The following is a 115,343-nucleotide window of genomic DNA, read 5'->3' on the forward strand; positions in this document are numbered from 1 at the left end:
TTATTAACCTTAACCCCTTCCTAAAATTCAATCCTTAACTCCTGCGCTCCCGGAAAAACCGGACTGCAAAGGTAAACATTTTTTTAATATCACAAAAAATTAATCCTAATCTTTTGACTATCTCATAATGATACTCCGGTTTGTTTTATAGCTTCTGCGCTTACTGATACTCTCGTTTTCAGTGGGGCAAAGATAGCAACTTATTAACACCAAAAACAAATTTATTTAACATAAAGTTTACAGAAAAATTGCAAAAATTACATAAAACACTGTAAAACAGGAAGAAAAATTTTAAACTTTTGTTTAATTTTTTCATCAGAATCTTATTACAGATTGTGTTTTATTGTTTTTGCTGTTGATAAATCAGGCTTAAAAATTCAGCATATGATTTTTCCAGACCTATAATATCTCCTGATTTAAGGTTTAAACCACCTATTCCAGAGGTGTCTGATTTCACTTTTAGTGATGAAATCTGAAAATATAAGTTTTCATCAGCTGTTTTAGGCTGGATTTTAATTGTTGAGCCCAATAGTTTTTTTGTTGACATTGTATAAACTTCGCCCGGAATAATTTCCAGCATTAAGAAAGACCTTGGTGCCAGAGTATAGTCCTTTTTGTTGATGTTTATTTTCTGATCTTTTTCAGAGGATGCAAATATGTACAGCATTCCTTTCTGGGTGATCAGCTTCTCTTTAGGTGTATAATATAATGCCAGCCTATAATTGGAAGGATTGAACGGTTGTGGAGATCCGTCTACATTTTCAAAAGGCTTTAATGCAATTGAATTGGCCCCGATTTCTTTTGCTTTTTTATAAACCACCGAAAAAATGGCAGCATCGTCTTTTGAGAACCCCTGTACATCAATTACACCGAGATATTGAGCATCTGTTACTGCCTCCAATTTTCTGTATAAGAATTTATCTGAATTCTCATTGATTTTCTCCACTTTTGTCAGATACACATTCTGTGCATACAACCAATGGGCACACAATACAGAAAAGGCAAACGCTAATTTTTTCATATCTATTTTATTATGGTACCAGGATTTTGATACATTCTTCCAGGCTGTTCTCCCAATGTTTGGGTTCTATTTTATAAATCTCTTCAATTTTATCCAACGCCATGGTACTTCTTGCCGGTCTTTTTGCCGGAGTGGGATACTGGTCTGTAGTCAGAGCGTTCAGCTTTACCGAGGATTTTGAGAATTCAGCAATCTTTCTTGCGAAATCGAACCATGTTGTCTCGGGATAATTAGAGAAATGAAAAATGCCAAAAGTTTTAACCGGAGCCTCAATAATGTCCATAATTGCTTCAGCCAGATCGTTCGCATTGGTAGGCTGGCCAAACTGATCAGCCACAATTCCCAGTTCGTCTTTTTGGGAGAACAGATTCAGCATTGTTTTAACGAAGTTTTTATTAAACTCTGAATACAGCCATGAGGTTCTCAAAATAATGGTTTGAGAATTAATTTCCAATGCCAGTTCTTCTCCTTTTCTTTTTGATTCTCCGTATACTCCTGTCGGATTGGTAAAATCATCTTCTGAATAGGGAAGATTGGTATCTCCATCAAAAACATAGTCTGTAGAAATATGAATCAGTATACTTTTATTTTCTGCGCATGCCTGAGCCAGATGAGCTACCCCGTCTGCATTTACGGCAAATGCTTTTCCGTTTTCTTTTTCCGCAAGATCAACAGCGGTATAAGCGGAAGCATTGATGCAGTAATCAGGTTTGTTATCATAAAAGAAGTCATTAATCTGATCTTCGTTTGTGACGTCCAGGGTTTTTGAATCGGTAAATATAAATTCGTAGGCATTTTCAAAATCAGGCGCTATTTTTCTAATACAGTTTCCCAATTGTCCGTTGCTGCCTATTACTGCGATTTTTTTCATCTGTAACTTATTATGTATGGTTGTAGATTAGGGATGTTCCTGATCTGTTTATGAATTTTTTGCGTTCTGTGATCTTAAGAATTTAACTCTTGGCTGAAATTCTTTCTGTTCCAGATCTACATAGAACTTATGAAAGGTTTCCTTGATATCTTCGGGATGAACTTCGGATCTTCTTGTTTTAACATTAAAGTAGATTACAGTAACCCATAAAACAGCATGAACGGTTTTTTCGTCCAGGCTTTTCATCAGTATTTCCACTTTGGCAGTTCTGTCCTGTACTTCAATTGTCTTACTGCTGATGACTACCTGAGTATTATACCGTACTTCTTTCAAGTAAGCGATCTCATTCTGAATGGCAATCCACGTGCAACCTGTTTTTTTAGTATATTCTTCATAAGTAAATCCGTAAAATGTTTCTACATGATCTTCTCTTGCATTGAACATATAGTCAAGATATTTTACATTATTCAGATGTCCTATGGGATCACAATCGCTGAAACGGACTTTCACCGTGGTTGAAACTTCTTTTTCCATGGTGCAAAAATACAAAAAAAACCGCCTCTAAAAGGGGCGGTTGAATTTATAAAACTTTGTTAATTTCTTAGTTTACTCCAAGTTCTTTCTTTACAGCGGCGGTAGCATCAATACCTCCTTTGTAAATAAATGCCTGAGAGTTTGAATCCATTACGTAGTCATATCCGTTTGCTTTAGCAACTTTTTCTACAGCATCGTTCAATTTCTTCTCAATTGGTCCGAAGATGGCATCCTGTTTTGCCCCAAGATCCTTTTGAGCTTTTTCCTGCATCTGTCCGATTTCTTCACGGATTTTTGTTAATTCTGCTTCTCTGGCTTTGTTTTCATCAGCCGTTTTCTTAGGCGCTTCTTCAGTATACTGCTTTAGTTTAGCTTCACCAGCGTCTACTCTTTTCTTAATTTCGGCTTGTTTTGTATCTAAGAATGTTTTTAGTTCAGCATCAGCTTTTTTCTTTTCAGGCATTGCATTAAGAACTGCAGATACATCTAAAGTAGCTATTTTCTGAGCTTTTGCCATACCTACTGATACAACCATCATCACCGCTGCAAATAATACACTTAATTTTTTCATAATTGGTTAATAAATAATTTAATTTGTTTGTTAGATTTCAAATGTTAGCAAAAGTTAATTGATCTCTTATTTTTTACTTTTGCTGTTACTTTTTTCTTTTTTATCTGTTCCTTTCAACAGAATATCAAGAACTTTCTCGGTATAATCATACCTTTTTTGAAGGAAAAGCACATTGTTACTTGTTTTATCAAGAACCGTGCCCAATCCGTTTTTCTCTGCCATCGTTTTGATGGCTCCCCAGATCTGATCCTGGAAAGGTAAAACCAGATTGGTTCTAAGTTTTGTGATCTCTCCATTGGTACCGAATCTTAAACTTGTTGTTGTTTTGATGCTTTTATCAAGATCCATTACTTCTTTTTCTCTAAGCTTCAGCTGGTCGCCGATCAGTAAAACTTTTTCACTTTCAAATGCTGCCTTTTTTCTTTCGTATTCAGACTGCAGATTCTGAAGTTCAGACTGCCAGGTATCAATCTGGGCATTAAGTCTTGCTTCTGCTTCTTTATACTGAGGCATTTTATTTAAAATTTCATTGGTATCCACCACGCCTACTTTCTGGGCACTGAAAATGCCTGCAAGCAGTAATAATACAAATGTGAAAGTTATTTTAAAGTTTTTCATATCTTATGAATTATAATGATTGGTTCATCAAGAAGTGGGTCTTCCATCCGGATGGTTCTGTTCCGGAAATTGTTTTATCAAATCCATATGCGAAGTCGAACCCGATCAAACCAAATGCTCCCATATAAACTCTTACCCCTACTCCTACTGATCTTTTCAGCTGGAAAGGATTGTAAGTGCTCCATGAGTTCCATACGTTACCTCCTTCTGCAAAAGTAAGTGCATAGATTTTTGCAGTCTGGCTCATTGAGATTGGATATCTTAATTCTAATGTAAATCTGTTATAGATGGTTCCTCCTCCTTTCTGAGTAATATCTTCTAATTCTCCACCGTAGGTAGATGCATTTTCATATCCTCTTAGAGGAATCAGCTCACGTCCGTCGTATCTACCTCCGAAAAGTCCGGTTCCTCCTACATAGAATCTTTCAAAAGGCGGAGCTCCAAGCTGCTTGTTATATCCATCCATGAATCCCATTTCGGCGGATGATCTCAGCACCAGTTTTCCGGCAATTTCGTTGTATACGTCTGCCTTGAACTTGATTTTGTAGAATTCCATCCATTTATATTTGTTGATAGGACTCATTGTAGAGTAGTCTTTATTACTGAACAATGAATATGGAGGGGTTAGTTTTGCGGAAAGCTCGATATTAGAGCCCATTGTTGGGAAAATCGGGTCAATTCCGGCTGAGTTTCTGCTTAATCCCAGGTTAACACTGAAGTTATTGGCATCTCCATTATACTCTGTTGTATCTCCAAACTGGAACGGATAGTTTTTGAAGTTATATTTCTGAAACTGAATTCCTGTGTATAAAGAGAAATAATCATCCGGCCAGTTTAATAATCTGTTCAGACCTGCAGATGCAGAGAAAATGTTCAGTTTCTGAGCATTTCCATACGTGTCATTATATTTCACTCTGGAATTGTTCACACTTACAGAAAGTGCTGTTTGTTTTGCTCCGAATAACCATGGTTCTGTAAATGAAATTCCATAGTTCTGGAAGTATTGTCCTGCCTGTGCCTGAATGGACAATGTCTGACCGTCTCCCTGAGGTACCGGTTTGAAATCTTTAAACTTAAGGAAGTTCTTCAGTGAGAAGTTACTGAACGTAAGCCCTAATGTTCCGATAAAGCTGTTACCACCGTAACCTGCCTGTAACTGAACCTGGGAAGATCCTTTTTCAACCAGTTTCCAGTTGATATCCACGGTATTATCCTGCTGGTTTGGCTGGATATCCTGTCCTACCTGCTGAGGATCAAAGAAAGACATCCCCGCAAGGTCAAAGTAGGTTCTCTTGATCTCTGTTTTTTTGAAAAGCTCTCCCGGCTTTGTTCTTAAAGCTCTAAGTACAACGTGGTCATGGGTTGTTGTATTTCCCTGCCATGTTACTTTATTCCAGGTAGCCTGTTCTCCTTCATTAATTCTGATTTCAAGATTTACGGCATCCCCTGTTACGGATTTCTCTACCGGGGTAACGTTGGAGAAAAGGTATCCGTTATTCATATAAACAGACTTGATATCTGAATCATCTTCTTTTCCTCCGTCTTCTCCTACTTTTTTGTTGAAACCTACTGCATCGTAGATATCTCCTTTTTTATATCCCAGTAATCTCTGTAATTGTTCTGTAGGGTATACGGTATTTCCGGTGAATGTAATATCCCCGATATAATATTTTTTACCCTCTTTCAGTTTTACATTGATTTCGTAATTATTTCTTTTGTTTCTCCATACAGAGTCTGAAACGATTACGGCGTCTCTATATCCCAGAGAGTTATAGTAGCTGATAAGGCTCTGCTTGTCTTCCTGATATTTATCTTCAATAAATTTTGAAGATTTCAGGATACCACCGATTCCAAATCTCTTCTGTTTGGTTTCTTTGAAAGCTTTTTTTCTAAGTTTAGCATCAGAAACACTCTGGTTACCTTCAAATTCGATATGGTCAATTTTAATTCTTTTTCCTTTATCTACATTGATGGTCCAGTCTACCATAGACGGATCGTTTGCATTTACTTTATCCTGAATGGTAATTTTCGCATCTGCAAACCCTTTTTTCACATAGTCTTTAGGTATTTTGGTTTTAAGACTTGATATAAGGTTCTGTGTGATCTTAGTACCCGGCTTCAGGTTATTATCTTTTATAAACTTTTCATTTTTGGATTTACCAATTCCTTTTCCTTTGAATTTTACTTCTCCAAGGTCTTTAAGATCCTCCAGGTAGAATCTCAGAACAACAGTTTGTCCTTCAATGCTCTGAACATATACCTCTACTTCTGAGAAAGACTGGGTATCCCATAGTTTTTTAACAGCATTGCTGATTTTCTGTCCCGGGATGTCCACAACTTCTCCTTTGCTTAGACCTGTAAATCGTAAGATCTGAGCGGGTGTATATTTTTTGACCCCATCTACAACAATGTCCTTAAGTGTGTAAGTTCCTGCTTCATTTTCTGCATGTACAGCACTGTTTACTTTTGTACTGTCCTGAGGAGTTACTTGTCCATAAAAATGTGCCGAAGCAGCAAACATTATGATGGGTAATAGTCTAATCTTCATTTTATCGAGTCTTTCTTTTCTTTAAATTTATTGGGCTTTTATCTGATCGCCGGTGAGACCGTATCTTCTTTCTTTGTTTTGATAGTCTACAATACACTGGAAGAAAATATCTTTGGTAAAGTCCGGCCATAGGACATTTAAAAACTGTAGCTCTGCATAGGCAATCTGCCAAAGGAGAAAATTACTTATTCTTATTTCTCCACTGGTTCTTATCATCAGGTCTACAGGAGGAAAGTTTTTGGTGTAGAGATAGCTTTCAAATAGCTTTTCATTAATATTCTCTACGTCTACTTTTCCTTCTTTCACATCAGAACTTATATTTTTCACGGCCTCCAAAATTTCATTTTGAGAGCCATAGCTTATTGCCAATACTAAATTTCCTTTTGTGTTTTCTTTGGTAAGCTCTACTACACGTTCAAGCTGTTCTTTCACAATGGGAGGCAGTTTTTCAAGATTCCCGATTACATGCATTCTCAATCCTTTGCTGAAAATTTCTTCGGCTTCCAGCAATAGAGTTTCTACCAGCAGATTCATCAGGGTATTGACTTCTTCTGCGGGACGGCTCCAATTTTCAGATGAAAATGTATAAAGTGTTAAATAGGGTATATTGATCTCATTACATGCATTAATGGCACTTCTTACAGCATTAATGGCATTCTTGTGACCGAAAGATCTTTCTTCGCCACGGGATTTTGCCCATCTTCCATTACCATCCATAATGATGGCTACGTGTTTTGGTAAATTCTCAGAATTTATTTTATCTTTAATCAACGACATATTCATTAATCACAATAACATGGAGGTCTTCCGAAAGAGTATGTCAGTCCTAAGCTGAAAGTATTCATCCAGTCTTTGGATCTTCCATCACCAATATTTCTTCTTCCGATAAACTCTTGCTCTCTTTCTTTGGAAACTGCATAATAATTTCCGGATTGCAGCAATGAACCGCCTGTAGCAGGATCTAAAATATCTGCATTATAAGAAGATTTTACATCCTCCGATAATATTTTGCTGTGATCCAGCTGATCAGTCAGGGTATACCTGAACGTAGCTTCTGCAAAGATTGCCCAGTTATGGTTAAACTTATATTTCAATCCTACTCCAAAAGGAATATGCATTGTTACTTTTTTCCCCAATGAATATTCTTCAGTAGTTTTGAAGTCTAATTCGTTGATAGGAGCCTGCGCCACACCATCAGCATCTCTTCTGAAATCATTCACCAGATTTGCTTTAGGGGCATCAAACATCAAAGCACCTATACCTCCGAAGATATATGGGCTTACCATGCTTACCTGCTCGTTATTTACCGGAAAAAAGTTATATTCAAACATTAAGCTTGCCTCATATACGTTATTTTTTCCGTATGAGTTTCTTTTCACTCTGTATTCTTCTTTTGCCGCTTTATCATTGAACTGAATCTGGTTATAACCTAAATCCAATCGAACGGTCTGATGCGGGTTAAAATTAAATCTGTATAATATGCCTCCATAAAACGGGAAGCCCCATTCTGACGCTCTGTCTAAATCCAATGGCTTTTGTAAAATATAATTGGTCCTCCCTACGTCCCCTACAAGATTACTCATCCCAAGGCGAACCCCCAATTCATTTCTTTGTGCTTTAACACTTACCATTCCAAGGAAGGCAAGGAAGCTAAACAATAATTTTTTATTCATAAAAGAATATGGATTTATGGTTATTTTAAAATTTAATTTTTGCAAATATAAAACATTTTTATATTAATGATATTCTTAATGTTTAGTTAAAAATAAACAAAAAAACATAATTTGTTATAAAGTAAACGGCAAAGTAACGAAAATATTCTTTTTTTCACAGAATTCAATTACTTAAAATATAAAGAAACCCCCAATGGATGAGGGTTTGTAACTTTATTTTTTATTAAATATTGCCTGTACCTTATTCCTTATTTTTATCAACAGAGGTTCTTTATAGTTTTTATCTTCATCAAAATATCCGTAGCCATACCCATAACCGTAGCCATATCCATAACCATACCCCTGCTTGGTGTTGTAATCATTATAGATAAGCCCAAGGTGATTGATTTCATTAGCATGGTATTTTTCGGTAATCATCTTCAGCATATATTTTTCGGTATATTCATGACGTACAACATAAATATTGGCATCTGAATATTTCATGAGCTCATATGAATCTGCAACAAGACCTACCGGTGGAGAATCGATGATGATAAAATCGTATCTTTTTTTCAGTTCTTCTATAAATCTTATATTGCTTTCGCTCATCAAAAGTTCTGATGGATTAGGCGGAATAGGCCCTGATGTGGCAACATCCAGATTGGGGATCTTGGTCTTGTTGATAATCTGATCTATTTCAACTTCCCCAGTAAGATAGTTTGAAATACCATATTTGTTATCTATATTAAAATCCCCGAAAATCTTAGGTTTTCTTAGGTCCATTCCTAAAAGAATTGTTTTTTTATCACTTAATCCTATTACTGAAGCCAGATTGATGGAAACATATGTTTTCCCTTCGCCTCCGATAGATGAAGTCACGAGAATGATTTTGCCTTTTCCGCTTTCATCTCCTTCCATCAGGAACCTCATACTGGCTCTGATCCCTCTGAATGCTTCTGATACGGATGATTTAGGCTGCTCAAGAACAGTAAGCATATTTTCATTACTATTGTTTCCGATTACTCCCAGAAGAGGAATCTTGGTTGCACTCAACAGTTCTTTAATATTACGGATCTTGTTATCCAGAACTTCACCAATCAGGATAAATATCAGCGGAAGCATTAATAAGCCCAGCATGATTCCCATTTTTATTCCTTTCACATTCGGACCAATCGGAGCCTGTCCAAGATTCTTGGCCGGGTCAATTACTGTAATATCTGACTGGTTGGTAGCCACTTTCATCTGGGCTTCATTCTGTCTTCCCAAAAGGCTGTTGTAAGTAGCTTCAATCATGTTATATCCTCTTTCGGCATCCAGGTATTTTCTTTCTTTTTCCGGATAGGAGATGAGATCAGCGTTCGCGTCTGCAACCTGCCTGTCTATTTTGCTAATTTCATCATAATATCGGGTATAGTAATTTCTCAGACTGCCGGAAGATCCTGCCCTTGCTTCATTAATAAGCCTGTTAATCTCTTTCATTGGCTCAGAATTAGGCTTATAGATGGTTGCCATTTCTCTTCGTTTGGTGTAGAGCGCTTTCAGCTCAGACACGGAAGCAGAGAAAAATCCGTCTTCAAAACCGGCCGCATTGGTACTGATCATTTTTTCAAAATCCTGGGATTGAAGCGTATTTCTAATGTCATTCAGGGAACTGACTTTGCTAAGAAGGTCTGCTTTCTTCGCTTCAAGCTCTTTAATTTTTTCCAGAGACTTCTCATCTCTGTCTTTAATATTGTAAAGCTTTTCGGATGTTTTCAGAAAGTTAAGAACTGCAGCACTTGAATCTAGTTTTTTGCGAATATTATCCAGATTTCCCTGCAAATAAAGTTCAGTATTTTTATTAACGATATTTTTATCAGCAAGTCTTTTTTTCTGAAGCTCAGCAACGGATTTATTCAGAAAGTTTACGGTACTGTTGAGATTATATCCTTTTTTGGTAATGAACATGATGGTATTGATCTCCCTGTCAAAATCTACCCCTATTGTGGATACAATTTCATTAACACTCTGATTAACGGAAGCCAGATTTACAATAATGTTATCTACCTTAATTTTAGGAGTTACCGGATTTTTAAGCAGTCTGAATCTAAGGTTCGGGGCATTATACCATTCATTCACCTTAATAATTTTATTGGCTGGTCTGGCATATGCATTAATAGAATGAAAACCTTCAGACTCGTAGCTGTACAGGCTTGTGGATTGTCCTTCTTCAGGAAGAACCACTTCATAGGAATCTCCTCCTTTAGGGATCAGGGTAACGGGATAATTAACCTGCTGAAGATGTTTCTTATCAATCTGCAGAAATACCGGTGAATCCGTTTTATCAATATAGGTGGACTTGATCAATCCTTTGGTTGAGTAATTAACAAACAGATCCAGTTCTTTTACCAGGAACTCATTATGGGATCTTGACAGAAGCATCTTTTTAAGATAAATCCCGTCCTGATTTCCACTCTGTCCCCAAATAAAGTTGATGGACTGATTGGGTGTAAAATAGCTGGAGGTATTATTGGATATGCTCAGGGAGAGATCTGAAGCGAAAACATTCTGAGCATAATATTTACTGTATACCCACGAGATGATATACCCTAAGAGCAGCATGAAAACAAACCAATACCAGTTCTTGAGTATCCGTCTTAGAAAATGTTCAATATCAAATAATGCAAACGATCCGTACTTCTCCTTCTGGGAATCGTTCTTCCCTATTTTTTCGTCTTTACCTGGAATCATGATTAAAGGTTTTTAAGAAGAAGATAAATTGATAATGCGGTAGTAATTACCGATACGCCGGTCGTTAAAGTCTGTACAGGATCTTTTCCGAATCCGTTAAGACTCTTTCCTCTGGTATTGAGATAAATTTCATCTCCATTTTGTACGTAATAGAAAGGAGAGTTCATAATATCTTCACGGGTAAGGTCAATCTGCGCCTTTTTAATTCCTTCCGGAAGTTTTCTGTGGATCACAATATTTTTACGGTCTATGGTTCTGTTGAGACCTCCGTTAATAGCCAGGGCTTCTGTGATGGTTAATGTATTTTTATGGGCTACTTTTTCTCCTGAAAGACCTGTTGTTTCCACATCCCCTAAGATATAGTAGGTAATTCCGTCTGTATTCAGCCTTACTTCAGCTTTTCCTTCCTGAAAATTTTCGTTTACTTTATCCTGAAGTTCTTTGGTAATGTCTTCGAGTGTTCTTCCTTCTGCTTTAATATATCCGATTCCAAATACGTTAATATCGCCTTTAGAATCCACTTTCAGCCCATTAAAATAGAAGTTCATATTTCCTCCGCTATCGGTTGATGTAGCTCCTCCGAATCTTGTGGCCATAGTATTGACTCCTGATCCTGATGCTACTCCTCCGGAAGTATTGAAGGAGGAATAAAACTGCGCCGCATCTCCTTTGGGAGTAGTTACAATATTAAGGTTAAGAATATCATTTTTGGTAACCCTGTACACAGGAATATTGTAGGGAATAAGACCTTCTTCATTAATCACGAGGCTTTCACTGGGCTGCATGTATCTTACATCCTTTTTAGTGATGCAGGATGTCATAAAAAAGGGTAATATTAAAAATAAATACTTAAAGTTCTTCATCATATTTGAATATTGTATGCAAAAGTAAAAATTATATTGATATTTTCTTGTTATTTCGTAAACGATAGATCAGATCCGGCAGATAAGCTCCTAAAAAACCAAGCATAATGATGATCAGCAGCAGCAGGTTGATGTTGATATGTCTTAAATAATAAGCTACAGCCACAATCAGAAGGTAATAAACAATAATATAAAATGTAGCTCTTCTGTGGGTAAGGTCCAGCTTCAGCAACTTATGGTGAATGTGATTTTTATCTGCATCAAAAGGAGATTTCTTATTGCAAAGCCTCACAATAATTACGTTAAGTGTATCTACAATCGGCAGAATAAGAATCGCTACTGCAACAACGGGTGCCGACTGCAGGTGGTATCTTGGTATATTCGGGAGCTCTTTATCTATGAAGATATCAATAAAACAGATGGAGGTAAATGCCAGCAGGAACCCGAGAAGCATAGACCCTGTGTCTCCCATGAATATTTTATTGGCTCTGTAATTGGAGAGGTTATAATAAAGAAACGCCAGAACAGTTCCGATGATTACAACTGATAAAACCACCAGCGGATAATTATATTCCCCAAGCCTGTAGTAGCTGATCCCAAACAAGCCGCTGCATATCACGGAATATCCTCCGGCAAGCCCGTCTATACCATCGATAAGATTAAACGCATTGATGAGCACAATAAAGGTAATAATGCTGAAGATTACGCTTACGGCATATTCCAGTTCATAGATTCCGAATATCCCAAACAGACTTCTGATCCTGATATCTGAACCAATCACAACAAGTGACGATACAACAATCTGGGCAACGAGCTTTTTATAGGCCCTCATCACCACAATATCATCCATTACTCCAATATACAGGAGAATGATGAGTGATGCAAAAAGAAATTTGTAGAGGTCAAAAAGTTCGTAGGCAAAGATTGAAGCACAAATTCCGATAGAGTAAAAAATAGCAATTCCGCCTAGATTTGGAATTTTTCTGAGATGGGAGCTTCTTACCCCCGGCTCATCCATCAGGTTCTTCCTTCTGGAAATTTTAATAATGGTAGGGATTGAAAAAAAGGTAATTAAAAAAGAGAACAGGAAACCTAATCCTATTTTCACGTAAAAAATAGAAATTCCCGATTCGCTTAAGAACAATTCAAAATTCTTCATTTTTTTCCTTATCAAAGCACCTATCGTCTCTAATGAAAACAATGACAAGAGATTACAAAATCCGTTCGTTAAAGTTTTACTGTCCGAAACAATTGTACCTGCATTTGTGTTTTTATATCAATTTTCTTATCAATTTTTTCTGTCCTGCAAAAAACAACAGATAAAAAATCTTTTTTTTCAATGGCAAAGATAAAAGATAATTCTTACCAAAACGACTATACTTCAATATATCTTGAATTTTTATTTCCCTTTCTTTCATAAAAACGGTCAGATCATCAGCCATTTTATAAAAAACTGTTTCAGTTTTCACGTAAGCCAGATAAGCAAGGAAAGAGTAAACCCCTTCAAAGATCTGAAAATTTTTCAATTCTTTTCTTTTATAGGAATAGCCGGATTTTTCAAAAACCAGTTCCACATCTTTTACTGCTTTCAGAATGTCAAGTCCTTTTTCAGTATGGGTTTTTGTTATGGAATCCGTACGTTCCAGATATTGGTAATGGAAGTGCTGGGTCTGTGCCAGTGTTCTGCATTCCAGCAGCAGCTGCGGAATCAGCTGAATATCTTCAAAATGAACACCTTTTTTAAATCTTTTATGTTCAAAAAGTTCTTTTTTAAAGAGTTTATTACAGGCAAAATAGCTGAGATCTGAAAATACAGAGAAATAGTCTTCCAGCATAATCTTTTCGGGCATATCCGGAAGTTGGGTCAGCTTTTGGGTAACATTACCGTTCTGATCTACCTTCTGAATGTTACAGATTACCATTTTAGCATCATGTTTCTCTGCCAGCTGCAGCATTTCTTCAAACATGGTCTCCCTCACATAGTCGTCACTGTCTACAAAACCTAGATATTCTCCTGAAGCCTTTTCTATTCCGAAATTCCGGGCATCACTCAGACCACCATTCTCTTTGGTAAAAGCTTTTATTTTTCCGGGAAATTTTTGGGCATACTCCTGAATAATCTGTTCTGATCTATCGGTACTGCCATCATTAACAGCCAAAACTTCAATATCCTGAAGAGTCTGGCTGACTAAAGAATCAAGGCATTTGGCCAGATAATTTTCAACGTTATATATGGGAACAATTATGGAAACTTTCATCTTCTGTTGTGTAGATTGATAATGCTTTGAGCTAAAAAATCACTGAACTTCTGATATCCCTTTCCGTTCAGATGGAGCGGATCTGCATAGAGATTTCTGTCTTTATTGAAATCGGGGCTTACTTCATCAAAATTCAGAAGGATGATCTTCTTATCCAGTCCCTCATGCTTCAATGCTTTCAGAAGTGCCTTTCTATAGTCTCTGATTTCAAATCTTTTTCCATTGTTCAGGACTAATTCTCCGCCTTTATTGCTGAGGCTGCTCAGGATATTTTTTCTTTCAGAATCCTCTTCTAGACCAAATTCAGGGAGAGGAATAACCACGGGCCGGATCCCGTAATGCAGTAATGTATTAATGATCATTACCATATGATGGGTATAAAAACCAGGTCCTACATGGGTAGCTGCATCATTTACTCCGGCGATGATGATACAGTAGTCCGGCTTCTTTTCAATAATTTCTTTGGAAGAGAACTCTTCATTTTTATCTTTGAACAGGTTCTCATAAATACGTTTGGTCTTGGCTCCCGGATTTCCTGATGAATAGACCTCTGCATGAATTCCCTGTTCCTGAAGTTTAACTTCCATAAGGGAATCCAGATTCTGACGGACTACCCAGCTGTCACCGATAATCCCGATCTGAAGTCCGGCCTCAGGCTTCGCAGGGGAAGTAAAGTATTTTTCCTGATCTGCATAGGAGTATTTATTCCAGAAATAGGCTGTACAGAATATTCCGATGAGCAGTACGGTGGTTATTAATATCTTTTTTTTCATTTGTGTGTATGGTGTTAAAAGGTCAGCCTGGGATTAAGGAATCCTCTTTTAGCTTCTTCAAAATCTTTTTTTGAGCAGGGAATACAGTTTTCTATATTCTCATCATCTCCGAAATACCATAAATTACTAAAGGTATCCCGCTTAAATGCATACTGGTCTTCACCAATTAAAACATAAAACAGTTCATAATGCCTTTCCTTCGGATGGGATCTCTGGATATTAATGCCTTCAATAAGGTACCAGATCATCTGTGCCAGCAGCTGGTGGTTCAACTGGTTTTCTGTATAAATATTATAATTAAAAATCCCTACAGATTTCAGGTTGCTGCTCAGCCCTATTTCTTTCATATAAGCACAAATTTCTCTTCGGTTTAATCCATTTACCTGTGGATTTACAGAAAAAGGTTCCCCAAAGCTTTCAATAGCATCGCAGTTGACCGTTACCAGATCTGCTTTTCTGAAGAAAGGTTCTGTTTTTTCGGTGGAATTCATCATTTCTGCCAGGCGGATGATGTCAAACTGTACTTCTTTAATCAGCTTTACAGAATCTGCTTCATTGAGATGCTTCTGATATCCTAAATGATGATAGTTTTTAATTGAAAAGTTTTTAGACCCCAGAATCTTTCCCAAGAAGGTATGTTCATTAATTTTTTCTCCTTGCTGAAGAGAGATAATATTACTGATCTGGGTATAATTGATATTTTTCTGATGAAAATTCAGTGCCGAGAAAAGTGAAAAAGCAAAATCATTAGACCCTCCGATGATTACCGGAAGTGCTCTTTTATAATGGCAGGCAGACAAGACTTCCTGCAGGATGTAGTGGGTATCCTGAACGGATTTCCCTGACACCAGATCTCCAAGATCCACCACAGGAATTTCAAAATCCAGCTGTGAAAGTCTGTAGAATTCTTTTCTGACGGCTGTAAAATCCTGGACTTCCGCATCACCATCTGCACCTCTGTAATCTGACACAAAGAGAAGGACAATACTGTCTTCTTTTATATTTTTTGTGATTCTGCTGCCAATCTGCCAGCTTTCTGTTTTGAAATTTCTTGGCGAAATGATAAAGTCTTCGAAATCCATATTTTAATTCAAAAATTGGGAGAAATAATACTGTATTAATGCAACAAACATACAAAAAAACCAGACCAAGTTCGTATTCTTCCGTATTTTTTGTTGAAAAAAAAGCCGTCAACACTACTGTTAACGGCTTTCTATAATTATTTTTATGATTACTTCTTTTTGGCTGCTGGTTTTTTGGCAGCTGTAGTCTTCTTGGCAGCAGCTGTTTTTTTAGCGGCAGGTTTTTTCTTTTCTGCAAATGCATTTTTATCCTGGTCCGTAATCCATTTTTTCACTTCATCTAAAGAAACTTCTTTCAGCTCTTCGGCATCATACTTGGTATCATCTTTTTTCTTCGGAATTTTGAACATCGCCTTTCCGAACTTCACAAATGGGCCCCATCTTCCGTTTTCAATGGAAATTCTTTCTTTTTCCCACTGCTGGATATAACGGTTTGCCTCTTTTTCCAGCTTAGCATCAATCAGTTCATTGATATCACTCTGGGACAGGTTATCAAAGTTATATTTTTTAGGAACGTTCACAAAAATATCTTTGTATTTGATGAACGGACCAAATCTTCCTGATCCTTTTGTTACCGGCTCTCCTTTATAAGTTGCAATGGGTGCGTCTGCCTTTTTCTTTTCATGAATAATCTCTTCTGCACGGGCCTGATCAACGGATAACGGATCTTCTCCTTTCGGAATGCTGATAAATGTTTCTCCCCACTTTACGTAAGGACCAAATCTTCCAACTCCTACGGAAACCGTCTGTCCTTCAAAATCCTTCAGATCGAAAGGAAGCTTGAACAGCTCTAAGGCTTCTTCAAAAGTAATGGTGGCAATATTCTGTCCTGCCATGAGTGAGGCAAATACCGGCTTTTCTTCATCATCAGTTTCTCCGATCTGGATCATGGCACCAAATCTCCCGATTCTTGCATGAACATTCTTACCTGTTTTCGGATCTACCCCCAGCAGCCTGTCTCCTGTAGCACGGTCTGCATTCTCTTCTACATCTTCAATTCTCGGATGGAATTTCGAGTAGAAGTTTGTCATCATTTCTTTCCATTTCTGATCACCATTGGCAATCTCATCAAAACCTTCTTCAACTCTTGCCGTAAATCCGTAATCCAGAATTTCTTTAAAATTATCGGTAAGGAAGTCATTAACCACCTCTCCTATATCTGTAGGAACAAACTTATTCTTATCTCCGCCAAATTTTTCTTCAAGAACTGCTTTTTTGATCTTATCTTTTGTTAAAGACATTTTGATCACCTCGCGGATCTGTGGTTCAATTTCCCGCTTATCCACATATTCCCTGTTCTGAATGGTCTGAATAGTCGGCGCATATGTAGACGGACGGCCAATTCCCAGCTCTTCAAGCTTTCTTACCAAGCCTGCTTCTGTATATCTGGCGCTTGGTTTAGTGAATTTTTCCGATGCTGTAATTGTTTTATAACTTAATACTTCTCCTACACTAACTTTTGGAAGTAATTTTTCGTTGTTTTCTTCATCATCGTCTTCTGTCTTTACGATACCATAGGCTTTTAAGAAACCATCAAAAATGATTACCTCTCCCTGTGCTTCAAAATATTGCGGAAGGGAAGCATTTCCTATTTCAATCACGGTCTTCTCTATTTTGGCATTAGCCATCTGGGAAGCCAGTGTTCTTCTGTAAATTAACTGGTATAATTTGTTAAGCTGGGCGTCACCGATGCTTTTCACTCCAAAATCTGTAGGACGGATTGCTTCGTGTGCCTCCTGTGCAGAAGCTGATTTGGTGGTATAATTTCTTGGGGAAGAATATTCTGCTCCGTATTCTGAGATAATTTGCTTTTTGGCTCCTTCAATGGCTTCCTGAGAAAGGTTTACAGAGTCTGTTCTCATGTAGGTAATGTATCCTTCTTCATACAGCCTCTGTGCAAGACGCATGGTATTGGTTACGTTATACCCCAGTCTTGAAGAAGCTTCCTGTTGCAGCGTTGATGTAGTAAAAGGCGCAGATGCAGAACGTGTTCCGGGTCTTGTTTCAACATTCAGAACTTTGAATTCAGTTGTTTTAGCCTGCTCAAGGAATTTTTCAGCTTCTTCTTCTTTTTCGAAGTCTTTTTTAAGTTTAGCAGCAATTTCCTGCTCAGTTTTATTCAAGAAGATTCCATCCAGTTTAAAGCTGGCTTTCGGCACAAACTCACGGATTTCCTTTTCTCTTTCAACGATTAATCGTACAGCTACCGACTGAACCCGTCCTGCGGATAATCCCGGTTTTACTTTTTTCCAAAGGACCGGAGACATTTCAAAACCAACAATTCTGTCCAGCACTCTTCTTGCCTGCTGGGCATTCACAAGGTTCTGATCAATATCTCTTGGATTTTCAATAGCTTTTAGAATGGCATTTTTAGTAATCTCATGGAAAACAATTCTTTTTCTGTTTTCAGGTTTTAACTTTAATTCATCCGCCAGGTGCCATGCAATAGCTTCTCCTTCGCGGTCTTCATCGGAAGCCAGCCATACCATTTCGGCTTTCTTTACGGCTGCTTTCAGTTCTGTCACCAATTTCTTTTTGTCTGCAGAAACCTCGTAATCCGGATCAAAGGTGGCAAGGTCTATTCCCATTCCTTTTTTAGGCAGATCACGGATATGTCCGAAACTGGATTTCACTTCAAAATCCTTTCCTAAATATTTCTGAATAGTTTTTGCCTTTGCCGGGGACTCTACGATTACTAAATTTTTCGACATTCTAAAAATTTTTGCAAAAGTAAAGCTTTTTTATTATATACATTTTGTTATATCTGTTTAATTTGACAATTAGATAGGCTTAACATATATTCCGGAAAGCACTTCCAAAGGAACCAAGTTACTTATACTGTACCTGTTAGGTTAAAAAACAAGTCAGGAAATAGAATTTTTCATCAATGGTGATAGATGTAAAATATGCCCATATAAAAAGCAGGACGGAGTTTCCGTCCTGCTTTTAACATGATTCTGATTATAAATCCTATTGTTTAATGACCTTCACTGCTGTTTTAGAATTATTTATCCTGATCAGGTACACTCCGGGAATTAAAGAAGAAATATTTGTTGTTCCATTCTCAAATTTTCCGGATTTCACATGTTGTCCTGACACATTGTACATCTGATAATAATAATCTTTCCCCTGCTCTGCCTTAATATGGAGGACATCTTTAACCGGACTTGGAAATAACGTGATTTTTGTCTCCTCCATTTCTTTCACATCTGAAGCATTAACTGCATCAGGAAGTTTATTTAAAGACATCGACATAATCTGAGAGCCCGGAACAGGCCCCTCTTCTTCTCCTTCTGCGTTATATTTTATTTTTACACATCGGCAGCTCATTCCGAAATAGGGGTCATTGTTGTCATGAAAAACAATGAAACGATTTGCCGTAGAAGCAGTATTAAATAAAATATTGACGGGTCTTCCTATATAATTGGAAGCCAAAGCTGCTGCCCATACTCCCGGAGACTGATAATTAATGACATTCAATGTTCCCTGAGGAGACTGATTTCCCATTACACTCCTGAATCCCCGTGATCCTGCATTCGGATAATTTCCCGTTACATAGGAAGCATTGATAAACATATACCCAATGGTAGAAGTAGTAGACGGGTTTCTGACTCTTACTCCTGAATAATCCGTGATTGCACTGTAAGAGGTGGCTATATTTTTATCTTTCTTATACCACGGAGTCTGTCCGAAATCCTGAAGTGAAACAAGCGAAACACTGGTAAGATCCGGAATTCTCCAGCCTTCAGGGCATGGGTCAAAAGGTGATTTTTTACCACCGTGCCCCCATCTGTCCGGTGCCATATTGGGTTCTGTGGAAAGCCAGTCTGTTCCATTGGTATAGTTGGGATTCCCGCTGTTGAAAGGAGCAAAGGTACTCGGGATCATATATACCAGGGGATTTTTTACAGAATAAGACAATATTTTTGCCACTTTATCTGCAGGTTTGTCTGAATCCTGCATATTGGAAGCAGCGGCATAAGTATTAAACGGGATAATATAATTTCCGGCGAGATTATTATAGGCCGTGGGCGTAAGCGTGGTGTAGCTTATGGTTCCGGCATCTGAAGCCTTTCCTAAATAAATATTATAGGAACTTCTGTTATCGGCATTCTGAAAAACAGGAATCGGATCTTTCCGTCCCCACTGGTAATGCATTCCGGCAGACGCTCTAATTTTTGCAAGTTCGGCTGTATTAGGCGTTAGAGGATTGGCTACAATTGGAAAAGCTTCTGTTGCTCCGAGGTTTCTATCCATAAATTCTGTTTTGAGCACTACATCTGCCTTATCAACGTAATTAACATAATTGGTAGCTTCCAAAGCGGGAATTTCCGTGGTATAAGTATAGGAATTTAAGCCTGTATCGGTAACCCAGACGTGCCAGCTCCAATAAACAGGAGCCGAGATGCTTCCGTTATGCAGGGTTACTACAGCATTTCCACTCTGATTAGGATTAATCTCCACCGCTATCCGGGAACTGCTCAGACCTTGGAGTGAGGAGGGATTAGCGTTAATCATAAAAATCCTGTTGATCAGGCCAGTATTTGTAGTCCAGAGCACATTCGCTTTTAAGCTGCTGAAGCTTGAAGAATTCAGGATTTCAGGATTATTCAGCATCTGGCTTTGTATTGAGAACGCTTTACTCACCGGAATTTCAATTGTGAAAGGCTGTGTACTTCTGACGGCCTGATAGGTATTCGGATTATCTATTCCCTCTCTGTATTCTACAGGAGGAACCAGGTATTCCGTAGGGAAGTCATAGCTGTTGACATTATACAGGGGATCTTTTATACATCTGCATCCATTGGCATCCGAAGTATACATTCCAGACATAGGCATGTACAAGAATCTACCTTTAATATTGGGATAGCCCGGATCAGGAATATCAGGTTGCCCTTTATCCGGGATCATTGTCAGCCCTCTTACACTTACTGCCGGCGAAGCATCAAAATGTCTGGTAAGTGTGGCGGTCCACAACGCATTATGATGCTGATCACTATACTGCCCAAGATGAGCTGTCCGGATAAGCTGTCCGGATCCCGGGAATATTCCCATATTCAAACCACCTACGTTTGAAAGATCGAAGCCTAAATTAGGATACACTTTAAAACCTGTCATAAATGCGGGAGCTCCCATATCGGTTGGCTTGATAATATGGTATCTATTGGCTTCAAAAATATTTTTTGGCATATCTGTCCGGACTCCGAAAGGTGAAAAATCTATTCTTATATCATCGGCATAGGATTGGGAGGCAAGGTTAGCAACCAGCATAGAGGGAATCCTCCAGCCATTGGGGCACGGATCGTAAGGAGATTTATCCCTGTAAGGCTGCGCACTGCCGTTGTTATTATAGTCTGCATTGATTTTTCCCTGTGAATTATCAGACCATAAGTTCAATTCTGCCAGCCGGCTGTCTGCCATTCCGGTTATTCTTCCGAACCAGTTGACCGGTAAATTGAAATTGTTGTTATAATAGGCCTGGCCACTGTTATCATCTTTATTAATATAGATAAGACTTAATGGATTCCTCACCGAAAGCATAATGTTTTTGCTGACTTCTGCATTGGAGAGCAAAACAGTTTTCGTGAGAGCATCTATATTTACCGCGTTGATAAAGTTCTTTGCCCCTCTGTGCCTTATTCTTCCTATTGATCCTGATACTTCATAAAAATCATTCGCCCGTGTTATTAAAGGAGGAATGGGATCTTTTCTTCCCCATTGGTACAGTAATCCACTACTACGGCTCCAGTCTGAGGAAGTGATAGAGCTGCTCAGTGCCCCGAGATTACGGTCCATCCATCCCCAATCAGCATCAGGAACAGGTTCTATTGTTCCGTCGGACCGAAGTCTTTTAATGTCATTAAAACTTTTATAAGAAGACCCATTAGTAGGATCATCTGTTACCCAGATGTGCCAGCTCCAGTAAATCTCTCTGTCTACCTTAAGTGCTATAACTGCATTTCCTTTTTTTGTTTTGTTAATGGGTACTTTTATTTTTGCATTTTCTCCTGAATCAAGAATTTCTAATGAGTAATCAGGTCCGGATCTGATCATTCCGTGAGCATCTTCCCATAATACTTCTGCTGCCATTTTTCCGGATGGAATTCCGCTTCCTTTAAGATACCCTCCATCTGCCCACATGGCAAAAGCTTTTTTTACAGGAATAATCAATCCTTCTGCGGGAAGGGATGGGTCAAAAATGTAGCTGTTCGGGGCTTTTGTCCAGTCGGGAGTTTCGGCTTTAAGGGACTGGCCGGGGACTCCCCTGTTCACTCCATCTCCTTTATGCTTATACTTCCCTTCTGTATGTTCTGCAAAAGAAGGGTTTGCTTTTGCTTCTATCCCGTTTTGGGCATAGATAATCGTCGACACCAGGCAATACACTGCCGCCAAAGTTTTAACCAATTTTTTCATATCCTTAAATCTGTGTGTGTTGCAATAGAAAATGCAATTTTTAAGCCTCAAATAAAAATAACTCTAATACAATATCAACAACAAAACAATATTAATATTATATTGAAAACAAAATAATATTAAATAATTATTAACACAACCACATCAACCTTCAATTATTTAAAAAAAATAATACAACAAAAAAGACAGCTTAAAGCTGCCTTTTATACTATTTTAGATTTAAAAACCGATCTGATTACGGGAGTATATGATTCTTATAGAGATCTACTGTAAATCGTCCAATCTTAATATTATTAAAGAATCCGAACACAACAAAATTGAAGACAACAAGAGAAATAATGAATGCATAGATTGTTTTTTTCATTCCATCCGAAACCACATACATAGAATTGATGATGATGATATATGAAAATGCGATAAATGCTCCGGCAAGCCTTGAAGAAAATATAGGATTATTCCTGAAGATAAAATAGAAACAAATTCCAACCACGGCATAATTTCTGTGATACTCGTAATAAGGATAGAGTTCTTTCATTTTGGTATCAAAAGCAAACAGAAAAAATGTGAGAATAACCATCATTCCTTCCGGGATACCGAAACCACCGTTCAGCCTCTGCACAGATTCTTCCATATATCCGCTGAAACCTTCCACAAGCATATTATCGGATGCCATATCATTCAAAAAGCCACCAAATGTCCTGTACACCTCAAATGGCGACAGAAATACAGAGGTAATGATTAAAGCAAGCATTATCGGTTTATTTAACGGCACCCTCGCAAGCCAGTACATAGGAAGGAACATATAACATACACTGTGAATTCCCGCTCCGAGAAATATAAAGAAGAGGTAATGCCAGAATTTCTGTTCTTTAATGTAACGTATTGCAAAATAGACAATAAAGGTCCCCAGATTCTGCCTGATCTGGCCACTTTCTCCAACAAAAAAGTTGGGAATAAACATAAACAGGGTAAATGTAAAAGGATAAAAGGTATTATCTTCTGTATACTCTATCTTAAAAATTATTGCAATGATGCCAATAATCAGGGTAAGCATATAAAAAGGAGCATTGAAGATGTTCAGCAGGATCTTATTGATCAAGGTATAGAGCCACTCAACATCAAGACGTTCAGGCCCTTCCATATGAAGCATTTTCATAAAGATACTCTGGTAACTTTTGGTATCTGAGTAGATATAAAGTCCCTTATAACTTCCATAATCCGGCCCTACATTATCTCTGAATCCTACAAGGATGATAAGATAAATTCCGAGATACCAGAACCATTTCTTTTCTACTTTTCTTCCAAATACTTCCTGGATGCTGAAAAACAGCATATAGATCATTGCGATGATAAAATATGGATGCAGTAAACTCATGCTGATTCTGAAGAATTATTAAACTGATAATAGGCAACAATGATCCCTGTGAGAACCAGCGGAAGGAAAAGCCTTACCTCCCAGTAAAGTCCTACCATGGTTATCATCAGAAGATAGGGCGTGGAAAAGAAAAGGTATTTTTCAAAAACAGCCCTGCTTTCACTGTTTGTGCATAGTTTGTATATAAAATAAAGTACTGTGACCGTAAAAATTAATCCCGCCAGGTTAAAAGGGCTTGAAAAATTTCTATCGATATAAATGCCTTCTACAAAAGTCACTGTTTCTTTTCCTACTATCATTCTCAGGATTAAATAAGGAATAATAAAAGCCAGAACCAATGGTACAATTTTCCAGATCACCTTATAATTCCCGGATTTTAATTCTTTTATATTGACAAATACCGCAGCAAAAAAGGCAATATTGAGACAGGCTGTTTCTCTTACAAAGGTAGAGAAAGCGGTAAGCAGAATTAAAAGATAAAAATATACGGGTTTCTGTGTATGGAAATATTTCAAAGTTAAAAGCATTCCTGTCAGATAACAGCACAGTGCGATGGTGTCACAATTCGTGGGCGCGTATTGGGTAATGACAATAAAGAAAATGGACAGCAGATGAATGACTCTCCTTGCATTGATATTCTGAAGAACACTTACTGAACTAAGCCTGTACAAAGCATCCAGCAGCACAGAACACAGTAAAAAGAAAATGCTGTTCATCAAAAAAAGGCCGTGATAGAAAGGGGTTCCATTTTTAGAAAGAAACTCTTTAAAAAAAATAAGGGGGCCATTAATCAATGTATACATCAGATCAGTCATCTGCACACTGAGATAATTCGGGATCACCCGGTAGGCATAAACCGAGGTGAACAAATAAGACGGCGTTTTTTCCGATGTTTTCAGTCTGGTGTAGGACGATTCAAATCCATAGTAAGACATGGCAAACAAAAGAAGAGGGAGTACTATTACAAATAGGAATCCATTTATTTTTTCATCATTCTTTTTCAACATATCTAAAACAGATTCTTATTTTTTTAATAATAATTGAGGTTTAAAATACATTTCGTTAAAAGGGAACTTTTGCAAAAGTAGAATTTTTTTTTATTCTTCCTAGAATATTTTATTGATTTTCAGACAAAACTTATCGTCTAAATGTTTTGAACTAATACTGAAAAATTTAAATTTGCAGACTCGATTTTACAAGGTAATGCATCATTTCTTTATATTTTTATATTATCTGATCTCAAAAAACAAAATTCTTTCTGTAGCTGCTGCTCTGGGATTTGTTTTGATATGTGGTTTTTTTGCTTCAAAAATTAACTTTGAAGAGGATATCAACCAGATAATTCCTAAAAATGAAAAATCTGACCTTACGGCTAAAGTTCTTAAACAGCTCAATTTCTCAGATAAAATCATCGTTATTATAGAGAACAAATCCAATGAAGAAAACTACCATCTTTCGGAGACGGCAGATGCCTTTATGAACAGGATTGAGCCTCTGAAAAAATATATTGGCACAGTACAGGGAAAGGTAAATGACAACGAAATTTCAGAAACCTTTGATTTTGTCAACCAGAACCTTCCGCTTTTCCTTGATGAAAACGATTATAAGGAAATTGAACGTAAACTTCAGAAGGACAGTATCGCCCAACAGGTAGAAAATAATTATATTGCTCTGGCTTCCCCAACAAGTCTGGTTACCAAAGATTTCATTAAAAAAGACCCTCTGGGAATTACGTACCTGGGAATCAAAAAATTAAACGCCTTAAACATCAGCCAGGATTTCAGGCTTGAAGACAATTATATCGTTACCAAAGACGGAAAGAGCCTCCTTCTTTTTATTGAGCCTAAAAATAAAAGCAACGATACTAAAAACAATGAGACTTTTATTGACCAGCTTCATATAATAAAAGAGAATATCAATAAAGAATTCAAAGGAAAAACAGAGCTCAGCTATTTTGGTTCTCCCGTGATTGCTGTAGCCAATGCCAAGCAGATCAAAAAAGATATTCAGAATACAGTAATGATCTCTATGACGGTACTGCTTGTTCTGCTCATCTATTATTTCAGGAACTTTTTCACACCAATTATTGTATTTCTTCCGACTGTATTTTCAGTATTATTTGCCCTTCTGATTCTTTATTTCATCAAGGATAAAATCTCTGCCATCTCGTTAAGTGTAGGAGCTATCCTGATCGGGATCACTATTGATTATGCCCTGCATATTCTTACGCATTACAAACATAACAACAATATTGAAGAACTGTATAAAGAGATTACCCAGCCCATTATATTGAGCAGCGCTACCACAGCTGTATCTTTCCTATGCCTGGTTTTTGTACGTTCTGAAGCATTGAAAGATCTCGGACTTTTTGCTGCCATCACGGTCATTCTTTCTTCAATAACGGCACTCATCATCGTCCCTCAGCTTTATAAACCCAGTGTAAAAGAGGGCAAACCCGGCACAAACTTCATAGATAAGATTGGATCTTATCCATACGAGAAAAATAAGCCATTGATTATAGGCTGCTCTCTTCTCATTGTTGCGTGTCTTTTCGGGTTCAGACATGTTGGATTCAACGAAGACATTGGTGACCTGAATTATATTCCTAAAGAATTAAAAATAAGTGAGGCCAAGCTTCAAAAGCTCTCCGATATTACGTCTAAATCTATTTATACCATTTCTTACGGGGATTCTGAAAACGAAGCCCTGACCAGAAACTCACAGCTGGCCCGTTTCCTTGAAAAGGAAAAACAGCAGGGAAAAATTTTAAGCTACAATTCCCTGGGAAGTGTTGTTCTTTCCGAAAAAGACCAGCAGCAGAGAATAGAAAACTGGAAGAAATTCTGGGATGGAGATAAAAAGAACAAAACCATTTCAGAATTAGTAAACAATGGGAATAAATTAGGCTTTAACAGCAGTGCGTTTACCGGATTTAATGACATTTTAAATAAAAATTATCAGGTATTAAGCCTAAAGGATTACGAAAAGGTAAAAGCCCTGCAGATCTCTGAATTTCTAAGTAGTGAAAAAGGGTTTTATACTGTTTCCAATGTGGTAAAGGTGGATGAAAAGAAAAGAGATGCCTTTATTAAAGATATTGAGAAACAGCATGATGCTCTGGCCATCGACCGCCAGCAGATGAATGAAAACTTTTTAGGACTTCTGAAAAGGGATTTCAGCACTCTGATCAATTATTCTTTACTGGCCATTATCCTGACGATCATTGTTTTCTTCAGAAATTTTGAGCTGACCGTCCTTACAATGTTCCCAATTGTTCTGACGGGAGTGGTAACAGCGGGAATTTTATATTTTCTGGGCCTGGAACTGAATATTTTCAGTACCGTGGTATGTACTCTGGTCTTCGGAGTTGGTGATGATTTCAGTATCTTCCTTACGAAGGCCATGCAGAAGGAGCATACTACAGGCAAAAATGAACTTCCTACTTACAGGACATCCATTATTCTGGCTGTATTCACTACTATTTTATCAATTGGCTCTCTGATCTTTGCCAAACATCCGGCCCTTCATTCCCTGGCCCTGGTTGCCCTGATCGGAATGTTCTCTGTTATTATTATTACGTCAACATTATATCCTTTCTGGTTCAGGCTGCTGATTATCAACAGAGCGAAAAAAGGGCTTTCCCCGATTACTTTCAGGCTGTTTGTCCGTTCTGTATTTTCCTTTATATACTACGGACTGGGAGGATTTGTATTTTCACTGATCGGAAGTATTTTCATCAGAAAAGCAAAAGGCAGAACTCTGGATTTCATCAAACTGGTTTTGGCTAAATTTTTATCATCCGTATTGCACACAACCCCTTTCGTAAAGAAAAAAGTTATTAAAAATCCGGCGGAAGATTTCAGTAAACCGGCAGTAATCATTGCCAATCATACCTCTTTTCTGGATACTCTTGCCATTGCCATGGCTACCCATAAAATTATATATCTCGTTAATGACTGGGTATATGATTCTCCGGTTTTTGGAAGACTGGTAAAAGCATTAGGCTTCTATCCGGTTTCACAGGGAATAGAAAACGGAAAGGAAAAACTGAAAGAAAAGATTGATCAGGGATATTCTCTGGTCGTTTTTCCAGAAGCAGAGCGTTCTTATACCAACGATGTGAAAAGATTCCACAAAGGAGCATTCTATTTGGCCGAGGAGTTTGGTTTAGATATCCTTACCCTTTACATCCACGGCAATTCGGAAGTTCTTCCTAAAGGAGACTTTATTATCTATGACGGAAGCATTACCGTAAAAGTAGGAGAAAGGATCAGTAAAGACGATATGAGCTTCGGAAAAAACTATTCTGAAAGAACGAAAAAGATCAATGCCCATTTCAGAAAAAAGTTTGCAGAGCTCAGAAATGAAATTGAAGATGAAAATTACTTTAAGAAAAAGCTGTTCTTAAGCTATCTGTATAAGGAAAATGAAGTAGTAAATGAGGTTAAAGAAGATTTTAAAACCAACAAATCCGTTTACTTTGAGCTGAATAAACATATTCCAAAGGATGCCAATATTTTACATATAGCTGATGATTTCGGACAGAAAGATGCTCTTCTTACCCTTTATCAGGCTGAAAGAAGAATATTCTCTCTGATTCAGGATGATGAAAAAAGAACTGTTGCAGCTCATAATTATCTCGTAAAAAGAAGAAAGCTGCATTATGTAAGGGCTGTTTCTGAAGTCACCAAAAGTATTGATGTACTGCTGATTTCAGATAAGAATTTTAATATCAGCCTGCTTCAGGATATTCCCGGGACCATTATTTATCTAAACAGGCCATCTTCTAACCTTAACCATTCAGATTATCATGAGGAATTCAGCTCTGAGGGAATAAAAATATTCAAAAAACAGTAAATAAATATGAAAAGCATATTTTTGTAACCGCTAAAGAATATTAATGAAAAAAAATATACTCGTTATATATTACTCACAAACCGGGCAACTGGAAGATATTGTAAAAAACGTAGCTCAGCCTTTTGAAGCTAAAAAGGAGGCGTATGAAGTTACGTACTACAATATCCGTCTGAAAGAGGATTTCCCTTTTCCATGGCCGGAAGATGTTTTTTTCGATACCTTCCCGGAATCTTATCTTCAGATCCCGAAAGAAATTTTCCCACCTTCTGACGAAATTCTGAATAAAAAATATGACCTCATCCTGTTTGGATACCAGGTCTGGTACCTTACTCCGTCTATCCCGGTCATCTCTTTCCTGAAAAGCGGATTTGCAGAGAAGATCCTGAAAGACACCGATGTGGTTACTATTTCCGGAACCCGCAACATGTGGATGCTTTCGCAGGAAAAACTGAAGGTATATTTAAGAGATTTAGGCGCAAAACTGGCAGGAAATATTGCTTTGGTAGACCGTCATGACAATTATACCAGTGTGCTGACGATCCTTCGATGGCTTACTACGGGGCAGAAAGAAAAGTCAGGGATGCTTCCTGCAGCAGGGATCTCGGATGAAGAAATTTCAGGATCTGTAAAATATGGCCGGATTATAGAAAAGCACCTCACGAACAACAGTTTACAGGAGCTTCAGCCGGAACTGGTAAAGAACGGAGCCATAGAAATCCGCCCTTTCCTGGTACGCGTTGAAAAAGTAGGAAATAAGATTTTTACCGTATGGTCTAACCTGATTATCAAGAAAAAAGAAAAACGTCCATTGCTGATAAAATTCTTTAAGGTATATTTGATGGCGGCAATTTGGGTTATTTCTCCGGTCGTTCTGGTTTTACACTTACTGACAACCCCTATTTTCTGGTTTAAAAGACAAAAACAAAAAAGATATTTACAAGGAATTAATTTAAAATAGAATGTACGACGTATTTATAACAAAAGCATCAGCATATTTACCGAATAACCCGGTATCAAATGATGAAATGGAGGCCTATTTAGGTTTGATTAATGATGCGCCTTCTAAAGCGAGGTCACTGATCTTAAGAAATAATAAAATTACGACAAGATACTATGCTTTAGATAAAGAAGGAAATCCAACCCATACTAATGCACAGCTTACGGCAAATGCTATTGAAGGACTGTTTGATGAAAATTTCAAAAAAGAAGACATGAAGCTGTTATCCGTAGGAACTACTTCTCCGGACCAGATTCAGCCTTCTCACGCTTCTATGGTTCATGGCGAACTGAACATCGGAAAATCTATTGAAATTAACACTGCTACAGGTCTCTGCAACTCCGGAATGAATGCGCTTAACTACGGATTCCTTTCCGTAAAGGCAGGAGTACATGAAAATGCGGTATGTGCAGGTTCCGAAAGAATGTCTGCCTGGATGACCGCAGATAAGTTCAACCATGAAGCTGAAAATTTAAAATTACTTGAAGAAAGGCCGATTATCGCTTTTAAAAGAGAATTCCTGAGATGGATGCTTTCTGATGGTGCAGGAGCTTTCTTATTGGAAAACCAGCCAAGAGAAAACAGCACTTCTTTAAAAATAGAATTCATAGATTTCTACTCTTACGCTCATGAAATTGAAGCCTGTATGTATGCAGGATGCGATAAGCAGGAAGACGGAAGCCTTAAGTCATGGGCTGATTACCCTTCAGACGAATGGCTGAAGCAGTCTATTTTTGCCATCAAGCAGGATACGAAAATCCTTGACAAATACATTCTGGTAAAAGGTGCTGAAAGTTTAAGATCTTCTTTCGACAAACATAATCTTGATCCTGAAAAGATTGACCACGTTCTCGCTCACATTTCATCCGGCTATTTCAAAGAAGGACTTAAAGATGAATTTGCCAAAAAAGGAATGGACTTCCCTGCAGAAAAATGGTTCTATAACCTTTCTGACATCGGAAATATCGGAGCAGGATCTATTTTTGTTGCTTTGGAAGAACTTATGAATTCAGGGAAGCTGAAAAAAGGAGAAAAAGTTCTTCTGTGTGTTCCTGAAAGCGGAAGATTTGCCTATTCATGTGCGTTATTAACGGTTTGCTAATGGAAAACAGACTGCCGACAACCGACAAGGATTTTGTGGAAAGCCTTATTCCGCAACGCTATCCATTTGTGATGGTTCATGAACTGGCTGAATTTTCCGAGGACCGGCTGATCTCCGGATTTGAAATCAAGGAGGATAATATTTTTGTTCAGAACGGTATTTTCCAGGCATCCGGGCTGATTGAGCATCAGGCACAGAGTGTTGCTTTACATACCGGATACAAGTATTATTTATTAGGCAAAGAGGCGCCTACCGGATATATCGGAGCTATTAAATCTTTTGAAACAGATGCTCTTCCTAAAACGGGAGACCAGCTGGTTTCAGAGGTAACAATCCTCAATGAAGTAATGGGGGTAACACTGGTAGATGTTGTTACCAGACTGAATAATGAGATCATTGCAAAGTCTCAAATGAAAACCGCAGTAAAATAACAGGGAATGGAAATCAAGGAAGACCAACTTATCAATATACACAACTTTCTGCCGCACCGCGAACCGATGCTAATGGCAGATTATATCCTGGAATTGACCGAAGACAAGGTTGTAACTTCCTTTGAAATAAAAGAAGACAATGTTTTTGTCCGCAATAACGAATTTGCAGAATGCGGCCTGATTGAAAATCTTGCCCAGACCTGCTCATCCATCATGGGACAAAGCTTCTTTGAAAATCCTGAAGCAGACACCAAAGTGATCGGCTTTATCACCAACATCAAGAAGATTGAAGTTTTTGCTCTCCCCAAAATAGGAGATAAAATTATTTCCAAAGCTTCACTGATCTCGCAGTATGAAAATATATGTAATATTTTCTGTGAAACTTTTCATGATGATGAAATACTGATCCGGGCAGAGATTAATCTTTTTATTCAGGAAGTGAAATCTTAAAAAAGAAATTCAACCGATACAAAACCGTACATCATTGTGCGGTTTTTTTGTTGTATCATAAACAATAGTTTTGGCTAAATGGACAATACTTAGCCCGCCTTACCATCAAAGTATCACAGACTTTCTTTTCGTATTGATAACCTTCAGAGCTTCCCTTTTCCATTTCCCTGCTTCAAGTCTGCATCATCCGGACATTCTTATCCATGAGGGTAAAATAACAATTCCAGGCTCCCTATTTCACGTGAAACATTGCAAAAAATTCAGGAAATTTCCAGCATTAAAAAAGCGGAACATTTCTGCTCCGCTTTTCCAATTATTTAAACCAAAAGAATTAGTATCCGAAGATCTCTTCAAGGGAAACTTCCTGGAACTGTCCCATTTTGTTGATAGATTCCATATTAAGGTTTTCTTTTTTACCGATAATGGCTGTGTTATATTTCACTGGTTTTACCTCAGTGTTATAGAAACTGGTAAGCTGCGGTAATGTCAGCCCCTGGATTTCAGAATAAATATCTTTTCTGATATCATAATCTACACCTAATTTTTTAAGTGCCAGCTGATTGAAGTAAATATTCGTTCTGTTGATCCTGTTAGACGCAATCTGCTTCAATGCAGAACCTCTTGCATTTTCAAACTGCACCGGAATCTGCGGCAGTGAAACCATAAGATCATTCATTGCATTAACCGCCAGAGGAAGTTTATTTGACTGTGTACCAATATAATTCGTGATATAATTAGGACGTCCTTTTTCTGATGCCGTTCCATAAGAAACATAAGCTGTATAAGCCAATGACTTACTTTCTCTGATCTCCTGGAATACAATAGATGAAAGACCTCTTCCGAAATATTCATTGAATACGTTCGCTTTTCCGAAGTTTCCAAGATTTACAGTATTTCCTTTTGCCACTTTAGACATCTCCATCTGCACCATATCATAGTTAGTGAAGTATACTTTTCCTTCAGTAGCCGGTTCCGGATATTCTTTAGCTTTTGCAGGCTGAAGACTGGCTGTTGTAATATAAGGTTTCACAGCTTTTTCCAATCCGGACTGATCCTTTCCGTACAGGAATACTTCATACGGATGCTGGCTCAAAGCTTTAATCTTCTTCGTCAGTTCTGCAGCATCCATACTTTCAAGACGTTCTTTGGAAACAATGTCTGTCATTCTGGAGTTTTTCCCATATTTAGCATAGTTGGAAAGTGCTGCCATGATTCTTGTTTTATCTTTTTTAGCAACCGCTCTTGATTCCAGCATTGTTTTAACGGTTTTGCTGTAGATCTCTTTATCTGCTTTTGCATTCATCATCCAGTGGTTCATCAGCTCCACACCTTTCTTCATGTTATTTTCAAGGCCGCTCAGCGTAACAATGATCTGGTCATTGGAAGCTCTGAAACTGTTAGTAATTCCTAATTTATAGAACTCTTCTTTTAACTGCTCCGGAGTATATTTATCCGTTCCAAGATATTCAAAAAAAGTTAAAGCAACAGAAAGTTCCTTATCATTATCCGTTCCGAAAGGGAAGACATAGCTCACCTGGGCAACATCATTATACTTGTTGTTAACAAAGCTTACTTTCTTATCTTTGATCTGAGTAGTTTGAATAGCCTTCTTATAATCAATAAATTCAGGTTTGATCTCTGCCACTTTTGTACTTAAAATATCTTTAAGGAAAGGAGACTGAGCTTCTCTGTTCAGCTTGATCGGAGTAATCCCCGGATTTTCCACACGGACAAGTTTATCATTTACTCCTTTTTCTTTATTGATTAATACATAATTATCTTTAAAGAAATCGTTCGCGAATTTTACCACATCTGCTTTAGTGATTTTCTCATATTCGTTAATCTCATCCAGTTCCTGCTGCCAGGTTCTTTCGTTGATATAAGAATCGTAAAGATCTGTAGCCAGTCCGTCTGCAGTTTCCCAGGTCTTCATACGCTGTACTTTCTTCTCGTTTACGATTGCCTTCAGCATCCACTCAGGGAACTCTCCTTTTTTAACAAGGTCCAGCTGGTCAAGAAGAAGTTTTTTAGCTTCATCAAAGCTTTGTCCTTCTTTCGGAACTACTACCATTACGAAAGCACCGTATGTTTTATAAGGTGATTCATACGCTCCGGCACCTAGAGCTTTCTGCTTTTGGCTGATATTAAGGTCGATAAGTCCGGCATCACCTCTATTGCTAAGAATTTTGGACACCACATCCGCCAGCCTTGCTTCCTGAGTCCCGTAAGAATCCGTTCTCCAGGCTATCGTCAATCTAGGTGTAGTAGGGCTTTTCACCGTTCTGGTTACAATCTGGGTCATCGGATCTTCACTTACCATTTTCTTCATTGGAAGCTCTTTGTACTTAAAGGAACCGAAATATTGATCAACGAGTTTGATCGTTTTATCATAATCAAGGTCACCTACCAATACAACTGCCATATTGTTAGGAACATAATACGTATCAAAATATTTATGGATAGCCACCATAGAAGGGCTTTTCAGGTGCTCGGAGGTCCCGATTGTAGTCTGCTGTCCGTTCGGATGCTTAGGAAAAAGGGCTTCCAGCATAGCATAGTTTACCAGACGGCCGTCATTATCCTGGGCTCTGTTGTATTCCTCATACACCGCTTCAAGCTCTGTGTGGAAAAGCCGAAGAACCAGTTCCGAGAAGCGCTCTTTTTCTACTTTCAGCCATTTCTCAAGCTCATTGGAAGGGATATTATTTTTATAAACCGTTTCGTCAAGAGAAGTGTGGGCATTCGTTCCCGTAGCTCCCAATGAAGAGATCGCTTTGTCATATTCGTTGGCAATAGCATATTTGGAAGCTTCCTGGGAAACTTCATCAATCTTTTTATACAGTTCTTTCTTCTTCGCCGGATCTTTTTCTGCTTTGTGCTGTTCATAAAGATCAGAGATCTGCTGAAGCAGGACCTTTTCCTTGGCCCAGTCCTGAGTTCCGAGATGTGAAGTTCCTTTAAAAACCATGTGCTCCAGATAGTGTGCCAATCCTGTATTGTCACTTGGATCATTGTTAGACCCCGTTCTTACAGGAATATACGTCTGAATTCTTGGAGCATCGTCATTTTTAGCCAGGTAAACCTTTAAGCCGTTTTTCAGCGTGTATACTCTTACCCCCGTCTGGTCATTTTTTACAGTCTCGTAAGAATATCCCTGACCGTCCGTTATTTTCTGTGTATCAAATTTCTGAGCCATTGCATGCAGCATACAGAAAAGAGAAACAGAAATAAAAAATTTCTTCATAATAGTTATTTATTTTTAATCTAAATTTCTAATTGGGATTAGTCTCTGTAATCAATACAGTTGTTACAATAAAATTATTACATGTTTTGACCTAAAGACCTTTACACAAAAATAGAGCTTTTTCACAGCCAGCTCCTTTGAACACTGTTGATTTTTAACATGATTTACATATTATGTATTTTCACTATTTTAGCCACCTGATTAAAAGAATCAAAACAAGGGAACCTTATTTCATCTGAAATCTAAAAAATAATACTGTTTGCATGAAAAAACAAGACCTGCCTCAGGACGAAAGCAATCTGAAGTCTGCCAACATGACCGAAGTCTTGTATGTGACGGACGAAAACGATAATTACACCACAGCCAACAGTACGGGCTGGGATGCTAAAAAAGCGGCTCTGGACGAGTCTATGGAGCTTATTCATGAAAGAATTGAAGAAGCAAAACAGGATGTTGCCAACGGGAAGGTAAGCCCCATTATCTATTTTATGGAACTGAATAAAATGGATCTTGCCGTACTTGCCGCTTATGTGGGATTATGGAAATGGAGAGTAAAAAGACATGCTAAACCTAAAGTATTTAAATCTCTGAGTGAATCTGTACTGAAAAAATATGCGGATGCATTTGGAATTTCAACGGATGAACTTAAAAACTTCGACGGAAAATAAAATGAATACCATACTCTACGGTACCGGCTCATTTGACAATGAAAAAGACAATAGCTGAAAAATGAAACTAAACTTTGAACACCATCAGACCGCACATTGCGAAAACGGTGTTGCCTCCAATCTTCTGCTTAATAAAGGCTTAAAACTGAGTGAACCCATGATCTTCGGGATTGGTTCCGGACTGTTTTTTGTCTACCTTCCATTTCTGAAAGTAAATTTTGCTCCCGGCTTCAGCTATCGTCCGATGCCCGGTGCTATTTTCAGTAAAGCAGCCAAAAGACTTGGAATTAAAATAAAAAGAGAAAAATTTTCTAATCCGGCAGATGCCCAGAAAGCACTGGAACGAAATCTGGAACATAGTATCCCTACAGGACTTCAGGTAGGTGTTTTCAACCTTACCTATTTCCCTGAAGAGTATAAATTCCATTTTAATGCTCACAATCTGGTGGTATACGGAAAAGAAGACGGGAAATTCCTGATCAGTGACCCTGTGATGGATTACACTACTTCTCTTACTGAAGCGGAACTTGAAAAAGTAAGATATGCCAAAGGAGCTCTTCCTCCGAAAGGCCACATGTACTACCCAACCTATATTCCGGAAAATGTAAATCTGGAAGAAGCCATTAAAAAAGGAATTAAGGATACCTGCAAAAATATGCTTGCTCCTGTTCCTCTTATCGGGGTAAAAGCAATGAGATGGGTGGCAAGAAGCATTCCGAAGTGGGCAGAAAAGAAAGGGACGAAGGTTACCAACCATTATCTGGGACAGCTGATCCGAATGCAGGAAGAAATAGGAACCGGTGGCGGCGGGTTCAGATTTATTTACGGAGCTTTTCTTCAGGAAGCCTCAGTAATTCTTAAAAATGATGAATTAAAGGAACTTTCCAAAGAAATTACCGCCATTGGTGATCTGTGGAGAGATTTTGCCGTTGACATTGCCCGTGTTTACAAAAACAGGAATTCCAAGAGTAATATTTATAACGAGCTGTCGAAATCCATGCTTCATATTGCTGATCTGGAAGAAGCTTTTTATAAAAAACTGAGAAAAGCGATCTGATATGGCAGAGAATATAATTGAGATTAAAAACCTGTATAAAAAATACAAAAACTCCGATGAGTTTTCCGTGAACGACATCTCCCTGAATATCGAAAGAAATGAAGTTTATGGAATTTTAGGACCTAACGGAGCAGGAAAAACCACACTGATTTCCATGCTTTCCGGATTGATTAAGCCTACTTCCGGACAATTTAAGATTAACGGACTGTCTCCTCAGAAAGACAGCTTCAAAATAAAGCAGATCATTGGAATTGTCCCTCAGGAATATGCACTCTATCCTACCCTTACGGCAAGAGAAAACCTTATGTTTTTCGGAAGCCTGTATGGTTTAAAGCATAAATATTTAACCAAAGCTATTGAGGAATCCTTAGAAATCATGGGACTTTCAAAGTTTGCCGATAAAAAGGTAGAGCAGTTTTCCGGAGGAATGAAACGCCGCTGCAACCTCATCGCAGGAACGCTTCATAATCCTAAAGTGTTATTTCTGGATGAACCTACTGTTGGAGTTGATGTTCAGTCTAAAAAAGTGATTATTGATTTCCTTCAGGAACTGAATAAAAACGGAACCTGTATTATTTATACTTCGCATCACCTTTCTGAAGCGGAAGAATTCTGTACCAAGATCGCTATTATTGACAAAGGAAGAATTCATGCCGTGGGAACACCGGAAGAGCTTGTTGCCCGGATCGCCAATGCCGAAAATTTAGAAGATGTTTTCATTTCATTAACCGGAAAAGAATTAAGAGATGTTGTTGTATAAACTGTGGAGAAGCTTTATTAAGGAAATCCTCCTGCTGAAAAGAGATATCGGGGGAATTGTGATTATTTTCGTCATGCCGCTTCTTCTGATCGTAACCATCACCCTGATCCAGGATTCTACTTTCAAAAACCTTGAAGGTTCAAAAATCCCGATCATTTTTATTGATAACGATCAGTCTGAAGTTTCAAAAAATATAAAAAATGAACTGGAAGGCAGCAAAACATTCCAGCTGCTGACCAACTATAATGAAAAATCTGCACAGGATGCTGTTTTCTCCGGAGAATACCAGATGGCAATTGTTATTCCGGAAAATTTAACAAAAGATTTAAATTCAAATATAGATTCCAAAGTTCAGACAATTGTAAGTTCGTTCGGACTGGAAGGAGATTCTGCGAAAACACCGGAAGAAGCCCCAAAAGCCAAGGAAATTCATCTTTACTTTGATCCGGCAACCAATGTCGGGTTTAAAAACTCGGTGATGAATTCTGTGAACAAAATGGTCTTTGAGATCGAAAATAAAAAAATCTACAAAGCTTTTCAGGAACAGCTGGGTACGGAAGAAAACCTTGAGGAAAACAAAAACCTCATCAGCTTTAAAGAAATTACCCCGAAAAAGGGAGCCATGGACGTAATGCCGAATTCTGTCCAGCATAATGTTCCTGCCTGGACCCTGTTTGCCATTTTCTTCATTGTTGTTCCGCTTTCCATTAATCTGGTTAAAGAAAAAAGCCAGGGAACCAGCGTAAGGGCAAGGATCAGCCCTACCCCTTACTTTGTACATATTTTAGGAAAAACCTTTACCTATCTTATTATCTGTATGATTCAGTTCCTGCTGATGGTAGCAGTAGGTATTTATCTTTTCCCGTATATGGATCTTCCGGCTTTTGATGTTACCGGCAAAATGTTCCAGCTCATGACTGTAACCCTGTTTGCAGGATTAGCAGCCATCGGATTCGGAGTGCTGCTGGGAACCCTGGCAGATACGCAGGAACAGTCGGCACCGTTTGGAGCGACTTCGGTAGTGGTTCTTGCAGCGGTAGGAGGAATCTGGGTTCCGGTTTTCCTGATGCCGGAATTTATGCAGACCGTAGCTAAATTCTCCCCAATGAACTGGGGACTCAATGCTTATTATGATATCATTCTGAGAAACAGCGGTATTGCCGGAATTGCTAAAGAGCTGGCTTTATTGCTGGCGTTTTATATTGTGATGGTCTCTATCTCTATTTTTTACGAAAGAAAGCGTCATAATATTTAATATATTTCATCATTAAAATTTCCGGGATTTCCCGGCAGTCATAAAACAAAATGCAGTCTAAAGAAAACAGATTAACCTGTACAGAGGAAGTAAGGGTACGGTTCAATGAAACAGATCCGCTGGGCATTGTCTGGCACGGACATTATATCGTTTATTTTGAAGACGGACGCGAAGCCTTCGGACGCGAACACGGCCTTACCTATCTCGATATTCAGAAAGCCGGATATGTAACGCCTATTGTAAAAAGTACGTGTGAACATTTTCTTCCTCTGAAATATGGGGAAACCTTCAGGATCGTTACCACTTTTGTCAACTCGGTCTCTGCCAAGCTGATCTACAGGTACGAGCTTTTCAACCAGGATGAACAACTGGTATGCAGCGGAGAAACCATCCAGGTATTCTTAGACAGCAACGGAAGCTTATGCTTATATAACCCTGACTTTTTTCAGGCATGGAAAGACAAAATGGGATTATCATGAAAAAGGAAACCTATATTACAGACTACAACTGTATCACTCCCTTAGGATTTGATGTTTCTTCCAACTGGAATGCCCTTTTGGAAGGGAAATCCGGAGTGGCATTACACAAGATCATCAACAGCCAGGATGCTTTCTATGCCTCTATGATTGATTCTGAAAAGCTGGAAGAAGAATTCAGCAGCCGTTTTGAGGATACTCACTTTACAAGGCTTGAAAAAATGTTTCTTCTGAGCCTTGAGCCTTTGATGAAAAGACATCCGGTTACCAAAGAAACAGCTTTCATTTTATCCACCACGAAAGGAAATATCAGCCTGCTGAAGAATCAGTCTGAACTTCCGGAAGGGGTCTATCTTCCCGGGCTGGCACAGAAGATTGCAGATTATTTCGGTTTTACTACAAAGCCTGTTGTCGTTTCCAATGCCTGCGTTTCGGGAGTAATGGCTATTGCTGTTGCTAAAAATATGATTCAGACCGGAAAATATAAAGATGCTTTTGTCGTTGCGGGTGATGAGCTCTCAGAATTTGTAATCTCCGGATTCAACTCATTTCAGGCGATCGGAGACGGACCATGTAAGCCTTATGACAAAAACAGGAACGGAATTAATATCGGTGAAGCTGCTGCAGCCGTTTATATTACCTCTTTTCCATCCGAAAACGAAAAATTAAGGTTTAAAATATCCGGAGATTCTGCGGTGAATGATGCCAACCATATCTCCGGGCCTTCCAGAACGGGAGACGGGCTGTATGCCAGCATCAGAAAAGCGATGGCTGAGGCTGAGGTAACACCGGAACAGATCAATTTTGTTTCTGCCCACGGAACGGCAACCCTGTACAACGACGAAATGGAATCTATAGCTTTCAGCAGAATGAATCTTCAGCATATTCCTCTCAACAGCATGAAAGGCTATTACGGCCACTGCCTGGGTGCTTCCGGGCTTCTTGAAAGCATTATTTCAATGGAAAGTGCCCTTCACGGAACATTAATTCCTTCAAAAAACTTTGAGGAAACGGGTGTTTCAGAACCCTTGAATATCATCAGGGAAAACCAGCAGGCAGAGATTAAGTATATTTTAAAAACAGCTTCAGGCTTTGGTGGATGTAATGCGGCGGTTGTTTTGGAGAAAAAATAAAATAATACCCTTTCAGGATTTTTGAAAGGGTATTTTTATGATGAAATTATTTTAGAATAGAAATTACTGTTTTGTCAGAATAATATTATTAGGTATATCGATAGACGAATCTGTAGGTTTTTGATCAGGAAGAATACCCCGTATTCCTTCTTGATTTTTAACTTCAATTATTGAAGAAAGGCTATGAGTATAATGAATTAAAAATATCCTATCTTTCTAATACCTTTTTCTTATCTGTACGGATAACGTTTACTTTTTGATCCAGTCCGTACAAAAAATCAATTAACTGCTGTGCAATAGTTGGCGGAAACATTGATTTAAAATATTTTCTTTCTCCATTATAGTAGAGGATCAAGGTGGTTACTGCTCCGTCATGTCCTTCTTTTTTAGGAAATGACCAGCTTTTTAGGTTGGAACTTTTCAAAATATTGATCAATTCATCATATAAGGCCTCTGATAGCTGTCCTTTAAACTGTCCTGATCGATCTTTATTATTCAAGACTTCCCCATTCCAATAAATGTTCCGGTTTTTATCGATTTCTAAGTCAATTATCGAACAAGTTCCAAGGCAACCGGTTGTATGATATACTATTTTTTCAAATGAAATTGATGAATCTATATTATACTTCTGCCTGATAAAAGTTATCTCTTCCCTATTTCCAAAAAATTCTTTTGATAATTCAGATACAGGGCGAAGTATTAATTTTTTTTTGCTTAGGCTTTTGATAAAAAAATCATATTTGTTCAAATATTGTTTATTTGATCCAACTTTTGTATACTCAGAATAAAAACTGAGGCTATCATCCGTAATATTTAAAGGGAGCTGCTCTTCTTCTTCCAGCGTACTCAAAATATTAAATCTGCTGCCTTTTTCTTTTATTACGATAACATCATTATTCTTTGAGATCCAGGTATCTTGTAACTTCTTTTCTTGTCCTTGTATTTTCAAAGAAAACATCATAGTGAAAGAGAGCAATATAAAAGTTTGTATGATATTTTTCATAGTATCTGAATTAAATTATGGACATTTTGTACCCTTTTGTTTTCCAAGAGTTGTATCTCTTTAATTTGCTCATTTAGATACAACTTACTGTTTTGTCAATGTCATTTTTTGACTAGGTAATAAAGAAACAAAATTATTAAAGTTTGGGCATTTTGCTAGGTTCATTACTTTTTATTTTGTATAACTCTATACCCTTTACATTCATTTTTTCTTTTAAATTATTTTTAATTGCGAATATTCTTATTCTTTATTATTGTTTAGTTAATACAATATCTTTTGGGAAATTAATGGGATATTCTCCATGTTGTTGTATATAAGCATCGTGGATACAATTTGCCTTTTGGTGTCCCATCATACCTACCAAGTGCAGAGTCATTTGAGTTTGAGTAATATTTGTCACCACAAGTCTTGCAAACATATTACACATATTTTTTGGATAAAACATAAGGGATGGATAGTTTACTCCATTTACTCCTGTTGGGATTCCCATCCCTCTAATTTCTGGACTTTGAAAATCAAAATTACTTATCCTGTCTGTCTCCACATTACCATCTGCCGCAATGATTTTTCTTTCACCAAATATTTTATCCATATAATAAGGGTTGATACCATCATAGTAATGTTTCACTTTTTTAAGTTCTATGTATATAGTTTTTCCATTCCAACTTCCTTTCCAAAGCCCTAAATATTTATCATATTCATTATTAGTATCTTTATAATAAGATCCGTTTGGAACATCGCCATTGTAATATAAAGGATATTCCTGTGCATATGATATTATTGTAAAAAACATTAAGATTAGTATTATTAAATTTTTCATTTTTTCATTTTTTTAATTACATGGTTTAGTGTCTCTGTTGTTGTTAGGCTTTAAAAAAATTTCTGTATTGCCATCGTCTTCAACTTTAAATAATTTCATTCCTGAAATATTTAAAGTTGCTTTTGCAAATCGTAGAAATTCTTCTTCCATGGTTTTGATAATCCATTCTGTATCCTCTTTCACTGGATTCTCCAGTTTTTCCTTCTAACATTGTAATATTGTTTTTAAAGGTAGAATCCATTGTACGGGCTTTCATTTTCTCGCAAGGATTTTCCTCCGGCGGATCAGGATATTCATATCCATCATCACCTCCGCCGCTGTCTTCCTGCCATTCGCACACCATGTGAGAATAGCTTACCGGTTCACAATCGGTTTGTCCGTTCAGGCAGCCTATCACGATAGTTCTTGTAGAGCATACATATTTTGCTTTAGCAGCAGCCTGGTTACCATCCATTACTTCACTGTGGCTGATGATATTAGAATACAGTACATGCTGGAAGAAGGCTAAAAGGTCTGTATCGTTCTTTTTATAAAAATAGACTCTGTCTCCTTTTCTTACCGCTTCCATCAGAAGAACGACCTTATCTTTTTTTACAATAGGAACCAGCAGGTATTTTTCACCAAACTGGCCGAAGCTCATCGCATAATTCCAGTACAGCTCTCCAAACGTAGTATTAAAACGTTCCAGATTGGCATGCTTCAGGAAAACCTGCTGTACTTTTTTGATATATACATCATCTTCTTTCCATAAACTCCTCGATGCGTATTTGGCTGAAGAAACAGATGCTGTTTCTTTCGGATTCTCCTGCTGAGAAAGATCTTCGTGGAAACATGAATAAATAGAGAACACTGCCAGGAGAACCAAAAGCAGCTGTTTTATATTTAGTTTTTTTCTCGTACACATTTGTTTTTTAACAAGTGAAATATAATCATTTCCTCACAATCAGGTGAAATTTTAAAAAATAATTTAATATTTCTTACAAGCGTAATAACCTACCACATAAATCAGCACCCGGCAACTATCATTTCAAATTATTTTATATTTGCAAAAAAAGCAATGTTGCTGACCATGAAGAAAACAACCCGCTGCACCATAGAACATTCAAAAATAACCGTTGATGAAAACCTTATTTTTGAAAGCCAGAGTACCTCTTTTCAGGAATTTGCAAAAGAAGCGTATAAAAATTTAGAACTCAGCTATCCTAAATTTCATAAAATGGATAACCTGAGCAAGCTGGCTTTTCTTGCCGCTGAAATGCTTTTAAAGGACGAAGATCACAGCCATACTGCGCTGGTCTTTGCTAACCGTTCTTCAAGTCTGGATACCGATCATAAATACCAGGAGAGCATCAATTCCCAGGACAGTTATTTCCCGAGCCCTGCCGTATTTGTATATACCCTTCCTAATATCTGTGTTGGGGAAATCAGCATCAGACACAAAATGCAGACTGAAAATGCATTTTTTGTTCTGGAGGAATTTGATGAGCAATTCTTAAACGATTACGCTGAACAGCTCCTTTTATCCGGAAAAGCAGAAAAAGTTCTCTGCGGATGGACAGAACTTTATCACGATAATTACAAAGCTTTTGTATATTTGCTGACCTTATAAAAAATTAAACACTATAAATACAATGTATCAATTTTAAATTATAAGGGTTGGTACACTATTAAACGATCTTATGGAAAACTTAAAAACTGAACTAAAGCACAAAATTATTGAAGTTCTTAACCTTGAAGATGTTTCTGCAGAAGAAATTAACGATACAGATCCTTTATTCGGAGGAGGATTAGGACTTGATTCAATCGACGCTCTCGAACTGATTGTTCTGCTGGATAAAGATTACGGAATTAAATTATCTGATCCTAAAAAAGGAAAGGAAATTTTCCAGTCTATTGATACCATGGCAAAATTCATTGAAGAGAACAGAACAAAATAAATAACAATGTAGCAGTATATCAAGCTATCCATAATTGATAAACTGTTACATTCATACATTGCTGTATTATTTTAACATGAGCCAGAAAATTGCCATAACAGGAATGGGCATCATTTCTTCCATCGGAAACAATGTGGAGGAGAATTTTGTTTCACTGAAAACCAGGAAGCATGGTATTTCAGACATTCAGATGTTTGAAACCCGTCATGCCGGAACGCTGAAGACCGGTGAAATAAAAAAATCCAATGAAGAGCTTGCACAGCTGCTTCAACTGCCTGAAGACAACAATGTGACGAGGACCTCTTTATTGGGAATGATTGCGGCTAAAGAGGCTGTAGAAAGTGCCGGGATCTCAGATATCAACGGATACAGAACCGGACTGATCTCTTCCACCAGCGTAGGCGGGATGGATGTTACTGAAAAATATTTCTACTCTTACGAAGACTTTCCTGAAAAGCAAAAATACATTGATGCTCATGATGCGGGAAACTCCTCGCTGGCCATTGCGGATTATTTAGGACTGAAAGGGATGGTTTCTACCATCAGTACTGCCTGTTCATCAGCAGCTAATGCCATTATGATGGGTGCAAAACTCATCCGGAACGGAGTGCTGGACCGCGTCATTGTTGGCGGAACAGACTCTCTTTCAAAATTTACCCTGAACGGATTCAACACGCTGATGATCCTTACCGATTCATACAATACGCCTTTCGACAACGACAGAAAAGGTCTGAACCTGGGAGAAGCAGCCGCGTATATTGTTCTTGAATCTGATGAGGTGGTGAAAAAAGAAAACAAAAAGGCTCTTGCTTATCTTTCGGGATATGGTAATGCTAATGATGCACACCACCAGACCGCTTCTTCGGAAAACGGACAGGGAGCTTTTCTGGCGATGCAGCAGGCGCTGAAAGTATCAGGTCTGAACAAAGAAGACATCGACTATATTAACGTTCACGGGACAGCAACACCTAATAACGACCTTTCGGAAGGAATTGCCATGATCAGGATATTTGGTGAAGGGCAGGTTCCTGAATTCAGTTCTACCAAAGCATTTACCGGACATACACTGGCAGCAGCAGCAGGTATTGAAGCCGTATATTCTATTCTGGCTATGCAGCATGGAATTATTTTCCCGAACCTGAATTTTAAAACCAAAATGGAAGAGTTTGACCTTACGCCAGTTACTGAATTGAAAGAGAAAAACATTCATCATGTCCTTTCCAATTCGTTCGGATTCGGAGGAAACTGTTCTACTTTAATCTTTTCAAAATCATGAGTGCCGTTTACATCAACAGTGCATCCTGCATCTCTGTTCAGGATACTTTAAAAGAGGATTTTTTTCAGAACCTCCAACCTGAAGATTCGGTTCAGACATTAAAAGCAATTGATCCCAATTATAAAGAATTTATTCCTCCTGCGATGATCAGGAGAATGTCCAAAACAGTAAAAATGAGTTCCGTAGCGTCTCATTATGCTTTAAAAGAAGCCGGAATTGAGCAGCCGGACGCCATTATTGTTGGCACCGGAATGGGCTGTTCCCAGGATTCTGAAAAGTTTCTGAAAAATGTAATCGATAATCACGAAGAATTCCTTACCCCTACATTCTTCATACAATCAACACACAATACCGTAGCCGGGCAGATTGCGTTAGGCCTGCAGTGCCACGCTTATAATTTCACGTATGTAAACACCTCTTCTTCTCTGGAATTTTCATTTCTGGATGCCAAACTCCAGATCAATGACGGGGAAGCGGAAAATGTTCTTGCAGGATCTACTGATGAACAGACCGGCAGAACAATGGAGCTATACTGTTTAAACAACACCATTAAAAAAGAAGAAGACCTTCCTGCCCATTATCTTCATTCGCAAAGCAATGGAGTAATCTGGGGTGAAGGTGCCGCTTTTTTTGTATTGGGAAAATCTAAAACAGAAAGCACATACGCCCAGCTTAAAAACATTCAGATCAGCAGCCAAGTGGATCTGGATAAAACCCAAACTTTTATTGAAGAGTTTCTGGCTCAAAATAAGATAAAAAACGAAGATATTGATGTGGTGATCCTGGGATTCAGCGGCGATGCGAAATCAGATGAATATTATCATAAAGCGGCTGAACTTTTTCCGGCCTCATCATTACTGTATTATAAGCATCTGAGCGGAGAATTCAACACTGCAAGCGGTTTTTCAACATTTATGGCCTGCCATATTCTGAAAAAGCAGGAGATTCCGGACGTAATGATGATTAATTCGGAGAAAAAAGGAGAAATCAGGAATGTCCTTCTTTATAATCATCTGGCTGGGGAAGATCATAGCCTGGTACTTCTGGAAAGAGCTTAGATTTTAATTTTACATCATCAAAGATTTTTATCGCTAGTAAACCTTCAGTAATTTTGATGCTGAAACTTAAAAATAAGTAATGATTTAACAGTGAAACACTATCCATTTATACTTTTTTATCTTTTCTGCAACGTAATGATTTATGCGTTCCAGGGCAGCTTATGGGTATATCTGGCCGGATTTCTGGCTTTTTCTGCCGTCGTGGTCTGGGGCTCTTTTACTATTCAGCTGGGCTATTTCGTTAACAGCATCACACATAAAAGAACAAGGATTAAGGAAACGGCATTGACTTTTGATGACGGTCCAACCGAATTCACTCCTAAATTTCTCGATCTCCTGAAGGAACATGAAGTGAAAGCCACTTTTTTCTGCATTGGAAAACAAATAGAAAAATATCCCGAAATTTTCCAAAGAATTATTGCTGAAGGGCATACAATCGGGAATCATACATTTTCCCACTCCAATTCAACGGGCTTCCTGTCAACATTCAAAATGACAGAAGAGATTGAAAAATGTGATGAAGTTATGATGAAAGTCGGAAATATTAAAACAGATCTCTACAGGCCTCCTTTCGGGGTTACCAATCCGAATATCGCCAAAGCCATACGAAAAACAGGCAAGAAAAGCATCGGATGGAATGTCCGTTCACTGGATACAATTATTGATAACGAAAAGAAGATCTACCAAAGAGTAACTAAAGGCCTTAAAAAAGGCAGTATCATCCTCCTTCATGATACCTCTGAAAAAACGTATCGGGTATTGGCTGATTTATTGTTATTTTTGAAGGATAAAAAATATTCAACTTTTACCGTTGATACTCTTATAAAATCAAAGAAAAATGATTAAAAACATTGCTTTTGGAACACTTTTATTAGTTTCTGCTTTATTTTCTGCACAGAATACATCCATGTCTGCAGCAGAAGCGAAAGCCTTTGTCTCTAAAGTTTCATCTGAGGCTAAGGAAATCAAGACCCTTCAGAGTGATTTCACCCAGACCAAGAAAATGGATTTTCTGGACAAAAGCATCGTTACTTATGGAAAAATGTCTCTGAAAACACCCAATATGCTAAGCTGGAGATATACCAAACCCTATCAGTACAGCATTGTTTTTAAAGACAATAAAATTTTCATCAATGACCAGGGGAAAAAATCTTCTGTTGACGCCAAAAGCAAAACATTCGAGAAAATCAATAAGCTGATTGTGGGAAGTTCAAACGGAAAAATGTTCAATGATCCGGAATTTACGGTAGCTTATTTCAAGAACGGGAATTTTAACATTGCCCGCTTTATTCCAAAATCTGCCCAACTGCTGAAATATATCAAACAGATTGAACTTCATTTTCCTAAAAACCAATCTACGGTTTCACAGGTTAATATGACAGAGGCTTCAGGTGATACCACCAATATTGTTTTCAAAAATACCAAAATCAATGCTGCCATTGCTGCGTCAGAGTTTAGTCTGTAGTCTGGTTTTCATGCTGCTTATTTCCTGTAAAACCTATCAGCTTACAGGGGCAAAACCTGTTTCAGATTCAGAACAGAAAGTAGAAAATCTGTATTTTTCTTCCGGTGAAGACTATGTCTACAAATGCCAGATGGATATTTATAAAAATCACGTAAGTGGCATTCTGATCATCAAAAAACTGGATGAAACAACCCATCGTGTTGCCATGACTTCGGATTTCGGAAATAAATTAATTGATTTCGAGATTTCTGAAAATGATTTCAAACTGAATTACGTTCTTCCTGATCTGGATAAAAAAATTGTCATCAATTTCTTAAAGAACGACTTCCGGGAGCTTCTGCGAAAACAGTATCCCGTAAATGAAACTTTTGAGAATGACCATTCAAAAATATTCCTGTCTAAGATGGATCATAAAGCCTATTATCTTTTCTTCGGAAAAGAAAACGGCCTGCTGAAGCAGATTGTGTATACGAAAAACAACAAGGAAAAAATCGATTTCACTTTTGATGCAAAAAAACATATCTTCGCAGACAGTCTGAACCTTCAGCACAAGGATTTCAAAATCAATATAAAACTATACCAAATAACAGAAACAGAATCTGATTAGCCATGAAAAAACTTATTATTTTATCATTCGTACTGATGTCGGCCCTGTCTTTTGCACAGGTAATTTTCACCCCGGGAATCAGGGCTGGTGCCAATTTTTCTCATTTTTCCAACACCGAACAGTTTAATTATTATTACGCAGAAGAGTTTCCTAATGCAGCCAAACCTTATCTGGATTTTAAAACAAAAACGGATTTTTACATCGGATTTTTAGGAAATATCCGCTTTACGAAATTTTATGCCCTTCAGCCTGAGATCAATTACTCAAGACAGGGAGCTGAAATAGACACCAATGTAAATAACTGGAACGGAACAAAACTTTCTGTATCATACTTAGGATTTCAGCTTGTGAATAAATTTTATTTCAAGCAGTTTAATGTACATGCAGGCCCAACTCTGGAATTCGTACTTGACAATAAGAATTTTGATCCTCAAAATAAAGTAGACCTTGGAATAACTGCCGGCGTAGGCTATGACATTACCCCCAATCTGGGTATTGAAGCCCGTGTAAAAAAAGGATTTATTCCTATAGAAGGCTATAACAACAACCATTATAATGTAGTTTTCCAGACAGGACTCTACTATACATTTAATCTGAAAAAATAAAATCATGCAAACGCTACTTACAGACTTTTATACTTTAAAATCCTATGAAAAGGCAGAAAACGGAAGTTTTACAGCCTATATCAGCCTGCATAAGGAACATGATATCTTTAAAGGACATTTTCCGGGAAATCCGGTGACCCCGGGAGTCTGTATGATGCAGATTGTAAAAGAACTGACTGAAGAATTCACCAGCTCAGCATTATTTTTAAAAATGGCTTCGAATGTAAAATTCATGGCAATTATCAATCCTTTTGAGACCCCGGATCTGAAACTTCAGCTGGATATTTCCGAAGATGAAACAGATGTTAAAGTAAAAAACATCACTTCTTTTGGCGAGACTATTGCATTAAAAATGACAGTAAGCTATAAAAAATTAACTTCATGAAATTGATACTCTCTTTAGTAACGGCCTTTATTTTTTTCTTTCAGACTGATCTTGAAGCTTTGAGAAACAGCTATGCGAAGGCCAACTCATCCAACGCCAATACGGAAGCGTTCATCAATATGGCAGAAAAGCAGTCCGGTTCCGATGCGGTTACTTCCGGCTATAAGGCAGCTGCCCAGATTATGGAGGCTAAAATCACCAAAAAGAACAGGAAGGCACTCGTAAAAAACGGGGCAACCAGCCTTGAAAGCATCATTAAAAACAATCCGAATAATATTGAGCTCCGCCTGATCCGGTTAAGCGTACAGGAAAATATTCCTAAAATTGTAGGATACCGCGGCAGCATGAAAGATGATAAAGCTTTCCTTATTGATCATTACAGTAAGCAGAATGCAACGCTTAAAAACTATATTAAAAAGTTTGCCATGCAGTCCAGGTCTTTCTCAGATACTGAAAAAGCATCTTTAAAATAAAACCATGACCTTTCCTGAAGTACAAAATGCAATCTATGAAAAAAAGATCTGTGTTTTAATACCTACCTATAACAATGAAAAAACTCTGAAAAGAGTGATAGACGGTGTCCTGGATTACACCGAAAATATTATTGCGGTAAATGACGGTTCTACAGATGCTACACCGGAAATACTGGCCCAATATCCGCAGATTACGGTTATTACTCTGGCTGAGAACCAGGGAAAAGGAAACGGCCTGAAAACCGGCTTCAGAAAAGCTAAGGAACTCGGATATCATTATGCCATAACGATTGATTCAGATGGCCAGCATTATCCGGATGATATCCCTGTTTTTGTTGAGGCCCTGCTCCGGGAAAAAGAAGATGTTCTTCTGATCGGAAACCGTAATATGTCTCAGGACGGCATTCCGAAAAAAAGCAGCTTCGGAAACCGATTTTCCAATTTCTGGTTCTGGTTTGAGACCGGGATTAAACTGGAAGACACCCAGTCCGGATACAGATTATATCCCCTGCTTAAAATTCCGAAAAAATACTTTACTCCCAAATTTGAATTTGAGATTGAAATTATTGTAAGAACAGCCTGGAGACATGTTCCGGTAAAGAACGTCCCGGTAAAAGTATTGTATGATCCTGCAGAAAGGGTTTCCCACTTCAGGCCGTTCAAGGATTTTACAAGGATCAGCATTCTGAACACCATTCTGGTAACCATTACCCTTTTTTACATTATTCCGAGAAACTTCGTGAATAATTTCAAAAAAAAAAGCTTTAAAAGATTTATAAAGGAAGATGTTCTGGAAAGTGACGGAAGCAACCGGATAAAAGCTTTTTCTATTGCGTTAGGAGTATTCATCGGGCTTTCTCCTTTCTGGGGATTCCAAACCCTTTTGGTGATCAGTTTATCCGTTCTTTTTAAGCTGAATAAGGTATTGGCATTTGTGGCTTCCAATGTGAGTCTGCCGCCTTTTATTCCTTTTATCATTGCAGCTTCTCTTTTTTTAGGAGCTCCGTTTGTACAGGGTGACAGCAATATACTAAGTGAGGAGCTCAATTTCGAGCTGGTAAAAAACAATCTGCTGCAGTATGTCATCGGAAGTTTTATTCTGAGTACAACTCTATCTTCTATTTCCGGAATTGCCGTTTTTCTTTTCCTGAATAAATTTAATCCGGAGAAGAATTAAAAAAGCCCCGAAGCATAAACTCCGGGACCTAATGTTACAAAATTATTCTAATTTTTATTTTGAAACGATGATTTTCTGGCTGTAATCTATGGCTTTACCTGTGATTTTCACTATATAGGTTCCGTTTAGCAATTTATTAACATTAACAGTAGTCTGCTTGTTAAGATTGATTGTTTCTGTAGAAACCAGTTTTCCTGTAAAGTCATAAATCGAAACGGTAGTGATTCCGGACAGATCTATTCCTGAAGGGGTTTTGATCGTAAATTCAGTCTTCATCGGATTCGGATAAATTGATATTCCTTCTGAACCGGAAGTAGTTTCTTTAAGGGCTACTGCACTCTTACTGCCAGTAGTATTACATTCTGACGGAACCGTAAAGTCTTCTACCTGATCATCCAGCGAAGTATCTGTTCCAAAAGGTGCTGCGGTGAGTTTTCCAGGCTTTGCATTAACTCCCAGACCTCTTTTGGCAAAAGTTTTCCAAATCATACATTTATCCTGTCCTCCGGTTTTTGCCTGGTCAGCTGCTAAAATAGCATTTCTTCCCTGTATAAAGCTAGGATTACAAGGCTGCAGTTTCAAGGCATCTATAACAAGCTGCAACACTCGTGCACTTCCACTTTCAGGATCAGCAAGCACATTACTGTTATAGCCATATTTCTCTACATAATTCCAATTAAGATCCCAAAGCATAGTTGCCCATACAAATCCTATACTGTGAACATTAGGTACATGGGTAGCGCTGCCAAAAATAGATGTAGTGCTTATCTTCATTCCGTTTGTCTTTCCGTACGTATAATTATTAACTGCAAAATCGGGTGAATATTTTGCAGGTCTTATTCCTGCACCACTAATCGACTGGTCAGCAGCGAATGTACCCATTCCCCTTGCTACTGAGGCATTATCTCCCGGTCTGTTGGTTAGCATCAGAGCAAAGAAGTCGGACCATCCTTCTCCCATCTGCTCATTAGAAGTCGAAGAATTTAAACAATTACTTCCTGTACCTGTCATACGGTTACTAATACCGTGTCCATATTCATGGGCAATAATACCATTATCTAAACTTGCATCTTTATAGACATAGTTTTCTTTGTCATATTTTAAAGTAGCGTTGATGATCGCGCCATTAGTAATCTCATTGGTTAAGAAGGTCCCTTCTGAACTTTCAATTAATATAGCAGGAATTGTAATAGAGCTATCAGAACCTGCCATTGCTGCAAAGCCGGCAGATGTAGGAGTGTTATAAATAACTACGCCTGCTGCTCCTTTTGACTGTGCATTTTTAACTTTAACCGTATAGTTACAGGTTCCTCTTTCTATTACGGCAATTTTACCGGTCAGGTTTTCAGAAATAGCAGTACATCCATCTTTTGGGGTAGTAAGTGCAAGATTTCCGGTTTTTGGGGCATTCCCTTCTAATTTATAGCCAAATGATGCTGATTTTCCAGACGGAGTTCTTCCTGTGTAGCTTGATGGCGAGTTATAGAAAAGCATCTGCATATTATTGGATTCAAACAAATACATCTGCATTCTGGGTACAGACCCATCTCCCGGCGAAGCAAAATTGGCATTACCATATTCTTTCCCGTCCCGGGCTTCAGCCAGTACTGCATCATTTCCTGAACCTCCTTTTCCGAAATTATTTTTCTGGAAGTTTCTGGCACTTTCAGTAAACCCGAACTTATAAAATACATCATGCATTTTGTTATTCGCATAGAATAGATTGGTCACAGCCGCAGAGGTATAGTTTTTCGGAGGTAATGTCACATCCATAGGGAAATCAAAAGCTCTAGCAGTCCCTCCATCCGGAGAAAACTGTGGATTATTTGAGCTATTTTCATCGGTGTAAGCAAAAACATTATTTCCTCTTGTAATGGTATAATGATTGCTTCCGTCTGAATGCCAGCCCTCAGGTGAAGCTGTCAGATCCCAAGGATTAGTAATCAGAGATCTGCTCCCAAATGTAGGCGCTTCTACAGGAAAGGCCAAAACATTATAGGATGCATTATCAGGGGCTGCCAAGACAAAGTTTTTTCTTTGGTTATTCTCTGCATCTACATTAGCAGGCAGCATGGAGGGCGATGTATTCTGTTCTGTATGGGAATGTGCATAGGCATCAGGGTGAAAACTACATGAAAGTGTAAGATTTTCCCTGTACAGAACTTCACCATCATCTGTACTGATGATCATACTCCAAAGTTTACCGGTTTCCTTTTCTTCGATATTAAAATGATAACCTAAAATCAATGCATCGTCTTTAGCAAAATAAACTACATTAGATTTTATATCCCCTCCGGGGCTGTTTTTTGCATCAGATTTCCTGTTGATCTTTTGGGCAGCTGCTCCTATCAGCAGATCTCTTCTTGTGTCCTGCTCTCCTTTAATCCTGGAAGGATAAGTTTTAATAAAAGTATCTGCAAAGCTCAATACTTTATCTTCCCTTATCAAAACGTTGGCAGAACTTCCGAATACCGGAATACCGTTGATAGTCTGCTGGATTCCCACAACATCACCTCTTAAGCTTTCCGAGTGATCTACATTCACTACGGTAAATGTCTTCAGTTCTTCGTTCATTCTCTGAAACGGTCCTTTTTCAGAGTTAAGATAGGTTTTAATCACCTGATCATGCTTTTGTGCTGAGATCATTCCAAAGCCGGAAAGAAAACACAATGCTAAAAGTTTAATAGTAAATTTTGTTTTTTTCATAATTTGATATTTTTATCGGATGCAATAAAAATTATATCTAGAAAAATAACAAACAAAAAATAATAAATTTAGCAATTCACAAAAATTAAGAGTTATTAACTAAAAACAAATTAAAAAAATAAACCTTTATAATTAATAATGTAATTTTCTATACACATCTAAGAAAAGAAGTGAACTGACAAAATACAGAAAAAACGCCTAAAATTAAACATATGTTTAAAAACTTTCTTTAGAAATATCCCAAGTAGTAGAAATAATTCACTTAAAAGATAAGCATTGAAATAACTAATCATCAATGCAAGACAACTCCAATTATTTACAATCGGAATTCTATTTTACCACAAACTCTATCAGGTCATTTAAGAACTCTGGTTCTACATTGCCTTTAATACTGTAATCTTTTGGAGAAGGCGCTCCGGTACCTTTAATGAATATGTGGCTTAGAGACGGATACCATTTAAAAACAGCCGTTTTATCATTTTTAAGAGCGCTTTTCCAAAGGTTAAAATCTTTTTCTGTAACCTGGTAGTCTCTGCCTCCCTGCGCAAAAAACATGGGTGATTGTATCTTTTTTACCTCATCAAGCGGTTTATAAGTCTGCAAATATTTCCAGTAAGTACCCGAAAGGCCTAAAGGAAGTTCCTCCGGCGGGGTATCGGCAGCAAACTTCCCTGAATTCAGAAATGCTACCTGCTTTTTGATTTTTTCTACTTCTGTTTGCGGCAATACAGCCGGATTTACCTTATGAATGTATTCATACTGATCCAGGATCAGATCCTGCATAGGTCTAGCATTCCCAGCCATAAAAATATATTTTGAAGCGTTGGCTTTCCCGGCTATTACCGGCATAAGATATGCCCCCAGACTGTGCCCCAGCACTATAATCTGATAATTTTTATAATCTCCGTTATTTTTAAAATAGTTTACCACGTTTACAGCATCATTGATGGTTTCATCTGCGGGTGTGGACTGCTCACTGAAAGTTTCAGAATCGGAATACGTACGCTTGTCATACCGGTACGAAGCTATTCCGTTCCTGAAAAGCTCATCTGCAATATCTTTGAAAGGTTTGTTCTCGCCTATTGTTTCATCTCTGTCCTGAGGCCCTGAACCATGAACAAAAACAACCAGTTTCTTCTTTGAATTCCGTTCGGGAATCAGCAATGTGCCTTTCAATTCAATATCACCGCTTTTAATTTTCAAAGCCGTTTTATCATCGGCTTTATCAAAAATCTTATGGGGTACCAGCAGGAAGCCGACTATCTTGTTCTGATCATTAAAAGTGATCTGGATATCCAGTTTTGATTTTTCAAACTCTGAATAATAGTAATATTTATTATTTTCCTGATTGACTTCAATCACATTTTTAAATGCTCCCAGGTTGCCCAAAACCTGATCTACAACACCCTTGAGTTCTGTTACAGGAATCTGCTCTGCTATTGATGTATCAAATGAAGCATGTGCTTTTTCTGCATTTTTATCAACCAGAATAGTTTTAATAAAAGTATTCCCAAGATCTTTCCTGTCCTGGGCAAATGATAGTAATGATAGTAAAATCAATAATAAAGTGATTTTTTTTTCCATGGTAATCTATTTATAAACAACATCCGAAAAGGATAACGGACTCATTAGAATGGTGACAAATATTGCGATAATAACAAGAACGATTTGTATTGTATAATGGGTTTTCTGCAGGTCTTCCTCTTTAACCTCGAAAGAATACTTAATTTTTTCCGGTCTTCTGATGATCAGCCAGATAAACAGAAGGATAGCCAGATTCAGAAGAATGGGTACAAAAAGAAACAGCTTGCTCCCAAAGCCGTCATTCTTTCCTCCGTACCCGTGAATCGGGATGATATCCGGAACAGTGTTATATACAGCAAACAGATATGCTGTGTAGCAGATAATAATCACAAAAGGGATGCAAAAAAGAAACTTGATATTTCTAGGAATCATTTTAATTTCTTTAGCGTTTTCTTCAGGTATTTCTCTATGTTTCTGCGGTCCGGAACTGTAGTAACTTCTTTAGTAAGTGCTGTTTCAAAGGCTGATCTGGCTTTTGAATATTCTTTTTTGCTGAAGTAATATTTTCCTGCCTGGTAATAAACGAGCCAGAAATCAGGATTCAGAGATATGTAGTAAGGAATGAAGTCTTCTGTCAGCAGTATATCTTTATTGTTGTCAGCGGCATCATTCACTTCATGACTCATCAGTTTATATTCTTCATATTTTTGGAAATCTTCAGAATCGGCAAAAGGGTCTCTGGCAATGTTCAGTCCGGTTTTTGCTTTCAGACTTTCTGCAGCATTTTTGTCTGAAAAGATCTCATTAAGATCATAGCAGACAAATTCCCCCAGTTGATAAGGATTTGATGAAACCCATACCAGTTTTTTCTCCGGTGAAAAAATCACGGCATGATGGGCCAGCAGCTGGTTAAGGGCTTTCTCGTTTCCGTATCCTATTTTCTGATGCTTAAGTCCGGAGCGGTCTCTTAAAATGGTTGCCATTTTTTCTGGGTTCAGCTTTTTATTTTCCTGTAATAGCTCCTGTAGTTTTTCATAACGGTATTCCGAATGACTTTCTTCAATATGCTTCTGGTTTCTTTTATCGTCTTTATAAGCATCCGACTGGAAATGGTTGGTACAGATCAGCTGGCTTGTGTTCTGTACTTTATAAACACCGAAACTTTTAGGTGAAACCTCAATAATTACTGCATTTTTATCATGGGCACTTCCCACCAGAATAGATTCTGAGACAAATACTTTTCTTTTTCTGGCGACAGCGATGGCTTCATCAATATTTTTCGCATACTGGAGGATTTCCCTGGTCACAAAGGAAATCGGAGTTTTGGCGGTAAGCGGAATTTTAGATTTTCCGGCATTGATTGTCACGGTAATTCCTTCTTTGTTCATTCCGGAGACAACTCCTGTCATTCCCGGCCAGCTTACTGACATATAGGGAATTCCGTTTTCGGGTTCTACAAATTCTACCAGCTTATTTTTAGCAAAATCTTCTCCTACATAAAAATCAAAATTCCTTCCAATCAGGAGGTCTCCGTCTTCTGTATTTTCATTCCATACGGCTAGTGAAGAGCACCCAACCATAGCTAAGTCCTGCAAGGCATGGCCAATGTCGTGGGCTCCATGCAGGTACAGGCTTCTCAGGTATTTGGGAGCAATAAAGTTGTACTTATCGGATGAATATTGGGATAGGCCATATAGCTCTGCCTGGTAATCCTCTCTCACATTGAGGTACATCTTACGGTTATACCACTTCAGGAATCCACGAAGCAGTTTCTGCTTAAATTTTGAAGGGACAAATCCTTCCACTTTGGAAAAGAAGATCTCTTCCTGATGCTGCATCAGGTCCCGGGTAAGCGCCCCGTTGTTGTATCCAAGCTGCAGAGGGTTGCCTTTGATATACAACTCCCACAACTGTTGTTTGTTTCTGGTTAAATAATTGCGGTTGAAACTGAATGTAGAATCATTTATCTTTTTAATTTTTGGCGTTTCCAGTGTATATGGGCTGATGTCCGGAATATGATGAACAGATTTTGAAATCCCGCAGGAAGCGAGGATAAAAATAAGGATACAATAAACTCCCCGGTATCCGGCAAAAAGCCTGCTATAGTTTTTCATTATTCTTAATCATTTGGGTCAGGCGGGCATCGATATGTTCTTTTCCTAAAATTTCCGCACAGGTATTGAAAGCCCCTATCGTTACTCCGAGAATTCCGTGCATATTTACAGACTGCCCTGTAAGAAACAGATTGTCAATCTTCGTTCTTGGAGAAACCATTGTTTTCAAGGGGTTATCTGAACTTTTCATATATCCGTACATATTCCCTTCCAGACTTCCGATATAATCCCGGTAAGACAGCGGTGACGAAGTGTAGACACTTTTAATAGAATTTCTGAGTCCTGGAATTTTCCTTTCCAGAGCTTCAATCATTTTTTCTGCTTTTTCCAGCTTGAATTTTTCATAAGATGTTCCCCGCTCATGCTCTTCTGCAACAGTATTGACTGTTTTCTCCCATTTTTTTACTTCTTCAAAATCCATATAGGAGATTGCTGTAAGACTTTCTGCATATTCAGGATGATGTTTTGACGGAGTGGAAGAGAGCATATAAGTTTCCGGCCAGCTTTCTTTGTGGTATTTATACGCATTCCAGACCTGTTCGTCGGATTGGTAGTGGTACAGGTTGTAATTGAAGTTAGGAACTGACTGTGGTTTTAAAACCAGATAAACGCTGAAGCAAGAAGAAACAGGCTGCCAGCTCAGCACTCTGTTCAAAAAGGATTTTTTAAGCCTTTCTTCTCCTATGAGCTTTATTGCCGAACGGATTTCTATATTGGAAATAAACTTTTTTGCGGCATACTCTTTTCCGTCTCTGGTTTTTACGGAAGTTAAAATATCATTTTCATTAAAAATGAATTCAGAGACTTCCGAATGTTTATGGACTTCTGCTCCGTACTGACGGAGCTTCCTGATCAGCAGCTTGGAAATCTGGCTTCCTCCTTTTACGCATTTGTAAGCACTCTGAATATAAGAGTTTACTGTAAGTGCGTGTACATAGAACGGTATATTTTCAGAATCTCCGGCATACAGAAAATTGGATCCCAACAGTACAGACTGCAATTTTTTATTCTGGGTAACGGACTCTATAAACCTTTTGGTATTGAGATGCAGGATCTCTTCATTATAATTATCTTTCCCAACGACGTGGTATCTTGGAAACTGCCCGCAGACATACTGAATTTCTTCGCAGTAGTTTTCAAGGTTTTCTTTTTCTCCGGGAAAGTATGCAGTAAGCTGCTCAATAAAGTTTTCATAGCCCTGGGCATGCGGGTATTCAATATTCTCATCTCCAAAGCTGATTTTATCATACCCGTCTTCATCCATTTGATGAAGTTCAAGTTCATCCATGATCTCAAGGTAAGAGAAAAACTGATGAAGGTTCTGCCCTTTTGAAAGGCCTCCCAGATAATGAACTCCAGTATCAAAGATCAGCTTATCTCTTGAAAAGGTCTGGAGATTTCCGCCGTATTGGTTATTTTTCTCCAGAACGCATACTTTCAGGCCTTCTTTCGCCAAAATAAGAGCCGAAACAAGACCTCCCAATCCGCTGCCGATCACAAGTATGTCGTATTCTTTTTTCAAAAGGAGAAAAATTGAGTGTTTTTAATTAAAATTCAGAAGTAAGGGATCATTTAAATCTTATTCTTCTTTACAATCCCGTTTTCCAAATGATTTGAGTCTGTTATAGTTTTTCGGAGATAAAATTAGAAAAATTAATCCATATCATCCCAAAAATCGAAATAATTGAACCATTGAAGCGGATATTTTTTAATCATCGACTCAAGATTCTGCACATAGGAATTAAGAAGTCCCTGGGAATCACGGTTTTTAATATTCTGAGCAAGTCTGGCATACAGGTGATAATGAAGATTTTTTTCTTTCATCACATATACATAAACCACAGGCACCCCAAGACGGGAAGCAATCAGGAATGGGCCAGCAGGAAATTTTGCGCTTTTCCCCAGCAGATCTGCTTCCAGAAATTTGGAACCTTCAAAATAACGATCTCCGGTAAAGCAAATCAGTTCATTGTTTGACAAGGCCTGATTAATGTCGAAAATATGCGACATATCGTCTTTTACGTAAATGAATTTGATGTTGCTCTTTTTTACGGCAACGCTTTCGAGATATTCTTTAATAACGGTTACTTCCTGATCTGTGGTTACCAGATTGATCTGACAGTCGAAATCGATGTCTGCAAAGAAATGTTCTGCAATTTCAAAGTTTCCGATGTGGGCACTGATGAGAACTCCCCCTTTTTTCTGGGCAAGAAGGTTTCTCAGGTTTTCAATACCGTCAAACTCATAGGTATATTTTTCCCGTAATCCGGCAGAAATAGCAGTTTTGTCAATCAATACCTTTCCAAAGGTGAAATAGCTTTTAAAGACAGCAAATTTTGCCTTCCGGTAGTTGTAATTAAGTCTTTTCCGGAAATAGTAAAAGATATAGCGGTTGCTTCTGTTCAGAAACAGGAAATAATAGGAAGCAACAAAATAAAGAACAAAATAGGAACTCCTGATTCCGATATTTCTAATACACCAGACGAATATTTTGTATCCGGTTATGGTTCCTTTAGATTTACCTTTCCACTTGTTCATATATATAATTTACCCATGTAGCAGCATACCTTTATAACAATATCTTTCATTGATACACTGCTACATAATTACATTGGTACATTTTTATAGAATAAAGATTCAATCGATAACTAAGCGTTTTTCTCGGCAATCTTATTTTCAATAGTTGTGTAGAAATCGTCAAATGTGACCATTTTCTTAAAATCCGCTTCTCCTAATTTAACTCCGAAATTAGACTCAATGACTACCACCATATCAATATAATCCAGACTGTCTAAGCCCAGCGTACTTTTAAGGTTGGCTTCATTGCTGATCTCATCACCATCCACTTCGAATTCATTTACTAAGAAATCATTAACGATGGCAACAATTTTTTCCCTTTCCATGTTTTTTAATCAAATTTTTTAACAATTAATGCGGAATTGGTTCCCCCAAATCCGAAAGAATTCGACAAAAATACATCAATTTTTTGATTTTTCGTTTTTGGGACTAAATTTATCTTTTGAGCCTCATTATCAGGATTTTCCAGATTGATATTTGGTGCCACAAAATCATTCTGCATCATCAGAATAGAGTAGATCACCTCGCTTGCCCCTGCCATCCAGCATTCATGTCCGGTCATTGACTTGGTAGAGCTAACCGGAACTTCTCCTCCAAAGATCTCAAAAATAGCTTTTGCTTCGTTGGCATCCCCAATCGGGGTAGATGTTGCGTGAGCGTTGATATAATCGATATCCTCAGGCTTTAGTCCGGACTGCTTTAAAGCTCTGTCCATGGCCAGAGCCGGCCCGTCTACATTGGGAGTTGAAATATGTCCGCCATTGGAAGAGAATCCGTATCCGATGATCTCTGCAATGATTGGAGCTCCTCTTTTCTGCGCTGATTCCAGGCTCTCTACTACAAGGGAAGCTGCTCCTCCACTTGGGATAAGCCCGTCTCTTCCTGAATCAAATGGTCTTGAGGCTTTTGTAGGTTCGTCTTCTCTTACTGAAAATACGCCTAAGCCATCAAAGCTTGCCATAGAATATTTATTGGTTTCCTGTGCTCCACCGCAAATGATCATATCCTGGAAACCGTTTTTGATCATCATATAGGCCAGTCCTAAAGAGTGTGACCCGCTGGCGCAGGCTGCACTAATGGTAAGATTGATTCCTTTCAGCTTGAATATCGTTGAAAGGTTCATCGTTACGGTAGAGTTCATTGATTTGAAGATCGCTCCCGATCCCATCAATGTTGTATCTTTCTTTTCTCGTGCAATATCTATGGATTCCACTACAGCCTGAGAAACACTGTCGTTTCCGTATAAGATCCCTACTTCATGGGTATCCAGAAATTCCTGGTCTATGCCGGCCTGCTTTAAAGCGTCTATAGTGGCCAAATATGCATATTCGCTTTCTTCCCCCATACTTACGCGCTGGCGTCTGTTAAGGAGATTCTTAAGATCCGGTTTCGGAACTACACCGGTAAGCCCGGATCTGAAACCAAATTCTTTTCTTTCCTGTACTAAAGCAATACCGGATTTTCCTTGATATAGGGATTCTTTTACTTCTTCCAAAGAGGTCCCGATGCAAGAATAAATTCCCATTCCGGTAATTACAACCCTATTTTCCATTGGCTATATTCATTTAACAATGTATCAGTTGAACAGTCTACTCTTATTTTTATTGTATGAATATTTTATGCTATCCTGATACTTTGTTATCTTGTTTATATTATTTATGAGTAAATTCCACCGTTAATATTCACCACTTCACCAGTAATATAGGAAGCTTTTCTTGATGCTAAGAAAGCAACCAGATCGGCAACTTCTTCCGCCTCGCCAAACCTGTTGGCAGGAATCATTGCCTTAAGCTCTTCTTCGTTGAAATCCTGGGTCATATCTGTTTTGATGAATCCCGGAGCTACTGCATTTACGGTGATATTTCTCTTGGCGACTTCCTGGGCAAGTGCTTTTGTTGCTCCTACCAGGGCTCCTTTTGCAGCAGAATAATTGGTTTGCCCGGCCGTTCCTTTTACTCCGGAAACTGAAACCATATTGATGATTCTTCCGTATTTGTTACGAAGCAGCTTCTGGATAAAAAAGTTGGTTACATTAAAAAACCCGTTCAGACTAGTGTTGATAACACTTGTCCAGTCTTCATTCTTCATCCACATGAATAGTCCGTCTCTGGTAATTCCGGCATTATTTACAATGACTTCTACCAAGGCTTCAGGATTATTGTCCTGCCATGTTGTAAGGACATTTTGAGTTTCTTCGGCATTGGCTACATCAAACTTAAGAATTTCTCCTGTAGCACCAAGCTCCTGTACTTTAGCTAATGTTTCTTTAGCTGCAGCCTCATTGGAAGCGTAGTTAATCAGTATATGATAGTTCTTTTCTTCCGCCAGTTTCAGACAGACAGCTCTCCCGATACCTCTGGAGCCGCCCGTTACAATTGCACATTTCATGTGTTAGCTGTTTAGTTTTAGTTTTTTTAAGTTAATTTTTAAATCCCTGGTTTTATTGACAACCCAATCTGGTTAAGAGTTACATTGCCTTTAAATATTTTTTAACCTCTTCCAGATACGGATACATCACCATATCGCTGGAGAATGCCGGAATCATCTTTCTGATTTCGTCATAAAGCTCTTTGGTAGAAGACGAAACCTTATCCTGGAAACCAAGATATTCAATAGCCTGAATGATGGTAATGGCTTCAATAGCCAATACTTCAAATGCATTTTCTATTACTTTTCTGCAGATAACCGCAGCATTAGTCCCCATGCTTACAATATCCTGGTTATCATTATTATTAGGAATACTGTGTACATACATGGAGTTTGACAGCATCTGGCTTTCCGCGGTGGTAGATGTTGCCGTAAACTGAACCCCCTGCATTCCGAAATTGAACCCTAATTTACCTAAATTTACAAAAGGAGGCAATATTTCGTTGATCTTCGCATTCAAAAGGTAGTTCAACTGCCTTTCAGCAAGCATCGTCAGTTTGGTAACCACGATTTTTAATTTATCCATTTCTAAAGAGATATAATCTCCGTGGAAGTTTCCTCCATGGTAAACGTGCTGGTCTTCTACATTGATAATGGGGTTATCATTTGCTGAGTTGATCTCATTTTCAAGAACATTTTCAGTATATTCCAGTGTATCCAGAACCGGACCCAGGATCTGAGGAACACATCTCAATGAATAATATTCCTGTACTTTTTCTTTAAATACTTTTTCCTGTTCTTCAAAATGGGTGTAAAGATGGTCTTCTCTTTTTCTGATCAGCTTACTGTCTGCCAGATATGCTCTCATTCTTTCAGCTACTTTCTGTTGTCCGTAATGTTTTTTGGTACCGTTCAGCGCTTCAGACAGGTGATCATCATAAGCCTGTACAATTTCATTGATGGCACAGGAAAGCCTGATGGAGATCTCTGTTAACTGATTGGCTTTATAAGCATTCACAATACCTATTCCGGACATCACGGAAGTTCCGTTCATTAAAGCAAGTCCTTCACGGATTTCTACTTTTATAGGTTCCAGCCCTTCTGCTTCAAAAACTTCCTGGGTCAGCTTTCTTTCACCTTTATAAAAAACCTCCCCTTCTCCGATAAGTACTAAGGCCAGGTGGGCAAGCTGTACAAGGTCTCCGCTGGCTCCCACTCCTCCGTGTTCAAAGATAAGCGGTGTAATATCTCTGTTGATTAATTCTGTAAGCAGATGTACCACAGACTGATGTACTCCTGAATTGCCCAGCGAAAGGGTATTCAGTCTTGCCAGCATACAGGCTTTTACTTCCTGCGCAGGCAAAGGGTTACCGATTCCTGAAGAGTGGCTTCTGATCAGGTTGTACTGAAGCTGGTGTGTATCTTCATCACTGATCTTGAACTGTGCCATTGGCCCAAATCCTGTATTAACACCATATATTACTTTATTCTTCGAAAATTCTTTTAAAAACTGAAAACTTGTCTCCACTCTGTCTAAAAGTTCCCCGTCCAGTTCTATTTTTTCGTTTTCAATAATGATCTTTTGAAAATCCTTCAGTTGTAAAAAGTTATTTATTTTCATCAATTAAAAGTAATAGTTGATAATTTTGTAAAATATTAATTATTTGTCACTAATTTTGCGGCAAAGATAAAAGTTATTATTAAAATAAAAAATCAAAGATGAGCAAAGAATTTGTTGATGTTCTCGTAATCGGTGCTGGACCTTCCGGATGCGTATCTTCTTCATACTTAAAGAAGAACAATATCAGCGTAAAAGTTGTCGAAAAAACAAAATTCCCAAGACTGGTAGTCGGAGAAAGTCTGATCCCAAGGGTAATGGATCATTTTGATGAGGCCGGTCTCTTTCCTGCTTTGGATAAAATGGGTTTCGAGAAAAAGCTGGGGGCCCGTTTCCTTCGCGGCGATGAAGTCTGCATTTTTGATTTCAGCAACAAGTTCGGAGAAGGCTGGGACTGGACCTGGCAGGTTCCGAGAGCTGATTTTGATAATACTTTGGCTCAGGAAGTAATCAACAAAGGAATTGATCTTGAATTTGAAACGGAAGTAGTTGGGATTGAGTTCAACGGAACAGATTCTGTGACTACCGTAAGAACCAAAGACGGGGTAACAAAAGAAATACATGCTAAGTTTGTAATTGATTCAAGCGGATACGGAAGAGTGCTTCCACGCCTGTTGGATCTTGAAAAACCTTCAAAATTATCTCCCCACTCCGCTATTTTCTCGCACGTAAAAGATATTAACCGTGAAGAAGGTGAAGAAGGAACGCTGATCTCTTTTGACATTATAGAAACGGAAGTATGGCTTTGGGTAATCCCATTCTCTAACGGAAATACCAGTTTAGGAATCGTAGGCCCTACGGAATACATTGAAAAGCTTTCTGAAAACGGAGATACCACGGAAGCATTGAGAAAAGCAATTTCTCTTTCCGATTATTACATCAAACGTTTTGGTGATGTGGAATTTCTTTTTGAGCCGAGACACCTGAAAGATTATTCATGCTCTGTAAAAAAATTATACGGTGACGGATTTGCGTTAACCGGAAATGCTTCGGAATTCCTGGATCCTGTTTTTTCATCGGGAATGGCTTTTGCTACAGAATCCGGAATGCTGGCGGCAAAACTGGCTTTAAGACAACTTAACGGCGAGAAAATTGACTGGCAGACGGAATACACAGATTATATTTTATACGGGGTTGATGTGTTTACCACTTATGTAAAGGAATGGTACACCGGAAATCTCCAGGAACTGTTTTTCCATCAGCCTGAAAACCCGGATGTAAAGAAAAAGATATGTGCTGTACTGGCCGGATATGTCTGGAACAAAGAAAACCCTTTTGTGAAGAAACACGACACTGTGATTAAGAATCTTGCCAACCTCATCAAGCTTGAAAAGGAGCAGCAGCAAGAACCATCATAAAAAAAGCGGTCTGAATGTTCAGACCGCTTTTTTTGTTTATTTAGTGAGCTTTTTAACTATTTTCCCCAATTCCTTCCCTGTGGCTTCATAAGCCCCGGCTATCCTTCCGTATTCCCAAACAAAATCCTTATTCTGTGGCTTCCCCAGAATCTTGTCTCCTGCTAATTTCATCACCACTTTTTCAGGATGATCGGTTTCCACAAAAATAAGATCGGAAGTCAGTTTTCCTTCCTGTCCTATCAATCCGCCATGCCATCCTGCATAGATCCATTTTGTATCGATAATCAGTGTATATTTTGTTTTAACATCACTTTTAAAGGCAATTTTTTTTGACTTTCCGTTGATTCCTTTGAAAAAGTAGTCTATATATTGTGATTTTTTAAAATTTTCCCACTCTGCAATCCATTTACCCCAGGCTTCTTCACCTTTTTTGGCTAAAGTTTCCGCTTTTCTTTTTTCAAGATATTGAGTTTCTGTCATGTTTTCAGCCTGAAAAAGCGGATTATTCCATTTCATCTCAACATTCACTTCTGTCTGATCTTTTAAGAAGTCCAGATTACCCCATTCATAGTTTATTTGATTCTGGGCATAAACTGTTGTTACAAATGCTATAAACAATAGCAATAGTAATTTTTTCATAGTTATTAATAATATTTTTAAATTTTAAAACTGCAAATATAAAAAATGTCCCTTTATAAAAATGCTTCAGGCAGCCTTCTGTTATACCTCCTGGGAAACGGCATAAAAAAAGACCGCTACTGCAGTCTTTATGATGATTATTTTACTTCTCTTTCAATTTTCTGAGCGAGTGTCTTTCCTGTTTTGGCAAAGCCTTCTCCTATTCTTGTTTCGTTGTTGAAATTGCTTCCCCACTGATCTCCCGGCGCTTCTATACTTTCTATATCACACAGTACTTTTTTCGTAGCGCTGTCAACAAAAGTAAGCTGTGTTGTTACTTTTGCAGGCTGCTTCATGATTCCTGCATCCCAACCCGGATACACCCATTTTACTTTTACCATCAAGGTGTACGGGCCGCCGGCATTTTCTTTAAGCTTAGTATTGATATTTTCTTTGGAAAGAACTTTGTTGAATACCATGATAAATTTAGGGTTCCATAGTTCTTCTTTGCTTCTTTCCCATTGTTTTTTCCATATATCGCCGGAGCCTTCGTTTTTCTTGTTCAGTTCTTCAATTCTTCTGGGAATATATTCTGTTTCTGTGAAGTTTTCTTTTAATAATTTCATTTCTGAATAATCAAAAACAACATTTACGGTTTCAACTCCTTTTAAGAATTTAAGATCTCCGTTCTGGATTTTCATTTTTTGAGCCATCGCTGCGACTGAGATGGTCATAGCAAGCACTAATGATAATAGTTTTTTCATAGTTGATAATTTTTTTAAGGATACAAATTTACATTAAAGACTGTTTTTATTGGAAATCCTTCGTTATTTTTTGGTATAGTGTTCCACTTTCATAGCAAGCATTTTAGCTGTCTTTGCGTAACATTCAGCCATTCTGTGGTTATGATTAGGAACTCCGAAGCCGTTGTCACCAGTAGCTTTTATTCCTTCCACTACCATTAAAACACGATCGGGGTTTTCTGTTTCTACAAAGGTCATTGTACTGTTGAGCAGTGAAGGATCACTTGCGAGAGGCATAAATGCACCCATATAAATCCATTTAGGTTCAACGATAAGGGTATATTTGGTTTTTTCGAAATGGGTTGAAGCCTCAATTCTGGTATTTTTATTCCATGATGTTAAAAACTTCTCTGGGAAGATTTTTGTTTTGGTTAATTCCCAGTCAGTTTTCCATTTTTCAGCTTCTTCTTTTCCTTTAGAGTCTTCTATTTCGTTCATTCTTTTGGCAATGAACTCCTCTTCTGTAAAATTTTTTCTTTCAAAGGTAACTCCTTCAAATTTAAAAACTACTTTTAAGAATTTTTCACCTTTTAAAAAGTTATAGTCTCCGGAAATAACTTTTACTCTCTGTGCCGTTAATGCTACTGAAAATATAAGCAGTAGAAATGTAAAAAAATTTTTCATGGTTATCTGTATTGGTTATTGTTTTACCTTAAATCTATAAATGTAATCGGCTTTCTGCTGTTGGGGTGAAAAACTGTTTTTGATAAGATTTCGAAATCAATCACTTCAATTTTCGGGCTTACTCTTAGCTTTGCACGGAAATGGTCTCTGACTTCATTCACAAAATTTTCATGACTGCTCTCGGTACTCAGCCTGATGATAATTTCATCCAATCCTATCTCATTGGACTGAATAACAATCTGATAGCATAAAATAGTATTGAAATCATTTAAAATATCATTCATTGCAGGCGGATACAGCGTTGTTCCTTTGTATTTAATCATCTGCTGTTTTCTACCCACAACCGGTCCCAATCTCAGGGTATTTCTTCCGCATTTACATGGCTCATAATGTGCTTTCACAATATCTCCGGTCCTGAAACGCAGCAGAGGAATTGCTTCTACTCCTAATGTTGTTATGGTTAATTCTCCGTTTTCCCCTTCATTTACAGGTTCTTCATGATCATTTAAAATTTCTGTGATGATGAGTTCCGGATGGTGGTGTCCCCCGATCTGGTATTCACATTCTGTAAAAGCCGTGCTCATTTCCGTTGATGCATACGTAGAGAACAATTTGATATTCCACTTTTCTTTAATCTTCTGGGAAAGAATATTATCTGTAAAATCCTGATTTTTGATACTTTCTCCTATACAAACTGCGCCGTATACACTGGAATTTTTATAATCAAGACCATGCTTTTCAGCATAATCAATCATTTTCAGGAGGAAGGAAGGAACCGTAATCAGATATTTAGGTTTATATCTGAAAATAGAATCCCATTGCAGTTCAGGAATACCCGGCCCCATTCTCACTACACTGGCTCCCATTTTTCTCAGGCCTAAAAAGTAGGCAAGGCCAGCCATGAACCGTTTATCAATTGTTGTAATCATCTGCACAACATCTCCCTTCTGAATTCCTGCACAGGCAAAAGAAATGGCTTCATTATAAGCCAGTCTTTCCAGATCACTGTCAGACAACCCGAAAGTCACAGGATCTCCTAAAGTTCCTGATGTAGTGCTGTAATCAACAATTTGGGTCTGTGGGATACAGAAAAAATCATCGTTATGCTGCTGCAGGTCATTTTTTGTTGTTGTCGGAATTTTCCGAAGATCTTCTAATGTCCGGATCTCTACAGGATTGATATTGTTTTCCTTGAATAGTTTCTGATAAAAAGGTGAATTTGCTTCAAGATAAGTCATAAGTTCCTGAAGCTTCTGCTCCTGAAACTTTTTTATTTCCTGAATGTCTGATTTCTCGATAGCCGGATGAAAGTCCAATGATTTTAATTTTGGACAAATTTATTAAATTGTAGAATGTATTCAGACAAAATGTATTAATGATTTTCAACTGTACATTTATACAAGCCTTTGCCTGTTATCATTCATCCTGTATAACCCTGCGATAAAAAGTTTCTACTCCTGTATTATCTTTGAAAAGTAAAAGTTTGCGTATTGATATTCCCGGCTGTATTGATTGTTGTCACTTTTAATGTATGCAATCCGGATCCTTTAGGGCATTTTTCATCAAAAATATATACAAAATCATCCTTTACGCGGGCAAACCTAAGCCATTTCCCATCCAGCTCCGCACGGAAAGAAACAATGTCGCCAACTTTTGTACTTCCTTTCAGTCTCAAAGACCCTCCATTCATCAGCACACCATCTTTCCAGCCGGGAGAAACAGAAGGCAGGCTGCTATCCAGAACAAGCTTTGCTGTACCCAGTCGGTTAAACTTTCCTTCTGCCCAGTCTCCATTCCAGCTTCCTTTTATAGCTTTTGTATCACTTCCATAATCCAGCAGGATAATCACTTTCTCTTTTTCTTCTCTGCTTAATTTTCTGCCGGGCTTAATTTTCAGTATATAATCATCGTGAACCGGAATATATGGATTGTGAAGAACTATAGTATTGGAAACCGAACTTGTTCCTGCATCCGGTTTTTCATACATATTGAAATTTACTGCATCATAAATCTCATTTTTCCCCAACCTGAGTTCCGCATTTTCTGAGGAGATTGTCTTTTCCTGATCAGGCATTATGGTCGTATTCGTGGAAGAAACTTTATCATTAACTTTACTTAACTGAACTTTTGTCATCAAGCGGCTTGTGTTTCCATTCACATCTTTCAGAATAATTTCAATATTATGGATTTCTTCATCCTGAAGACTGATAATTCCTGATAAATCGGGAAGACTGTAATTTTGAAGCTTCATACCCGGTAAGGAAGATAAATGCTGGATCGCCGTTTTATCTCTCATAAATTTAGTGTAATCTATACAGCCATTCAGATAGCGGGTATCATCATAGCTTACTTTGTCGATAGAAAAACCATAGATCAGTTTTCCATCCATTAGCAGTTCTGCCTGATAAATTCCCAGATTAAACCCCTGATTGGCTTTATCTACAGCTTTAATTCCCAAACTTATTATTGGTGAGCTAACTTTCATTACATCAGCAGTATAATTATTTCCTGATTTTTTAACCACTACTCCATTTGCTCCCGGTTCATAGGTACTGAAACGTCTGTCATACCAATACAATCTGCTGATTATCGGGGCTACATGATCAGGAATATTGAAGCCGAACAGTAAAGGATTCAGGCATTCTTCCGTTTTGGTATCCCGTATTTCAAAGTGAAGATGCGGGCCCGCCGAACCTCCTGTATTTCCGCTTAAAGCGATCAGCTGTCCTTTCGTTACAGGAAACTGCCTAGACTGGAAAGTAATATCCTGTTCCCATTGTTCGTCTTTGTACTGTTTCTCTTTGACATATTCCTCCAGCTTATCATAATATTTGTTTAAGTGGGCATACACTGTTGTATAGCCATTCGGATGGGTAATGTACACTGCATTTCCAAAGCCGTATCTTTCAACTTTAATCCTGCTTACATAGCCATCTGCGGCTGCAACTACTGATAAATTTTCCTGGCTGTTCGTTCTCAGATCCAGACCCATATGAAAGTGATTGGTACGGACTGCACCAAAATTGGCGGCAAGCTGCATGGGAATATTCAGAGGGTTTCTGAAATAGTTTTGGGGATAATGATTCTGGGCATAGATGATGATAGTGTGGAGAAAACCAATAATAAGCATCAATTTGGAAAAGATTTTCATACTGCATTTGGGTTTTTAGGTCTACATTAAATATACGGGTATTCAAGCAATGATCGTGCTATTTTGTTCCCGTGTTCTAAGTGATTTAAATTTCCCTCAGAACATGCAGATAATTATTTATAAATAAGGTTACAGGTTTTGAACCCTATAGCGTTCTACAACATAAGGAAAATGTTTTTCCCATCAAATAATACGCTGTATCTAAAAAAGATCTTGGCTAAAGCCAATGGATTATTTTTTATTTTTCAGGAACCCTAATTTACCTGTGAACAACAGTATTAAAGTTCACCCAGTTACCATTCACCATTCACTTTTTGCCATTCCCTGCATTTATATTTCTGAGATTGAAGTTTTTAATAGAAATTACCTAAATAAAACATATCTTATAAACCGACAAAATTCACTAAATTTGCAGACTTAATTAATCAACGATATTGAGATATTTACAATGAGCCAATTTAAAGAATACAAAAACCTCAACCTTATTGACGTAGCCGACAATGTAGCGGAATTTTGGAAACAGAATAAAACGTTTAGTAAAAGTGTTGAGATTCGCGAGGGCAATCCCGAGTTTGTTTTTTATGAAGGTCCGCCTTCAGCAAACGGTATGCCCGGAATTCACCACGTAATGGCCAGAGCATTAAAGGATATTTTCTGTCGTTTCCAGACGCAGAACGGGAAGCAGGTTTTCCGTAAAGCGGGCTGGGATACACATGGACTTCCTGTGGAACTGGGCGTAGAAAAGGAATTAGGAATTACCAAAGAAGATATTGGCAAAAAGATCTCTATTGAAGACTACAACAAAGCGTGCCGTGAAGCGGTAATGCGTTATACAGGGGTGTGGAACGACCTTACCGAGAAAATCGGGTACTGGGTAGATCTTGAGGACCCATACATCACCTACAAATCCAAATATATGGAAACCGTATGGTGGCTGCTGAAGCAGTTGTATAACAAAGATTTGCTGTACAAAGGATATACTATTCAGCCTTATTCCCCGAAAGCAGGAACAGGTCTTTCTTCTGCGGAATTAAATATGCCCGGAACGTATCACGATGTTTCTGATACAACGGTTGTAGCACAGTTTAAGGTTAAAAAAGATTCATCTGCTTTATTCAACGATGTTGATGGAGATGTACATATCCTTGCATGGACAACAACTCCCTGGACGTTACCATCCAACACTGCTCTTACAGTAGGCCGAGATATTGAATATGTTTTGGTTAAAACATTCAACCAATATACATTTGAGCCGATCACTGTTGTATTATCCCGTGTTCTTTTACCGAAAGTATTCGGTAAGAAATATACTGAAGGTACAGATGAAGATTTTGCCAATTATACTCCGGAAGTTAAAGTCATTCCATTCAGAATTTTAAAGGAATTTACAGGAGAAAAACTTGTTGATACAAGATACGAACAATTAGTTCCCTGGTTTACACCCAATGACAATCCTGAAAATGCTTTCAGGGTAATCTTAGGTGATTTCGTTACAACTGAAGATGGTACGGGTATCGTACATACAGCTCCCACATTTGGTGCTGATGATGCCAGAGTAGCCAAAATGGCTCAGCCTGAGATCCCTCCGATGTTGATAAAGGATGAAAGTGACAATCTTGTTCCATTGGTAGATCTACAGGGTAAATTTATCCAGGGGGAGAATGTGCCTGAAGTATTTTCAGGGAAATATATCAAGAACGAATATTACGATGAAGGTACTGCTCCAGAGAAGTCCTGGGATGTGGAGCTTGCCATCTTGTTGAAAACAGAGAACAAAGCCTTCAAAGTAGAGAAATATGTTCACTCTTACCCACATTGCTGGAGAACGGACAAACCTGTATTATACTATCCGTTGGATTCATGGTTTGTAAAGATGACTGCTGTAAAAGACAGGTTAGTAGATCTGAATAAAGAAATCAATTGGAAGCCAAAATCTACAGGAGAAGGCCGTTTTGCCAATTGGCTCGAAAACGTCAACGACTGGAACTTGTCCCGTTCAAGATACTGGGGGATCCCTTTACCGATCTGGAGAACAGATGACCTGAAAGAAGAAAAGATCATCGGATCTGTGGAAGAGCTGTACAATGAGATCGAAAAATCTATTGCTGCGGGCTTTATGAAGGAGAATCCATTTAAAGGTTTTGTGATTGGAAACATGTCTGAGCAGAATTATGCTTTGGTTGACCTGCACAAAAATATCGTTGACCAGATTATCATTGTTTCAGAATCAGGAAAAGCAATGAAGCGTGAAAGCGATTTGATTGACGTTTGGTTCGATTCAGGCTCCATGCCATATGCTCAATTGCATTATCCTTTTGAGAATAAGGAAATGATTGATAACAACAAAGCATTCCCTGCTGACTTTATTGCAGAAGGGGTTGACCAGACCCGTGGATGGTTCTATACGCTTCATGCGATCGGAACGGCTGTTTTTGATTCTGTTGCCTATAAAAATGTAATGAGTAACGGACTTGTTTTAGATAAAAACGGTCTGAAAATGTCAAAATCCAAAGGAAATGCCGTAGATCCGTTCGAAACTCTATCCATATATGGTCCTGATGCAACGAGATGGTATATGATTTCCAATGCAAACCCATGGGAAAACCTGAAGTTTGATATTGAGGGAATTGATGAGGTAAGAAGAAAGTTCTTCGGAACCCTTTACAATACCTATTCATTCTTTGCTTTATATGCAAATGTTGACGGCTTTAACTACTCGGAAAAAGAAGTGGAAAACCGTCCGGAAATCGACCGATGGATCCTTTCCGAGCTGAATCTTTTAATTAAAGAAGTAAAAGCATTCTACGAAGATTATGAGCCGACCAGAGTAGCAAGAGCCATCAATATTTTTGTTAATGATAATTTAAGTAACTGGTATGTAAGGCTGTGCAGAAGACGTTTCTGGAAAGGAGATTATTCTGATGACAAAATCTCTGCTTACCAGACTTTATATACCTGCCTTGAGGTAGTGGCTAAACTGTCTGCTCCAATTGCTCCGTTCTTTATGGATCAATTGTATCAGGACTTAAATAAAGTAACAGGAAAGGAAAACTGTGAATCTGTACATTTAACGGATTTCCCTGTAGCCGATGAAAGCTTAATTGATGAAGACCTGGTTGAAAAAACCCATCTGGCTCAGACCATCACAAGTTTAGTATTGTCCATCAGACGTGCAGAAAGCCTGAAAGTAAGACAGCCGCTTCAGCGAGTTCTGATCCCTGTTCTGGATAAGAAAACAGAAGAGCAGATCTTAGCAGTGGCAGACCTGATCAGGCAGGAAGTAAATGTTAAAGAATTACAGTTGATTAATGCTGAAGAAGCATCCCATTTAATTGTAAAACAGATAAAACCGAATTTCAAAGCGCTGGGTCCTAAACTGGGCAAAGACATGAAAACGGTAGGCGGAGAGATCACCAACTTTAGTGCAGAGCAGATTTCCACTCTTGAAAAAGAAGGAAAAATCAATATCCAGGGGTATGAAATTACGCTTGATGATGTAGAAATTTCAACAAAAGATATCCCGGGATGGACGGTTACCTCCGATGGAAAAACGACAGTGGCACTAGATTTGACGTTAACCGATGAGTTAAAATCTGAAGGAATCGCAAGAGAATTCATTAACAGAATTCAGAACCTGCGAAAAGATAAAGACTTTGAACTGACAGACCGCATTCATATCTTCATTGAAGAAAACTCACCTTTCCTTGAAGATATTAAGAAAAATGAGGAATATATTTCATCCGAGGTCTTGTCAAATAAAATAGAAATTGTATCTTCACTTTCAAATTTTAACGAAATCGAAATAGATGAGGTTAATTTTAAGATAAATATCGAAAAAAGTTAACAGGTAGTTATTGTATTTCAAATTCCATTTCATAATTTTATTAAAAAAGAGAAAAGAATATGTCAGACGAAAGAGTTAGATACAGCGATGCTGATTTACAGGAATTTAAAGCGATCATTAAAGAAAAAATAGAAAAAGCTGAAAAAGATCTTCAGCTGATCAGAGAAAGCTTCATCAATGACCAGAATAACGGTACTGATGATACTTCCCCTACTTTCAAAGCTTTTGAAGAAGGAGCTGAAACACTGAGCAAGGAGCAGAACTCTATTTTGGCAGGAAGACAGGAAAAATTCGTGCGTGATCTTAAGAATGCGTTAATCAGAATCGAAAACAAAACGTACGGTGTATGCAGGGTAACAGGAAAATTAATTCCAAAGGAAAGACTTTTAGCCGTTCCTCATGCTACGCTGAGCATTGAAGCGAAAAATATGCAGAAATAAGCCGTAAGGTTTGTAAAATAATATTGGGTTTATATCGTATTCACGGATACTTTATAAACCTAATTTTTAATATAACCCCATGAGCGAAGTCATTATTTTAGTTATTATCGTTGCCGCTGCCCTGCTGTTCTTCAACAGGGAATGGATCAGGAACAGATTTTTTCCGGTTCAGCATAAAAACTATACTATTGATGATCAGTTTAATTCTGACAAACGTGAAAGGGAAAAAGAAATTGACAAACTTTTAAGCAAAATGGGCAAAAACGGAATCAATGACCTCTCTGCTAAAGACAGAAAAAGGCTTGATGAGCTGTCCAAAATGTAAAAATTTAAAACAAGACAATGGAATCTATCATAGTACATCCTAAAAACTCTATGGAGCTTAATGCCCTGAAAAGTGTATTAAAAGAAATGAATATCAAGTTTGAAAAAGCTCATAGCAAAGATGCCTTTTATGGCAAAGCAGCCGGGAAAGTAACCGATAAAAAAAATGCGAAACCCGCTTCAAAACCGTCAAAACCTAAAGGACTGTAATGAAAAAGATCTTAGCGATAACATTTTTAGTGTTATTAATTGACCAGGCTTCAAAAATTTACATTAAAACCCATTTCAACCTGGATGACAGCGTTTCTGTTTTTCCGGGCTTTAAACTTACTTTTGTAGAAAATCCCGGAATGGCTTACGGGCTTCATTTCGGAGGAGTTATCGGAAAATATTTCCTGGTAATCCTGAGACTGTTCCTTATTGGAGGAATGGTATACATGTTTAAAAAATGGCTGAAAGAAGGCGCTTCCAATTATCTTTTAATCCCCATGGCAATCATCTTTGCCGGTGCCATCGGAAATATTATCGACGGGATGTTCTATGGACTGATTTTCGACAGCGGAACGGTTTATGACCCAAGTATCGACCGGTGGATAGGTTACGGAGGAGTTTCCAAGTTTGTTCCTTTTGGCAACGGCTATTCTGCCTTTATGAAAGGCTGCGTGGTAGACATGCTACACTTCCCGCTGGTAGACTGGAATGTTCCTGAAAGTGTTCCTTTGATAGGTGGTAAACATATTGAATTCTTTAAGTACATTTTCAATGTTGCCGACTCTGCAATTACCATAGGCGCCGCTTTATTGTTAATCTTCAGAAAAAAAGCTTTTCCAAACGGCCTTGAATTTTAAAAAAATTCCTGATGAAAAAAATACTCAAAAATATGTTTAAAATTTTCCTGCTTCTTCTTTTAGCAGGAATTATTTTTATAGCCTGGGCCAATTACAGCATCAGGCAGGAAAGCAGCGAATTTGTCACCTATACAATTTCAGATGTCCCGCCAGCAAAAACAGCTCTCCTGCTTGGTACGGGGAAAAACCTCAGCAACGGAATGCCAAATGCTTATTTCTATAACCGGATTCAGGCAGCTGCGGATCTTTACAAAAGCGGCAAAATACAAAACATTATCGTAAGCGGAGACAACAGCACTAAAGAGTATAATGAACCGGAAGACATGCAGCTTGCTTTGGTACAGAATGGTGTTCCCCAAAACAAAATATATCTGGACCACGCAGGATTTCGCACATTAGACTCCGTTATCAGGGCAAATAAAATTTTCGGACAGACCAGACTGGTCATCATTTCGCAGAAATTCCATAATGAAAGGGCTGTTTTTCTCGCCCGGAAAAACGGAATGGAGGCTTTCGGGTATAATGCCCCGGATGTGAATAAATATGCAGGTTTAAAAACCAATCTTAGGGAATATTTAGCCAAAGCAAAGGTATATTGGGATCTCATTTTTGGTGTTGAACCCAAATTTGGAGGAGACAGGATTGAAATAAAATGATTTTAGTATTTTTAAGATCTATAACCATGCTATGAGAAAATCTTATTTTGGACTTTTTATAACTTCCTTTCTGTTTCTTCTTTCCTGCGGAGGAAAAGAAAAAGACACGGGATATACCGATATGCTTATGGGAATCCCTCAGTCTTCCATTGATTCTATCCGGAAGGCGGAAGATCAAAAACCGGTATACCTGAAGAAACTTACCTTTGATATAGATTCTGCATCATCGGTAGACTTAATGCTTCCTTTAGGAAACTATCTTAAAGAATATTCTTTCTCCAGTCCCAACATCAACCTTGAGGATCCGGAAAATCCCACACAGGTAGAGGATGATTCATTACTACCGCTGGGAATCAGCATCAAGAATAATCTTTCTGATGGTGATTCCGGAGAGGTGCTTATGGTAGGAAAATCGGACAACCCGAATATTTATTCCGTTACAGACATCAAAAAATTCAATCCGGCAGAAAAGATTCTGCTGGAAGATAAAAACACCTTGATTTTCATAGATTCTTTCGGTCATAAAAAGCTGTACTACAGACAATACGATACCGCATCAAAAAGATATTACCTTTATACAGCCGAAACACCAAAATACAACGATGAAAAGCTGGAATATGCTGCATTATTTTCAGCATACAGGAAGGCTAAAAATCTGCTTGCTTTTGATAAAGAAACTCCTTCTGAAAGCCTGACCTGGGAAAAGGTAAAATCCGGACTTTCGGAAGTGGAACTTAAATCTTACGGCCGCTATTACACATCGCTTCAGAAGGAACTGAAATATTTCCTGAAAGACAATGACAGTGCCGACATCAGAAAGCCTAATTTTGACCTGTATCTTTACCGGGATCACATCCATAGCCAGAAAGGCATAGACCAGACAAAAATACTGGCCGATTCTGGTTTTTCAGGAACTTTTGATGAACTTCCGTTTGAAAACCGCTTTACTGACGGATATTTCCAGGGAAAGTACGGATATGATGATAAGTTTAAATTCATCAAAAGAATCAGTAACAGCAGTATTCTTGTGAGCGCCGAAGACGCTGACCATTATTCATACAGCAGCCCACCGGGATATTTCATCATCAGCTCAATAAAAACCGACAAAGGGCAGTTTTACCTGATCAGCATGACCAATAAAGACGGCAATGATATTATTGCCCTTATGAATGATTACTTCAGTAAACATTTAAAAATCTAAATCACCATGAAGCCAATATCCATTTTATTATTATGCTCTCTGATCATGCTTTCCTGCAATCCTGTCGGAGAGAAAATATCCGAAGAGAATCTTGTAGACCCTCAGCTCGTCAACACGGAAGACAATCTGAATATGAAAAAAGGCGATGTCCTGGTGGTGTGGGGAAAGCTGGATGCGTCTTTTGTCACCAACGGCATGGTTCCTTCTTTCAACCTGATTTATAACCTCAGCCTTGACGGGAATACAGTAAGTAATGCTATTCTTCCGATGTTTTCAGGCCCGGAAAAGAGAATTAATTCCGAGTATTCGGTACAAGAAGAAAAGGAAGAAGAGGGAGAAGACAAACAGGAATCTTCCACAGACAGCACCGGGATCAAAGGAAAATTAGTGAAAGCATCCTGGCAGTTTGAACAGGAAATCACCCGTATCCCTATTGAAAAAGACGGTAAATATACTTTTGACTATAAAATAAAAGCCAAAGACGGTGACGGAGAAAGCATGTTCAATAAGACCTCAATTATCCTAAGAAAAAATTAGCGTCAGACCCAAATAAAGCTTTAATTTTTATTAAATCACAAAAGCCACAAAAGTTTTATTTTAAACTCTTTTGATTTTTAAGTTTAAACAGGTTTAGAATATAAACATGATTTAAGCTTTTATTTTCTTGTCATTGAGCGTCTGGTAGGCAATATAATAAATCCCGTAAAAGATAATCATCGTCAGGATCAGGGTAACGGAAGCTGTATTTTTCAGAAAATCCATCACATAATCTTTAAAGATAAATTCCTGTGCGTAAATTCCGCTGTAGAAAGGATATACTTTTATAGCGGTTACAATCAGTCCTAAAACCAAAGGGAAAACCCACGTGAATCTTTTGATGTATGCTACTGTAATAAAAGCAGCAATATAAATAATACATGAGAGAATATCGTCCGTCTTTCCAGCCATAATTCCTTTTCTGAACTGAAAGAGCAGAAGCAATGCTATAACAGCAAGGTGTATTTTCTTTGCTTTATGGATATGGGCAGGAGCCAGAAATTTAATTTTATCGTCAAACCGGATCATTAAAAGCGAAATAATATTAACGGCAGGAATCCAGACTGAAGCCCCGGCAGCTCCGTAATATTTATTTTTCAGGATACTCCTTTCTTTTAAGAACTGCCCTGTAAATCTGGAGCTGATCACAAAGAATATAATCAGGACTATCGTACTGATCCATCCAAACATATTCATATTTTTTCCCAGGAAATCCAATTCCAGCTTGAATGCACTTTCAATAAGGGCAAAAAAGGCAAATATCACACAGGTAATCATGATGAAAGAAGTGGTCCAGAAATAACGGCCTGCATATTCCAGAGCATTTTTTGAAAAAGTATAAATATTTTCACCTTTCACAATACATCCCGTTAAAAATAAAAAGGCTCCAAGATAGGCTGTACTCTTAATGCTGCTGAGAAAATAATAAATTAATGTAATGATAAATTCTGTAGATTTTGAATCATAAGAAGCGGAACCTATCAGGTTTTCTATAAATCCTAAGTCTGAATGATATAACGCAAACAGACCTAAATTCAACAGAAAAAGCTTAATCATTATGTTTTTGCCATCCGGCTTCTCTTCAGCCTGGTATCTTTTGACGATCACCCATACTGTTACAAGCTGCAGAATGAGGTAGGTCCATTTTCTAAGGGTAACAGAATTGATGCTTTCTTCAAACGGGATATAATAATCTACAATGTTCCGGATATCTTCCATGAAGAAGCAGAACAATAACAGAAACGGAAGAATGATTAATACTGATTTCCACCGTTTATTCACTATAAAATACCATAAGAAAAACAACGCATTGAGCGCATATGACAAATTATCCAGTATTCCGGAGAAGGTATTGGAATGATCAGGATAAAAATACCGGGTCACAAAATCTGTAATGAGACAGATCAGAAATAAGATCCAAAGATTTTTAACAGCTTTGAAAAGCTTTAATGAAAGAAAATGGTTATTTTCCATATACATGGTGTTTTTACAAATATAATCTAAAAATCGGTTACAGTAGTCTTCAAAAGTTCCCTTACAAAAAGAATTTGCCAGCCACTACAATCTTTAGTATTTTTGTTTTTTATTTTTTTAATCAAATAATTTAAACTAATGTCAAGAATTCTTACCGGCATTCAAGCCACCGGAACTCCCCATCTTGGAAATCTTCTTGGGGCGATCATTCCTGCTATTGAACTTTCCAAGCAGGAAGGAAATGAATCATTTTTATTTATTGCGAATCTTCACACCCTTACCCAGATTAAGGATGCGCAGACGTTAAGACAAAATACCTACGAGATTGCTGCGGCTTGGCTTGCTTGTGGACTAGATACCGAAAAAACATTTTTTTACAGACAGAGTGATATCCCTGAAACCTGTGAACTATCTTGGCATTTATCATGTTTTTTCCCTTATCAAAGATTAACACTGGCTCATTCATTTAAAGATAAGGCAGATCGGCTTCAGGATGTAAATGCAGGACTGTTTACGTATCCTATTCTTATGGCCGCTGATATTTTACTGTATGATGCAGAGATCGTTCCTGTAGGAAAAGATCAGCTTCAGCATCTGGAATTTGCCAGAGATGTGGCCTCGAGGTTTAACAACCAGATGGGAGAAATCCTTGTCCTTCCTCAGTCTGAACTTCAGGAAGATACCAAATATGTTCCGGGAACAGACGGAAACAAAATGTCGAAATCCAGAGGAAATATCATCAATATCTTCCTTCCTGAAAAAGAACTGAAAAAGCAGGTCATGAGCATTGAAACGGACTCTAAATCTTTAGAAGATCCTAAAGACCCTGAAACGGATAAAGTATTTGCCATCTATGAACTGATCGCATCTCCTGAGCAGACCGAAGAGCTGAGAGCAAAATATCTTGCCGGAAACTTTGGATACGGACACGCTAAAAAGGAATTGCTGGATCTCATCCTGGTTCGCTTTGCCAAAGAAAGAGAAACTTTTGCTTATTATATGAACAATCTTGACGAGCTGGAAACAAAACTCCAGCAGGGTGCTGAAAAAACCAGACCTATCGCGATGGAAACTCTTAAAAGAGTAAGAACAAGTTTAGGATTTTAGTCCCGGACATTACATATAAAACAGGCTGCATCAGTTTTGATACAGCCTGTTTCATTTTATGGATCAGCCTCCAGCCTTAGCCCTTATTTTTAATCAGGATAAAGCTGTGCATCCCGTCTTCATACCGGTACATAATCTCCCAGCCCGGATATTGTCTGATGATCGTCCTGATAATAGACAGCCCAAGCCCTGTAGAGCTGTGATCTGCCCCCTGCTTATAAAAACGGGTAAAAATTCTTGAAGAATCCAGAGGCTCAGAAGCACCGCTATTTCGGAAGATCAGCCTGCTGTCTTCTATGATAATATTTATCACTCCATTCTGATTATTATATTTTACAGCATTTTTAAGCAGATTCGAAAGCAGAATATCAGCAAGATCAGGGTTAAAATCAGCAATAAAATCCCCTTTCTCTTCCAGATCTACCTTAATTTTTTTAAACCCAATAAAATCTTCATAACTGTTTATCAGATCAGAAATTTTTTCATTGAAATTCAGTTTTAAGGTTTGGTTAAACTGGCTGTTTTCAATTTTAGAAAGCATCAGAAGAGACTTATTCAGGCCTACCATTCTCCGAAGATCCCCTTTTACTTCGGTAAGCAGATGAAGACTGTTTTTGTCGAGATTTTCATTCCGGACTGCCAGATCAATTTTATTGATTACAATAGCTAAAGGGGTCTGAAGCTCATGTGATGCATTTTCAATGAATTGTTTCTGCTGCTGAAAAACCAGCTCATTCCGCTCAATCATTTCATTAATTTCAACATTCAGCTCTTCAAATTCCGTTATTGAATAATCCTGAGGTTTCTCAACAGAAGATATCCCGAACTGATATTTCTTAAGCTTATCCAGAATGGCATAAAAAGGACGCATTGCTTTATTGAGAAGGTATCCGTTAACGGCCACAATGCTGATGACAAGCAGAATATACAGTACAATTAAAGCCGTTGTAAGATCATACACCAGCTCGTCCTGTTCTACAGTAGATGTCCGGATTTCCAAGCGCTGGCGTTTTCCGAACTGATCGATAAAATCTGTTTCAAGAAGCCTGTAAGGCTGGTCCTTGTCATCATACTCCATGTAAAACATCTTATTGTACAGCCTGTTCTTCTCCTTATATTCCGATTCTGAAATAGGTTTGATCTTAAATTCATTAAATCCGAAATCTTTGCTGTCCAGCAGCTTAGGATCGTGATAAACAGCCTTGATGATCTGTATTTTCCGGTCTTTAAGGCCATCATCCACATTATCATAGACTTCATCCAGGATATAGGCATAGAAAAGCCCTGCCCACACTGCAATAATCAGCAGAAGGATAACGATCAGGTATTTTATGGTGTAATATTTTAATGAAACTTTCATCAGACGAATTTATATCCTATTCCGTAAACAGCCTGGAAATCGGCTTCTGCATTGAGTGTTTTTAATTTTTTGCGGAGATTTTTAATCTGAGAATAAATAAAATCCAGGCTGTCGGCCTGATCAATATAATCTCCCCAGATCGCTTCAGCCAGAGTAGTTTTCTGAAGCGTTTTTTCCGGCTGAATCACAAAATAATACAGCAGGTCATACTCTTTCCTGTTCAGGGCCAGCTCCTCACCGCTCACTTTTACAATTCTGTTTTCCGGATCAATACTAATATTCTTATATACAATTGTATTTTCTCCATCCTGATTTTTTCTTCGGATTACAGACCGGATTCTTGCCATCAACTCTGCAAGATGGAAAGGTTTAGCCAGGTAATCATCTGCCCCTATTTCAAGCCCGGCCACTTTATCATCTACAGAATCTTTAGCTGATAAAATGATCACAGGATCTTTCTTATGCATTTTTTTAATCTCCTTCAGCAGTTCAATACCATTTCCGTCCGGGAGCATAATATCCAGAAGAATACAGTCATATTCATAGGAAATGATTTTTTCAAGCCCTGAATTGTAGTCCCCGGCATACTCCACAATAAAATGTTCGGCTTCCAAAAAGCTTTGTACTGTCTCCCTCAGTTCCGGCTCGTCTTCAATAATTAAAATCTTCATACTTCGGTAATTTATCTGCAGCCAACAGCAGTTCATTATTAAACTCTATCAAATATATAAAATTATAACCTCCCGGTACGGAGGCTATAATTGATCTTTCATTTAAAAACAGGTTTTTATGTGTCGCCCGTCTGCATCAAAAGTGAGGCAGATACCGTTCATCAGGCTTATTTTATAAGCATTGAATTTTTTCTCAACAGAATCTACAATGCTGCATGGATAATGCTTTGTTAAAAAAGACAAAATCATTTTTCTTATTCTTCCGGAAGAAGTGCTTTCTCCGCTTCCGCTGATTATATTCCAGTTTACCATAATATTCAGATTTAAAGTGTTCGTGGGTATCTTCATTTTAGTCATCAATTCTTCTGAAATTTCCATTTCTGTCGAATTCCAGATCCAGACCGTTGGAAAGCTCGGCTTTGTAAGACCATCTTTCCTTCTCAATTTTCACGATATAGGTATTCGGGAAATTTTTAGAAGCATAATTTCTGATGGAAACGGGGATAAATCCGTATGGCAGTTTCTGATGTTTTCCGTCTACCTCTTTCCAGTTTCCGCTGCTGTCAAATTCCACTTTCATGCCGTTAGCCAGATACACCTTGTATTCATCAACTCCGTAAATTGCTCTGTCTTCAATGGCTGAACCAACAGCAACTCCTTTGAAGTTGGAAGCAAGAAAATTCTTTGCCGTTTTAGGAAGCTGATTGGCGTTTATGGCTCTGTCCTGTGCAAACGTAAAGCCGCCTACCATCATAAATATTAGCATGAATGCTCCGGTAATTTTTCTGAAATCTTTCATAATTCTATATTTTTTTTGTTGTTATTCTGAAGCAAAGTTCAGAATCAATTTAGGAAAGAATTAGGAAACGAAGAATAAAGATATTGGTTATGATTAATACATTTCTTTCACGCAAAGCTGATGATTGACATTGTTGATTTCAGGAAACACGAATGAGAATCAACTCTGTTGATTCGATGAAGCGGGCAAATTAACCGGTTAAAAATTACTGATCCATGAGGGAATCGTTGGCTCGCAGACGGTCAGACAGTACAGATCTTTTACTTACGGCATATGCGTATTCTGCTTTATGGCTTTATAGTTTTCGGAACCTATACCATTTATTTTTAGCGCGGACCTCTGCTGATCTTTAAGAATATTTTATCCTCCATTGAACAGCAGATGCTTTCATATTAAAACTTATTACAGATATTCTTTAATCTGTTGAAGATGGGTAATGGCTTTCAATCCATCCTTCCGTTTATCTTCCTTATAAACATCAAAGAAGATGACTTCCATGCCAAAATCTGTTGCTCCCATAGCATCGGCAATCCAGTCATCACCAATCAGGATGCTCTCTTCTTTCTTTGCTTCAGAAAGGCCCAAAGAATATTCAAAAATCCTGGGATCAGGTTTTCTTACACCTATTGCGTCTGCACTGGTAATCGTCTTGAAGTAAGGCGCAATTCCGGATAGAGTACACTTTCTTTCCGTTACTTCCTGAAAACCGTTGGAAATAATGTGGAGGGTGTAGTTTTTAGCTTTTAAATATTCCAAAACATCTTCAGCTCCTTCCACCAATTCATTATACCCTACGATATTGTCGAGAAAGTTTTCTTCAAAATAAAGGGCAAGTTCTTTATCCTCTACTCCAAAATGCTGAAAAGTATCATAAAAGCGGTGTTCTCTCAGATATTCTTTACCAATAATTCCGTCTCTGATCTTTTCCCAGAGATCTTCATTGATGTCATGGTATACAGAATGAAACTCTTCAAAATCAATATTATATTTTGAAGTAATTTCCTGTTTTTCAAAAAGCTCTTTAATGGTCAGATAAGCATTTCTGCGGTGATCCCAAAGTGTATTGTCGAGATCAAAAAAAACGTGCTGCATTTTCATACAGCACAAAGTTAGTCATTTTAATTTTTCAAAATAGGATAACTTTTGCTCTTGCTTTTTACAATGTCAATGCTTTTGGAAAAACTGAGCAAAAAATCAATTGTTTGTTTCTTAGGTTTCAAAGTTTTCACTTTTAAGGAATCATTTTTTTTCATAGGCGAAGAATGTTTTCCTTTAAACGTGAAATTTTTAAAAATATTATCCTATCGTGTCAATACAATATTATTTTCATCCATGATTTTTCTCAGGTTAATCAGTGCATACCGCACTCTGCCCAGGGTGGTATTGATACTCATATTGGTATGATCAGCGATTTCTTTGAAGCTTAATCCGTCAAAAAATCTTAATTTAATGACTTCCTGCTGATTCTGCGGCAGAAACTGAAGCATCTTCAGCAAATCTTCCTGAATCTGGAGGGTAACCAAATGATCTTCAATATTTTCTGAAGGTTCTCTGATCAGATCAAAAATAGAATACTCATCCGTTTCAAAAGTAGTTTCTGAAACTTTGACGTTTTTTGCTTTCACTCTGAAATGATCAATAATAAGGTTGTGTGCGATCCGCTTTGCCCAAAGAATGAATTTTCCTTCTTCGTTATAGCGTCCTTCCTTCAACATCACGATAATCTTCATGAATGTGTCCTGAAAGACATCATTGGCCAGATCTTCATCATTAATTTTGTAAAAAATGAATGTAAACAGTTCTCTCTGATGACGATGAATAAGGGTTGATAAGGCCTCCTCGTCTCCTTTCTGGTAAAGGGAAATTAGTAAGCTGTCCGATTTTGATTTCATAACTCTTCTCAATAATAAAATATTTGCAGACCAGCAATTCTCCAGATATTTCATCTGGCACTAGCCGTAAATACAAAACAGTTTTTTAGAGTAAAGTAAAATCAATAGGCGGTACAATTATTATATGGTGTAAATATAATAATTTTTTAATAACTGTTAACCTATTATTAAATTTTTACAAAAGAATTTAAAAAAAATCATTTAAACATGTCGTGAATAAAGACAGTAGGGACATTTAATGTAAAATTAATATTTAGCCCTTTCATCTCTTTTCCGTTTAACCGGGTATCCCCGATCGGAAAAGCATATCCTCCGGTAAGGTCCAGCATCCCGAAAAGCGTAACACCTACCTTCGGTGCAACGTATTTATTGGTTCCTTCTGCTCCTATCAGAAAATAATAAGAATGATAAAAGTCTACGTTTTTTTCGAAATTAAGAAGAACATCAGCCTGAAGCTTCGGCATTATGGCAAATTTTGAATGCGTGGAGCCCATCATCGCAGATGCCCCCAGCCTGTAAATTACATCATCATTCTTCAGGAAAAGCAGTTTCCCGCCCACTTCTCCAAAACTCTGATTCTGATACGTATATCCTACGCTCACCATTTTATGCATGGTGTATTGCGCTTTAGCTGCTATGCTCAGGAAAAATAGTGAAAATAAGGTAACTGCCGCTCTAAAACTCATCATCTTTAATTTATTTTAAGGTGTAAAATTAAAAAAAACTGCCTTATCCGAAGATAAAGCAGCCTATTTATTCTATACTGAAGAGAAAATTAAATTCCGAAAGCGGCTTTAATCTCATCTACTTTGTCTAATTTTTCCCATGTAAAGAACTCAAGATCTTTCAGGGTAATTTCATTTTTCTGGCCTTTGTTGAACGTTTTGTCCGCTACATAATGTTCTTTACCCATATGTCCGTAAGAAGCCGTTTCCTGATAGATCGGGTTTCTTAATTTCAGGTGCTGCTCAATAGCATAAGGTCTTAAATCGAAAATAGAAGATACTTTTTTAGCAATCTCACCATCATGAAGATCTACTTTTGCAGTTCCATACGTGTTGATATATAAACCACAAGGTTCAGCTACACCAATCGCATAAGAAACCTGTACAAGAACTTCATCAGCAATGCCTGCTGCCACAAGGTTTTTAGCAATATGCCTTGTAGCGTACGCTGCGCTTCTATCTACTTTTGAAGGATCTTTTCCGGAGAACGCTCCACCACCGTGAGCTCCTTTTCCTCCGTACGTATCAACAATAATCTTTCTTCCTGTAAGACCTGTATCTCCATGAGGACCTCCGATTACAAATTTACCGGTAGGATTGATATGATATTTAATCCCGTCGTTGAATAAAGCTTTGATATCCTCCGGCTGCTGTGCCACCACTCTTGGAATAAGAATATTCTTGATGTCTTCACGAATTTTGTTCAGCATTTCTTCTTCTGTTCCGAAATCATCATGCTGGGTAGATACTACGATAGAATCAATTCTTACCGGCTTATGGTCATCAGAATATTCAATCGTTACCTGGCTTTTTGCATCGGGTCTCAGATAAGCAATTTCTTTACCTTCTCTTCTTACCGCAGAAAGCTCTTTAAGAATGGTATGGGCAAGATCCAGTGCAAGAGGCATATAATTAGCCGTCTCATTGGTGGCATATCCGAACATCATTCCCTGATCGCCAGCTCCCTGTGCGTTAGCTTTTGCTTCGAAAGACTCATCATTTACGGCCCGGTCAACCCCCTGGTTGATATCCGGAGACTGTTCGTGAATGGCAGAAATTACCCCGCACGAATCTCCGTTAAACATATATTCTCCTTTGGTATACCCTATTCCGTTGATCACATCTCTTGCAATGGTCTGTACATCAAGATAGGCATCAGATTTTACTTCTCCGGCTAAAACAACCTGTCCCGTAGTTACCAATGTTTCACAGGCCACCTTAGAGTTTTTGTCATAAGCCAGAAAATGATCGATTAATGCATCGGAGATCTGATCGGCGATTTTATCCGGATGTCCTTCTGAAACTGATTCAGATGTAAATAAATAAGACATATTATTCTTTGTTTTTTTAGATTAAAAATAGAGGAAGAAAATTAAGAATAAATTGCCCGGAAAAAGAAATACTGTTTTAGCATTTTTTTATAGAGGTTGCAATCAGGTCAAATTTTTCCTCGTTCATAAACGTCTGCAAATTTAAGTACTATTTTCTTAATACTCAAAAATTTTGTTTACTAATTATATTTTTCTTGAAATTACTGACTTATATCATTTTAAGTCTCAGCCACTATTGCGGCTTGATGCTCACAAATTCCTTAGGGCTTTCATGATAATTCAACTTTAGCTCCAGTGAATTTTTAATGGAGTGTGAGAGTTCATCAATGATTTTCTGCTTGAAAGTAGGCTTATAATAAATAATACTGATTTCTCTATATGGGAATGGCTTTTTGAATCGGAAAACATTTTTCTTCTGTTCTTCAGAGAGCTGGCTCAATGCCAATTCAGGCAGGATGCTGATTCCGCCTACCTTGTCTACCATATGAACAAGAGTCTGGATGTTGGAAGCCAGGAAATCTAAATTCTTCGGCTTCAATGTATTTTCTTTCAGATGGCAGATATTTTCAAACTGGTTTCTCAGGCAGTTTCCTTCTTCCAGAAGCCATACTTTTTCTACATTCAGTTCTTCAGGAATAATGTAAGAATTCTTCTTATTAGCTTCTGTATTAGAGCTGTAGATCATCAGTTCCTCATTGAACAGGAAGTCCTGATAAAACTCATCAGCCGTATCATAAGGAGTCGAGATAATTCCCGCATCCAGTTCTCCGGCTTTAAGAGCTTTAATAATATTGTCCGTAGTCATTTCTTTTACATTCATCTGAATTTTCGGATTCTGTTCCAGAAACTTGAAGATTTCAGTTGGGAGAATGAATGAAGAAACAGTTGGAATTATTCCTAAATTGATGGTTCCTCCCAGAATATTATTTAAAAGATTAGCCTTATTTTTCAGTTCATTGACAGATTCTATTATTACCTTTGCCTGATCAATGATCTGAAGCCCTACGTCAGTGGTACGAATCGGGTGGGTGGTCCTGTCGAAAACTTTCACATCCAGTTCATCCTCAAACTTTTGTATCATTGCACTTAGTGTAGGCTGCGTAATAAAGCAAGCCTGGGCTGCTTTACCAAAATGTTTATACTTATCTACTGCGATAAGATACTCCAATTGCTGAATGTTCATCTGATTAATATTATCTATTACAAAGATATGATGTTTTTGCTATCAGCAATCAAAAATTCAAGTAAATTTGATATTTAATACGTCTGTATATGACAGCATACAAAGGAAAACAATCATACAAATCATAACTATATGGATTCTAAAAAATTAACGCTAAGCAATGGCGCTCCTTATTTTGAACATCAGGATTCTCAGACGGTAGGTCCAAGAGGACCTGTACTCCTTCAGGATTTTATCCTTCAGGAAAATCTTGCGCATTTCGTTAGGGAAAGAATCCCTGAAAGAATTGTACATGCCAAAGGAAGCGGGGCCTACGGAACTTTCACCGTAACACACGATATCAGCCAGTACACCAGAGCGAAATTATTTTCAAAAGTAGGAAACTCATGCAGAATGTTCGCTCGTTTTTCTACGGTTGGAGGTGAAAAAGGAAGTGCAGATACAGCAAGAGATCCAAGAGGATTTGCATTAAAATTCTATACTGAAGACGGAAACTGGGATCTTGTCGGAAATAATACCCCGGTCTTCTTTATTAAGGATGCTAAAAAGTTTCCTGACTTTATCCATACTCAGAAAAGAGTTCCTAAAACCAATCTTAAAAGCGCCACAATGATGTGGGATTTCTGGAGCCTTAACCCTGAATCCCTGCACCAGGTCCTTATTTTAATGTCTGACAGAGGAACACCTTATGGCTACAGGCATATGCATGGATTCGGATCACATACTTTTTCGATGATCAACAGTCAGAATGAAAGAGTATGGGTAAAATTCCATTTTAAAACAAAACAGGGCATCAAAAATTTTACGGATGCTGAAGCTGTAAAGATGGCAGGTGAAAATCCTGACTTTGCACAGGAAGATCTTTGCAATGCTATTGAAAACGGAGATTTTCCAAAATGGACTTTATACATTCAGGTAATGACCGAAGAACAGGCTAAAGATTTCAGATGGAATCCTTTCGACGTTACCAAGGTATGGTCACATGATGATTTTCCTTTAATTGAAGTCGGAGAAATGGAGCTGAATGAGGTTCCCGTTAATTATTTTGCCCATGTGGAACAATCTACCTTTTCACCAAGCAGCCTGATAGACGGAATCAGTTTTTCACCGGACAAAATGCTTCAGGGAAGATTATTCTCTTATCCCGATGCCCACAGATACAGAGTGGGAGTAAATGCTCACCAGCTGGAGGTAAACCGCTGTCCTTTTGCGGTAAACAATTACCAGAGGGATGGGTTTATGGCAGACTCCAGCCATTATCAGGACAAGCCCAATTATCATCCTAACAGCTTTGACGATATTAAACCGGACCCGGCCTACAAAAATTATGAATATGAGCTGGACAGTGCCCATGTAGCTTATTATAACCGGAATGAGAACGATGATGATCATTATACCCAGCCCGGACTTCTGTATACCAAAGCAATGAATGCTGAAGACAGAGAACACCTGATCAGCAACATCGTAGGTAGTATGAAAGGAATAAGCGGACCTAAGAGAGATGAAATTATCAACCGCCAGCTATGTCACTTTTTCAGGACAAATATTGAGCTTGGCATGAAAGTGGCTTCACAGCTAAACATCAATATTGATGCAAATATGATGAACCACTCAAAATAAGTATTTTGAAAGATAAATCAATTAAAAGGAAAAAAAACTAACATTTTTTCCTTTTTTTTGTAAAAAATTCATAATTTGCACAAAATAATATTTCAAAGTGGAAAAATGAGTTACGATAATATATTATTAAAAAAAGAGGACAAATTAGCTGTTATTACCATCAACAGACCTGAAAGTTTAAATGCTTTAAATGCAAAAACGATTCAGGAAATCAGTTCAGCAATGGACGAACTTAACGCAGATAATTCCTGTAGAGTTATTATTCTAACAGGAAGCGGAGAGAAATCATTTGTTGCCGGAGCTGACATCAAAGAATTCAGTGATTTTGGACAGGAAAAAGCCGAGGAACTGGCCAGGAATGGGCAAAATACCCTGTTCAACAAGATTGAAAATATGTCTAAACCCGTAATTGCAGCTGTTAACGGCTTCGCATTAGGAGGAGGTTTAGAGCTTGCTATGGCGTGCCATATCAGATATGCATCGGAAAATGCCAGACTAGGGCTTCCGGAAGTAACTTTAGGATTAATTCCGGGTTATGGAGGAACTCAAAGGCTTCCTAAGCTTGTAGGAAAAGGTATTGCCAACGAAATGATCTTCTCAGCCAAAATGATCCCTGCCCAGAAAGCAAAAGAGATCGGACTGGTAAACGAAGTATACCCTATTGAAGAATTATTAACCAAAACAAAAGAATTAGCAGGAATCATTGCCAACAACTCACCAATGGCAATATCCAAGGCCATTCAGGCCGTAAACTTATCTGACACGGATAGAGGTTTTGAAACAGAGATTCAATCTTTCGGAGAACTTTTTGACATGGCAGATAAAAAAGAAGGGGTTACCGCTTTCCTTGAAAAAAGAAAGCCTAGCTTCTAAAGATTTTTAATCCAAATTATTTCGAAAAAAACTAATGCTGCGGTATGAATAAGTTTGACAAAGCTTATCTAAAAATGGCTCAGGAATGGGCAAAACTTTCCTACTGTAAGAGAAAACAGGTAGGGGCTCTTATCGTAAAAGATAGGATGATTATTTCAGATGGTTACAACGGTACTCCTTCGGGGTTCGAAAACTGCTGTGAAGATGAAGAGGGAAAAACACACTGGTATGTACTTCATGCGGAAGCCAATGCCATATTAAAACTGGCAGCTTCCACTCAGTCTGCTCATGGTGCAACGTTATATTTAACACTTTCGCCATGTAAAGAATGCAGCAAACTGATTCTGCAGGCAGGAATTACAAGACTGGTGTATATTAATGAATATTCGGATGACGACGGAATATCGTTCTTAAGAAACCATAACATTGAAATAGAACAAATATCGGACTGTGAACTAAAAAAATAAGCACAAATGACTTGGGATGAAAAGATCAAAGATTTTGAAATATTTCTTCGTTTCGAAAGAAATTTTTCAGAAAACACTCTCGACGCCTATATTCGAGACATCAAAAAATTAAAAGATTACGCCGTAGAGGATCTGGCAAATGTCGGTCCGGACTCTATCGGATATGAAAATTTACAGGAGTATATTTTCAATCTTTCCAAACAAAAATTCAGTGAAAGGTCTCAGGCCAGATGGATTTCTTCTATAAAGGCTTTCTTTAAGTTTTTGCTTGAAGACGAGTTCAGAAAAGACAATCCTGCGGCACTGCTTGAAGGTCCTAAACTGGGATTGTATTTACCCGATACCCTAAGTCTGCAGGACATCAATAGGATCATTGCAGCCATTGAAGTAAATACAGAACTTGGAAAGAGAAATCACTGCATCATAGAAGTACTTTATGGCTGCGGGCTCCGTGTTTCTGAACTCATCGATCTTAAAATATCGAATATCAACTTCAAAGAACAGTATATCAAGGTAAACGGAAAGGGTAATAAAACCCGTTTTGTTCCTTTAGCTGATTATACTGCCGAACTTCTGGAGACCTATATTAAAGAGGTCCGTTCAAAAAGCAAGATCAATAAAAAGTATGAAGACACGCTGTTTCTGAACAGCCGCGGAACGTCTATGTCCAGGGTAATCGTATTTCTGATTATTAAGGAACTTACAGATAAGGCCGGGGTAAGCAAGAAAATATCTCCGCATACCTTCAGACATTCTTTTGCAACGCACCTTCTTCAGAACGGAGCAGACCTTCGTTATATTCAGGAAATGCTTGGACACTCCAGCATTACCACTACGGAGATTTATACTCATCTGAAAACGGAAGAGCTGCGGGATGTTATCCTTAGCTATCATCCGAGAAATATTAATATTGCTCAATGAAATGAAGTTCCATCTGCTCTTTGAAAAAACAATTATAAACAGATGAAATTATTGAAATACTGCCCAAGCTGCGGCAGAGAATCTCTGCATTGGGACGGCGAAAAGAAATGGAGCTGCCCCGAGTGTAATTTTACCCTCTATAACAATGTTGCAGGTGCTGTAGCCGTTGTTATCCGATGTGGAGACGAGGTTTATCTTACCCGGAGAAACAGAGATCCCAAAAAAGGAAAACTCGACCTTGCCGGAGGTTTTGTAGACCCAAAAGAAAGTGCAGAAGAAACCTGCCGGAGAGAACTTTTTGAAGAACTGCAGCTTGATGTGGATATTTCAAATTTAAAGTATATCACCAGCCTTCCTAACGTATATCAGTATAAGGAAATTGATTATAATACCATTGATCTCTTTTATGAATATAATGTTGCTGAGAAGTTTGAGGTTAACCTGGAACTGTCAGAAATATCAGAAGCGGTATGGATTCAATTGAACCAACTGAACCTTGATGATATTGCTTTTGATTCTCAGAAAAGATTTTTTGAAGATTATTTAAAGAAGTAATTTTATACTATATTCCCCTCAGATTTTCTGAGGGGATTTTATTATAGGCAATGTGGTCAAAAAATAGTTGGTATTTTTTAGAAAAACGAATGACAATCAATAGGTTTTTGATTTCAGCATTTCCTCAAAATAGCTGATCAGCAGCGTTCTTTCCGCTTCTGAAAGATTAGCTTCTTTGTGATAAACAATATAGCCAGGCATCGGCATTGTTTTACCCTGAATAGTCTGAATGGATTTATTCAGCATATTTTCTTTCAGGTCTTTATTATAAGTGCCCCAGACAGAAAAATTAAGATGTTCCCGGCCTTCGTTGATATGGCTTTTTACCGACCATGAAACCGGAGCAATGTATGCATATTTAGGATAAACCGTTTCATTGGAATGACAGTCGTAACAGGCTCCTTTTATCAAACTCCTGACGTTTTCCGGGGTCTTTCTGGCGTCTACAAAATTCACCGCAGAATCTACAGGCCTGTTTACTTTATCTACCGGAATAAACTGGATCATGGCAAAAACAACCAAAGCCCACAAAATGACTTTCTTTACCGTCTTCATTGCTTATTTTACAGGGGTAAGTACCGCTGTTTCAGATTTAAGTTCTTTATTTACTTCCTTCTGTACAGTTTCTTTAGGAGTTTCTGCTGAAGAAGGCATGGCATTCTGTACAGGTGCAGTACCTTTAGGGTTATCCAGGGTTCTTGTATCTTTCAGGTCCCAGTCTTCCTTGGTTTCCCATAATGCTCTTACAACTGCTTTTTTGTAGAAAATATAAGAGTCTTCGGCAAAAGTTTCCGTAGTAAAATCGGCTTCATCCCAATATTTATTGCCATTATTATCTACCAGTATTCTTACAATATACTCATCGGGCTTCAGAATATCGAATTTGATTTTATTTCCCTTCGTATATTTTGAATAAATGACCTTTTCCGAGGAATCCAGAAGCTGGATCCAGTAGCTGGCTTCCGGTGCATTAATAAGAGTAAATTCAAGGCTTCCGAAATCTTCAACCTTGCCCACTTCAAAATCGAAGCCTTTAGACTGTGTATTTTTAGCATAGAAAGACGAAACCGTCTCTTTCGGAATGATCAGCTGGTATTTTTTTCCGCTCACGAAATCTGACTTAATATGAATTTCATAAGGATTGGTTTCAGATATTTTTGCAGTGAATTCCTGTGTTGTAAGACTATCTTTTTTCAGAGTCCATTTTTCAGGGCTGATCTTATCAATAATATAAGCAGATCTGACGATAAAATCTGAATTCGGAGCCAGGGAAGCCCCTCCGTTTTCAAGGTCCATCACATTCTTTTTATTGTATTTATAAAATATGGAAACCGTATCCTGCTTAACCCCTGTATCATAGCTAAATTTAAGGTTATCTGTTGCCGTCTGTCCTAACCCATTCTTCTCAGCATCAAACCAGATTCTGACAGAATCAGACTTGGGACGATGTGTTACTTTAATATCCTTAAGCTTTTCATTAACGGACAGAACTTTTACCTCATCAGGATTGCCGCTAAAAGTCATTAGGATTCCTCCCGGACTTTCTTTCATTTCCTGATATTTCAGGGGCTTTTTGGATGGATAGATTTTCATATTGAGGCCTGAAATGGATTTCTCAATATCAATAGGGTCTTTCTGAAATCCTATCTTCTCTTTTCCGGGATCGTAAACAGAATTCCCGTTTTCATCATCGAAAGCAATGATTTTATACTTTCCCGGCGAAAGATAGTTGAGCTCATAATATCCATCGTCATCAACTTTTGTAATGTAATAAGGTTTCTGCCTGTAGTTGATGGTATCTTTTACCTGATACAGTCCTACTACCAGTTTATTTTCATTTGTTTCCGTCTTCTTTTTTATTGCTGTAGCATCCGTTATCTCCCCGCTCACATACAGGTCATCCAGTTTCTCACCTGTAGAGAATGCAAAGTTGAAATAACGAAGGATATTGGCCTCATTATTATCCGTAATAGAGTTCCCGAAATTGAAGTTATACGTTGTATTAGCCTGCAAAGTATCTTCCCATTGGATCAATATAAACCTGTTCGCAATATTGGAAGGAAGAATCCGCTTAATATTTTTGATTGGCGGAGAAATAATCAGATTTTTATTGATGTCCTTAAGGTTTATATACTCGTCAAAGTCCAGCCGAAGTTCCCGGATATCTCTTTTTACATTAACTCTGGTTGTATCAATATTTGAGCTTAAAAACTTAGGAGCCAGGGTATCTTTCGGACCTCCAACCGGGGATCCAACTCTTGCACAGGAGAATGCAAGGATACAGATAACGAATAAAAAAAGAAGTCTTTTCATGAATATATTTAAGCAAAATTAAACATTATTCTCCATAAACTTCATGTCCGGCTTCTAAAGTATCTTTATTATCATTCATAACGCTGTGAAGTTTATCTTTCTGAAGAGGAAAATCTTCAAATAATCCCGACAGCGCAAGAGCTGTATACACTTTGTTTGAATATTTGTTTCCTATCGCCACAATCGTCACTTTTGATTTCAGCAAATGGGCAAAAACAGAGTTTGTTCCATGCCACCAGCCGTTGTGATAGGTAAGTTTTTCACCATTATCAAAAATCTTCATTCTGAAACCAAGTCCGTAATTATTCATTCCTGCTTTTTCATTGCTGTAAGGAGTAAAGATCATCTGCATCAGCTCCGGTTTTAGGAAATCTTTTGAAAACATGGCTTTTGAAAAATTATAAAGATCCCTTGGTGTTGTATATACATTCTTATCCCCATAAATAAGATCCAGACGGTCTAAAGGGTAAAGTCTGTTTGCCCCGTAATAGAAAGACTGTGAGGCGGTAGGAATATCTTTTTCCTGAAAGATAAAGCTGTTGTTCATTTTTAGAGGAGTAAAGACCATTTCTTTCATTGCCTGCGGGAAAGGTGTTTTCGTCACTTTCTCAATTAGCAGGGCCAGCATGGCAAAATTAGTGTTGCAGTACATAAAACCTGTATCGGTATCTCTTGCCATATCAGGCTTGTACCTGATGATCATATCCAGAATATCCTGATTGGTAAGAAAAGGTTTGGAAAGTTCTGCGGGTACCGGCTGTATCTTTGTAATAAAATACTCGTATTTGGGAAGACCGCTTCTTTGGTCCAGTAAGGTCTGTACGGTTACATCAGGATAAGGAAAACCCGGAAAATATTGGGTAAGATGATCTGAAAGCTTAATTTTTCCTGCCTCAACAAGCTTCATCATTGCCATAGCCGTTAAAGTTTTTGAAACAGACGCTACGTGCAGCGGTGTATTTTTATCAATCGGCATTTGTTTTCCTTCTCTTCCGAAGCCTCTGTAGTTTTCATAGAGAATCTCATCTCCTTTTGCTACCAGAATTCCACCACTCAGATCGCTCCCCTCCCAGATTTTTTTATAGTACTGGTCAATATACCCAACCAGTGACTGCTTGTCTGAAAGCTGTCCGTCCGCTTTTGTAAAAACTTTATCCAGATCCACATTGCCATAGTTCGGAAGATTGGTTGTACTTGCGGCTGCAATCTCTTTGGATTCAGATTTTTTATTGCAGGAAAACAGGGATAAAAAAACAGTTAAAATGAGTATACAGTTGCGCGTCTTCATGTGGTTTAAAAATGAGCGGCAATTTAATAAAACTGCAAAAAAAATATTGGATATGACAGGGATATTATGAATTATTTAACATTATCACTGCATAAGAAGGGAAAAAGAAAAAATCAGAATACTTTTTGTTTTTTGGCTAACAATAGGAAGCTGTAATTTTATCTACAATAAACTGTGCCAGCTTTTCCTTGCTCTGATGCGTCCATCCTGCAATATGAGGCGTAACGATCACTTTTTCGGAATCCAGAAGGTATTTGAGATCTTCATTTTCAGTTTCCAGGTGTTCAAAAGATGATTTTTCGTATTCCAGAACATCAAGACAGGCACCTTTTATCTTTCCGGATTTCAGCCCGTCAACTAAACTTTTAGTTTCTACATTTTTTCCTCTTGCCGTATTAACGAAATAAAAGTCATTTTTCATCTCTGAAATAAACGTTTCATCTACAAGATAACGGGTATCGGAAGTGAGCGGAATATGAAGGCTTACTATTTCCGCCAACTGCTTCAGCTCCTCCAGGCTGACCTGTTGTGCAAATTCATCAGAAAGTCCCGGAAGGATATCATGAAAAATCACTTTACATCCGAATCCGGAAAGTCTTTTTGCAGTAGCTTTTCCCATATTTCCGTACCCGATAAGGCCTACGGTTTTCCCAAGCAGCTCATCACCCCTGTTCTCTTCACGCTTCCAGATTCCGTTTTTTACTTCCTGTGAGGCAATAAACAGGCGGTTCATCAGAACCAGCAGCATTCCTACAACATGCTCTGCCACAGAGTCTCTGTTTCCTTCCGGTGAATTAATCAGCTGAATGCCCAGTTTCCCGGCTGCAGGAATATCAATATTTTCCATACCAGCTCCTACTCTTGCAATAAACTTCAGGTTTTTACCTTTCTCCAGAAAGTTTTTATCTAAAGGGATACGGCTTCTGATAATTACCCCGTCGTACTGTTCAATCTTATCACAAACCTCATCATAAGAGGAACTAAAATCCTCTTCCAGCACAAAATTTTTAGCTAGAAGCTGTTCTGTAATAAGGGGATGATTTTTATCGAGAAGAAGGACTTTCATAAATTCAGCACAAAAGGTTTAGCAAATAACACCATAGTGGTACTCGTTGTACAAATTGTATAAACCTGTACAGACTTGGTGTTATTTGCGTTTGGAAAAATTATTTTTTATCTTTTTTAGGCTCCTGAGGTTCCTGGAAAAGTTTTTTAAGTTCTACAGACTCCAAAGGCTTCATTCTTCCGGAAAGAATCAGTGAAAGCTCTTTTCTTCTGAATGCGGCAGCGTGTCTCAGTTTTTCTTCTTCTGTTTCCGGGATCATGTCCGGAATAGGAATAGGACGGTTGAACTCATCTACAGCTACGAAGGTATAAATTCCTTCATTGGTGTGAATTTTTTTCTGATTGATTGGATCATCCAGCCACACATCCACGTATACTTCCATGGAAGTAGAGAATGCTCTTGAAACTTTAGATTCAAGAACCACTACTCCTCCTTCGGGAATAGGATGATTGAAGGAAACGTGATTTACTGAAGCTGTTACTACTCTTCTTTCACAGTGTCTTGCTGCAGAAATAGACGCACAACGGTCCATTTTTGCTAAAAGCTCACCCCCAAAAAGGTTTCTCAGAGAGTTGGTTTCGTTCGGAAGAACGATATTGGTCATAATGGTCAGGGATTCTGACGCTTTTTTTACTTTTGCCATTTTTTAGTGTTGTTTGGAGCTGCCGGAGTTGGTTTTACTTGCTGTCCGGCTGGTTGTGTCAGTGAATCTTTCTTCAGGGAATCAGATACCGCAGGAACTGGACTTTGTACAGGGGCTTTTGTGGTATCTTTGGGAACAATCCTGTGTGTGGATGTCTGTACAGAAACAGTATCAAAAGATCTCTTTCCGAAAAGCAGCTCTCTCTGGGTAAATGCATAATATAAAATACCAGCAACCGGAACTGCTAAAAGAAAGGTCCAGAGAATAGATTTTTTTAACTGATAATCTTTTTCCCTGTTTTCTGTGCTGGTGACCTGCTCCCCGTTATTGATATCAGAAATCCGGATTTCCTCCAATCCGTAAAAATCAGGATGTCCTGCCTCTATTCTTTTCCCTTTAAAATGGGTATCTCCATCTTCAGTTATTACGGTGCCCAGATTCTGAATTTCAAGGAGCTGTTCAGCCTGCAGTTTTTTCTTCCAGAAATCGGTCTGGATCTTTAAATCACTTTTGGAAGCTTCAAGAGACATCTGTTTTTGGGCTGCTATAAAAGCTGCCAGCTCATCAGAGACCACCTCGTAATCCACGGCAAAGACAATCTCACTTGCAGGCGGAAGAATGCTCCCGTTTTCAGAATTAATGATTGCTTTCGAATTTTTAAGCGAAAACACGCCGAAACCAGGAACCTTCACAGTACCAAATTGTTTCAGATATTCTAAAATGTATGCAGAAATATTCATTTGGCAGCAAATTTATAACTTTTTCATGACTTTTGAAGACATTTCCTTTAATATGAAAAAAGACCACCGAAGCAGTCTTTTGATGATTATATACTAAAACGATGTTATTAAAATCGGTTTTATACTTTACCTTCCCTGTTATTGAATTTTCCAGCTGATCCCAAACATAAAATTAGTTCCTGCCTGTGAAAAATAATAAGGTTCTCCTCCGTAAACAGCTCCGTTATTTACATATTTTTTATTAAACAGATTGTTTACCAGCAGTTTCAGGGCAATATCATTATTGGCAATTTTAAACTGATACTGGGCATTAAAATCGGTAAGGAAATAATCTTTTAACTGTAAATTTTTATCTTCTGTATTATCCAGATACTGCTTTCCTACATATTGATTCATCAGAGCAAGCTGGAAACTCTTCGAAGGACTGAACTTCAATCCTAGGTTCGCAATAACATCTGGCGAGAATGAGATCTGGGTATTTCCCAGATTAACTAAATTCCCCTTGTTTTTGATATTAAAATCCTGATTCCTGTTCTGGCTTAAACTCACATTTCCGGATAGTTCCCATTGTTTTGAAAGTTTTGCTAAAGCACCAAGCTCAATTCCTCTTCTGTAACTTTTCCCTGAATTGGTTCTGATGAAAGCTCCTACATTATTAAGCTCTCCGTTTAAAACCAGCTGATTGACATAATACATGTAGTATAAATTCGCCGTAAATGACACAATCCCGAACTGCTTTTCAATTCCTGCTTCAAAATCATGAAGCTTTTCAGCTTTCACGTTGTTGTCGCTCATCAGGTCATCCCTGTTTGGTTCGCGGTGCGCATGGGCATAGGAAAGAAAAACTTTCCCGTTTCCGATCTTATAATTCACTCCGGCTTTCGGATTGAAAAACAGCCAGTTTTTATTGAGATTTCCGCCTTCTCCATCTCCAGCGGTAATGATTTTTGTATTGTAATCGATATTTCTGAGCTGAAGATCTCCAAAAAATTCAAAGCGGTCCCCCATTCTCCATAGCGCTTTTGCAAAACCTGCTATTTCACTTTTTACGGAACGGTTCCTGTAATATTCATACTCGTTGATTTCCGGAAAATAAACGCCTGTCACATTTCCGAAATGCCTCCCGTAATACTGGTTGGCTACCACACCGAAATTCAGGTCTACATTTTCCAGCTTTCCGTAAAGAGTGGAAACTACCCCATAGAAGTCATTGTCCAGCCATTTCTTTCGGATAAAGTCTGTCACCTCAACCGGAGAGCCGTTTACAATTGGAACAGCCAGGTTATAATCTCTGTAATGTGTACCCTCATCATCCGTTTCATCTACTCTTTTATAGTTTTCATAATACCCTTTTCCTTTGGTATAGTGCAATGTTGTTTCCAAATTCCAGCGGTCACTGAATTTCTGCTCCCAGAGCAACTGGTAATGATTTTGTCTGTAATTATCCGTTTCATTATCATAAAACCTTTCTTCCCCGGTGAACAGATCGGTATACTGCCCTGAATAATTGAATTTAGGATTGGTCTCCCAGGTAGCCCGGTCAATACCGTTCCATGCCTGATAGGTTTTTTCCTTACCTCCGAAAGCCATCAGACGAAGCCTGGTTTTACCTTCCTCAAACAATGCGGTAAAATTGTAAGAGTCCAGATTGGACGAAGCCCGATCAATATAACCATCGGAATGAATTTTAGTATATCTTCCCATCACAGACAGCCTGTCTTTCCAGAATTTTCCGGAACCTAATTCAGCTGAATATTTGTAAGTATTGAAAGAACCGTAGCTGTCGTCCGTCCTGAAATACATTTTCTCATCCGGTTCTTTTGAAATCACATTGATACTTGCCCCGAATGCAGAAACTCCGTTATTGGAAGTCCCTACTCCTCTTTGGATAACAATTTGTGAAGCAGAGCTCGTAAGATCCGGAACATTAACAAAAAAAGTCCCCTGACTTTCAGAATCATTATACGGAACTCCGTTCATCATTACATTGATTCCTCTTCCTGCTACCCCACGAATCCTGAATCCGGTATATCCAACCCCATTTCCGGCATCGGAAGTTGAGATTACGGAAGTCTGGTTTTTTAAAAGAATCGGAAGATCCTGCCCAAGATTCCTGCTGTCCACATCTTTCTGAACATTGATGATCTCTTTGGCAACGGGAAGTCTTTTGGTAAAATTAACCGCTTCAATTTCCCTGATTTTCAGAGAATCTTTATGCTGTGCCTGGATAAAGGCAGAAGAGCCTACAGTAAGCCCTAAAAAAAATAATCCTTTCATTCTATAAATCTTTAAAATTTAATGAATAAAAGGGGCGGATTATGATAAGTAATGAGTAAGTGATAATAAGTAATATTCTGATAATTGTTCATTATCTATTACTAGTGCTCATTTTTAATTTCCCTAAACAGCATTATCTGTTCCAGGTTCATTGGGTATAATCTCAGCTTGTTACAGCACCCCTTTATTTCAGCCGCGAAATTACAAAAAATAAACGGAATAAGAGAAAACCTGAATTACAGGCAGCAAATGGCCGATAATTCCGTACTGAAAACGAGCCTCATATCTTAAAGGTTTAATACGTTTTATTATCTGCGTCAATGTAATAATAATTGGTTCCGTCTTTAGTCACTTCGAACATTTTCCCGAGTTTCCAGCTAAAGTTTCTTTTAATATTGGAATATTCGAAAGGGATGATAATTTTATTATGAACATCAATCACCCCGAATCTGTCGTTATGGGAAGCCACTATCATAGGATTAGAAACATCATCTCCCTCCATAATAAACAGATACTGATACTGAGGATAGATCTGAAACTGCCGGTAATCCATGGGATTTTCAAAGGTTGCCTTCTCAATAATCCCGTAAAAACCGTTCAGCACATAGGCCTGGTAAAGCTGCTGCTTATATTCTTCAAACTTACATTTCCCTAAATCCTCTTCTTTGAACTGATATACCCTTTTCCCGGATTTATCTACCCGGTAGGAAATCATATCTTTTTCTACGGTAGCATAGTTTTTTGTGCCGAATTTTCTGACTTTTTCATTCGGAGAATTCAGAAGATTGCAGTCTTCATAAAAGAAAACAGCAATATGATATTCCGGCTGAATGATGAATTTCCCGTTCTGATTGACATACCCGAATTTCCCGTCCTTTTTCTTGGGAATGAGAACCGGAAGGTCCTTTTTAATCACGACAAGATCAGGATTGGTTTTAGCTTCTGACTGAGTTTTTTTTGCGGTAATTTTTCCTACCCCTTTAACCGGAATTTTTTTCACAGATTTAGTCTGCGAAAAAATGAAAATCGAAATAAAAACGCACAAAAAATTAAGGATATTTTTCATATTCATCATTTGCCTGCAAAATTACGGCCAAAATAGAAATTATCAAATTCATATTTATAAAGAATCTAAATAAATTCATTCTCATAAAATCGTAAAATTTCGTAATTTTGGGCAACATTTTGAATTGTTTAATAATTTTAAAACTTTTAGAAAAAGTGTAGGTTACACTAGCTTTTATGCCGGTTAATATCGCAGCTCGGAATGCGAAAAAAATCAGAATGTTATAAACCCGCCGGTAAAGAAGAAAGACAGTATCAAGAGCTGCTTTTTTAAGACACCTGCCTTTACAATGAAAGACTTCTATTATGAATATGTATAAGGATTACATCAAAGAGATTGAAGAAAGAAAAAACCAGGGGCTTCATCCAAAGCCGATTGACGGTGCTGAATTACTAAGCGAAATCATTGCACAGATTAAAGATTCAGACCATGAATACAGGAAAGATTCTCTTCAATTTTTTATCTACAACACCCTACCAGGGACAACAAGCGCAGCTGGTGTAAAAGCTAAATTTTTAAAAGAGATCATTCTGGGTGAATCCGTAGTAGAAGAAATATCTCCTGCTTTCGCATTTGAATTATTATCTCACATGAAAGGAGGTAAGTCCATCGAAGTATTATTAGACTTAGCTTTAGGTAATGATGCTTCCATTGCTCAACAGGCAGCAGAAGTTCTTAAGACTCAGGTATTCCTTTATGAAGCAGACACCAACCGTTTAAAAGAGGCTTACAACAGCGGTAACCCAATCGCTAAAGAAATTTTAGAAAGCTACGTAAAGGCTGAATTCTTCACAAAACTTCCCGAAGTAGCTGAAGAAATCAAAGTAGTTACTTATATTGCCGGGGAAGGAGACATTTCCACAGATTTACTTTCTCCGGGTAACCAGGCACACTCAAGATCAGACCGTGAGCTTCATGGTAAATGCATGATCACTCCTGAAGCTCAGGAAGAAATCAAAGCTTTGCAGGCACAACATCCGGATGCAAGCGTAATGCTTATCGCTGAAAAAGGAACAATGGGGGTAGGATCTTCCAGAATGTCAGGGGTAAACAACGTAGCTTTATGGACCGGTAAACAAGCAAGCCCTTATGTACCCTTTGTAAATATCGCTCCAATTGTAGGAGGAACAAACGGTATTTCCCCAATCTTCCTTACTACTGTTGATGTTACCGGAGGTATTGGTATTGATCTTAAGAACTGGGTAAAGAAAACAGACGAAAACGGAAATCCTGTTCGTAATGAAGCAGGTGAAGTAGTTCTTGAAGAAGCGTATTCGGTAGCTACAGGAACTGTTTTAACCATCAATACAAAAGAAAAGAAATTATATAACGGTGATCAGGAACTGATTGACCTTACGAAGTCCTTCACACCACAAAAGATGGAATTCATCAAAGCCGGAGGATCTTATGCCATCGTATTCGGTAAAAAGTTGCAGACATTCGCAGCTCAGGTTCTGGGTGTTGAGGCTCCTGTTGTTTTTGCTCCATCCAAAGAAATTTCTCATGAAGGACAAGGTCTTACGGCTGTTGAAAAAATCTTCAACAGAAATGCTGTAGGAACAACACCGGGAAAAGTATTACACGCAGGTTCTGATGTACGTGTAAAAGTTAATATCGTTGGTTCACAGGATACAACAGGTCTTATGACTGCCCAGGAGCTTGAATCCATGGCGGCAACTGTCATTTCCCCGACGGTTGACGGTGCTTACCAATCAGGTTGCCACACCGCTTCAGTTTGGGATAAAAAAGCTCAGGCTAACATTCCTAAGCTAATGAAATTCATGAATGATTTCGGATTGATCACTGCTCGTGACCCGAAAGGTGAATACCACTCAATGACTGATGTTATTCACAAAGTTCTTAACGACATCACTGTAGACGAGTGGGCCATCATCATCGGAGGAGACTCTCACACAAGAATGTCTAAAGGGGTTGCTTTCGGAGCAGACTCCGGAACAGTTGCTCTTGCATTAGCCACAGGTGAAGCATCCATGCCGATTCCAGAATCTGTAAAAGTAACTTTCAAAGGAACAATGAAGCCTCATATGGATTTCCGTGATGTGGTTCATGCTACTCAGGCTCAGATGCTGAAGCAATTCGGAGGAGAGAACGTATTCCAGGGAAGAATCATTGAGGTTCACATTGGAACACTTCCTGCCGATCAGGCATTTACCTTTACAGACTGGACCGCAGAAATGAAGGCTAAAGCGTCTATCAACATTTCCGAAGACAATACTCTGATTGAGTCATTGGAAATTGCTAAAGGCAGAATCCAGATCATGATTGACAAAGGAATGGATAACCACAACAAGGTTCTTCAGGGATTAATTGATAAAGCCAATAAGAGAATTGAAGAGATCAGATCAGGTGAAAAACCTGCTCTTACTCCTGATGCCAATGCTAAATATTATGCTGAAGTTGTTGTAGATCTTGATGTAATCGTAGAGCCTATGATTGCTGATCCGGATGTAAACAACGAAGATGTCTCCAAGAGATATACGCACGATACCATCAGAGACCTTTCTTACTATGGTGGTGAGAAAAAAGTAGATCTTGGTTTTGTAGGATCCTGCATGGTTCACAAAGGAGATCTTAAAATTGTTTCTCAGATGTTGAGAAACCTTGAAAAACAACAAGGTAAAGTAGAATTTAGCGCTCCTCTTGTAGTTGCAGCCCCTACTTACAACATCATTGATGAGTTAAAAGCTGAAGGTGACTGGGAATTATTAGAGAAATACTCAGGTTTTGAATTTAATGATAATGCTCCAAAAGGTGAAGCCCGTACACAATATGAAAACGTAATGTACCTTGAGCGTCCCGGATGTAACCTTTGTATGGGTAACCAGGAAAAAGCAGCAAAAGGAGACACTGTTTTAGCAACTTCTACCCGTCTTTTCCAGGGAAGAGTGGTTGAAGATTCCGAACGTAAAAAAGGAGAGTCTTTACTGGCTTCAACACCGGTAGTTGTTCTTTCTGCCATCATCGGAAGAATTCCAAGTATTGATGAATACAAGGCTGCTGTTGAAGGTATTGACCTTACCACTTTTGTACCTTCTATTAAGGAATTAACCAGTACAAGTGCTCACTAATAAGAATTGACAAATAAGTCGCAAGACTGTTGAAATTATACCAATGAAAGATTTTAGTCCTTTATGATGTAAAATCTTTCATTTTTTTGTTTAGAATCGTTCTATTTTAAGTTAGATACGACTTTTTTTCGGAAAAATCCAGAAAACAGAATCTATTTTTTCTTAAATTGAAAGTTATAAAATCTCTTGGTTTTAGAATTAAAACTATGGATTATAGGAACGTTTTTTGCTGTATAAACAAACGACTTTTCTTTTTCATACAACAGAAAAAGAAGCATTAACGGAAAAAGAACAAAACTAAAATAAATATGACTTTTGATATTGATATGATCAAAAAGGTGTATGAGCGTTACCCGGAAAGAATTGCTGCGGCAAGACAAATTGTGGGAAAACCTCTTACCCTTTCAGAAAAAATTCTTTACACCCACCTTTGGGAAGGAAATGCTACACAGGCATATGAAAGAGGAAACTCTTATGTAGATTTCGCGCCGGACAGAGTAGCGATGCAGGATGCAACAGCGCAAATGGCGCTTCTACAGTTCATGCAGGCCGGGAAAGCAAAAGTTGCTGTTCCTTCAACAGCTCATGCTGACCACCTCATCCAGGCGAAGGTAGGTGCTGATAAAGATTTACAGGAGGGTATCAACAAAAATTCTGAGGTATTCAATTTCCTTAGTTCTGTATGTGATAAATACGGAATTGGGTTCTGGAAGCCGGGAGCGGGTATCATTCACCAGGTTGTATTGGAAAATTATGCTTTTCCGGGAGGAATGATGATCGGAACTGACTCTCACACAGTAAATGCAGGAGGATTGGGAATGGTTGCTATTGGTGTAGGAGGTGCCGATGCAGTAGATGTAATGGCCGGAATGGCCTGGGAGCTTAAAATGCCTAAACTTATCGGAGTTAAATTAACCGGTAAAATGAACGGATGGACTTCTGCTAAAGATGTTATTCTGAAAGTAGCAGGAATTCTAACCGTAAAAGGAGGTACAGGATGTATCGTAGAATATTTTGGTGAAGGAGCAGAATCTCTTTCAGCAACAGGTAAAGGTACAATCTGTAACATGGGTGCCGAAATCGGAGCTACGACTTCCACTTTCGGATATGATGATTCAATGAGAAGATACCTGGCCGCAACAGGAAGACAGGATGTGGTAGATGCTGCTGATAAAATTGCAGAACACTTAACAGGTGATGCTGAAGTATATGCCAACCCTGAACAGTATTTTGATCAATTAATAGAGATCAACCTTTCTGAACTGACTCCTCACTTAAACGGACCTTTCACGCCTGACCTGGCAACTCCTGTTGCTGAATTCAGGGCTAAAGCTGAGGCTAACGGATGGCCTCTTGAGGTAGAATGGGCTCTTATTGGCTCATGTACCAACTCTTCTTATGAAGATTTATCAAGAGCAGCTTCCATTGTAGAGGATGCAGTATCGAAAGGAGTAAAACCTAAAGCAATTTTAGGAATTAACCCGGGTTCTGAACAGGTAAAGTTCACAGCAGAAAGAGACGGGTTCCTTAATTCTTTCAGAAAATTTGAAAATGCAAGAATCTTCACCAATGCCTGCGGACCATGTATAGGTCAATGGGATAGAGAAGGAGCGGAAAAAGGAGAGAAAAATTCCATCATCCACTCTTTCAACAGAAACTTTGCGAAAAGAGCTGACGGTAACCCTAATACTCACGCATTCGTAGCTTCTCCGGAAATGGTAGCGGCAGTGGCAATCTCAGGAAGACTAGACTTCAACCCGATTACCGATACTTTAACTAACGAAGCCGGTGAGCAGGTAAAGCTGGATGAGCCTAAAGGTTTTGAACTTCCGGCAAAAGGATTTGCGGTAGATGACAACGGGTATCAGGCTCCATCAGAAGATGGCTCCGGTGTTGTAGTCAACGTAAGCCCTACTTCAGACAGACTTCAGCTGTTAGAAGAATTCCCGGCATGGGATGGTAAAAACATTACAGGAGCAAGAGTATTAATCAAAGCTTTCGGGAAATGTACAACTGACCACATTTCTATGGCAGGGCCATGGCTGAAATACAGAGGTCACTTAGACAATATTTCAAATAATATGTTGATTGGAGCAGTTAATGCTTACAACATGGAAACCAATAAGGTTAAAAATGAACTAACCGGCGAATATGGTGAAGTTCCGGCAGTACAAAGAGCTTACAAAGCTGCAGGCATTCCAACTATTGTTGTGGGAGACCAGAACTATGGTGAAGGTTCTTCAAGAGAACACGCTGCTATGGAGCCCAGACATCTTGGTGTAAAAGCAGTACTGGTAAAATCGTTTGCGAGAATTCACGAAACCAACCTTAAAAAACAAGGGATGCTGGGAATTACTTTCGCTAATGAGGCTGATTATGACAAAATTCAGGAAGATGACGTTGTAAACTTCCTGGATCTTGACCAGTTTGCCCCAGGAAAACAACTGACTTTAGAATTCATTCATAAAGATGGAACTAAAGATATCATTATGGCTAACCACACCTATAATGATCAGCAGATCGACTGGTTTAAGGCAGGTTCTGCTCTTAACCTGATCAAACAACAGGAAAAGAATTAATTGTTAGATTGATTAATCATAAAAAAGACAGTTTCTCAGGAAGCTGTCTTTTTATTTTATAAGGAATTGTCTCGGTTTCAGATCAATGATAGAGGTACTGATTTTCAGAATATTTAATATAAACCGGATTACAAACAGGTTTTTTGATAAAAATATATAAAAACTCATAAGTGTCCGAATAGACTGTTTATTTTAGCTTATTCATCAGGTTTGCTCTGTAGCTCTCTCCAATCGGAATTTCCTGTTCAGACTCCAATACTAATTTTTTAAGCCCTATATTTTTAATTTTATCCAGATTAACGATAAAAGATTTATGAATCCTTACAAAAGCTTCAGAAAGCTGAAGCTCCAGAGATTTTAGCGTATCCAGAACAATATATTCTTGATCTGTTGTCCGGATATTTACATAATCTTTGATGCTTTCTATATAAAGGATGTCATTATAATTAATCCGATGCTGCTGCCCTGAAGATTTAACGAAGAAATACGGTTCTTTTTTATTTTCAGAAAAAGAAAAACGCTCCCGGGCTTTTTCCACGCTTTTATAAAACCTATCAAAGGAAATAGGCTTCAGGAGATAATCTACCACATGATGTTCATACCCTTCCAGTGCATATTCCGAATAGGCTGTCGTTAAAATATACTTATGGGTATCACCCACAATCTTCATAAAGTTGATTCCTGTAAGTTCCGGCATCTGAATATCCAGAAAGATAAGGTCACAATTATTATTCCGGATATATTCCAGCGCTGTAATGGGATTTTCTGCAGAAAAGACCAGTTCTAAAAAGGGGACTTTACGCACGTAGTTTTCCAGCAGCGAGATAGCCAGCGGTTCATCATCAACAATAATGCATTTAATGGTTCTCATGGGGAAAAGTTATTTTCAAATCTACTACAAATTCAGATTCGTTTTCATGAACGGACAATTGGTGGGCAGGATATAAAATTTCAAGCCTTTTTCTAACATTTTCAATACCAATTCCTGAAAAATCATCCTTGGATCTGTTGTTCTTAAAATTATGAAGATAAAAATGCAGAAATCCTTTTCCATCTGATATTTTAAGTTCAAACCCTTTATTTCTGAAATCACCATGTTTAAAAGCATTTTCTACAAAAGGCACCAGCAGCATGGGAGAGATTTCCTGATCCGGATTATTAATATTCTTTTCAAAGACCAGCAATTCCGGGTTTTTAATTCTTAAACTTTCTAAAGCAATCAGACTTTCAATATAGCCTATTTCTTTTTCCAGCCGGATCACAGGCTTTTCAAGATCTTTTGTACTGTACCTCAATAAACGACTCAGCTCTTCTATGGCGGGAAGCGCCTTTTCGGAGTTCTGATACACCAAAGAGTAAATGTTATTCAGAGAATTAAAAATAAAATGCGGATTGATCTGCGTTTTCAGCGCCTGAAGCTCTGCATCTTTCTTTTCGGTCATAAGTATATTCTTTTCAGCCTCCATGGCAGAATACAATTTAAAAATACATAAAACCGTACTTACAAAAATGGTAATAAAACTGAAATAAATATTATCATAGAAATAAAAAGCCAGCCCTGTCCCTTCCGCATAATTTCTTATTCCAAATAAAGCAGGTAAAAGAGTCTCTTCCACAGAATACCGTATAATAACAAAACAGAAAACACTGACAAAATATCCAATAATGATCTTATAAAATTTATTAAGGTCAAAAAATTTCGGAACGACCCAAAAGTAATTAATGTAGAAACAGCAAAAACTGGTGAAAAAAAAAGTAGCAGAAAAAATAAGATATATTTCATTTAGTTTTTTAATGCTAAAATTGAATTCTAGCACTTCTTTAATGAAATAAAGACACCAGTAGAAAATATGAAGGAATAAAAGCTGTTTCTTTTTCATAGCATAAAAATAAAAGTTACACCAGACAAACCCTACAAATTTTCGATGAACCCAGTAAAATTTCCGATAAAACTTATTTGCCGTAAAAAATAACGGTTTCATCTAATTGGTGTTTTCCCCTCAGCTTTTTCCCGATAGTTTTACAAAAAATAATTCCGCCCACAATATCAGCAATTATTATAGAAATAAACATGAAAAAAATAACCATTTTCACTTCAGCATTATGCAGTATGTTTTTCTCTGCTCAAACGACGGGCGATACGGTAAAAGTGAAAACTATTGAATCTGTATCTCCGGAAGGAAAGAAAAAAATTATAGTACGTAAGGTTGACAGCTTTGGTAATCAGAAAGTAAAATCCAATACCAGAGCGGTGGATTTTGAAGAAAAACAAAGAGCTCAATAACTTAGAAACTTTTAATCTTCTCTATATAAAAACTAATAGCCATGAAAACTATTTTTTATACCCTGCTTTTATGTCTTCCTGCATTGATGACCGCACAGAAGAAGCCTTCAGACTATTTTCACAACCCAAAGACCAAGGTTCTTGTGGTAGGCACTTTCCATTTTGATTATCCTAATCTTGATGCCCACAAAACTCTGAAAGAAGACCAGATAGATGTATTGTCTCCGAAAACATCAAAAGAGGTTACAGAGCTTGTTAATTATATCAAGAAATTCAAGCCTACTAAAATCGCTATCGAAGCCTGGCCGGAATGGAATGCCAATCAGAAACTAAAGGAGTACAGTGAAGGCAAACACCGCAATCAGCGTGATGAACGCTATCAATTGGCTATGCGGATTGCCAGTGATCTTAAAATCAGGGAGCTTTACAGCGTAGATGCAGGATCTGTTCAGGATGACCTCATGGAAAAACTGGGTAAAACAGATTCTGTTTATTTTAAAAACCTTCTTAAGGATTATGATTTTAAAAGTGATGACCCGGTATCACAAAGCTTTACAGCCTTTTATAAAAGTTCGGAACCTAAAAATTTTAAATCCCTGCTGGATAATTTTATGTACATGAACAGTAAAGAATACCATCAATACGGCTATGGAGCTTATCTTAGCGGAGATTTCAAACTGAGACAGTACGATGGAGCAGATATGCTGGCTCTGTACTGGTATAACAGAAACCTGAGAATGTTCCGGAATATTCAGAATATTCCCCATAATACTGAAGACAGAATCCTTGTGATTGCCGGCAACGGTCATGCTGCAGTATTCAGACAGCTTTTTACGTATTCCGCGGAATACGATTTTGTAGAATTTTCTTCACTTAAATAGCTCTGTCATTACGTATTACCGTAAAACATCACGGTATTAACAAATCTTTGACTGAACTAAAATTTCAATTTTATGTGTTCTTTCGTAACAAATTTCATTTTCCGGCGTCTAACTGGATAGATGTAAAAAAACATTATGAAAAAAACTATATTGACTTTATCGCTGTTGGGCTCTATTTTCGCCTATTCACAGGAAAAGAACAATGCCACGAAAGAAAAACAAATTGAAGGTGTTGTAATCACCAAAACTAAAAAAGCCGTTGAACAGAAAGCAGACCGTACTATTTTTGATTTTTCAGAACAGCCTCAGCTGAACACCGGAAACGTTCTTGAGGGAGTAAAAAAGCTTCCGGGGCTGGTTTCTACAGATATTGCAGGAATGATGTATCAGGGGAAAATGCTTGATGTTTATCTGAACGGAAGACCTTTAAATATTACGTCTAATGACCTGAATTCTTTTCTTGAAGGGATGCCCGCCAATTCTGTAGACAGAATTGAAGTTATCACACAGCCGGGTGCAGAATTTCCCGCTACTTCAGGAGGGGCTATCATGAATATCATCACGAATAAAAATGCCAATAAGTATTTAACCGCTACTTATTCCGGAAATTATTCATTCTCGGATTATGATAAATACAGAAGCAGAACGAGCAATTCTGTGAATTTAAATGCCAGAAACAAGTATTTCGGATGGCAGCTGAACGTAGGTCAGAACTATCGTGAAAATATGATGAATAACCAGCAGGATGAATTGCTGAACAGCTATACAGACAGGGTAAGCCGCGGCTATTTTGCCAAGGCCGGTGTTACTTTTGATCTTGGCATGGACAGGTTATTGCTAAACTATGACATTTATCACAATAACAACGATAATTACACGTTAAGCAGCGGGTTTGCAACGAAAGTAATCCCGGATATTACCAACCCTGATGGATATTACCTGAAGGACTACACATTTAATAACAATTTTGACGCGTCAAATTCCAATAATGTAAGACAGGAAGCTGTGGTAACGTATCAAAAACGTTTTGATGACAAATCGAAAAAGCTTGATTTCCAGTTTGGCTTTACCAAATCAGATAATAAATTCAATCAGGATAACATTCTGAGATACGAACGTTTTACAGACGGGCAGCCTGTGAATAATCTTACAGGGAATATTCTGAACAACAGCACGGATATGAGAATTGCGAATCTGAAAGTAGACTATTCGCAGCCAATCAAGCTGATGGACGGAGGAAAGGTAAGCTTCGGAGGTTTATATGAAAAAATGGATTTTGATACGGAAAGCAAAGGAATAACCAACCTGGAGTACCAAAGACAGACGGCTTCTACTTATCTTGAATTCCAGGCTAAGCTGAAAAAATTTGATTTCATTTTGGGAGGTCGTGCTGAGAATTATGATATTTCAGGAGTTACAAGAATGTACAGCTCACAAAAGGGTCTGACAGAAGCTGATCTTATTCCTTTCAATAAGTTTAAGTTCTTCCCGAATGCCAGTGTGCAGTACAGCCTAGTGAACCAGGTGAATGTTATTGCAAATTATAACAAAAAGATTAGTCTTCCGAGTATTTCTGCCCTGAACCCGAACAATACAACCTTTGGAGGTCCCAATACCCAGATCAACGGTAACCCGAATCTTCAGCCGACCATATTTGACAACTATGAGGTGAAAGTTTCTGCTTTTGACTATGCTTTTGTGGGATATAGCGTGAGCTCAGCAAAAAATCAGGTAGCACAGCTTATCATGAGAGACGGAAAGAACCTGTATAATCAGCAGGTAAATATTTCCAATATGAGAATCCATAATTTCAATGTGGGTCTTCCTATTCCGTTTATGATTTTCAGCAAGCCTATGAGCGAGATTATGAAATTCAACTTCAATCCGGACAAGATCAACTTTATGTATCTTTATGCAGGCTATCAGAAGCATGAGATTGACAACCTGAATAACAAAGGGTTCTGGATCTTCAATGTGATGACCCAGCTTCTTCTTCCTAAAGGAATAACCCTGAATGCGAATTACAGCTATTTAACCCCGAAAGGAAGCTACTTTTATTTTACAGCAGACAAACCATTCAACAACTCTCTTAACCTTACTTTAACCAAGAAGTTCATGGATAAGCGTCTGACGGTTTCTCTGTTTGCGAATGATATTTTCAATTCTCAGGTAATGCAGGCTCATTCCAGCCCTCTGCAGGGATTGCCGGTAACGATCCGCTCTAAAAATGACACGAGGAATTTCGGAATTTCAATCAATTATAAGATTCCAACCAAAAACAAGCTGGCAAAAGAGGATCCGAACATCCTGAACCAGACGAAAAAAGAAGAAAGCGGAGGAGTAATGCAGACCCCGCAGTAACAGATAAACGGAGGCAGTACAAGGGTTACTGCCTCTTTTTATTTTAAGAAGAAAACTAATTATTTTTATACGTATGATGCCTGAGAACCATAGCCCATTAAAAATCTACGGTCTGGAATCTCCAGTTCAAAGTATCAACAAGGGTGAGCTGGTTTAAGATAACCGGAAGATCTGCGATAATTTTTAAAGTCTGCATGGCCATCATGCTACCTATTATTCCGGGAAGCGCTCCCAGAACACCAAGGCGGTCGCAATCGGGAATATCTTCATCAAAGGGAGGTTCAGGAAACAGGTCTCTCAGATCCCTGCTTCCATTATGGTTAAACAGGGCAATCTGGCCTGAAAACCCGTAAATACTTCCATATACCAAAGTTTTTTTCAGTTTCACACAGGTATCGTTCACCAGGTATCTTGTTGAAAAATTATCTGATCCGTCAATAACAATATCATACGGATCTAGTATTTCTTCGACATTGGCTTCATTTATTTTTTCCTCAATTCCGATATATTTAACCTGATGATTCAGATTCTCCACAAACCGTGCAGCGCTTTTAGTCTTCGGTATTCCGACAGTGTGTTCATTGTGGATGACCTGACGGTTCAGGTTATGGAGTTCAACCTCATCAAAGTCTGCCACTCCCAGAGTTCCCACTCCTGCCGCTGCCAGATACTGAATAACGGGACTTCCCAAACCTCCGGCTCCTATCATCAGAACCTTGGCAGCCTGTATTTTTTTCTGGCCTTCCAGCCCTATTTCTTCTACGAATATCTGCCGGCTGTACCGTGCAAAAACATCTTCTTTCTTCATATAGTTGGTATAAAACCGCTATAAACAGGCTCCCAGTCTTTCATCACCGGATCATATCCTGCCCTTTCAATAACTCTTCTGATCTCTTCCATACTGCGATCGTCACTGGTTTCAAACTGTTCCAGAGATTCTTTATCCACAGCATAACCACCGGGATTCGTTTTAGAGCCTGCGCTCATGGCTGTTGCGCCCAGGGAAATAATATGATCTCTGAATTTTTCATTTTCACGGGTGGAAATGGAAATCTCAAGGTCTTCATTCCAGATCCTGTAGGCACAGATCAACTGAAGCAAATCTTTATCTTCCATAATAAAATTAGGTTCAATAATTCCTTCTGCCGGCCTTAATCTGGGAAAAGAAACTGAAAAGCGGCTCTTCCAGTATGTTTTCTGCAGATAATCAATATGAAGCGCATTAAAAAAACTGTCCACTCTCCAGTCTTCCAGACCGAGCAGGACGCCAAGGCCAATTTTATGGATTCCCGCTTTTCCTATTCTGTCCGGTGTTTCCAGCCTGAAATGAAAGTTTGATTTCTTTCCTTTCGGATGATATTCTTTATAAACCTCCTGATGATAGGTTTCCTGATACACCAGCACAGAATGTACACCCTCCTGATGAAGCATTGAGTATTCTTCTTCCGATAGCGGCTGTACTTCGATGGAAATATTAGCAAAATGAGGCCTGAGCAGGCGAATGGCATTCCGAAAGTATGAAATTCCTACTGTTTTATTGGCTTCCCCACTTACCAGCAGCACATGATTCACCTCCATTGATTTTAAAACGGAAGCTTCCACCATAATTTCTGTATCTGAAAGCGTTTTCCGCCTCAACGCATTATCCAGACTGAAGCCGCAGTATGTACAGATATTCTGGCATTCGTTGCTGAGATACATCGGGGCATATAACTGAATGGTTTTACCAAAGCGTTTCTGAGTGGCTGCCCGGGTCATTTTCGCCATCAGTTCCAGCTTTTCAGCAGCAGCAGGGGAAAGCAGATTAAGAAAATCATCCAGCGTTTTGTGGTTTTTCTGAAGACTGTTCAATACATCAGAAATAGTTACTTTTTCCAGTCTTGTTTTTACTTCATCCCAATGGTAGTGTTCAAAAATATGTCT

General features: G+C 38.1%; 101 protein-coding genes (1 of these 101 running past the window's edge). 42 read left to right on the forward strand and 59 right to left on the reverse strand.

From position 1 onward, the window contains the following. Nucleotides 1-340: 340 nt before the first annotated feature. The 18 genes from AOB46_RS08995 to AOB46_RS09080 form a co-directional block, all read right to left on the reverse strand. A complete protein-coding gene (locus AOB46_RS08995) occupies nt 341-1,021 on the reverse strand; it encodes a hypothetical protein (protein WP_062698499.1) in 681 nt (226 codons plus the stop codon). Between the two features lie 10 nt (nt 1,022-1,031). Beyond that, nucleotides 1,032-1,892 carry a dTDP-4-dehydrorhamnose reductase gene (rfbD, locus tag AOB46_RS09000; RefSeq protein ID WP_062698501.1) on the reverse strand — a complete coding sequence of 287 codons (861 nt, stop codon included), beginning with the start codon at nt 1,890-1,892 and terminating at the stop codon, nt 1,032-1,034. Nucleotides 1,893-1,940: 48 nt separating this feature from the next. After that, on the reverse strand, nt 1,941-2,426 hold the full coding sequence (locus AOB46_RS09005; RefSeq protein WP_062698503.1) for an acyl-CoA thioesterase: 486 nt from the start codon (nt 2,424-2,426) through the stop codon (nt 1,941-1,943). A 67-nt stretch (nt 2,427-2,493) separates the two neighbouring features. Continuing rightward, entirely contained in the window at nt 2,494-2,997 is a 504-nt protein-coding gene (locus tag AOB46_RS09010; RefSeq protein ID WP_062698505.1) for an OmpH family outer membrane protein, read from the reverse strand. 66 nt (nt 2,998-3,063) lie between these two features. Further along, nucleotides 3,064-3,615, reverse strand: a complete 552-nt coding sequence (locus tag AOB46_RS09015; protein ID WP_062698506.1) for an OmpH family outer membrane protein — start codon at nt 3,613-3,615, stop codon at nt 3,064-3,066. 10 nt (nt 3,616-3,625) lie between these two features. Continuing rightward, on the reverse strand, nt 3,626-6,163 hold the full coding sequence (gene bamA / locus AOB46_RS09020) for an outer membrane protein assembly factor BamA (RefSeq protein ID WP_062698508.1): 2,538 nt from the start codon (nt 6,161-6,163) through the stop codon (nt 3,626-3,628). 27 nt (nt 6,164-6,190) lie between these two features. Then, on the reverse strand, nt 6,191-6,940 hold the full coding sequence (locus tag AOB46_RS09025) for an isoprenyl transferase (RefSeq protein ID WP_062698944.1): 750 nt from the start codon (nt 6,938-6,940) through the stop codon (nt 6,191-6,193). A gap of 5 nt (nt 6,941-6,945) precedes the next feature. Continuing rightward, on the reverse strand, nt 6,946-7,836 hold the full coding sequence (locus AOB46_RS09030; protein WP_062698510.1) for a DUF6089 family protein: 891 nt from the start codon (nt 7,834-7,836) through the stop codon (nt 6,946-6,948). Between the two features lie 213 nt (nt 7,837-8,049). After that, a complete protein-coding gene (locus tag AOB46_RS09035; RefSeq protein WP_062698513.1) occupies nt 8,050-10,545 on the reverse strand; it encodes an exopolysaccharide transport family protein in 2,496 nt (831 codons plus the stop codon). A 2-nt stretch (nt 10,546-10,547) separates the two neighbouring features. Continuing rightward, entirely contained in the window at nt 10,548-11,411 is an 864-nt protein-coding gene (locus AOB46_RS09040) for a polysaccharide biosynthesis/export family protein (RefSeq protein ID WP_082377058.1), read from the reverse strand. A gap of 28 nt (nt 11,412-11,439) precedes the next feature. Further along, nucleotides 11,440-12,567, reverse strand: a complete 1,128-nt coding sequence (locus AOB46_RS09045) for a glycosyltransferase family 4 protein (RefSeq protein ID WP_062698515.1) — start codon at nt 12,565-12,567, stop codon at nt 11,440-11,442. A gap of 112 nt (nt 12,568-12,679) precedes the next feature. Then, entirely contained in the window at nt 12,680-13,666 is a 987-nt protein-coding gene (locus AOB46_RS09050; RefSeq protein WP_062698517.1) for a glycosyltransferase family 2 protein, read from the reverse strand. Continuing rightward, nucleotides 13,663-14,439 (reverse strand): SGNH/GDSL hydrolase family protein, encoded by a 777-nt coding sequence (locus AOB46_RS09055; protein WP_062698519.1) that lies wholly within the window; start codon nt 14,437-14,439, stop codon nt 13,663-13,665. The genes AOB46_RS09050 and AOB46_RS09055 overlap by 4 nt, the downstream gene beginning before the upstream one ends. A 14-nt stretch (nt 14,440-14,453) precedes the next feature. Next, nucleotides 14,454-15,521 carry a formimidoylglutamase gene (locus tag AOB46_RS09060; protein WP_062698522.1) on the reverse strand — a complete coding sequence of 356 codons (1,068 nt, stop codon included), beginning with the start codon at nt 15,519-15,521 and terminating at the stop codon, nt 14,454-14,456. Nucleotides 15,522-15,670: 149 nt separating this feature from the next. Continuing rightward, a complete protein-coding gene (topA, locus tag AOB46_RS09065) occupies nt 15,671-18,232 on the reverse strand; it encodes a type I DNA topoisomerase (RefSeq protein WP_062698524.1) in 2,562 nt (853 codons plus the stop codon). Between the two features lie 259 nt (nt 18,233-18,491). Beyond that, nucleotides 18,492-21,935 (reverse strand): T9SS type A sorting domain-containing protein, encoded by a 3,444-nt coding sequence (locus AOB46_RS09070; protein WP_062698526.1) that lies wholly within the window; start codon nt 21,933-21,935, stop codon nt 18,492-18,494. A 235-nt stretch (nt 21,936-22,170) separates the two neighbouring features. Further along, nucleotides 22,171-23,310, reverse strand: a complete 1,140-nt coding sequence (locus tag AOB46_RS09075; protein WP_241489183.1) for an EpsG family protein — start codon at nt 23,308-23,310, stop codon at nt 22,171-22,173. Beyond that, complete coding sequence (locus AOB46_RS09080; RefSeq protein WP_062698528.1) at nt 23,307-24,317, reverse strand: hypothetical protein; 1,011 nt, start codon at nt 24,315-24,317, stop codon at nt 23,307-23,309. The genes AOB46_RS09075 and AOB46_RS09080 overlap by 4 nt, the downstream gene beginning before the upstream one ends. Nucleotides 24,318-24,489: 172 nt before the next feature. Here AOB46_RS09080 and AOB46_RS09085 point away from each other — a divergent pair, with 172 nt between their 5' ends. From AOB46_RS09085 to AOB46_RS09105, 5 genes are read left to right on the forward strand one after another with little or no spacing between them, the layout of a single operon-like run. Next, on the forward strand, nt 24,490-28,167 hold the full coding sequence (locus tag AOB46_RS09085; RefSeq protein ID WP_241489184.1) for an MMPL family transporter: 3,678 nt from the start codon (nt 24,490-24,492) through the stop codon (nt 28,165-28,167). A gap of 43 nt (nt 28,168-28,210) precedes the next feature. Continuing rightward, entirely contained in the window at nt 28,211-29,125 is a 915-nt protein-coding gene (locus tag AOB46_RS09090; protein WP_062698533.1) for a hypothetical protein, read from the forward strand. A gap of 1 nt (nt 29,126) precedes the next feature. Next, nucleotides 29,127-30,266 carry a beta-ketoacyl-ACP synthase III gene (locus AOB46_RS09095; RefSeq protein ID WP_062698536.1) on the forward strand — a complete coding sequence of 380 codons (1,140 nt, stop codon included), beginning with the start codon at nt 29,127-29,129 and terminating at the stop codon, nt 30,264-30,266. Continuing rightward, entirely contained in the window at nt 30,266-30,697 is a 432-nt protein-coding gene (locus AOB46_RS09100) for a hypothetical protein (RefSeq protein WP_062698538.1), read from the forward strand. Before AOB46_RS09095 ends, AOB46_RS09100 begins: the two co-directional genes overlap by 1 nt. 6 nt (nt 30,698-30,703) lie before the next feature. Further along, nucleotides 30,704-31,147 (forward strand): ABC transporter permease, encoded by a 444-nt coding sequence (locus tag AOB46_RS09105; protein WP_062698540.1) that lies wholly within the window; start codon nt 30,704-30,706, stop codon nt 31,145-31,147. A 331-nt stretch (nt 31,148-31,478) separates the two neighbouring features. Here AOB46_RS09105 and AOB46_RS09110 read toward each other — a convergent pair whose 3' ends face one another. Beyond that, a complete protein-coding gene (locus AOB46_RS09110; protein WP_062698541.1) occupies nt 31,479-34,391 on the reverse strand; it encodes a M16 family metallopeptidase in 2,913 nt (970 codons plus the stop codon). Between the two features lie 263 nt (nt 34,392-34,654). Here AOB46_RS09110 and AOB46_RS09115 point away from each other — a divergent pair, with 263 nt between their 5' ends. The 6 genes from AOB46_RS09115 (at nt 34,655) to AOB46_RS09140 (ending at nt 39,740) form a co-directional block, all read left to right on the forward strand. Further along, on the forward strand, nt 34,655-35,059 hold the full coding sequence (locus AOB46_RS09115; protein ID WP_062698543.1) for a hypothetical protein: 405 nt from the start codon (nt 34,655-34,657) through the stop codon (nt 35,057-35,059). A 61-nt stretch (nt 35,060-35,120) separates the two neighbouring features. Continuing rightward, on the forward strand, nt 35,121-36,116 hold the full coding sequence (locus AOB46_RS09120; RefSeq protein ID WP_062698545.1) for a BtrH N-terminal domain-containing protein: 996 nt from the start codon (nt 35,121-35,123) through the stop codon (nt 36,114-36,116). A 1-nt stretch (nt 36,117) separates the two neighbouring features. Further along, nucleotides 36,118-36,876, forward strand: a complete 759-nt coding sequence (locus AOB46_RS09125) for an ABC transporter ATP-binding protein (RefSeq protein ID WP_062698546.1) — start codon at nt 36,118-36,120, stop codon at nt 36,874-36,876. Continuing rightward, nucleotides 36,863-38,131: an ABC transporter permease gene (locus AOB46_RS09130; RefSeq protein ID WP_062698548.1), complete on the forward strand. Its 1,269-nt coding sequence runs from the start codon at nt 36,863-36,865 to the stop codon at nt 38,129-38,131. Before AOB46_RS09125 ends, AOB46_RS09130 begins: the two co-directional genes overlap by 14 nt. Before the next feature lie 50 nt (nt 38,132-38,181). Next, a complete protein-coding gene (locus AOB46_RS09135; RefSeq protein ID WP_062698550.1) occupies nt 38,182-38,610 on the forward strand; it encodes an acyl-CoA thioesterase in 429 nt (142 codons plus the stop codon). Continuing rightward, nucleotides 38,607-39,740 carry a beta-ketoacyl synthase N-terminal-like domain-containing protein gene (locus AOB46_RS09140; RefSeq protein ID WP_062698950.1) on the forward strand — a complete coding sequence of 378 codons (1,134 nt, stop codon included), beginning with the start codon at nt 38,607-38,609 and terminating at the stop codon, nt 39,738-39,740. The genes AOB46_RS09135 and AOB46_RS09140 overlap by 4 nt, the downstream gene beginning before the upstream one ends. A gap of 208 nt (nt 39,741-39,948) precedes the next feature. On the opposite strand, the gene AOB46_RS09145 is transcribed toward AOB46_RS09140, so the two are convergent. The 3 genes from AOB46_RS09145 to AOB46_RS09155 all read right to left on the reverse strand — a co-directional run bounded on the left by AOB46_RS09145 (nt 39,949) and on the right by AOB46_RS09155 (nt 42,467). Next, the gene (locus AOB46_RS09145; protein ID WP_131724342.1) at nt 39,949-40,743 is read right to left on the reverse strand and encodes a DUF6438 domain-containing protein; all 795 of its coding nucleotides are present in this window, start codon (nt 40,741-40,743) and stop codon (nt 39,949-39,951) included. 250 nt (nt 40,744-40,993) lie between these two features. Continuing rightward, nucleotides 40,994-41,563: a DUF6705 family protein gene (locus AOB46_RS09150; RefSeq protein WP_131724343.1), complete on the reverse strand. Its 570-nt coding sequence runs from the start codon at nt 41,561-41,563 to the stop codon at nt 40,994-40,996. Between the two features lie 85 nt (nt 41,564-41,648). Next, nucleotides 41,649-42,467: a hypothetical protein gene (locus AOB46_RS09155; protein ID WP_062698556.1), complete on the reverse strand. Its 819-nt coding sequence runs from the start codon at nt 42,465-42,467 to the stop codon at nt 41,649-41,651. A 165-nt stretch (nt 42,468-42,632) separates the two neighbouring features. On the opposite strand from AOB46_RS09155, the gene AOB46_RS09160 reads away from it, so the two are divergent. The 11 genes from AOB46_RS09160 (at nt 42,633) to AOB46_RS09210 (ending at nt 50,546) form a co-directional block, all read left to right on the forward strand. Further along, complete coding sequence (locus tag AOB46_RS09160) at nt 42,633-43,172, forward strand: 3-oxoacyl-ACP synthase (RefSeq protein ID WP_082377059.1); 540 nt, start codon at nt 42,633-42,635, stop codon at nt 43,170-43,172. Between the two features lie 70 nt (nt 43,173-43,242). Beyond that, complete coding sequence (locus AOB46_RS09165) at nt 43,243-43,500, forward strand: phosphopantetheine-binding protein (protein ID WP_062698559.1); 258 nt, start codon at nt 43,243-43,245, stop codon at nt 43,498-43,500. A gap of 76 nt (nt 43,501-43,576) precedes the next feature. Beyond that, entirely contained in the window at nt 43,577-44,776 is a 1,200-nt protein-coding gene (locus tag AOB46_RS09170) for a beta-ketoacyl-[acyl-carrier-protein] synthase family protein (protein WP_062698561.1), read from the forward strand. Beyond that, nucleotides 44,773-45,834: a beta-ketoacyl synthase N-terminal-like domain-containing protein gene (locus AOB46_RS09175; protein WP_062698562.1), complete on the forward strand. Its 1,062-nt coding sequence runs from the start codon at nt 44,773-44,775 to the stop codon at nt 45,832-45,834. Before AOB46_RS09170 ends, AOB46_RS09175 begins: the two co-directional genes overlap by 4 nt. A 90-nt stretch (nt 45,835-45,924) precedes the next feature. After that, entirely contained in the window at nt 45,925-46,680 is a 756-nt protein-coding gene (locus AOB46_RS09180) for a polysaccharide deacetylase family protein (RefSeq protein ID WP_062698564.1), read from the forward strand. Beyond that, a complete protein-coding gene (locus tag AOB46_RS09185; RefSeq protein ID WP_062698566.1) occupies nt 46,673-47,299 on the forward strand; it encodes a LolA family protein in 627 nt (208 codons plus the stop codon). The genes AOB46_RS09180 and AOB46_RS09185 overlap by 8 nt, the downstream gene beginning before the upstream one ends. Further along, nucleotides 47,265-47,906: a hypothetical protein gene (locus AOB46_RS09190; protein ID WP_062698568.1), complete on the forward strand. Its 642-nt coding sequence runs from the start codon at nt 47,265-47,267 to the stop codon at nt 47,904-47,906. The genes AOB46_RS09185 and AOB46_RS09190 overlap by 35 nt, the downstream gene beginning before the upstream one ends. A gap of 2 nt (nt 47,907-47,908) precedes the next feature. Next, complete coding sequence (locus AOB46_RS09195) at nt 47,909-48,511, forward strand: porin family protein (protein ID WP_062698570.1); 603 nt, start codon at nt 47,909-47,911, stop codon at nt 48,509-48,511. 4 nt (nt 48,512-48,515) lie between these two features. Next, on the forward strand, nt 48,516-48,896 hold the full coding sequence (locus AOB46_RS09200) for a 3-hydroxyacyl-ACP dehydratase (protein ID WP_062698572.1): 381 nt from the start codon (nt 48,516-48,518) through the stop codon (nt 48,894-48,896). Continuing rightward, complete coding sequence (locus AOB46_RS09205) at nt 48,893-49,369, forward strand: hypothetical protein (protein WP_062698574.1); 477 nt, start codon at nt 48,893-48,895, stop codon at nt 49,367-49,369. Before AOB46_RS09200 ends, AOB46_RS09205 begins: the two co-directional genes overlap by 4 nt. A gap of 4 nt (nt 49,370-49,373) precedes the next feature. After that, on the forward strand, nt 49,374-50,546 hold the full coding sequence (locus tag AOB46_RS09210) for a DUF2062 domain-containing protein (protein WP_062698575.1): 1,173 nt from the start codon (nt 49,374-49,376) through the stop codon (nt 50,544-50,546). Nucleotides 50,547-50,600: 54 nt separating this feature from the next. On the opposite strand, the gene AOB46_RS09215 is transcribed toward AOB46_RS09210, so the two are convergent. From AOB46_RS09215 to hutH, 10 genes are all read right to left on the reverse strand, one after another. After that, on the reverse strand, nt 50,601-53,252 hold the full coding sequence (locus AOB46_RS09215; protein WP_062698576.1) for a T9SS-dependent M36 family metallopeptidase: 2,652 nt from the start codon (nt 53,250-53,252) through the stop codon (nt 50,601-50,603). A gap of 330 nt (nt 53,253-53,582) precedes the next feature. Further along, nucleotides 53,583-54,836 (reverse strand): DUF3887 domain-containing protein, encoded by a 1,254-nt coding sequence (locus AOB46_RS09220; protein ID WP_241489185.1) that lies wholly within the window; start codon nt 54,834-54,836, stop codon nt 53,583-53,585. Nucleotides 54,837-54,842: 6 nt separating this feature from the next. Then, nucleotides 54,843-55,208: a DUF1648 domain-containing protein gene (locus tag AOB46_RS09225; RefSeq protein WP_062698579.1), complete on the reverse strand. Its 366-nt coding sequence runs from the start codon at nt 55,206-55,208 to the stop codon at nt 54,843-54,845. Further along, nucleotides 55,205-56,890 carry a C45 family peptidase gene (locus AOB46_RS09230; RefSeq protein WP_062698580.1) on the reverse strand — a complete coding sequence of 562 codons (1,686 nt, stop codon included), beginning with the start codon at nt 56,888-56,890 and terminating at the stop codon, nt 55,205-55,207. The genes AOB46_RS09225 and AOB46_RS09230 overlap by 4 nt, the downstream gene beginning before the upstream one ends. Continuing rightward, nucleotides 56,877-58,412: a phytoene desaturase family protein gene (locus AOB46_RS09235; protein WP_062698581.1), complete on the reverse strand. Its 1,536-nt coding sequence runs from the start codon at nt 58,410-58,412 to the stop codon at nt 56,877-56,879. Before AOB46_RS09235 ends, AOB46_RS09230 begins: the two co-directional genes overlap by 14 nt. A gap of 131 nt (nt 58,413-58,543) precedes the next feature. After that, the gene (locus AOB46_RS09240; protein ID WP_062698583.1) at nt 58,544-59,428 is read right to left on the reverse strand and encodes a lipid A biosynthesis acyltransferase; all 885 of its coding nucleotides are present in this window, start codon (nt 59,426-59,428) and stop codon (nt 58,544-58,546) included. Between the two features lie 110 nt (nt 59,429-59,538). After that, nucleotides 59,539-59,793 carry an acyl carrier protein gene (locus AOB46_RS09245; protein WP_062698585.1) on the reverse strand — a complete coding sequence of 85 codons (255 nt, stop codon included), beginning with the start codon at nt 59,791-59,793 and terminating at the stop codon, nt 59,539-59,541. 5 nt (nt 59,794-59,798) lie between these two features. Continuing rightward, complete coding sequence (locus tag AOB46_RS09250) at nt 59,799-61,019, reverse strand: beta-ketoacyl-[acyl-carrier-protein] synthase family protein (protein WP_062698594.1); 1,221 nt, start codon at nt 61,017-61,019, stop codon at nt 59,799-59,801. Nucleotides 61,020-61,123: 104 nt separating this feature from the next. Then, nucleotides 61,124-61,855: a 3-oxoacyl-ACP reductase FabG gene (gene fabG / locus AOB46_RS09255; RefSeq protein WP_062698595.1), complete on the reverse strand. Its 732-nt coding sequence runs from the start codon at nt 61,853-61,855 to the stop codon at nt 61,124-61,126. A 79-nt stretch (nt 61,856-61,934) separates the two neighbouring features. Continuing rightward, on the reverse strand, nt 61,935-63,455 hold the full coding sequence (hutH, locus tag AOB46_RS09260) for a histidine ammonia-lyase (protein ID WP_062698596.1): 1,521 nt from the start codon (nt 63,453-63,455) through the stop codon (nt 61,935-61,937). A 98-nt stretch (nt 63,456-63,553) separates the two neighbouring features. Between hutH and AOB46_RS09265 the strand changes: the two genes are divergently transcribed. Next, complete coding sequence (locus AOB46_RS09265; RefSeq protein WP_062698597.1) at nt 63,554-64,810, forward strand: NAD(P)/FAD-dependent oxidoreductase; 1,257 nt, start codon at nt 63,554-63,556, stop codon at nt 64,808-64,810. Between the two features lie 36 nt (nt 64,811-64,846). On the opposite strand, the gene AOB46_RS09270 is transcribed toward AOB46_RS09265, so the two are convergent. The 5 genes from AOB46_RS09270 to AOB46_RS09290 all read right to left on the reverse strand — a co-directional run bounded on the left by AOB46_RS09270 (nt 64,847) and on the right by AOB46_RS09290 (nt 70,006). Next, the gene (locus AOB46_RS09270) at nt 64,847-65,449 is read right to left on the reverse strand and encodes a hypothetical protein (protein WP_062698599.1); all 603 of its coding nucleotides are present in this window, start codon (nt 65,447-65,449) and stop codon (nt 64,847-64,849) included. 137 nt (nt 65,450-65,586) lie between these two features. Further along, nucleotides 65,587-66,192, reverse strand: a complete 606-nt coding sequence (locus AOB46_RS09275) for a hypothetical protein (protein ID WP_062698601.1) — start codon at nt 66,190-66,192, stop codon at nt 65,587-65,589. A 63-nt stretch (nt 66,193-66,255) separates the two neighbouring features. Beyond that, on the reverse strand, nt 66,256-66,855 hold the full coding sequence (locus AOB46_RS09280; protein WP_062698603.1) for a hypothetical protein: 600 nt from the start codon (nt 66,853-66,855) through the stop codon (nt 66,256-66,258). A 23-nt stretch (nt 66,856-66,878) separates the two neighbouring features. Further along, entirely contained in the window at nt 66,879-68,171 is a 1,293-nt protein-coding gene (locus AOB46_RS09285) for a phenylacetate--CoA ligase family protein (RefSeq protein WP_062698605.1), read from the reverse strand. A gap of 146 nt (nt 68,172-68,317) precedes the next feature. Further along, nucleotides 68,318-70,006 (reverse strand): M23 family metallopeptidase, encoded by a 1,689-nt coding sequence (locus AOB46_RS09290; RefSeq protein WP_062698607.1) that lies wholly within the window; start codon nt 70,004-70,006, stop codon nt 68,318-68,320. Nucleotides 70,007-70,454: 448 nt separating this feature from the next. Between AOB46_RS09290 and ileS the strand changes: the two genes are divergently transcribed. From ileS to AOB46_RS09330, 8 genes are all read left to right on the forward strand, one after another. Continuing rightward, nucleotides 70,455-73,850, forward strand: coding sequence for an isoleucine--tRNA ligase (gene ileS / locus AOB46_RS09295; protein WP_062698610.1), 3,396 nt, complete (start codon nt 70,455-70,457; stop codon nt 73,848-73,850). A 59-nt stretch (nt 73,851-73,909) separates the two neighbouring features. Next, nucleotides 73,910-74,290: a TraR/DksA family transcriptional regulator gene (locus AOB46_RS09300; RefSeq protein ID WP_002983772.1), complete on the forward strand. Its 381-nt coding sequence runs from the start codon at nt 73,910-73,912 to the stop codon at nt 74,288-74,290. A 79-nt stretch (nt 74,291-74,369) separates the two neighbouring features. Further along, a complete protein-coding gene (locus tag AOB46_RS09305; RefSeq protein WP_062698612.1) occupies nt 74,370-74,615 on the forward strand; it encodes a DUF6576 domain-containing protein in 246 nt (81 codons plus the stop codon). Nucleotides 74,616-74,632: 17 nt separating this feature from the next. Continuing rightward, a complete protein-coding gene (locus AOB46_RS09310; protein WP_062698614.1) occupies nt 74,633-74,824 on the forward strand; it encodes a DUF2683 family protein in 192 nt (63 codons plus the stop codon). Next, nucleotides 74,824-75,462, forward strand: a complete 639-nt coding sequence (locus AOB46_RS09315; protein WP_062698616.1) for a lipoprotein signal peptidase — start codon at nt 74,824-74,826, stop codon at nt 75,460-75,462. Before AOB46_RS09310 ends, AOB46_RS09315 begins: the two co-directional genes overlap by 1 nt. A gap of 11 nt (nt 75,463-75,473) precedes the next feature. After that, nucleotides 75,474-76,118 carry a vancomycin high temperature exclusion protein gene (locus tag AOB46_RS09320; protein ID WP_062698618.1) on the forward strand — a complete coding sequence of 215 codons (645 nt, stop codon included), beginning with the start codon at nt 75,474-75,476 and terminating at the stop codon, nt 76,116-76,118. A 31-nt stretch (nt 76,119-76,149) separates the two neighbouring features. After that, complete coding sequence (locus AOB46_RS09325; protein WP_062698623.1) at nt 76,150-77,319, forward strand: hypothetical protein; 1,170 nt, start codon at nt 76,150-76,152, stop codon at nt 77,317-77,319. 6 nt (nt 77,320-77,325) lie between these two features. Further along, a complete protein-coding gene (locus AOB46_RS09330; RefSeq protein WP_131724344.1) occupies nt 77,326-77,856 on the forward strand; it encodes a hypothetical protein in 531 nt (176 codons plus the stop codon). Between the two features lie 111 nt (nt 77,857-77,967). Here AOB46_RS09330 and AOB46_RS09335 read toward each other — a convergent pair whose 3' ends face one another. Beyond that, entirely contained in the window at nt 77,968-79,329 is a 1,362-nt protein-coding gene (locus AOB46_RS09335; protein WP_131724345.1) for a hypothetical protein, read from the reverse strand. 138 nt (nt 79,330-79,467) lie between these two features. Between AOB46_RS09335 and trpS the strand changes: the two genes are divergently transcribed. After that, nucleotides 79,468-80,436: a tryptophan--tRNA ligase gene (gene trpS, locus AOB46_RS09340; protein ID WP_062698628.1), complete on the forward strand. Its 969-nt coding sequence runs from the start codon at nt 79,468-79,470 to the stop codon at nt 80,434-80,436. 76 nt (nt 80,437-80,512) lie between these two features. On the opposite strand, the gene AOB46_RS09345 is transcribed toward trpS, so the two are convergent. The 9 genes from AOB46_RS09345 to AOB46_RS09385 form a co-directional block, all read right to left on the reverse strand. Then, nucleotides 80,513-81,796: a sensor histidine kinase gene (locus AOB46_RS09345; protein WP_062698630.1), complete on the reverse strand. Its 1,284-nt coding sequence runs from the start codon at nt 81,794-81,796 to the stop codon at nt 80,513-80,515. Beyond that, nucleotides 81,796-82,467, reverse strand: coding sequence for a response regulator transcription factor (locus AOB46_RS09350; protein WP_062698952.1), 672 nt, complete (start codon nt 82,465-82,467; stop codon nt 81,796-81,798). The genes AOB46_RS09345 and AOB46_RS09350 overlap by 1 nt, the downstream gene beginning before the upstream one ends. 102 nt (nt 82,468-82,569) lie before the next feature. After that, on the reverse strand, nt 82,570-82,845 hold the full coding sequence (locus tag AOB46_RS09355) for a hypothetical protein (protein ID WP_062698632.1): 276 nt from the start codon (nt 82,843-82,845) through the stop codon (nt 82,570-82,572). Further along, nucleotides 82,817-83,266, reverse strand: coding sequence for a PepSY-like domain-containing protein (locus AOB46_RS09360; protein ID WP_062698634.1), 450 nt, complete (start codon nt 83,264-83,266; stop codon nt 82,817-82,819). The genes AOB46_RS09355 and AOB46_RS09360 overlap by 29 nt, the downstream gene beginning before the upstream one ends. 402 nt (nt 83,267-83,668) lie before the next feature. Then, nucleotides 83,669-84,364, reverse strand: a complete 696-nt coding sequence (locus AOB46_RS09365; protein ID WP_062698636.1) for a YjjG family noncanonical pyrimidine nucleotidase — start codon at nt 84,362-84,364, stop codon at nt 83,669-83,671. Between the two features lie 203 nt (nt 84,365-84,567). Continuing rightward, on the reverse strand, nt 84,568-85,158 hold the full coding sequence (locus AOB46_RS09370; protein WP_062698954.1) for an RNA polymerase sigma factor: 591 nt from the start codon (nt 85,156-85,158) through the stop codon (nt 84,568-84,570). Nucleotides 85,159-85,355: 197 nt separating this feature from the next. Beyond that, complete coding sequence (locus AOB46_RS09375; RefSeq protein WP_062698638.1) at nt 85,356-85,847, reverse strand: hypothetical protein; 492 nt, start codon at nt 85,845-85,847, stop codon at nt 85,356-85,358. An 86-nt stretch (nt 85,848-85,933) separates the two neighbouring features. Further along, entirely contained in the window at nt 85,934-87,214 is a 1,281-nt protein-coding gene (metK, locus tag AOB46_RS09380; RefSeq protein WP_062698640.1) for a methionine adenosyltransferase, read from the reverse strand. A 232-nt stretch (nt 87,215-87,446) separates the two neighbouring features. Continuing rightward, nucleotides 87,447-88,397 carry a LysR substrate-binding domain-containing protein gene (locus tag AOB46_RS09385; protein ID WP_062698641.1) on the reverse strand — a complete coding sequence of 317 codons (951 nt, stop codon included), beginning with the start codon at nt 88,395-88,397 and terminating at the stop codon, nt 87,447-87,449. Nucleotides 88,398-88,529: 132 nt separating this feature from the next. Here AOB46_RS09385 and AOB46_RS09390 point away from each other — a divergent pair, with 132 nt between their 5' ends. The 5 genes from AOB46_RS09390 to AOB46_RS09410 all read left to right on the forward strand — a co-directional run bounded on the left by AOB46_RS09390 (nt 88,530) and on the right by AOB46_RS09410 (nt 92,833). Continuing rightward, complete coding sequence (locus AOB46_RS09390; protein WP_062698642.1) at nt 88,530-90,017, forward strand: catalase; 1,488 nt, start codon at nt 88,530-88,532, stop codon at nt 90,015-90,017. 105 nt (nt 90,018-90,122) lie between these two features. Next, nucleotides 90,123-90,890 carry an enoyl-CoA hydratase/isomerase family protein gene (locus tag AOB46_RS09395; RefSeq protein ID WP_062698643.1) on the forward strand — a complete coding sequence of 256 codons (768 nt, stop codon included), beginning with the start codon at nt 90,123-90,125 and terminating at the stop codon, nt 90,888-90,890. 44 nt (nt 90,891-90,934) lie between these two features. Beyond that, a complete protein-coding gene (locus AOB46_RS09400; protein WP_062698645.1) occupies nt 90,935-91,357 on the forward strand; it encodes a deoxycytidylate deaminase in 423 nt (140 codons plus the stop codon). Nucleotides 91,358-91,363: 6 nt separating this feature from the next. Beyond that, nucleotides 91,364-92,278 carry a site-specific tyrosine recombinase XerD gene (xerD, locus tag AOB46_RS09405; RefSeq protein ID WP_062698646.1) on the forward strand — a complete coding sequence of 305 codons (915 nt, stop codon included), beginning with the start codon at nt 91,364-91,366 and terminating at the stop codon, nt 92,276-92,278. A gap of 42 nt (nt 92,279-92,320) precedes the next feature. Next, entirely contained in the window at nt 92,321-92,833 is a 513-nt protein-coding gene (locus AOB46_RS09410) for an NUDIX hydrolase (RefSeq protein ID WP_062698647.1), read from the forward strand. A gap of 96 nt (nt 92,834-92,929) precedes the next feature. Here AOB46_RS09410 and AOB46_RS09415 read toward each other — a convergent pair whose 3' ends face one another. The 8 genes from AOB46_RS09415 to AOB46_RS09450 all read right to left on the reverse strand — a co-directional run bounded on the left by AOB46_RS09415 (nt 92,930) and on the right by AOB46_RS09450 (nt 102,160). Next, the gene (locus tag AOB46_RS09415) at nt 92,930-93,388 is read right to left on the reverse strand and encodes a heme-binding domain-containing protein (RefSeq protein WP_062698648.1); all 459 of its coding nucleotides are present in this window, start codon (nt 93,386-93,388) and stop codon (nt 92,930-92,932) included. A gap of 3 nt (nt 93,389-93,391) precedes the next feature. Beyond that, complete coding sequence (locus AOB46_RS09420; protein ID WP_062698650.1) at nt 93,392-95,146, reverse strand: Ig-like domain-containing protein; 1,755 nt, start codon at nt 95,144-95,146, stop codon at nt 93,392-93,394. 25 nt (nt 95,147-95,171) lie between these two features. Next, the gene (locus tag AOB46_RS09425) at nt 95,172-96,434 is read right to left on the reverse strand and encodes a serine hydrolase domain-containing protein (protein ID WP_062698651.1); all 1,263 of its coding nucleotides are present in this window, start codon (nt 96,432-96,434) and stop codon (nt 95,172-95,174) included. Nucleotides 96,435-96,570: 136 nt separating this feature from the next. Then, a complete protein-coding gene (locus tag AOB46_RS09430; protein ID WP_062698652.1) occupies nt 96,571-97,500 on the reverse strand; it encodes a 2-hydroxyacid dehydrogenase in 930 nt (309 codons plus the stop codon). 100 nt (nt 97,501-97,600) lie between these two features. After that, nucleotides 97,601-98,143, reverse strand: coding sequence for an acyl-CoA thioesterase (locus tag AOB46_RS09435; protein ID WP_062698653.1), 543 nt, complete (start codon nt 98,141-98,143; stop codon nt 97,601-97,603). Continuing rightward, nucleotides 98,131-98,883: a hypothetical protein gene (locus AOB46_RS09440; protein ID WP_062698654.1), complete on the reverse strand. Its 753-nt coding sequence runs from the start codon at nt 98,881-98,883 to the stop codon at nt 98,131-98,133. Before AOB46_RS09440 ends, AOB46_RS09435 begins: the two co-directional genes overlap by 13 nt. Before the next feature lie 138 nt (nt 98,884-99,021). Beyond that, entirely contained in the window at nt 99,022-101,160 is a 2,139-nt protein-coding gene (locus AOB46_RS09445) for a TonB-dependent receptor (protein WP_062698656.1), read from the reverse strand. A 295-nt stretch (nt 101,161-101,455) separates the two neighbouring features. After that, a complete protein-coding gene (locus tag AOB46_RS09450; RefSeq protein ID WP_241489186.1) occupies nt 101,456-102,160 on the reverse strand; it encodes a WG repeat-containing protein in 705 nt (234 codons plus the stop codon). A gap of 371 nt (nt 102,161-102,531) precedes the next feature. Between AOB46_RS09450 and AOB46_RS09455 the strand changes: the two genes are divergently transcribed. Both AOB46_RS09455 and AOB46_RS09460 read left to right on the forward strand, forming a co-directional pair. Next, on the forward strand, nt 102,532-105,315 hold the full coding sequence (locus AOB46_RS09455; protein ID WP_062698660.1) for a bifunctional aconitate hydratase 2/2-methylisocitrate dehydratase: 2,784 nt from the start codon (nt 102,532-102,534) through the stop codon (nt 105,313-105,315). Between the two features lie 308 nt (nt 105,316-105,623). Next, nucleotides 105,624-107,894: an aconitate hydratase gene (locus AOB46_RS09460; RefSeq protein ID WP_062698662.1), complete on the forward strand. Its 2,271-nt coding sequence runs from the start codon at nt 105,624-105,626 to the stop codon at nt 107,892-107,894. Between the two features lie 187 nt (nt 107,895-108,081). Here AOB46_RS09460 and AOB46_RS09465 read toward each other — a convergent pair whose 3' ends face one another. After that, complete coding sequence (locus AOB46_RS09465; RefSeq protein WP_062698664.1) at nt 108,082-108,765, reverse strand: LytR/AlgR family response regulator transcription factor; 684 nt, start codon at nt 108,763-108,765, stop codon at nt 108,082-108,084. After that, a complete protein-coding gene (locus tag AOB46_RS09470; protein ID WP_241489187.1) occupies nt 108,752-109,510 on the reverse strand; it encodes a sensor histidine kinase in 759 nt (252 codons plus the stop codon). The genes AOB46_RS09465 and AOB46_RS09470 overlap by 14 nt, the downstream gene beginning before the upstream one ends. 455 nt (nt 109,511-109,965) lie before the next feature. Between AOB46_RS09470 and AOB46_RS23200 the strand changes: the two genes are divergently transcribed. The 3 genes from AOB46_RS23200 to AOB46_RS09480 all read left to right on the forward strand — a co-directional run bounded on the left by AOB46_RS23200 (nt 109,966) and on the right by AOB46_RS09480 (nt 113,420). Continuing rightward, nucleotides 109,966-110,178, forward strand: coding sequence for a hypothetical protein (locus tag AOB46_RS23200; RefSeq protein ID WP_131724346.1), 213 nt, complete (start codon nt 109,966-109,968; stop codon nt 110,176-110,178). Between the two features lie 41 nt (nt 110,179-110,219). Then, nucleotides 110,220-111,059 (forward strand): DUF5694 domain-containing protein, encoded by an 840-nt coding sequence (locus AOB46_RS09475; protein WP_062698668.1) that lies wholly within the window; start codon nt 110,220-110,222, stop codon nt 111,057-111,059. 135 nt (nt 111,060-111,194) lie between these two features. Beyond that, on the forward strand, nt 111,195-113,420 hold the full coding sequence (locus tag AOB46_RS09480; RefSeq protein ID WP_062698670.1) for an outer membrane beta-barrel family protein: 2,226 nt from the start codon (nt 111,195-111,197) through the stop codon (nt 113,418-113,420). A 97-nt stretch (nt 113,421-113,517) separates the two neighbouring features. On the opposite strand, the gene AOB46_RS09485 is transcribed toward AOB46_RS09480, so the two are convergent. Both AOB46_RS09485 and thiH read right to left on the reverse strand, forming a co-directional pair. Then, nucleotides 113,518-114,228 (reverse strand): HesA/MoeB/ThiF family protein, encoded by a 711-nt coding sequence (locus AOB46_RS09485; RefSeq protein WP_062698672.1) that lies wholly within the window; start codon nt 114,226-114,228, stop codon nt 113,518-113,520. Next, on the reverse strand, nt 114,225-115,343 hold the 3' portion of the coding sequence (gene thiH / locus AOB46_RS09490; protein ID WP_062698674.1) for a 2-iminoacetate synthase ThiH. Its footprint extends 12 nt past the window's final position; 1,119 of the gene's 1,131 nt are visible here — the last part of the coding sequence; its start codon lies off the right edge, out of view; it ends in the stop codon at nt 114,225-114,227. The genes AOB46_RS09485 and thiH overlap by 4 nt, the downstream gene beginning before the upstream one ends.

Source organism: Chryseobacterium indologenes, from assembly GCF_001295265.1.
GTDB lineage: Bacteria > Bacteroidota > Bacteroidia > Flavobacteriales > Weeksellaceae > Chryseobacterium > Chryseobacterium indologenes_A.

Coding starts and splice junctions, on each gene's coding strand:
- AOB46_RS09280 (WP_062698603.1), bottom strand. CDS start 66,855: ATGAAAAATTTTTTTACATTTCTACTGCTTATATTTTCAGTAGCATTA.
- AOB46_RS09315 (WP_062698616.1), top strand. CDS start 74,824: ATGAAAAAGATCTTAGCGATAACATTTTTAGTGTTATTAATTGACCAG.
- AOB46_RS09290 (WP_062698607.1), bottom strand. CDS start 70,006: ATGAAAATCTTTTCCAAATTGATGCTTATTATTGGTTTTCTCCACACT.
- AOB46_RS09150 (WP_131724343.1), bottom strand. CDS start 41,563: ATGAAAAATTTAATAATACTAATCTTAATGTTTTTTACAATAATATCA.
- AOB46_RS09215 (WP_062698576.1), bottom strand. CDS start 53,252: ATGAAAAAAACAAAATTTACTATTAAACTTTTAGCATTGTGTTTTCTT.
- AOB46_RS09440 (WP_062698654.1), bottom strand. CDS start 98,883: ATGAATATTTCTGCATACATTTTAGAATATCTGAAACAATTTGGTACT.
- AOB46_RS09060 (WP_062698522.1), bottom strand. CDS start 15,521: ATGGATTTCGAAGACTTTATCATTTCGCCAAGAAATTTCAAAACAGAA.
- AOB46_RS09355 (WP_062698632.1), bottom strand. CDS start 82,845: ATGGAAATTTCAGAAGAATTGATGACTAAAATGAAGATACCCACGAAC.
- trpS (WP_062698628.1), top strand. CDS start 79,468: ATGTCAAGAATTCTTACCGGCATTCAAGCCACCGGAACTCCCCATCTT.
- AOB46_RS09010 (WP_062698505.1), bottom strand. CDS start 2,997: ATGAAAAAATTAAGTGTATTATTTGCAGCGGTGATGATGGTTGTATCA.
- AOB46_RS09305 (WP_062698612.1), top strand. CDS start 74,370: ATGAGCGAAGTCATTATTTTAGTTATTATCGTTGCCGCTGCCCTGCTG.
- AOB46_RS09390 (WP_062698642.1), top strand. CDS start 88,530: ATGGATTCTAAAAAATTAACGCTAAGCAATGGCGCTCCTTATTTTGAA.
- AOB46_RS09025 (WP_062698944.1), bottom strand. CDS start 6,940: ATGTCGTTGATTAAAGATAAAATAAATTCTGAGAATTTACCAAAACAC.
- AOB46_RS09035 (WP_062698513.1), bottom strand. CDS start 10,545: ATGATTCCAGGTAAAGACGAAAAAATAGGGAAGAACGATTCCCAGAAG.
- AOB46_RS09475 (WP_062698668.1), top strand. CDS start 110,220: ATGAAAACTATTTTTTATACCCTGCTTTTATGTCTTCCTGCATTGATG.
- AOB46_RS09030 (WP_062698510.1), bottom strand. CDS start 7,836: ATGAATAAAAAATTATTGTTTAGCTTCCTTGCCTTCCTTGGAATGGTA.
- AOB46_RS09220 (WP_241489185.1), bottom strand. CDS start 54,836: ATGGAAAAAAAAATCACTTTATTATTGATTTTACTATCATTACTATCA.
- AOB46_RS09430 (WP_062698652.1), bottom strand. CDS start 97,500: ATGAAAGTCCTTCTTCTCGATAAAAATCATCCCCTTATTACAGAACAG.
- AOB46_RS09445 (WP_062698656.1), bottom strand. CDS start 101,160: ATGAAAGGATTATTTTTTTTAGGGCTTACTGTAGGCTCTTCTGCCTTT.
- metK (WP_062698640.1), bottom strand. CDS start 87,214: ATGTCTTATTTATTTACATCTGAATCAGTTTCAGAAGGACATCCGGAT.
- AOB46_RS09130 (WP_062698548.1), top strand. CDS start 36,863: ATGTTGTTGTATAAACTGTGGAGAAGCTTTATTAAGGAAATCCTCCTG.
- AOB46_RS09045 (WP_062698515.1), bottom strand. CDS start 12,567: ATGAAGAATTTTGAATTGTTCTTAAGCGAATCGGGAATTTCTATTTTT.
- AOB46_RS09140 (WP_062698950.1), top strand. CDS start 38,607: ATGAAAAAGGAAACCTATATTACAGACTACAACTGTATCACTCCCTTA.
- AOB46_RS09205 (WP_062698574.1), top strand. CDS start 48,893: ATGAAATTGATACTCTCTTTAGTAACGGCCTTTATTTTTTTCTTTCAG.
- fabG (WP_062698595.1), bottom strand. CDS start 61,855: ATGAAATGTGCAATTGTAACGGGCGGCTCCAGAGGTATCGGGAGAGCT.
- AOB46_RS09230 (WP_062698580.1), bottom strand. CDS start 56,890: ATGAAAAACTATAGCAGGCTTTTTGCCGGATACCGGGGAGTTTATTGT.
- bamA (WP_062698508.1), bottom strand. CDS start 6,163: ATGAAGATTAGACTATTACCCATCATAATGTTTGCTGCTTCGGCACAT.
- AOB46_RS09040 (WP_082377058.1), bottom strand. CDS start 11,411: ATGATGAAGAACTTTAAGTATTTATTTTTAATATTACCCTTTTTTATG.
- AOB46_RS09190 (WP_062698568.1), top strand. CDS start 47,265: ATGCTGCCATTGCTGCGTCAGAGTTTAGTCTGTAGTCTGGTTTTCATG.
- AOB46_RS09400 (WP_062698645.1), top strand. CDS start 90,935: ATGAATAAGTTTGACAAAGCTTATCTAAAAATGGCTCAGGAATGGGCA.
- AOB46_RS09480 (WP_062698670.1), top strand. CDS start 111,195: ATGAAAAAAACTATATTGACTTTATCGCTGTTGGGCTCTATTTTCGCC.
- AOB46_RS09160 (WP_082377059.1), top strand. CDS start 42,633: ATGAAGAAAACAACCCGCTGCACCATAGAACATTCAAAAATAACCGTT.
- AOB46_RS09250 (WP_062698594.1), bottom strand. CDS start 61,019: ATGGAAAATAGGGTTGTAATTACCGGAATGGGAATTTATTCTTGCATC.
- AOB46_RS09420 (WP_062698650.1), bottom strand. CDS start 95,146: ATGAAAAGACTTCTTTTTTTATTCGTTATCTGTATCCTTGCATTCTCC.
- AOB46_RS09360 (WP_062698634.1), bottom strand. CDS start 83,266: ATGAAAGATTTCAGAAAAATTACCGGAGCATTCATGCTAATATTTATG.
- AOB46_RS09455 (WP_062698660.1), top strand. CDS start 102,532: ATGAATATGTATAAGGATTACATCAAAGAGATTGAAGAAAGAAAAAAC.
- AOB46_RS23200 (WP_131724346.1), top strand. CDS start 109,966: ATGAAAAAAATAACCATTTTCACTTCAGCATTATGCAGTATGTTTTTC.
- AOB46_RS09155 (WP_062698556.1), bottom strand. CDS start 42,467: ATGTGTACGAGAAAAAAACTAAATATAAAACAGCTGCTTTTGGTTCTC.
- AOB46_RS09115 (WP_062698543.1), top strand. CDS start 34,655: ATGAAAAAACAAGACCTGCCTCAGGACGAAAGCAATCTGAAGTCTGCC.
- AOB46_RS09080 (WP_062698528.1), bottom strand. CDS start 24,317: ATGTTGAAAAAGAATGATGAAAAAATAAATGGATTCCTATTTGTAATA.
- AOB46_RS09225 (WP_062698579.1), bottom strand. CDS start 55,208: ATGATTCCTAGAAATATCAAGTTTCTTTTTTGCATCCCTTTTGTGATT.
- AOB46_RS09385 (WP_062698641.1), bottom strand. CDS start 88,397: ATGAACATTCAGCAATTGGAGTATCTTATCGCAGTAGATAAGTATAAA.
- AOB46_RS08995 (WP_062698499.1), bottom strand. CDS start 1,021: ATGAAAAAATTAGCGTTTGCCTTTTCTGTATTGTGTGCCCATTGGTTG.
- AOB46_RS09070 (WP_062698526.1), bottom strand. CDS start 21,935: ATGAAAAAATTGGTTAAAACTTTGGCGGCAGTGTATTGCCTGGTGTCG.
- AOB46_RS09175 (WP_062698562.1), top strand. CDS start 44,773: ATGAGTGCCGTTTACATCAACAGTGCATCCTGCATCTCTGTTCAGGAT.
- AOB46_RS09320 (WP_062698618.1), top strand. CDS start 75,474: ATGAAAAAAATACTCAAAAATATGTTTAAAATTTTCCTGCTTCTTCTT.
- topA (WP_062698524.1), bottom strand. CDS start 18,232: ATGTCGAAAAATTTAGTAATCGTAGAGTCCCCGGCAAAGGCAAAAACT.
- rfbD (WP_062698501.1), bottom strand. CDS start 1,892: ATGAAAAAAATCGCAGTAATAGGCAGCAACGGACAATTGGGAAACTGT.
- AOB46_RS09425 (WP_062698651.1), bottom strand. CDS start 96,434: ATGAAGACGCGCAACTGTATACTCATTTTAACTGTTTTTTTATCCCTG.
- AOB46_RS09170 (WP_062698561.1), top strand. CDS start 43,577: ATGAGCCAGAAAATTGCCATAACAGGAATGGGCATCATTTCTTCCATC.
- AOB46_RS09005 (WP_062698503.1), bottom strand. CDS start 2,426: ATGGAAAAAGAAGTTTCAACCACGGTGAAAGTCCGTTTCAGCGATTGT.
- AOB46_RS09310 (WP_062698614.1), top strand. CDS start 74,633: ATGGAATCTATCATAGTACATCCTAAAAACTCTATGGAGCTTAATGCC.
- AOB46_RS09485 (WP_062698672.1), bottom strand. CDS start 114,228: ATGAAGAAAGAAGATGTTTTTGCACGGTACAGCCGGCAGATATTCGTA.
- AOB46_RS09275 (WP_062698601.1), bottom strand. CDS start 66,192: ATGAAAAAACTATTATCATTAGTGCTTGCTATGACCATCTCAGTCGCA.
- AOB46_RS09395 (WP_062698643.1), top strand. CDS start 90,123: ATGAGTTACGATAATATATTATTAAAAAAAGAGGACAAATTAGCTGTT.
- AOB46_RS09050 (WP_062698517.1), bottom strand. CDS start 13,666: ATGAAAGTTTCCATAATTGTTCCCATATATAACGTTGAAAATTATCTG.
- ileS (WP_062698610.1), top strand. CDS start 70,455: ATGAGCCAATTTAAAGAATACAAAAACCTCAACCTTATTGACGTAGCC.
- AOB46_RS09095 (WP_062698536.1), top strand. CDS start 29,127: ATGTACGACGTATTTATAACAAAAGCATCAGCATATTTACCGAATAAC.
- AOB46_RS09015 (WP_062698506.1), bottom strand. CDS start 3,615: ATGAAAAACTTTAAAATAACTTTCACATTTGTATTATTACTGCTTGCA.
- AOB46_RS09145 (WP_131724342.1), bottom strand. CDS start 40,743: ATGAAAAATATCATACAAACTTTTATATTGCTCTCTTTCACTATGATG.
- AOB46_RS09165 (WP_062698559.1), top strand. CDS start 43,243: ATGGAAAACTTAAAAACTGAACTAAAGCACAAAATTATTGAAGTTCTT.
- AOB46_RS09105 (WP_062698540.1), top strand. CDS start 30,704: ATGGAAATCAAGGAAGACCAACTTATCAATATACACAACTTTCTGCCG.
- AOB46_RS09330 (WP_131724344.1), top strand. CDS start 77,326: ATGAAGCCAATATCCATTTTATTATTATGCTCTCTGATCATGCTTTCC.
- xerD (WP_062698646.1), top strand. CDS start 91,364: ATGACTTGGGATGAAAAGATCAAAGATTTTGAAATATTTCTTCGTTTC.
- AOB46_RS09185 (WP_062698566.1), top strand. CDS start 46,673: ATGATTAAAAACATTGCTTTTGGAACACTTTTATTAGTTTCTGCTTTA.
- AOB46_RS09135 (WP_062698550.1), top strand. CDS start 38,182: ATGCAGTCTAAAGAAAACAGATTAACCTGTACAGAGGAAGTAAGGGTA.
- AOB46_RS09240 (WP_062698583.1), bottom strand. CDS start 59,428: ATGAACAAGTGGAAAGGTAAATCTAAAGGAACCATAACCGGATACAAA.
- hutH (WP_062698596.1), bottom strand. CDS start 63,455: ATGAAAATAAATAACTTTTTACAACTGAAGGATTTTCAAAAGATCATT.
- AOB46_RS09465 (WP_062698664.1), bottom strand. CDS start 108,765: ATGAGAACCATTAAATGCATTATTGTTGATGATGAACCGCTGGCTATC.
- AOB46_RS09210 (WP_062698575.1), top strand. CDS start 49,374: ATGACCTTTCCTGAAGTACAAAATGCAATCTATGAAAAAAAGATCTGT.
- AOB46_RS09415 (WP_062698648.1), bottom strand. CDS start 93,388: ATGAAGACGGTAAAGAAAGTCATTTTGTGGGCTTTGGTTGTTTTTGCC.
- AOB46_RS09300 (WP_002983772.1), top strand. CDS start 73,910: ATGTCAGACGAAAGAGTTAGATACAGCGATGCTGATTTACAGGAATTT.
- AOB46_RS09375 (WP_062698638.1), bottom strand. CDS start 85,847: ATGATGAGTTTTAGAGCGGCAGTTACCTTATTTTCACTATTTTTCCTG.
- AOB46_RS09245 (WP_062698585.1), bottom strand. CDS start 59,793: ATGGAAAGGGAAAAAATTGTTGCCATCGTTAATGATTTCTTAGTAAAT.
- AOB46_RS09270 (WP_062698599.1), bottom strand. CDS start 65,449: ATGAAAAAATTACTATTGCTATTGTTTATAGCATTTGTAACAACAGTT.
- AOB46_RS09120 (WP_062698545.1), top strand. CDS start 35,121: ATGAAACTAAACTTTGAACACCATCAGACCGCACATTGCGAAAACGGT.
- AOB46_RS09335 (WP_131724345.1), bottom strand. CDS start 79,329: ATGGAAAATAACCATTTTCTTTCATTAAAGCTTTTCAAAGCTGTTAAA.
- AOB46_RS09195 (WP_062698570.1), top strand. CDS start 47,909: ATGAAAAAACTTATTATTTTATCATTCGTACTGATGTCGGCCCTGTCT.
- AOB46_RS09370 (WP_062698954.1), bottom strand. CDS start 85,158: ATGAAATCAAAATCGGACAGCTTACTAATTTCCCTTTACCAGAAAGGA.
- AOB46_RS09350 (WP_062698952.1), bottom strand. CDS start 82,467: ATGAAGATTTTAATTATTGAAGACGAGCCGGAACTGAGGGAGACAGTA.
- AOB46_RS09435 (WP_062698653.1), bottom strand. CDS start 98,143: ATGGCAAAAGTAAAAAAAGCGTCAGAATCCCTGACCATTATGACCAAT.
- AOB46_RS09325 (WP_062698623.1), top strand. CDS start 76,150: ATGAGAAAATCTTATTTTGGACTTTTTATAACTTCCTTTCTGTTTCTT.
- AOB46_RS09110 (WP_062698541.1), bottom strand. CDS start 34,391: ATGAAGAAATTTTTTATTTCTGTTTCTCTTTTCTGTATGCTGCATGCA.
- AOB46_RS09090 (WP_062698533.1), top strand. CDS start 28,211: ATGAAAAAAAATATACTCGTTATATATTACTCACAAACCGGGCAACTG.
- AOB46_RS09125 (WP_062698546.1), top strand. CDS start 36,118: ATGGCAGAGAATATAATTGAGATTAAAAACCTGTATAAAAAATACAAA.
- AOB46_RS09200 (WP_062698572.1), top strand. CDS start 48,516: ATGCAAACGCTACTTACAGACTTTTATACTTTAAAATCCTATGAAAAG.
- AOB46_RS09055 (WP_062698519.1), bottom strand. CDS start 14,439: ATGAAAAAAAAGATATTAATAACCACCGTACTGCTCATCGGAATATTC.
- AOB46_RS09265 (WP_062698597.1), top strand. CDS start 63,554: ATGAGCAAAGAATTTGTTGATGTTCTCGTAATCGGTGCTGGACCTTCC.
- AOB46_RS09075 (WP_241489183.1), bottom strand. CDS start 23,310: ATGAGTTTACTGCATCCATATTTTATCATCGCAATGATCTATATGCTG.
- AOB46_RS09460 (WP_062698662.1), top strand. CDS start 105,624: ATGACTTTTGATATTGATATGATCAAAAAGGTGTATGAGCGTTACCCG.
- AOB46_RS09100 (WP_062698538.1), top strand. CDS start 30,266: ATGGAAAACAGACTGCCGACAACCGACAAGGATTTTGTGGAAAGCCTT.
- AOB46_RS09365 (WP_062698636.1), bottom strand. CDS start 84,364: ATGAAAATGCAGCACGTTTTTTTTGATCTCGACAATACACTTTGGGAT.
- AOB46_RS09410 (WP_062698647.1), top strand. CDS start 92,321: ATGAAATTATTGAAATACTGCCCAAGCTGCGGCAGAGAATCTCTGCAT.
- AOB46_RS09345 (WP_062698630.1), bottom strand. CDS start 81,796: ATGAAAGTTTCATTAAAATATTACACCATAAAATACCTGATCGTTATC.